Source organism: Wolbachia endosymbiont of Ostrinia scapulalis, assembly GCF_023559145.1.
Taxonomy (GTDB): Bacteria; Pseudomonadota; Alphaproteobacteria; order Rickettsiales; family Anaplasmataceae; genus Wolbachia.
In genome coordinates this window covers 1,095,760-1,211,102 of sequence record NZ_CP096926.1, presented here as the reverse complement: position 1 = coordinate 1,211,102, position 115,343 = coordinate 1,095,760, and the positions used below count along the sequence as shown (strand labels likewise).

Sequence of the window (115,343 nt, the reverse complement as noted above, 5' to 3'; positions counted from 1 at the left end):
GTAACCTGAGACTTGCTTGTTTTTGCATTGCTTGGTAATTTATTCATTGAATTTTCTCCATTTAATTCAGTGTAGTAAATTATACTAATACTTTGTTAAATAAATAATAACACAGCCATAAAAATATGCATTTATTTACCATAAATTGTATAATATTCCTAAAATTAAATGTTAAAGTTACTTCAAACTGAATGATTTCTTTAATTCCATATTATCCAGCAGTGTAAAATATTGCTACACAATAGTATTTATTCTAAAATAAACTTTCCTTTTGAGCTATTTTATTAATATCCATTCTTACGTCTGCACTAAAATGAAAAAGATAAAACTCGGAATACTAATTTCAGGTAGAGGATCAAACATGCAGGCTTTAATAGAAGCATGTCAAGATCAGAATTTCCCTGCTGAAACTGTGTGTGTTATCACAAATAATAGTGAAGCTGGAGGCCTTAAAATAGCAAAGCAAGCAGGAGTTTCAGCGTTTGTTGTTGAAGATAAGCCACTTGATACTGATAAAATTCATGAAATACTTGTTCAACATAAGGTTGATTTAATTTGCCTTGCAGGGTTTATGAGAATTATAAAGGCCAATTTCCTGAATAAATGGCATAACAAAGTTATAAATATCCATCCCTCTTTACTTCCGTCATTTAAGGGCCTAAATGCTCAGGAGCAAGCTCTGAAAGCGGGTGTAAAAATTACAGGATGTACTGTGCATTATGTTACTCCTGAAATTGATGCTGGAGCCATAATCGCTCAAGCTACTGTTCCAGTGTTACCAAATGATGATGTTCACAGTCTCTCAGAGCGCATTCTAGCTGAAGAGCATAAGTGTTATGTAAAAGCAGTAAGATCAATAGCAGAAGGTATTAACTATTGACCTTGAGCGTTTCTTCCAACTTCAACAAAAAATAAATTTTCAGGATTCAGTAAAGAACTTGCCAGCTTGTTTACTTTTTCCAATTGAACATCATTAATGATATTTGCATAATTATTTATATGGTTAATATCACGATCATCTATCTGCATACTATCCAGTAACGTTGCTATATTCGCATTATTGGATAGAAAAGAGAAGATAAGGTTATTTACTAAACTGGTTTTTGCATCCTTGAATAATTGTTCGTCAATTCCTTCCTCTTTTATTCTGCTAAATGTATCTTTTACTGCTGATATAGCTTTGCTAGCAGTGGAACTATCAGTACTCATAAATCCAGATATAATATTTCCATGCTTATTAGGAACATTACGTGCACTAACACCATAAGTAATACCTAGATTTTGTCTCAACTCTTTCATCAGTATTGAGTTTAGACTCATACTACCAAGCGCATTAATCAAAACACTAGCATTATAGTAATTAGGGTCTTCATATGCTATGCCTTTTTGAGCAAAAAGTATTACACTCTGTGGTATATCCATAAAAACGCTCTTACTTTCTGCAGGCCCAAATTCATTTTTTACAGATACCTTCCTAACTTTCGATCTTTTTGATGGTAACTTAGATAAATATTTATCGAGCAGCGTACTAACTTCTTCTTTTGTTGCACAACCAACAATACTAATAACGATATTATCCTTAGTAAAACTACGCTTTATGTATGTTAAAACATCGTCTCTAGTAATGCTCATTATAGTGTCTAGAGTTCCATATGGATCTCTTGAGTAAGGATGTTTTTTGAACAACAACGTATCCAACTCTTTTGCAGCAATAAAATAAGGATCTTTTTCAAAATTATTAAAGTTTACTTTGGCTTTTTCAAAAACTCTATTCAATCCTTCAGGATCAACTTTAGGACGCATTATAGCATCACTTAGTAGTGAAATTGCATCCTCTAGATTCTCAGATAAAGTGTTTAATGAAACCCTAAATGCTTCTAAACCAGCAGTAAAATTTAAACTAATTCCTTTATCCTCAAGCTTTTTTACAAAATCTTTGGCATCATTTTTTCCTGCTCCTTCTTGAATTACAAGAGAAGTAAACCAAGCAAGCCCCTGCTTTTCTGCACTTTCATACACGTAACCTGCATCTTTGAATGATATATTGAGTGAAACTTTTGGTAGATCACGGTTTTCAATAAACAAAAACTTAAGCCCTTTATTAGTAGTAACCTCCTCTATATTTAGGTAGCTGCTCGCCTGCAAATTAAAGACCAGACAGAAAAAAAGTAGAAATACAAGCTTACTTATTCTCATCATCATTACCTCCTTTTGGTAACAAACGGCCGACTAATTTATTAGTAGAAAAAATAGTACGAATTTTGTGATTTACATCTTTCAGATTGACATCATTAATTTTGCTATGTGAAATGTCTATTTCATCAAGTGGGATACCTAGTGCTAGACGTGGTATATAAAACATTGCTACACTAGTTAAATCAGATAGATTATCAAACCATACGCGTCAAGTTAAGAGATTGTGAGCAAATTTAGAGAGGTTAAAGTGGATACTCTAGCCCTTCTACGTTTGTCTTTTAATGAAAATAGCGACCAAGTTATAGTGAGTTTTTTAAGAAATGCTTTTAAACTATTAATTTTGGTTAATACTAAAAATAACTCTCTAACCCGCCTTTTTAGCTCAATAAATGCCTTTGTTAAGCTAAGTTCTGTATTCTTTTTCACTTCTGTGCAACCAACTATGCCGTGAAATATAAGAATTGCGCACAATTTAGCATATAGTTCACATAATACTCTGCATGGCTTTCCTTTTAGCTTATCAAGCCTGATATAGCTTTTATACAATTTAAATAATAACTCAATTTGCCACCTTACTCTGTAAATCGTTAATACTTGCTCAGCACTAATTTTATTTTCTGGAACATTAGTTATAAATATTGACCAGTTCAACAATTTTTGATTTCTTTTAGAGGATGTATATCCCTGCGATCTTGCTAATCTATTAGCTTTCCTTCTTCTGGCCATAGACTGTTCTTCAGTTAGTTTCTGACATATAATTCTTACTCTAATTTTTGCTTCTTTTCCTAACAATACCTCGTTTTCTAAAAATAACTTATCCTCTAAACATTCTAATAACTCCATTTTTTGATTTGTTTCTACATCATATATGTTGGTATCAGATTTATAACGACTTATGAAATAAGCTCCTATTTCATTGATTTGTTTAAAAGAACTTGGCACAAAATAACCGAGATCAGATATTAGCAAATCATTGCTTAATATATTACTTAAATGTTTCCTATATCCCTGGTCTGATCTTACCCCCTCCGTTAAATTAAGTTGGTCTATTATCTGATTCATGTAGTCGAAAACTAATTGTAACTTTATTCCAGACTTAGTATTGCTTTCATAGCCACTGTAGCTAGTACCATAACCTTTATACATCTCTTCCATACTGTTAGGTAGAGTAATATAGCTACTGTCCAATAATTTAACACTATTAAATTGCTGTAAGATTTTGCAATCAACTTGCAAGATATTTTTAAAGAGAATCACAGATTCATTATACATCCTTTTCATAAATTCCACTGCTTCTTCAGTAAATCTAAAATCCAAACCTTGTTTTGTTATATCTATCGAGTCCTCGTTTAGTAATTGACACATTGTTTCTACGCTACAATTATCAACTCCTATATTACCCAAGACCATGGCTTTTACGAATGATGAACCTTTTAGCTTTCTCTTTCTTTTTATAAACCTTGTTGTAATTGAGATTTTCTCTGCTTTTTCATTAAAAAATTCTTTGAGCTTTTTTGATAAGCAAGTTATTTTATTCATTGGTTCTCTCACTAAAAGTATATCTGGGAGAACTTATACCTTATTATTCTATCTCTTTCATACCTTTATTTCCTTAACTTGACGCGTATGATTGTTTGAACATTGTAATTTGCATAGTAGATAATGTCATTCCATCACTTGACAATGATTTATTATGCAGCTACTTGATTAAAATTAAGTTTCCTAAATCCCAGGCATTGTCTTTTATGTTAATAATTAATATACAACTAACGATACTTATCAAAAACGACAATAAAGAATTCAAAAAAAGCTAGAAATTCTGTAGAATTGACCATAACATATAGAAAAAAAGGAAGTGTATGATCACATCCTTCAATCTGATCATTAATTTGTAAACAAAATAGTTTTGCATTTTTTGATAAGATTAAGTAATATCAGCGTATTAGTTATACAATTAATAATTTTTATGGATGAGCGTAATCCTTGGAATCTTGGAAAGAAACCGTCAGGTCCAGGTAATGAAGATATTTTAAGTAAAGCTGTGTCTGATATAAGATGCTTTTTTAATGGCTTAACCAGAAATAGAGGGAAAAAACTTTATTTCATCATTTTCATTGTTTTGTTGTTTTATTTTTGTACTGGTTTCTATATTGTCCATCCGAGTGAGGAAGGTATAGAACTTACTTTTGGCAAATATTCCAATACAGAAACATCTGGTTTGCGTTATCACTTCCCCTACCCTATTGGCAAGGTTTTTAAAGTGAACGTTAAAGAAGTAAATCGTGAAGAAATTGGGATAAGCAGCTCTTATGGGCGAGATACAGATCGTGGTGAAGGAGTGATGCTTACCGGAGATGAGAACATAGTCAACGTTAACTTTGAGGTCCAATGGAGAGTCAGGGATGCTAAAGATTATTTATTCAAAGTACGGGATTATAAACCTGGTTTTAGCGTTAAAAATGCTGCTGAAAGTGCTATGAGAGAAATAATAGGTAAGAATACGATCTCTTTTGCACTCGAAGGTCAAGGCAGGGCTGAAATTTCCAGAGATACTAGAATTTTATTGCAACAGATTCTTGATGGATATCAAATGGGTATAGAGATTTTATCCGTTCAAATGAAAAAAATTGATCCACCAGAAAAGGTGATTAGCTCATTTAGGGATGTACAAAGTGCTCGCGCAGATAAGGAGCGTACCATAAACGAAGCATACGCTTACAGTAATGATATTATACCTCGTGCAAAAGGTGAAGCAATAAAGATAAAATTAGATGCAGAAGCATACGAGAATGAAATAATAAATGAAGCAAAAGGTAATGCAAATCGCTTTTTATCTCTTCATGAAGAATATAGACAAAATCCTTCTCTTGTTAAGAACCGTATCTATCTTGAAACTATGGAAAATATTTTTAGCAAGGTAGATAAGTTTGTTATAACAGACGATCTGAAAGGTATGTTCTCTTATTTACCCCTTACAAATCTAGGAAAATAGTCATGAGTAGTAATATTAAAATTGTTTTTGCTTTTGTATTTGTTGTGTTATTGATTGCATTATCTAATTCAATCTTCGTTGTTCAAGAAACAAAACAAGCAATAGTTATACAACTCGGTAAAGTCGTAAAAGATGTTAGGGACAGTGGTTTATATTTTAAATTGCCATTTATAAATAACGTAGAATTTCTTGATAAGAGAATTTTAGATTTAAGTCCTGATAAAACTCCAAGGGAAGTGATAACTGCAGATCAAAAGCGTATTATAGTAGATGCTTATGCAAAATATAAAATAATAGATCCTATTACTTTTTATCAAACTGTGAAAAATGAATCAGGGCTAGTTAGAAGATTATATCCTGTCATAGAAGCTCACATAAGGGAGAATATAGGAAGATTTTCATTAATTAGTTTGTTGAATGAAAAGAGATCAGAAGTGATGCAATTAATTCAACGTGGAGTTTATTCTGAAGCTGGAAAATTTGGCATAGAGATAATAGATGTAAGAATTAAGAGAGCAGATCTACCAGAAGAAAATAGTTCTGCAATATTCCGCCGCATGCAAACTGAAAGAGAAAAGGAAGCAAAAGAAATTAGAGCAGAAGGAGAACAAGCTGGACAAGAAATTAGATCAAAAGCTGATAAATTAAAAAGGGGAATTGTCTCTAGTGCAGTAAAAGAATCACATGAAATAAGAGGCCGTGGTTATGCTGAAGCAACTAGAATCTATAATGAGGCATTCAAGGTTGATGAAGAGTTTTTTAACTTTTATCGCTCTATGAAAGCTTACAGTAAATCATTTGCTGAGGGTAATACTAAATTTGTGCTTTCACCAAATAATAATTTCTTAGATATTTTGAACAAGGGATGGAAATAGTTTATGAAAAGTAAAGCATTTATTTTATCTATATTTGCATATTTTTTAATTTCATTTTCTTCATATGCTAATCTGTTTGCAAAAACAGTTGCAGATCCTGTATGTAGTTGTAATAAAGGGCTTGCTGATATAGTGGAAGAACTTATTCCCGCAGTTGTAAATATTTCAAGTGAGCAAATAGTTAAGCAAGAAAATAACAGTAGAACTAAAATTCCCTTTACGCCAAGAAATAATTTCTTTGATGACTTTAGAGAATTTTTCGAGCATTTTGATCAATTTTTCGATAGAGCTCCTAGCATTAATAGAGAAGTGACGTTACTTGGGTCTGGATTTATTATAGATAAAAGTGGAACCATAGTAACCAACTATCACGTTATTAAAAATGCCCAAGATATTACAGTTACTATGAACGATAATACTTATTTCAAAGCAGAAGTTTTAGGCTATGATGCAAAAACTGATCTTGCTGTGCTTAAGATTAATTCTGATAAAGATCTTCCTTGTGTTGAATTTGGTAATTCTGACAAAGCAAGAGTTGGTGATACAGTTATTGCAATAGGCAACCCTTTTGGTTTGGGTGGCTCTGTAAGTACAGGGATTGTGTCTGCAAGATCTAGAGACATTAGTATTGGTACTATGAATGAATTTATTCAAACTGATGCTGCAATTAATAGAGGTAACTCAGGGGGACCACTATTTCATCTAAATGGAAAAGTTATAGGTATTAATACTGCTATTTATTCCCCATCTGAGTCTGGCGGTAACGTGGGTATAGGCTTTGCTATACCATCTAATCTAGCTATTTCAATTATTGACACATTAAAAAGTGGTAAAAAAATAAAACATGGTTGGCTTGGCGTGCAAGTTCAGCCTATAACAAAAGAATTTGCTGAATCCTTGAGTTTAAAAGATATCAAAGGTGCATTAGTTGCAAGCGTAGTAAAGGGCAGTCCTGCAGAGAAAGGAGGAATCAAAGTAGGTGATATACTATTAGAGTTTGACGGCAAAAAAATTGATAGAATGACGCAATTACCTCATATGGTTTCACGAACTGAGCCCGGAAAGAAAGTACAGGTTAAGTTACTTAGAAAAGGTAAAGAAGTCAATATCAAGGTTGCAATCGAGGAATCTGCAAACGATGATTCAGGTAATAATCAAGAAGAAAATAAATCAACATCTAGTTATATAAGTGGTTTAACCGTTTCAAATTTGCCAAAAGAACTAAAAAACAATGCACCCACAAAGGGTGTAGTAGTTACTAGTGTAGATAGTAGTAGTAATTCTACACTACGTGCTATTAAGAAAGGTGATATAATTATTCAACTAGATGGAATCGATATTGAAAATACTAATGATTTTCAAAAACAAATTGATTCAGCAGTAAAGAAAGACGGCAAAGATTCAGTAATGTTGCTTATTTACCGCAATGGAAACCAGTTTTTTACTTCAATCAAATTGAAGAAGTAGCTATTTATCTAGCTGGTCATGAAAAAATTGCTTGACAAATTTAACTAGCTTCTTTACCCTAAGGGTGAGGGCTTTTATGTAGATTAATAAAATTTATCCCTATACTGAAAACGTTTCCAACGAGATTATGGAAGAACTAGATTTCAGTATCAAGCACTGGAACAACATCATCTATAAGATGAAAGAGCTGGAGTGGTAAGAAATTCGATAATATAAAGCATTTTTACGCTCAGTTGTAAAAAAATAACTTTCTTTCACAAGTTAATTTATAATTAAATTAGTGTAAAATATAATTATATTTACTGATCATCATTATTAATCAATAATTAATACCCATAAATTAATTATATCTAATCGCAAAGGGAGGTGGAGATGCGTTTTAAACTAGAAAAGGAAGGTATCCTACAAAAAGATTGTAATAATAGAACTGGTCGTAGGATACCTGCACAAATAAGATTAAATAACAAAACAACATTTAGCCTGCCTAGTGTATCTTACATTATCATCGACACCAATATTGATCTGAGTTTTCACATTTGGGATTTGAAGCATGACGTGGCAAGTATACTAAACGACTTATCTGAATGGCCACAATTAAAGCTAGAAAGGGTAGGAAATGATTACAAATTCGCTTTAGTTACTACCTCTGATAAACCTTATTATTATTACTATGATGGCAAAGCTAATATCATCGCTACTATTGATCTTATACCTCAGAATTACACATATGGTTTCTATGTTAACACATATAATCGTGAAAGCTGTAGTATTTATTATGAACGGCTAGAAAACAGGAAAGTTTTAATAGATCCAAAAGACATAATTAGTAGCAAAAATGTCAGTTTTATTTTGGAAGATCTTAAAAGTTCACCTGATAAAAGACTCGAAATAAAAATAGGAGACTATTTGTTTAAAGAATCAAGAAATATATACAAATTATATAGGAGCGCTCAGGTATATGATTCAATTGGTAGAAAAGTTGGCATATTGAATGATATCAATTCAGCATTTACTCGTATAAGCAATACATTCGAGTTATTCCCTTTTCATGAAATGGAGAGCTTGAAAGCACAAGATACCTATTTCGCAGTAAAAAAGTTAGGCAATAATTATGTTGGTTGCATATCGTATGAAAATAGCACATGCAAAAATTTTTATAATTTTAACCCTAATTCTTTTGGGTATGAGCACGACAATAGACCAGGTCCATATCCTTATTATTATAACTTAGAAAATTTTGATAACTTTTTGGAGGTTGATGTGAATATTCAAGAACATATAAATTTAGAAACAGAAATTAAACTTTTAAAACGCAAAATTGAAAGATTAGAACGTACTGGTGTACAAGGTCCTAAAGGTGAGCCAGGTGAAAGGGGACAAAAAGGTGATAGAGGCTTCGATGGAGCGCCTGGTCCTCAAGGTAACAAGGGAGATACTGGATCGTCAGGTGCGCATGGATCAAAAGGCGATCAAGGACCTAAAGGAGAAAAAGGAAATCAAGGCACTAATGGAATAACTCCAAGTATTAATCAAGTTGTTACCGAATTTTCTTCTAACAGAGCCCATCTATATCCTTTAGCAGCAGCTATAATGGAAGAAGATAAGCTTAATTCCATGGGATTTTCAGAAAGAATAGCACATTTTTTTGGTGAGCGTGTAAAGCGAGAAGATTCTTTAAAAGCGTTAGTTAAAGGCGTACAAGGTCCTCCAGGCCAAAAGGGCGAACCAGGTCGTAACGGTGAACGGGGGTTAAAGGGCGAACAAGGTTCCAAAGGTAATGAGGGTGACCGAGGTTTTCCTGGTCCAGAAGGTTCTAAAGGAGATACTGGCTCAAAAGGTGAGAAGGGAGATGCCTCAAGTGCTATAGAAATTGCAACTGAATTAGTTACCAGTAAAAAAGCTGAGCTAGGAGAAGCAGTTCTTAACGCAAATGGTATCAAAGGTGAAAATCTTGCAACTCAGATTGCCGGTAAAATTAATCTTAATTCGCAGGAACTTGTGAATAAAATTGATGTAGCAAAACTTACTGAAGGAGTAGTAAGTAAACTTTCTTTAGAGGAAGCAAAAAACATTATAAAAGATACTGTGAGTAAGATAACAAGCGATGCCACAAAGAAAAATAATCCCGATCCTATAGCCTTCCAAAAATATGAAAAATTTGCAGAAAAGCTTGCTAAACTACTTGTTGATAGAAGCAGTATGAGCGAGATAGAAGCTCACAATCTTATAAAAGGTAAGGTGAGCGATTGGGCACTTGCTAAGTATCTTCTGCTTCATAGTGATTTAAATAAGCAGCCAAAGGCTCTAGAAATCGTGAAGCAAGAAATAGACAAGGAAAAATTAGTTGAGTATTTGCTTGAGTATGCCAAATTAAAAGGCGATGTGAATGCAGCAAAAACAATAGTTGAAAATATTGTTCATCAGTTCTTTGACACTCAAAAAGTAGGTGAATTAGGAAGAGCAGTACTAGAAGCAAAAGATGATCAAGATAAAAAAGTGCTGGTAAATGATCCAGTCTTACGTGAAGGAATAGCAGAAGAGTTGAGACAAAATCCAGGAAAGATAAAAGGTCCCAAAGGAGATACTGGTTCTAAAGGTGATAAAGGAGATACTGGAACAGATGGATTGCCAGGTGCACAAGGTCCTAAGGGAGAGCCAGGCATAAAAGGTGAGCCAGGTATAAATGGAACAAAGGGAGATATTGGTCCTAAAGGATTAGACGGAGCCATGGGAATAAAAGGTGATATGGGTGAGAAAGGAAAGATAGGTTCTAAAGGTGACAAAGGAGATACTGGGTCTAAAGGTGATAAAGGTAGAGATGCAAGTCCTGAAGAAGTTGCACAAAAATTAATTAATAGGCACTATTGCTAATCAGGTGCTTGAATATCGTGACCAAGGCGGAGATTTAGTATTAGAGAAGCAAGTTGCAGGAAGAATTATTAGTAATCAAGATATTCAAACAGGAATAGCCATTGCATTAGCTGATAACAGAATGGAAGAGCTAGCAGATGTGTTACTAAGTGATGCTAATCATACATTAGTAGAAAACCTTGCAAATAATACCGAGCTAACACAAAGCATTGCAGAAGAACTAAGGAAAAATCCAGGAGAAGTCCAAGGTCCAAAGGGAGAAAAAGGAGATATTGGTCCTAAAGGCATAAAAGGTGAGCCAGGTATAAATGGAACAAAGGGAGATATTGGTCCTAAAGGATTAGACGGAGCCATGGGAATAAAAGGTGATATGGGTGAGAAAGGAGAGATAGGTTCTAAAGGTGAAAAAGGAGAACCAGGTGCGAATGGATTGCCAGGTTCCAAGGGAGAAGATGGAATAGGTGCTACATTAGCTGATCAGTTTTTACGTGAGATAAGAAAAGCAAAAAATGAAACTCTGGATGCTAAAAAAGCAGCAGAGGCAGCTAAAAATGCTTCAGAAGGTTTTGCCAAACAAGCTAAAGATACGGAAGATAAGGTTAAAATACTACACAATCAAACAGTGAATCTTACAGGAGAAGCTGAAGATTCTGCTGATCAAGCACTTCAATCCGCAGAAAATGCGGAAGCATTGCATAGTAGCGTAAGAGATATGTTTTGTACAACAAATCCTGCAGATCAAGTTTGTAGTGCACACAGAAGAAGGAGGGAAACTAAAAAATCATCAGTGACGAGCGGAGCAAGCAGACCAACTTCATTTATATCTCAAGTAATAAATTTCTTTTACCCTGCGGTAGGACAGGACGAATATAAAGTAGTGCGGCCCGAAGGTCATAAATGTCGTGATGGTTAAATTCCATCTCCCATAGCATCTGGGTAAAATCATGATCCACACCTTAAGAAAGTGGCAAATTCTCATGGTGTAAGCATGGATCAAAAGGGAGTAATATCAAACCTTATGATAAATCCTCTCGAGAAGAGTTAGATATGGCTACGAAAAGAAACTTATGTTTGAACTGTCGTTAATTCGAATATGCGAAATAAGGTTGAATACGCATATACCAAAAGGTATGAAGAAACGGGTAATTAGGATCGGCTTTTCCTGATTAAGATGCTTCCAATCTTCCGGCAGATAGTAAGAGCCTAAGTTTAACGAGAAACGATTTTATGGAACGGAGTAACTACATAGAAGCTCTTATTATTCTTTATTTTCAAAAGGATAACTAAGAAGGTAGCCAGCCGAATGCTCCTATGTAGAGGGATTGTCTAAGAAGCTAATGCCTAAGGTAATGTTTAGGATATGCAAACGTAGACACTGTAGTTTGGAAGGTAAAGTTGTGAATAGTAGTGAATATGTTATGAGCCAACAAAATGTTAGGTATGAATGGAATGAAATTCCTTGGCGCAAGCTGGAGAAATCTTCATTTAAGCTACAAAAACGAATTTACCGAGCTTCACAATGTAATGATATCAAAAAGATGCATAATCTTCAGAGATTGTTACTCAGATCAACAAGTGCAAGAACGCTCGCTGTTAGAAAGGTAACTCAGGATAACAGAGGAAAAAAGACTGCAGGTATAGATGGAAAAGCGAATCTTAATCAAAAAGAAAGGTTACAATTAGTATATTCTTTGGATATAAGAGAAAAAGCAAAACCATCGAGACGAGTTTGGATTCCAAAACCTGGTAAGCCATCGGAGTATCGCCCGCTTGGTATTCCTACAATATCAGATCGAGCAAAACAAACACTTGTAAAAATGGTGATAGAACCGGAGTGGGAAGCAAAATTTGAGCCAAACACATATGGTTTTAGGTCTGGTAGGTCGTGTCATGATGCCATTGAAGCTATATTCATAGCACTAAAACAGAAAACAGCATTTTTACTGGATGCAGATATTTCAGGGTGCTTTGATAACATCAACCATAATGCATTACAAAAAAAGCTTAACACCACACCAACATTAACTAAAGTTATAAAAAGGTGGCTAAAAGCAGGAGTTATGGAAGGTAAAGCGTTTAGACCCACAAAGAGTGGTACAGTACAAGGCGGAACTATTTCACCTTTGTTAGCAAGTATAGCTCTACATGGGTTAGAATATTACCTAAAAATGGCATTGAGAAAGGAACTATTTGATTATCAAAAGAAAAAATATGGTAAAGCTTCACATAAACATGCTGGTCAATCACTAAGTGTGATTACTTATGCAGATGATTGTGTGATTCTCCATGAAAATGAGGAAATTGTTTTTAAGGCAAAAAATCTAACGGAAAGATGGTTAAATACCATTGGATTAGAGTTAAAGCCATCAAAGACAAAAATATCTCATACGTTAAAAACTTATGGAGGACAAATACCAGGTTTTGATTTTCTTGGGTTCACAATACGACAATACTTAACAAAACAAAGTAAGAAAGGTTATAAATTATTAATTAAACCAAGTCGCCTCTCTATAAAACAACATGCTAAAATCATTAAGCAAAAACTTAAAGAAATGCGTGCAGCACCTCAAGAAGCAGTAATTAAAAACCTTAATCCAGTTATTAGAGGATGGAGTCAGTATTACTCTTCGGTAGTGTCACATAAAGTATTTAGTTCTTTAGATCATGATATGCATGGAAAGCTTTGGAAATGGGCAGTCTTTAGACACTGTAACAAAGGGAAGCATTGGATTAAGAGAAAATACTTTCGAAAGAAAGATAACGATAATTGGAGATTTATGACGAATAACAATTTACTGCTTGTTAGGCACGTAGATCATGCCATAAGAAGGCATATCAAAGTGAAAGGATCTAGATCTTTATATGACGGAGATTGGTTATATTGGGCAAATCGCTTAAGTAAAGTTCCAGGAAAATCACCACGAGTAATAAAATTAATGAAGTTGCAACAAGGTAAATGTGATCAATGTCAACTTTGGTTCAAAAATGATGATATCCTAGAGATACACCATAAAGACCGGAATAGACGTAATAATATGAGCAAAAATTTATCCTTGTTGCATGGGCATTGTCACGACGAATTACATGGGAGTATGCATGAAAAGCGCCAAATTAGAGAGAAGCCGGATGATGGGAAACTATCAAGTCCGGTTTTGAAGTCGAGTGGGGAGAGGTGACTTTCCTCACTTAGATAACGGTAGGGAAAGTTTACTAGACGATATTAATGAACGTTTCACAGATTATGATAATGATGGATTTATTCGTTTACACGTTGCAGCACAAAAAGGTAATGTTGAGCTTGGCAGGCGTTTACTAGAATGTGGTGCAAATATTGAGATTAAATCAAAAACAAAAGTAGGTGGTGACACTGCACTTCATTTAGCTGCTAGAAATGGTCATAAAGATTTTGTGAAGCTTTTACTTGATAACGGTGCAAATGTTAATTCAGTGAGTAGTACAGGCAGCGGAGTAACTCCTTTATATGAAGCAGTGTATTATGGACATTTAGATGTTGCGGAATTGCTAATAGATCGTGGCGCAACAGTTGATGCTAAAGATCGGTATAACTTTACTCCTTTGATGTACGCTTCTGCAGAAGGTAATTCGGCAATGGTGGAATTACTTTTACAAAACAATGCAGATCTTTATTTACAGAATAATAATGATGAAACTGCACTGCACTTAGCTGCTGATAATGGCCATCCTGATGTAGTTGCTATTTTAATAAGTGCAGCAGAAGATAAAGAAAGGTATGTTAATATGCAAAGCAATAATATTGGTACTGCGTTGCATGTTATAGCTTATAATCGAGAAATAAATGAAGGGCGTAAAAAATCTGCAAAATTGCTACTAGACAATGGTGCAAGCCCGTATTTAGAAAATGATCCAATTATTAATACACCATTAGATACTCTTTTGAAAGAAAGCTCTTTAGATATGGCAAAAAAACGAGGAAATAAGGGATTTTTGGAATTTATGTCATTTTTAGGCTATTCAGCAACCGTACCAAGAAATTTAAAGAATGATCCACAAAACACAAAAAAGTATGTCGTAGCTGCTTCTGCGCTTGCAATAACTGTTATTGCCTTAGGAGCAGCTGTTGCAGTTTACTTGGAAATGTTAGCAATAGGAATAGCAGTTGCAGTTTGTTGTCTTATTGCAGCTACAATTACGTACTGCTATAGGCCTAAAAGCTTAGTTGAGGATAATCAGGTCAAAAAGGTTATGCAGACAGAAGAATGTCAGTCTAAGTAATAAATATAGTAGTCTATCATTTAATAATTTATTATAATTATATTGGTTGTTAATAGATAAAAACTTGGTAGACTACGAAGAAATATTCTTAAATAAAATCAAAGATATAAAAGAAGAAGGGCGCTATCGTGAATTCACGCATTTTGCGTCATTACCTGGCAAACTTCCCTATATTATGGATTATGAAAGAAATAGAGAGGTTATTGTCTGGTGCAGTAATAATTATCTGGGAATGTCACAAAACGATAGTGTCATTGCTGCTATTCAAAATTCATCTGTTGGTGCTGGAGGAACAAGAAATATATCAGGTACAACAAAGGAAGTTGTTGAGCTCGAGAAGTCTTTGGCTGACTTGCATCAAAAAGAAGCTGCTTTAACTTTTGCTTGTGGCTATCTTGCCAACCAAACTACACTTAGTACTTTATCGTCTGTTATTCCGGGCGTGGTAATTTTTTCAGATGAGAAAAACCATTCTTCAATGATAGAAGGTATAAAATCAGGAAAAAGACCGAAGCACATATTTAGGCATAATGATGTTGATCACTTAGAGCAGTTGCTAAAGTCTATAGATATAAAAACGCCGAAAATAATAGCACTTGAATCTGTATACTCAATGGATGGTGATGTAGCACCGCTTGAAGCGATATGTGATCTAGCAGATCAGTATAATGCAATTACCTATTTGGATGAGGTACACGCAGTTGGCATGTATGGACCGCGCGGTGGCGGAATTGCAGAAAGAGAAGGTTTGATGGATAGAATAACTGTTATTCAGGGTACATTATCAAAGGCTTTTGGAGTGATGGGTGGATATATAGCGTCTTCAAAGAGCTTGGTGGATGTAATAAGAAGTTCAGCCCCAGGATTTATTTTTACTACTGCTATGTCACCCGTTTTAGCAGCAGCAGCAAAGGCAAGCGTTGAGCATTTAAAATCGAGCAATGTTGAAAGAGAGAAGCAAAAGCAGTCTGTTGAAAAGGTAAAAGACTCACTGAGAAACGCAGGAGTGAATTTTATGCAAACAGAAACTCATATAATTCCAATCATAATTGGCGATCCTGAGTTGTCCAAAAAAGCATCAAAATTGTTATTTGATGAGTATGGAATATATGTACAACATATAAATTACCCAACAGTTTCAAAGGGGACTGAGCGCTTCCGTATTACTCCTACGCCTTACCATACAAATGAAATGATAGAGCATTTAACAAAATCTCTTGTAAAAGTTTTTGAGAAATTATCTGTTTGTGTCTGTTGTTGAGTTTAAAGTTGCCAAGAATAAGGTATCTATTTAAAAGCATAGTTAATGTACAAAATCAGTGCTTTATTTCTTATCATGAAAGTAGCTAACACTGGGATCTATAGCTCACACAGGTAAAGTTTACTCTTTTGTCATCCTATGGCTTGACCATAGGATCCAGTCTAAACAATCTGGATTCTAGTGTCACGTGCTGGAATGACACCTATTTGTTCCTATAGTTGTCTTTTCTCGTCTATCTTATTTTGCCACCCTGCTGCAATGAGGGGTAGGTAAGACCATTTATTATTTTCACTACGTGACTTTTGCTCTTTTGAATGAACTTTAGTTTATATCTCCAGCAATGACAAGCGCGTTATCTTCCCTTAATCTCCCACCGCTTTCTTGCAGAAAAAGCCTACCGAGTGAAGTTTTATATTTATTAATTCCAGAGTAAATTATTCCATTGTATCTTCCGGCAGCAAGATATGCAAAACCTAGTACCGTTGAGCCAAGGGAGCGTAGATTATTATTGTCAAGTGGTAATTTATTTAACAAATTACCACTTATGTCTATTATTCCCCCTTCACGAGCTTTCATCCGCATTTTTACATGGCGAGATTTGAAATCTTCAAGAAAAGCTCCTTTCTTTTCCTCTGCCCAGAAAGTTTCTCTAAGGGCTGGAGCATCAATCACAGCTGCTACAACTCTGTTTTTATGAATGAGACAAACTGATACTGCAAAATAAACCATACAACTAAAAAGGTTTTCCTTGCCTTCTATAGGCATAATAAACCAAGTATAACTGCCTTCTTTTAGATCTTGGCCTACATTGTCTTCAAAAATAAAGTCATAGTTCTGGTTGTAGTTTTTCAAGCAATCGTACATAAGTTGCTTGGATTTCGAATAAGTTTTATTGATAAAGTCTGCTGACTTAACGCTTGAAATTTGCAATTCATTAAAATCACGTATAAGCTGCTTGGAGGCACTGCGTACAGAATCAAGCATCACATTGATTCGTGGTGATGAAATGGCCATTTACTCTTTTACTCTTTCGTAATAGCTGTTATCAAGAGTATGTAATACAATTTTATCCCCTTCTTTTATAAATTGAGGCACGTTAACACGTATTCCGTTTTCCAAAATTGCAGGCTTATAAGAAGCAGTAACAGTCTGACCTTTGATAACAGACTCTGTCTCTTTTACAGTTAGTGTAACGTGATCAGGCACATGTGCAGAAATTATTTTATCTTGATAAGTTACTACTTTAATTTTCATATTATCTTGCAAATAAGCCTTCTTTTCCCCTAATAAGTCTAAATTTATAACAATCTGCTCGTAACTACTTGGATGCATAAGATTTACGATATTCCCTTCAGTAAAGAGATAAACATATTCCTCTTCATCTAAAATTGCCCTTCTGATTGTTGCATCAGAGCGAAACCTCTCATAGTACTTTGCTCCTGTTTGGATATTTTTCATTTCAGCTTGTATATATGCACCACCTTTACCAGGTTGAGTATGCATAATACTTACAACCAAAAACAATCCACCGTTATGTTCTAGTACCTGACCTGGCCTGATATCATTAGCCCTTTCTGCCATAATTACACTTTTAATTTGGTCTGATTATTATAAATAACTTTATACAAATATCAAAATTTTTATTGGCCAATGAATTCTGGCATGTTGATTACTATATACCTTTCCTTCATGTTGATGTATGGAAATACTTCTTTAGTAAAAGATAACATAATGTTTTTTTTTGTGCTGATAACCAAAATTTCTAATATATCCCCCGAGCCGAAATTATTCACAGACTTCACATAGCCATATAATTCATTACTCTCTAGTCTTACTTCCATATTCACAAGATCATCTTGGTAAAATTCATCCTCATCATTTAACTGTGGTAGCTTATCTCTTTCTATATATAACTTTTTATTTCTTAAAAGCTTTGCTTCATTACGGGAATTCACACCGCTAATTGTTGCTATTACTAAATTATTACTGACAACAGACACCAAGCTTATTTTATAATTTTCACTTCCGATTATTAGTTCACCATATAGGAAAATATTTTCGGGCTTTTCAGTAAAGGTTTTTATTTTGACGGCTCCTTTGATTCCATGGGGAGAAGTAATTATTCCGAGGCATATATTCATATTAATATGATAGTTGAAATCAGCTTTTTGTCCATAGAATTGGCAATTTATTGAATTAACATACAATTAATATTGTAATAATTATAGCGGGTAATGTGTGAGTTCTATCAGTAATCAAGAAAGGCAAAGTATTATAAGTAGCTTAGAAAAAATCAACTGCAAGCTAAAAGGTGAATCTATAAAACTTGATGATACAAAGGAATCTATAATAGTAGCACGTCGTAAATCTGTTGTTAAAGGGATATTGGAACATCTCAAAAACCCTTCCATTGCTAACTGTAATGTTATGATCGATGCAGAAACTGGATTTGGTAAGACTTACGACATTGGAATACTGAGTCATGTACTAGCCCAAGCAGGATTTCATCATCTGGTTGCAGTACCAAGTAGTGACCTAGTGAATCAAGCTAAAAAAATGATGAGCAGTGCATTTACTGTAAACATTAGGACACCTAAAACTGCTGAGGAAATTAAAAATGCACTGAAGGCAACTAAACCTACAACAATTATAGTGACACATGACCTGTTATTACAGCAAGAAAATGATCGTAAATTTAAAGACCAAAATACCAAGTTGTGGATTAGTGTTGATGAAGCAGACAGTATTAACAAGCAGCAGGATTTTGAGAACATGTGCAAGCTTGATGAGAAATATCCTACGACTTACCTCACTGCAACACCAAAGAGAAGGATTTTAAATAGATGCGGAAAAGTTATCAGCCCGACAAGATTGAGTAGACGTTGTATTGCAAACGCCATCGAAACAGCAAGTGTTATTGCAAAAACCAATAGGATAACAAATTTCAATCAAGCACTTGTAGTGAACATTGCTACCTCCATCATATCTTTAGCTATATTGTTTCCTATTATAAATAGTAATGTTGCTGCCGTAATTGGTTTCACTTCAGATTATTGGCTGTATTCTGCTTTGATTGGGCAGCTATACTATACAATTTCTATGTTTATATTTGGTATGGTAGTGTTGCCAGTTTGGTGGGTGCTAACTAAAGCAACTGGAGTGGAATCAAGAGAACTGCTCTCTAGATTTCTTGCTAACGTGCGTAGCTTATTTACTAGAGAAAAATCCAGTCCAGCTCATGAGTATGTTGAAGAAAGCGAAGAAGTTTTTAATTACAGTAAACTTGTCGATAACAATGATTTATTAACTTCTATAAGATGGAATGTGCAAAGCCCAATTGGAGAAAGTGCTCTGCTTTTAGTTGATGATGTAAATAGTATAGTTAACCTTAACTTTGCGTTGCAGGGTAGAGATAATTTAGTATATGAAGGTAGTACACGTTATAAAGTGTATAATAAATTTCAGCCTGAAGGAATGTCATATCAAGACTACAGGCTCCAATTACGTCAATTAAACTTTATAAACTGCGTTAAAAAGCAACATCCTAGTTTGACAGAAGAGCAGATATCTGAATTAAAAGAAAAGGTGGATTTCAGTAGTACTGCTGAATATCTAAAATATAGAGTAATGCATTCAATGATCGATCTTACTCTCTTATATTTAATGAAGTGTGATAATATTACCTTAGATAAAAAAAGAAGAGAAGGTTTGAGTGAATTGATAGAAGATGTTAAAAAGAATGTTAGCACCACTAATGATAACAATATTATAAGCTACCTAGAGAGAAAAGGCTTTAGTGAGCAATTTGCTAGAGATGAGCTCTTACTGCAAATAAAGACAGTAATTGAAGCACTGAGTAAAAGTGATAATGAGCAATGCAGCTTAATAGTTGATAATTGGCGCTTAAGCAAAGAGCTCCATGACCTCATGGAAAAAGAGGAAGGTATACTACATAGTCTCATTGATTTCTGCAAACAAAATAAATGTATCTTTGCAGGAATTGGGAAAATGATCTTGGTATTGGAGAAAATAGACCCTTTTCAGCGATAATACGTAATCAAATAGGTAAATATCGAGCTCTTTATTGTGATTATGAAAAAAGAGATTTTGATTCATTGGCTAAATATGCGTTGACAACGGTTATAGATGGATCGAAAGGTCGTGGATTTGATAGTGAATATAATCATGTTGCATCAATATTTGCAGATTCGGTTAGTCAGTTCAATAATCCATCTGAAGCCCTACAGAATCTTGGAAGAAATAGAGAGCGTAATGAGAGCAGACAATCATGGTTTTTCGCTGCTGCAGGTGAAAAAGTTGAGCTATTTGTGAATAAGATCTTAGCAAATTTTAAAAACGAACCACAGAAATTTTGTCAGAAAGTTTTGTTTCCAGCTACTAATAAATACAATAAGTTGCTAAAAAATAGAATGGGAGAAGAACTTGGAAGAAAAATAGAAATCTATATTAGTAAAAATATTGATGCATTAGGAAATATTGATGATTCAGCTCTGAAGAAGTTTTCTAGTGATTTGATAAAAGAAATGTATGAAAAAGTTCATGATATAAATGATTTTGATGTCAAAAAGACAGAACAAGATTCACATAGGATTTTAAAAAGTACAGAGGCATACCTTCGTTCATATGAGAACAGAATTAAAAACAACGGTAAATTATCTTGCACACGCTCAGCTTTATTTTCTGTGGGGAGTGCTATAACAAAGGTAATGTATTATCTTTGGGCAGGGTTTGACTATTTAGTCTTTTTGGCTAAAGCGTACAATATAGATAAATCTGGAGATACCAGTGCAAGAGCGTATGTACACATAATCAGAAACTGTCACTGTGAAAGTAGTGTGAAGGCGCAAAATGTATTGGTTCATGCATTAGAAATTGCCAAAGAACATGACAGCAGTTTCAAAAGAAATAGTTTGTACGAAGGCAATGAGGATAGATGTAAAGAAAAAATCATCTCATATTTTCAATCCAAGCAATATATACGTGCATTAGATAGAACAATTGCTCAAATTGAAAATAAACACTTGGTAACAATTTTGAAAGCTGTAGGCTACAAAGATGATGCTAATAAAATGGCACAAGAAATCAAAGATTTTTTATGTGATTTAAAGAATTTAAATTGTGTAGACTTGAGAGAAAAATATTATCAAGGCAACTTATATTAAGAAAGCAAATTATACAAAATCAATAATCAAGTTAGTACGATAATTGATGAAATTGTAAGGTGTCATAAGTGGCATCATGGAATAGAGGACTTAGAGCTAAAATTAAAAATCAACCATAATATTTTTGAAGTCAGAGTTAACAATGATTTTTCTAAGTTACGTGAGAAAAACTTTAACAAACGCTCTAAAGAAAGGACATATCTAGGTAGAGCTATGTTACTTATTGGGTTTATAATTTCAATGGAGCTTATAGGTAGAATATCATCAGGTCAGACCATTGCCTTTACTTTGCGGTTTTATAGTATTTGGACCACTGTCACTCTTGTGTGGTGCATTGTTATATGAAATAACGACCTATTTAGTGAGAGGAGCATTTTTTATTTTTGGAGTGCCAATTCTTTTAGGAGAACTGTCTAAATGTGTTTTGAGAAACGGCTCAATGAAAAGTTTGTTAGATATGACATTATCGCTTGGTAACTCGGCTTTTTTCAATATTCCGAAAGACATCGTGCAATCGTTTATATTTGAGGATATAACAAAATTTGACTCACTAAGTGATATAAATGAGCTTACACTGATAAGAGAACAGGAAAAGGCAAAGTGTACAAATGAAGTAGCTGATAAAGTTGTAGCTACTGCTTTATCTGCAATTTTGATACAGCCAACAACTAGTGAGCAGGAAGGTTTAATTTTTAACTAGAACTTTTCAGATAAATACTGAGTGAGGATTTCAATGCCTTCATCAATCTCTTTTTCAGTGATAATGAGTGGAGGCAAGATTCTCAGAACATTATCTGATGTTACTCCAACAGTAAGTAAACCACGTTGACTTAGCTCTTCTGCAAATTTTTGGTTATTCATTTTTACTTTTATTCCTAGCATCAACCCTTTCCCTCTCACTTCTTCTATCATTGGAAACTTGCTTGCTAAGTCCTCTAGTTTGTTTTTTAAAGACTTACCTCTAACTTCAACATTTTCTAAGAAGCCAGGGCTGAGCAATTCATCCAATACAGCATTACCTACTGAAGTTGCAAGTGGATTACCACCAAAAGTAGAACCATGCATACCGACCGCCATGTACTTAGCAACCTTTTCAGTTGCAAGACAAGCCCCCAGAGGGAAACCTCCTCCTATTCCTTTTGCAAGAGCACATATGTCAGGCTTAATTCCTATGTGTTCATATGCAAATAACTTTCCTGTCCTGCCAGCACCGCACTGAACGCAATCAAAAAATAGCAGTATGTCGTTTTCGTTACATAGTTCTCTTAGCTCTTTCATGAAGACTTCACTCATTACTTTAATACCACCTTGTCCCTGTATTGGTTCTATTAATATAACACCTATGCCATTAGAAATTGCTTTCTTTACACTCTCAATATTGGGCTCTATGTTATCACACCAGTCAATATAAGGATTCAGTAATTCAGAAAATTTCTGTCTATCGTTTGTTGTACAAGTTAAAAATGTCCTTCCATGAAATGCACCATGAAATGTTAGAATTCTATAGCGATTTTTATTACCTTTTCCATTTTGATAGGCCCTAGCGATTTTAAGTCCACATTCCACTGCTTCTGATCCAGAATTTGCAAAAAATACAGTATTAGCAAAGCTGTTGTTTATTAAATTTTCTGCAAATTTGTTGGCAGTAGATATATTATAGGTATTTGATATATGCCATAGTTTTTCTCCTTGTAATTTTAGGACATCAGTTAATCGTGGGTTGGCATGACCTAAACTGCTAACAGCTATTCCAGAGTGAAAATCTATATAGCGCTTATTATCGATATCATACAAGTAAATACCTTTGCCATAAGAAAAATTTATGTTAGTAGGAGAATAAACTGGCAAGATAGGAGAAATTGTCATAAAAGTATGATATGCTAATTTTTTATTAATACCATAAAAGACGTTATTTCACAATGAGAAGAATATGTATAAATTAAGTAAATTAATGTTTACTACACTAAAAACAAATAGATATACAAAAATTATCTCGCTATTCTTATTAATTTTTGTGGTTTTATTGGGCACAATATATCGCAATTATTCATTAAAGAATAATTTTCTTTCTTTTTACCGTAATTCAAATGCAAACTTAAAAGATCTATTGGAAAATAGTATAATAAAAAAATATCATTATTTACTAATAGAAAAACATCATATTAAATATAACAGTTTTGATTACATAAACCAGTTGGTAAAATTGCGTGCTGAATTGTTACAATCAGTAAGCAAAGTAAGAAATTTTAGCTTAATACTGTATGATCAAAATGCCAGAGTAATTTTCAGTAATTTTAATACTCAAGGTCATGACTATGAGCAGTTGCTTACAAATGATGAAATTGATAAATTGCTAAGCAATCAAGAAATATTTTACGCTACAGGAAATACATTAACTTCTACTTTCCCTATATTTCATGAAGATGACATTAAGCCTTCATTTTTTTTGAAGATCATTCAAAGCTATAATGACTCTTATATTATGGTATATAGTCTATTTTCAATATTAATTGGCTTATTACTGGTTATCTTAATACTAATAATGCTTTATTTGCACTTTTCCAACACCCAAATGCTAGCCAAGCAGCATAAAACTAATATTGAATTACAAAGGGTTAAAGAGGCATTAGAGCAAGAAAATGCAAATAAGATAAAATTTTTTGCAAGTGTTACACATGAGTTGCGTACACCTCTTAATGCTATTATTGGATTTGCAAAGTTGATCAAAAATGAAACTTTAGGTTCGGTAGATCACTCTGAATACAAGGAATACGTAGACGATATATATAATGCTGGTACACATTTACTTGCTTTGATTAATGATGTGCTCGATTTTTCTAAAGCTGAATCAAGTAGTTTAACAGTAGAGAAAGTGAAGTTTAATCTGAATAAGATAATAGATTCGTGCTTAAAAATGTTATCACCTAAACTAAAAGAAACAGGTATTAGTTTAAAGAAAGAGATATCTGATAAACAATTATTAGTTATCGCTGATCCCAAAAGAATGAAGCAAGTTATAATAAATTTGTTATCAAATGCAATCAAGTTCACTCCTCAAGGTGGTTTAATAAGAATGATTATTAAAGAGAATATAGAAAAAAATTTATTAACTATTGAGTTTCATGATAATGGAATAGGGATAATGCAGCAGGACATATATAAAGTTATGTCCGTTTTTGGCCAAGCAGATTCGGGATATAGAAACGAAGGCACAGGTATCGGATTACCTCTAAGCAAGAAATTAGTAGAGTTAATGGGTGGGACTTTCAACATTCAAAGTGAAGCAAAACTTGGTACTACGATAACATTGAGCTTCTTTTATGAAGAGCAAACATGTGAAAAGTTGATTGATTTTTAGTAAAATATATTTGATATTGCACTTTTATATCTAGCACATTCCTAAGTCATACTGACGTGATACCTCTTGGCTAATAATAAGTAGCGGAATGTAAGTAAATTAAACTTTTTTAGCTATACTTCCTGAAAACACTTTATAATTCTTGAGCATAAAGAAAATTCCTTTAATAATGAAGCATGCTAATCAGGAACTTAATAAAACAAGCAACTCAAGTAGGAAATAGTGAAAACGTAATACAATATGTCAAATATCTCTATCAATTTGAGAAGTTTAGAAATACATTAAACCTCACTTTGTCACTAATAAAGCAAAATAGACTCTCGTTTGAAATATATCAAGAAGGATTAGTGGATATGGAAGAGGGAGTGTGTAAGACAATTCGTTCTTCTGGTTTAAATAAGTATGTTATTGTGCTAAGAAGGTCAAATCCTTACATCATAGTACATGAACTTTCACATATGGTTGAAAATGAACTGAACTTAAGCTTAGAGCAAGAATTTCTCTATAAAGTTTATCAGGATATTGAGCAGAACTTAAAGCAGTCAAATATTCTGGTACAAAAAATTATTGGTCAAATTATATTTGAAGAGATACAAGCTTATCAAACTCCAAAATCACGTGCGTCTGAGTTATTCGCACGCTATTTTGAGCTGTTTGCTTGGGCTCAGGAAGTTTATCCTAAAGATAAAGAATATCTAATTCGCACTCAAGATTTAAATAAAGTATTTCTTGCTACTAACCAATGGAAAAAGAGCTACCTGGATCTACAAATAATGGAGAGAATAGATAAAGAAGTAAAGGAATATAGCGATAAAACTGCCTTTAAAGATATAAACAAAGTACAAAGCAGTTGGACTAATAAATTTTCCTCTGGGAGTAAAAAAATTGGTTCTATATTTGGAGATGATAATTAGCTTAACAGAACAAAGTTCACTTCTTCAACATTTCAAGTTATAGTTCTCACAATTAAAGAGTTCAAATATATATGAAAACTATATTAGCTGTTGAAACAAGCTGTGATGAAACTGCAGCAGCAATTGTAAATAGTAATAAGCAAGTCCTTGCTCACGAAATTCTTTCTCAGGAGGAGCACAAAAAACGCGGTGGGGTAATACCTGAAATAGCTTCACGTGCTCATATGAAGCATTTAAGTGGTTTAATAAAAAGTGCTATGGAAAAATATAACCTTAATTTTTGTGATTTGGATGCAATTGCAGCAACATCAGGACCAGGACTCATAGGTGGATTAATAGTTGGTACAATGATAGCTAAAGCAATTGCACACGTAACACAAAAACCGTTTATTGCAGTTAATCACTTAGAAGCACATGCGTTAGTTGTTAGGCTACTATATGAGGTTAAATTTCCGTTTTTAGTCCTGCTGATATCAGGTGGTCACTGCCAATTTTTAATTGCACAGGATGTAGGTAAATACATCAAACTTGGAGAAACGCTTGATGACTCATTAGGAGAAGCATTTGACAAAGTCGCTAAGATGCTGGGTCTAAGCTATCCAGGAGGTCCATTAATTGAAGAGTTAGCTAAAAAAGGTGATGGTATGAGATTTAAGCTGCCAAGAGCAATGATAAAACGTTCTGGATGTGACTTTTCATTTTCTGGAATTAAAACAGCGGTAAAAAACTTAGCACGAGAATTTGTAATGAGTGAACAGGATGTGTGTGATATGTGTGCTTCGTTTCAAGAGTGTATTAGCGACATATTACTCGATAGAGTCAGAAATGCTATTGGTATCGCTGTATCTTTAAATATTAAAATCAATGATTTTGTAATTACTGGTGGAGTTGCAGCAAATAATTTCCTGAAAGAGAGATTAAAAAAGCACATAGACTTGAACGTGCTTTCTCCTCCAAGCAATTTATGTACAGACAATGCAGTGATGGTTGGATGGACAGGAATTGAAAGGTTACAGAGAAACTATGTAGACTCTCTTGACTTTGCACCAAGGCAAAAGTGGGAATTAGAAAAATATTACTAGCACAAAAAATTATCTACTATATAATGCGGCCGCTGGTGAATTTTTGTAGGCTTAAAAATTACAGTGGTATCTACTAAAGCCTTATTCACTACCGGCATTATTATTTATGAGGTACAGTATGTTCAAAAATAAATTTGACACAGTTACTAGTGTTTTCAAAGCTAAATCTAGTACAAGCGCAAAGACACTCAGTTCAGGTTTATTTGTTGCGGGAAACGTTGGTATGGTCAGAGCAATTAGTAAGATAGACCTCTCTTCATTACAAGGCAATTCAGAAGATAAAGTCAATAAGCAAGACCTAATAATCATATATGATTATATTAATAAAGTAACTCAAGAAGAAAACTATAATATATGTACTAATAATCTTGATTGTATAAAAAGCAGGATTTTAGCAGAAAATATAAGTGATTCATTAGCTGAAAAATTTCGTCAAGATGGATGGAATATAACAAGTAATGATGGTTCTTCGCTATTAACAGTGGCTATTGAAAGAATTGGGAAAGAACAAAAGAAAAATAGGAATTATGATATTCATGTTGAAATAGCTGTATCTCTAATTCTTGGTATGGGCAGAGAATTGATTATAAAATTGGAGAATTTTGCAGATAGTAATGATAAAACACTTCTACATTATTTAGCTGAGTCGGGTAAAGAAGATATTTTATGTTTTGTGATAGAAAATTCTAATTTTAACATTAAAGAAGCAGTAAGGAATAAAGATAGAGATGGTAAAACACCACTACACTATGCGGCTAAATCTGGCAATAAAGAATGCTTGAAAATTCTCATAGAAAATGAAGCAGATTTTAGTTGCACTGCCAATAATAAAACCGAGTTACACTATGCTGCCAGAAGCGGAAGTCCTAACCTCCTAGAATATTTAAAAGAAATATTGACAGCAAAAGGAATTTTTGATAGAGAGAAAATTAAAACAGATAAATATGGAAATAACGCATTACACTATGCTGTGCAATCTGGAAATGCTGAGTGCATAGAATTCTTCATTGATAATCAAGTACAATTTTTAAAAAATAAATATAATGAGAATCCTTTTCATAAGATTGTAGGTAACTCAGAAACTCAAGAAAATGCCATAAATTTTCTTATAGAGCATCTAAAATTTTTAGGTAGACTAAAAAGTGAAATTAATCAAGAAAATGTAGATGGTAATACCCCATTGCATATAGCTGCAAAACATGGAAATAACCAGCTAATGAAATTGTTTATTAAATCAGGTGCAAAAATTGTTCAGAATAAACAAGGTAACACCCCCTTACATATTGCTATTATACATGGTAATTCATATTGTATAGAGCTATTTTATGAAAATATAGGAAATAGCATACTTCAATCCAAAGGTGATTATGGAAGAGATCTTGTACATTTAGCTGCAATGTACGGGAAGTATGATTGTCTAACATCTTTACTCAAGAAATTTCCTGATTACGATTTAAGCACAGAAACACGCAAAGGAAATATGGCCCTACACTTAGCTCTATCGAGTAATACAGAAACAGAACTAAGAAAAAAATGTGTGAGTCTATTAGTAGACAGAAGCATGCAAGTAAATAAGAGTAATAATGAAGGAAACACCCCTTTACATTTTGCTGCCCAACTTGATTTATCGTTTTTAAGCATGATAGAAAAAAAGTTGGAAGAGAAGAAATTTGACGTTTATCAAGAGGTTTTGCGTGAGAATAGCAACGGTGACACCGTCTTTCATATGGCAGCACGTGTTGGTAATAAATCATGCCTTGAGCACCTTTTTAAAAAAGAGAGAGTGGGAGAAATATTAAGTAAGAAAAATAAGGATGGACAAACTTTACTACACTTATCTATTCTCAGTGGAAGAGTAGAATGCGTTAAGTATTTGGTAAAAAAAAGCCCAAAGGGTATTTTTTTAGAACAAAATACACAAAAAAGGTTGTTATTTGCAGCTATTTTGAGCAGCAATAAGGAATGTCTTGAATTTGTGTCAAAAGAACTTGTAGGTAAAAAGGTGGCTGCTAGCATCAAAGTGTTATATGATGAAAATGACAATACACCGTTACACATGGCTGCTCTTGCCGACGACATAGAATTCTCTCAGTATGTTATTGAAAGTATTGCCAAGTCAACTATTAGGAATACAGTACCACTTTTTAACACAAACAGTCAAGGGCTTATACCTCTACATTTAGCTGCCATGAGCCTTAATGCTGAGTTAATAGAATATTTTATGACAGATAATCATTACCCCTATAATAAGAAAATGTTAAATGTTGTATCTAAATCTGGAAGAACAGCATTACACTATCTTGTAATGAGTGATAATGATTTTGAAAAAACTATAAATGAGGATTTTAAGCAAGGTCAATTTTTGAAAAAGTTGGTTTTAGAAAAGCGTAAACAAAATGAGCACTTAAGGGAAAAAGCTATTAAAGCCTTATTCTACCTAACAATCAGCACCGGAGAGAAAACTGTAAATAAGAAGATAAATTTTGATATAAAGGATAATGCAAAAAAAACAGCTTTAGATTATGCTTTTAAACATGGTGACACAAATATCTTGAGGTTATTTTTAGATTTCTTTTATGAAATAAGGGAAAACAAAAAAAGGAAATATGATAAACTTAATATGGAAGATCAAGAAAGAAGCAAAAAGCTTCTAGACTACTATAATCTGGCCATGTCAATATCAAGTGTGATTATTTCTGTTTGCGTTAAGTATAATAATGCAGAATCTGAAAAGGAAGAAATTCCTACCTGGATTTCCATTGCATTTTCTTCGATATCATTTTTACTTATCTTATACAACTTAGTGATTGGCCTTCAAAAAGAACCTGTTAAACGTAAGATAGAAAACTATACTGAAAAAATGAACAGAATTGAAGAGGCTACAGGAAAGTTAGCTAAGACAAAAGTAGGAGATCATGATTTGGAGGAATACAACTCAATATTGGAACTATTAATAAAGAATGCAGAAGATATTTCACGATTGGAAAATGAACTTTACAAGTTTACGCATGAGACTAGATTAGAGAGTAAAGACAAACTCAATATTTCTCCTCAGAAAATGAGTAGGGGTGGTAGTGCAGTACTATGTTCGAATAAGTCTTTAGAAGGTAGAAAAAGTTCACCTGTTTTGAATGATTTAACAACAAAACTTAGTCTGTATTCAAGACGCAACAGTAGAGTACAAAATACAATGGACAAGTTAGATAATCCATCATGTGTAATTACTATAAATGAGCATCCAGAAATTAAACCAAAAGCTCCGAAAAACAAATTCAAGAATGTTGCAACTAAGCTAAAAATAGGCAATATCTTTAGTAAGAAAAAAGAAGATCTTATTGCTTCATCAAGCTTATCAGAAGGTGCTAATCACGAGAATATTACAAAAATGAATGAAGAAAACTGTGGGTTGATAAAACGATTTGGTGATACCAATGGGTATTCAATATTTTCGACTCCTTTTAATCCAAGCGGTTCAACCTCAAGAGAAGAGTGTGGTAACAATCATAGTGCAGCGCGTCATGTGAGTTATGGTAGTGCAAATAATTCTGTGAGTGATAAGGAAGTTAGTAAATCTCCATCTCTAATACTTTCTAACTTTGAGGAGGGAATTACTGTTGACTGTTTTAAATTCGAAAGATATAGACCAAGGGTATATTCAAGTCCATCTTGTGTGAGAAAAAGAGCAATTACAGCTAGATCATTGGAATATATAATACTTCCTGATCATATAGAAAGAGGAAAAGAGATGCAGATTGTAGTCACTGACTCTGATAGCATCAACTTTCAGAGGAGTGATAGTAAGCATTCTAGTAAACTGTCATTTAGTAGTAGATAAGAAAAACGTAGAACAATTGGCAAGGCTATCGTATAAGGTTATAGTAGAGAAGAAATTAGATCGCCTTGCTAAATTTCCATGAAAAAGTTTATATTTGCATATCATTAATATTTTATTACATTAATGATATGGCAAGGCAATAACTGTTAATACTTTTGAAATAAAAACTATATATGGTAAATATAATTAAATAAAAAGGAAGATTGTGGAAATCACTCCGTCAATAAAAAAGGAATTAAAGCAAAGTATACTATATACTTGTCTAGAGAAGTGCAAGAGTGCGTTTTGGTTTATTTTCTGGTTTAGCTCAGGGATTAATGCGTTAATGTTATTTTTGCCACTTTATACCTCTCAGGTACTTGATCGAGTGATATCGAGCGAGAGTGTGTCAACACTAGTTATGCTGACGATTATTACTTTATCTGCGTTTGCATGTTCTGCAATGCTTGAAACTTGTCGATATTTAGCTATGGCTAAAATTGGTGATTGGATTGATAAAACTGCAACACCAGATCTAATAGTAAGGTCAATCAGGTTAACATCAGTACAAAGCTCAACTTCAAGTGGTGAAGCAATACGAGATCTTGGAGTAATAAAAAATTTCATTACAGGAAATGGTATATTTTCACTGTTCGATACTCCATGGTCGCTAATTTACCTTGTTGTGATCTTTATGATACATACCTCTACAGGGTTTATAGCTATTGCCGGGATCATTATATTAGTTTCAATGGCAGTATGGAATGAACTTGCCACTAAGCGTATATTGCGAGAAACCAATGAAGAAACTATACGTAATATTAATGCTATAGATGTTGCAACAAGAAATGCAGAGGTGGTTGAGGCTATGGGTATGTCAGAATTTATAGTTTCTGATTGGTGTAAACGGAATGATCAAAATCGTGCAATGCAAGTCACAGCACAGAATCGTTCTAATGTAATTACTGGTATTACTAAATTTTTACGTTCAACTCTCCAAATTTCAGTAATTGGAACAGGTGCATTACTTGCAATCACAGCTCACAAAACTGCCGGTAGCATTATTGCTGCCTCGATTTTGATGGGTAGAGTATTGGCTCCATTTGATGCAGCAGTTCATACTTGGAAATTTTTAAATCAAGCCAAGATATCATATGGCAGGCTGCAAAGACTTATCCTAACATCTCCAAAAAGAGAGCAAACTATGGCTCTACCAGAGCCTGAAGGGAAGTTGGAATTTGATAGGGTATTTTTTACTCCTTATGGGAGCAATAAGCCAACAGTAAAAGGAATCTCATTTGTAATAGAACCAGGGGATGTTGTTGGTGTTATTGGTGCAAGTGCTTCTGGTAAGTCGACCATTGCAAAACTAACCGTTGGTGTTTGGAAACCCATATCAGGTGTAGTCAGACTAGATGGTGCTGATGTATATACTTGGAATCGAGAAAACTTTGGTAATTATGTTGGTTACTTACCTCAAGATATTGAGTTATTTAACACGAGCGTTAAAGCTAATATTGCCCGCATGAGACCAGATCCAAATCCTGAAGAAATAATCAAAGCAGCAAAAATTGCAGGAATACATGAATTAATACTGAGCTTACCAAATGGGTATGATACAACAATAGGAGGACCTGGAGGAGTAATACTCTCTGGTGGCCAAAAACAGCTTCTTGGACTTGCAAGGGCTTTTTATGGTAATACTAAGCTTTTAGTGCTTGATGAACCGAATGCTAACTTAGACAGTAATGGAGAGGCGCGCTTGATTAATGCAATCAATGTTGCAAGAGAGCAAAATACTACCACTGTTATCATCACTCATAAGCTACCGTTACTATCCGTAGTTGATAAAGTGATTATCATGTCAGATGGTGTTATTTATGATATGGGACCAAAAGATGAGATTTTGAGCAGATTAGTTGCTCCATCACCAGATGCCACAGAAGATAAACGTTCTTCAGCAAGTGGTTAAGAAAGAGAGAAGCTGTCACACTTCTCTTTCTCTTATAGAGTACTATATGCACAGTTTATAAAATCTTAAGCAATTGTTATTCGAAAAATCCAATAATGATTAGCCGCGGAACCTATTTGCTAATTCTCTCACATTGACCTTAGACATTTCTGATGTAGGCTCTTGTGTATATGAGACATCAGATTTAACGCCTTTTTTGTCATGACCTTTAGTAATAGAACATACTACAGTATCAGCCTTTACATGCTTAACACTTGGATCTGATTGAAACCCATGCTTTCTTTCCATTTGTGCTTCAAGCTTACTGCTATCATGTGTAACCCTACACCTTTCTAGATTACGGTCACGTTTGCCAGGAGCTACATATCCATCTATATCACTACATAAGAACGGGCGCACTTTGAACCTGTCTGAACTAACACCATTTTCAACACTTGCAGAATTATGAGCTTTTCTATTATTGCGCATTTTATCTACAGCTTCCTTTATTTTTTCTTTTGATGGTTTTGGCAGCAGTGCTGGCTTATATGCACATGCTGGTAGTTCTGGAAATGAGTCCTCCTGAAACAGCAAATGACTTTGGTTTCTCTTACTATCTGATTCTTCAATATTCTTTATTGGTGTCTTGAAAGAGTTTTCATTTTTCTTTCTTAGATCTAACTCATTTAATCCGCTTCCAACATTATTTTTTCTTGTTGTAGTGTGAATAACACCTGGAAGTTTCACTTCATACTTAAATTTTTTACCAATGGTATCTATTGACTCATTAGATGAGGAATCTATTTGAAACCTATCGTTTGAAAATTTTGATTTTGTAGCATCAAAAGATATACTACGTTTTTCTATCTTTTTATCAGTCATATTTTACCTCTAAACCTATTAACTAACAAAAGTATAAACTAAGAGGTATTAATTTTATTATAATAATAAAGGCTCAAGAAGCATCACCGTAGGGTTTTCTATATAGTACTTAAAGGCATTTAAAAATTTTGCTCCGAGTGCTCCATCAACTGCTCTGTGGTCAACAGAGAGAGTAACTGTCATTATCTCTGCTATCTCTATTTTTTCACCTATGACAACCGGCTGTTTTTTAGATTCACCAACAGCCATAATGCAAGATTGCGGTGGATTGATTATAGCGCTGAAAGTTTTTATACCAAACATGCCTAAGTTGGAGATAGTAAATCCTCCTCCTTGAAATTCTTCAGGCTTTAGTTTTCCAGATCTTGCCCTATTTACTAAATCTTTCACTTCTTTTGATATAGATAAAACACTTTTTTCATCAGCATTTTTTACTATAGGAGTAATCAGTCCATCCTCAAGCGCTACAGCAATTGAGATATCTATATTTGAGTATCTTACTATTTTAGTATCTATCCACGATGAGTTTATATCAGGAAATTTTTTCATGCTGAAAGCCACAGCTTTTATAATTAAGTCATTAATTGTTACTTTATTGTTCTCATTTGCTGAATTAACCTCATTTTTGAGCGATATTAGCTTATCAAAGTGGCAGTCTATAGTTAAATAAAAGTGTGGAATATTTTGCTTAGATTCAACTAGGCGCTGCGCTATCACTTGGCGCATATTACTTACTTCAACTGTTGTATTTTCCTCAAATCTCTCATAGCTTTTAGTTTGATCTAAAAATTCTAATACATCAGCTTTGATGATACGACCATATGGACCTGTACCTTTTAATCGCTTTATATCAACACCTTCATTTTGAGCTATTTTTTTAGCTAAGGGGCTTACTTTTATTCTATTTTCTGTTGCTCTATCCTCTTTTTTAGATCCCAGTGTCACGCACTGGGATGACATTGAAGAGCTAGATGAAATCGAAGGGTTGGATGATACTGAAAAATCGGCTTCAACCTCCTTCTCAACCTTGGTATTGATGGCAGAAGCTAAATCAAGTGCGCTTTTATCTTCCCCTTCCTCTAACATTAGAGCTATCAGTTGATTTACAGGCACACCACTTGTTCCTTCCGACACTAAAATTTTTGCTAAAACTCCTTCATCGACAGATTCAAACTCCATTATGGCTTTATCAGTCTCAATTTCAGCGATTACATCACCTATTTCAACTTTATCTTGTTCTTTTTTACACCACTTTACAATTTTTCCTCCAGTTTTACTCATTGTTGGGGAAAGAGCGGGCATCAATATTTCTATAGGCATTTATTCTGCATTAAAAGATCTATTTAATTTTTAATTTACTCTTTACCCTATGTCAATCTAATCGTAAATTATGATACTTATATCATCCTAGTACGTGATGCTGGAATCTTGGTTGACTACTGTTATCCTACTATTTCTATTGCTTAGTCCTAGAAAGAGTACAAATAGTAAGATCATCATGAAAATAGACGAATCTGTTATAATGGAAATAGAAAAATGTAGTGCTCTACTATCCTCTCACAAACATATAGCTTAGGTACAGAAAAAATTTATATGAGGAGCTGGTTAAATTGATAAAAGATCAGAATTAATAGTAGTTTCCGAATCTTCTGTAGCAGGCTCTTCATGTGAAGCAGAGGACAGACTAACTTCTTTATCCTCTGTTCTCTGTATAGAACTACCACAAAAACTCCTTAACATCTCTTCAGCAGATGAATTTAAAATCTGTATAATAGACTTTTCACTTTGTTCTTTCAGCGATTGATCCATTCTAGAAATCAACTCGGAAAATTCACTACCTTCTTTTCTAGCTTCACTTTCTATCTTATTTTTTATGCTTTCTATATTACTTTGGTTAATTTCTTCTTTCGTTATGTTAAATGAATTAGCAATACCTTGATACTTAATCTCACAATCGCCACAGCCAACTATGCAAAGAGCAATAGAATCGGATATTTCACCTGCAGCCGAATTATGTATAGTGTAAGCTAAGCAATTGTCATGATATTTAATGCCAAGCTGTTGCTCTATCAACTAAGAAATTTCATTTTTTAAAGACATAAAGTACCTCCTTCTTACATTACTGTACCTTCTGATTAAAGTACAACAGCTGCTCCTAAATAGCAATCCATATATGGTTTACTTTAATAAAGTATTAAAGTAAGAAGCTTTTACATCCTAAAACATAACTTAGATAGGCCAATGTAAAAAAATTTTTAAATGAGAATTATTGTATATATATTACTTATTTGGTAAAATTATTTTGGCAAAATAGCATATAAAAGTTGAGGCTAATTATGAATATTAAAGAACGAAAGGATTTACAACAGGAGTTATTAGGAATTGTTTTCAATATACTCATAGAAAGTGAAGATAGCGCCATGGAAGCTATGGAAACAAGAGCAGTAGAGATAATTAAAAAACTAAAGGAACACATTAATGATGATATAGAGTATGGTGGTTAAAAAAAGCCAATTTTAGATTGGGTTATTGTTTGTGATTCTCAGAATAATGTCAGACTAAATAACAAGTCGCTATTAAAATTTGAGAAGGCAATTAAGGATATTGGAGGAAGAGCACCGCTAAATGAAATAAAAAGTACAATAAGATTATTAGTAGAACAAGCACAGCTAAATCATGTTAGAATTAGAGGTGAGAGAGAGAAGTACCACTAAACCTCTTTGAGGAAAACATAATAATGAGAGAGCGAAGAAGGGCAAGAGAACAACAAATGTGGCCAAATTTTATTAGAGAAAGAGAAGCGTCATTGAATCTCTTTGGAAACAGGGATGAAAATGTAATAATGAGAGGACAAATGAGGTCACGCTATATTAGGCGTATTAGACGTGAAAGAGAAGTACCACTTAGTTCAAAAATAGGACAATTAATTGGTGTAGTTTCATCCATAATTGTAGGTGCTTTCATTGGTATAATGGTTGGTATGGTCATTGCTGGTTTATGTATTGAGCTTTGTGTAATCACCACTGCAGAACCGATTCTTCTCATCATGGGTGCTACTGCTGTTATAGGAGCTATTGTAGCAGGAACTGCTCCTGTATTAAAGCTAATAGAGATGTTTAAAGGTCAAGAACCTAATCTTTCTCCTAGTAGCGGTCTGGAAAGCTCTAATACTGAATATGCTTATTTAAATAGGCAAAGAGTTATTTAGAAAAAAATTGGAAGAATGTTCAAAAAAGTCCATTTATAAAATACATCGGCTTAACTATGATCTTACAACTTAAGCTAATTAATTAAAAATTTTTGTTTTAGCGGTTAAATAAAGCCAGATCTTATTAGAGAGAGGATCTTCTTATCTCTTCTTTACCTTCATTTTCATTTCTAACAATTTTTTTTCCACTTAATATGTCTCTTATTTCATCTCCTGTTAAAGTTTCAAACTCCAGTAGATTTTCAGCAATGAGCTCCAAGTCTTTCCTACGCTTGGTTAAAATGTCTTTTGCTTTTTCATAGCAAGAAAATACGACTTTCTTTACTTCCTCATCTATAAGTCTTAACGTATCTTCAGAAATTGTCTCAGAATCATGTGTGATTTGTTCGCGATTATGATAGATCGGACCTATTTTGTCGCTCATTCCCCATTTTGTCACCATAGAACGTGATAAATCTGATGCTAGTTTTATATCTGAAGATGCACCGCTTGTGACTTTATCATAGCCAAAAATTAGCTCTTCTGCCACACGTCCACCCATTGCAACAGTTATATCTGCTAGCATCTTTTCTCTTGTGAGGGACACTCTATCTGTTTCTGGTAGTCTCATAACTAAACCGAGTGCTCTACCACGTGGAATAATTGTTGCTTTGTGTATAGGATCAGAAGCAGGCATATTAACTGCAACTACTGCATGACCAGCTTCATGGTAAGCAGTAAGCTTTTTTTCTTCTTCTGTAATGACTAAGGACCTTCTTTCCATGCCCATCATCACTTTATCACGTGCATACTCAAAATCATCCATGGTAACAATTTTCTTATTTCTTCTTGCAGCAATAAGCGCAGACTCATTCACTAAATTTGCTAGATCAGCCCCTGAAAAACCTGGCGTTCCCCTCGCAACTGTTTTTACGTTTACATCTGGTGCTATCGATATTTTCTTTATATGCGTATTTAATATTCTCTCACGCCCATTTATATCAGGTAAAGAAATAGTAATCTGTCGATCGAAACGACCAGGTCTAAGTAGTGCTGGATCTAGGACGTCTGGACGGTTAGTTGCAGCAACTATTATCACACCTTCATTAGACTCGAAACCATCCATCTCAACCAGTAACTGGTTTAATGTTTGTTCCCTTTCGTCGTTACCGCCACCAAGACCGATGCCGCGATGCCTACCTACTGCATCTATTTCGTCTATGAAAATTATACAAGGAGCATTTTTCTTGCCTTGATCAAACATATCCCGGACACGGCTTGCACCAACACCGACAAACATTTCAACGAAATCAGATCCAGAAATACTAAAAAACGGTACATTAGCTTCACCTGCAATTGCACGAGCAAGTAGAGTTTTACCAGTTCCAGGGGAACCAATTAAAAGACATCCTTTTGGTATCTTCCCACCTAACACTTGAAATTTTTGCCTTTGTTTAAGAAAATCAACAATTTCAACCAACTCTTCTTTTGCTTCATCAATCCCAGCAACATCATCAAATGTCACTTTTTTTCCAGTAGTCATAAGCCTAGCTTTTGATTTGCCAAAGCTTATAGTTCTATTACCTCCTGCTTGCATTTGTTTAAAAAGGAAAAGTAATAAACCGATAAAGATAAGCGTCGGAACCCATTGAATAAGTAATCCACCAATTATACCTATTGCAGAGTCTCCAATTGAAAAGGAGAACTTCACTTTCCTATCATGCAAACTTTTTATTAAGTCACTATATATAACACCACTTGAGTTAAAGGCTGACCCATCCCTAAACTTCCCTTCGATGCTTTGGTTTCTTATTGTAATATTTTCTATATCATTATCTTCTAGTCTAGTTAAAAATTCTGAAAAAGGTATGGTTGTTTTACTCTTACTTATACTTCCGCTAAATTGAATATAAGCAACTGAAATAAGAACAATAATCACTAACCAGATCAATAAGCCTTCTAAAAATTTTTTCATTTACATTTCTAATTAAATACTAATCAAGCTTACCAAATTTTGCTTTATTGTGCTATTAATAATGCATTGAACTTTATCGTCATTGGTATTTTTTCCGTTATAATTTATATCAGGATAAGCAAGCACCTTTCCATCTTTTTGTACTGTAGGCAAAGAGTAGAAAACTTCAGGGCAGCAGTTGTAATCCTTCAGAAATTCAGGAACTTTTTGTGTTTTTTTTAGCGGAGCAATAGTTACTGAACACTTCTGATTGCTAAGTATTGTACAGCTAAATCTATTGTCCCATTCAATAGGGACATTTAATGTTAGGTGTACAGTAATTTCCTGTATCTTTGATGATTCTCTCATTATCAAGATGCTCCCTCCATATTTTCTTATTTTGCACCCAGAGAGTGTACAGTTAATATCACTATCTTTTTGCGATATTTTGTTAAATATTGCGATAAGGCTACGGTACCTTGGCTTATAGTGCTTGTTGACAATTGCCATTATAGAATAAAGAAGAAGCCTTAAAGCTATTTCCTCTGGCAGTTTATAAAGTTCATCTAGTTTAATTTCAATATAACCAAGATCATGAATATTAACGCAGTCATTAAGTGCAAGGCGTGTGTAGTGCATCAACGCTTTTGCAGCTCTTTTCATATGAAGGGCTGTGAGGCATATTCGCTCTGTTAAAATCTCTTGATTGTCACTTGCTTTAAGTAAGTTACGGTATAAAGTTCGTCTGTATTTTAAGTCATAATTGCTTCTATCTTCGATCCATTTTAAACGGTGAAGATTAGCGTACTTTTCTATTTCACTACGACTAAAATTTAATAACGGCCTAAATATATAAATACCATTTAAGAAAGATTTGTAATCCATTGATGATAATCCATCTACGCCACTACCTCGCTCCAATCTTAATAAGAACGTTTCTGCTTGATCATCTTTGTGATGAGCAACGAGCAAACATTTAACATTATTGTTTTTACACCACTCTTCTAGTAACTTATATCGTGCTTTTCGTGCCTGTAACTGAATATTACCTTTAATATTTTGCTTCTCCCAATTTAATATGAACGATTCCTTTGCTCCAAGTTCTTTTGCATAACTTATAACAAAATCAGCTTCTTTTTGGGACTCTGAACGTAACCCATGATTTACTGTTAATGCTATAGGAAGTGAAAGCTTGTTTTTTTTTGCCCAGTTAGTCATTAAGTGCAGTAAGACTATACTATCTACACCACCTGATACTGCGACTGCGATTTGGTTATGGAAAGCAAAGCTATTAGCTATATTTTGAAATAATAACTCTAATTTCATTATGTTTCTTGATGGCCAGATAGTCTCTACGTCATACAGCGACTTATTTGTGGTATATATAGATCCCGCTAACAAGTAGCGGAATTGCTCTCTTTTGTCATCCCAGTGCTTGACACTGGGATCCAGGTTTTAATGCAAGAAACTACTTCTTTATTCCAGAAAATGAAAATTCCACTCTACGATTTTTAGCATGCTCTTTTTCATATTTAGAATTTCTAGAATCATCTTTTACATTAACCAAAGGCTCAGTTTCACCTTTAGAAGCAGTTTTTATTCTATTTTCTAGATAAGGTGTACAGCTGACCATAAATTTTTTAGCTGCATCTGCTCTTCTAGCTCCTAGTGCAAGATTATACTCGTGAGAACCACGATTGTCAGTATGACCAGTTAAAGTGACCTTTGCGTCAGGATTATTTTGTAACACTTCCATCACGTCAAGTAATGCATCTGCACTCACTTCACTGATACTAGATTCATCATAACCAAAGAAAACTCTTTTATCACCTATCTGCTTAACAACAGCATTCATTTTATTTGTCGTATTTACTCCTTTTGTAGGGCAAGAACTTACACCAGTAAGCAGTAAACAAAAACAACACATTATAATCAGTCTACTCCACATCACTAAACCTCCATAAATTTAAAATATAGTGCGTAATTTTAATTTTAGTACTAATAATCCCTCTATACTAGAATAGAGTCAAGGGAAATAAAATACTAAATGTTTTCTTTACAATCTTATAATTAATTTTCTGATAAGATGCTCAATTCTTAGCAATGAAGTACAATAAAAGAATAAAAATACAATTTTTTATTGTACTTTAAGCAAATATACTTTTAACTTTATTATTAATCTATTACGATATTAAGCGGATGTTTCAAAGCAATGAATAAAAATGAGATCTTATAAGTTTCTAGAGGAAGTATTACATAAGGTAAGGAATATCGAAAACATACTAAAACTACTAAGCAAAAGCCAACTGGATATAGAGGATAAGATCGAGCAAATGTGTCTTCTAGAGGAAATCAGACATGAAATTATCTCTCATGATGCAATAAAGGAATCATTAGCGAATGCTCTTAAGAATAAAAAGAGTGCGAATATTCAGCAGCTAAAGTTAATAGAGGGGATACACAAAAGCAGCAGTGCTATTCCTGTTGATTTAGTAAAATCTTTGTCCAAAGCTAAGATTGAATGCCAAAACTTATGGAGGCTAACTAATTCTGAAATTAGTAACTTAGAAAAGCTGAAAGAATGCTTTACTAACCTAATTAAGCTTACTCGTGAAGCAGCTTCTATAAAATCGCAGCAATTAAAGCGCTCAAACTATGAGTCATTGCTTGCTGACTATGACTCTAATATCACAGAAAAGAACATAAAGGAAATATTTCCTAAGCTAGGTAAATTTTTTAGTGAAAATGTAGAGAAAGTAACTCAAAAGCAGAAGAAGGATAAGGTTACTAATATACAAAAAGTTACGGTTCAGAGACAGATTGAACTTGGTTCCTTATTCTTACAGCAAATGAGTGTTACACCAAATGAGATTTCCATTTCTTATTACGATCCTATCGATTCAGATGAATCTGACCTTTGTTATGGTTTATTTTTACTTTTACGGCATACTGGTTATGCAATTCATCAAAAATGTTTAGCGCAAAATTCTATAAAGAGCTCAATTACAAAACATATTATGTATGAAACTCAAGGGTTATTCATGGAAAGGATCATTGGAACATCCAGAGAATTTATTGAGTTCATTCAACCACACATAAAGGAGAAACTTTCTACAAAAGGCAAAATTAATAGTAGTGTTGAAAATTTGTATTTGATTTTCAATAAAGTAAATCTTTCATCTTTTTTGAAGAATGCGGATGAATTTAGTTTATTGGCTCACATTATGCTAAGAACTAAATTAGAACAAGATCTAATAAATGGTACGTTAGAAGTTAAAGATCTACACGATAAATGGTTGGAAGGTATGAAGCATTACAAGATTTCAGTAAAAGCTAAAAATGAGCTAGACACTTATTTTCAAGATGAGTATTGGATAAGTGGTGTTATAGGCTACTTTCCTATTAAAGTCATAGCGTTAATCGCTGCTGTGCAGTTTTTTTCTTTCATTAAGAAAAATCATTACGGATTTTTAGATTCTATAGTAAAAGGAGATTTCAGTTTACTTATCGATTGGTTCTCTAAAAATGTATATAGTGCAAATTATGGCTTTTTGGAACAGCTAAAAAAGGTAACAGGTAGGGATTTAGATATTGAGTGCTACACTAGTTACTTATCTGAAAAGTATAATTTGTCTCAATAAATGGTTTTCTTGAGTTGTGTATGAGTTTTGTTCAGAATTTAATCAGAAATTTTTTTACTTTCAAAGGTTTATTTGCTAGCGATATTGCTATAGATCTTGGTACTGCAAATACTTTAGTTTATCAGAAAAGTCAGGGGATAGTGCTTGATGAACCCTCAGTTGTAGCAAGAGTAAAAGAAAAAGGAAGTTACGTTCCTTATGCTTTTGGCAAAAAAGCTAAGATGATGCTCGGAAAAACACCTGGAGAAATAGAAGCGATAAGACCCTTGAAAGACGGAGTTATTGCTGATTTTAAAAGCGCGGAAGAAATGTTAAAATATTTCATACGCAGCGCAAACACAAGATTCACTGTTAATAAGCCTAGTATTATCATATGTGTTCCATCTGGATCTACACCAGTTGAAAGGCGTGCTATACAAGATGCAGCAGAAAGTGCTGGTGCAAATGAAGTATTCTTAATTGAAGAACCAATGGCTGCAGCAATTGGGGCTGGACTTCCAGTTACCGAACCTGAAGGTTCTATGATTGTTGACATAGGAGGTGGTACAACTGAAGTTGCAATTATTTCTTTAGGTGGAATTGTTTATTCACGTTCTGCCAGAGTAGGTGGTGATATTATGGATGAGGCAATAAAGTCATACATTCGTGAAAATCATAAGTTATTGATTGGCGAAACAACTGCTGAAAAAATTAAGAAAAACGTCGGTTCAGCCAGTCTGCCAGTTGAAAACAACAAAGAGGGAATGATAATTAAAGGCAGGGATTTAGTGAGTGGTATGCCAAAAGAAATGCTTTTATCAGAATATCAAGTTGCAGAGAGCCTAATAGAGCCTGTACATCAGATAATTTCTGCTATTAGAACTGCACTGGAGAGTACTCCACCCGAACTTTCTTCTGATATAGTTGATAGAGGAATAATTTTATCTGGTGGAGGTGGGTTATTGCGCAACTTGAGTAAAGTTATTAGTGAAACAACAAAATTACCAGTTCGTGTTGCAGATGATCCACTTTGTTGTGTTGCCCTGGGTAGCGGAAAAGTACTTGAAAACATGGACTATTTTGGCCATGTTTTATTCAAGCAAGATTAAATTGTTTTTGAAGGCAGTTTATCGAATTGTTTTGATGGAATTATGTAATATAAATGAGATCCCAGTGTCACGCACCAAGTAATTTAAAGGCAACTTCCAGCAGGAAGGGGTGTCATCCCAGCGCTTGACACTGGAACTTGACTACAAATAAGTATGCTGTTTCGATGAAATTGTGTAATAGAAACTGGATTCCAGTGCTTGACACAGGTTTGTGTTTATAAATTATATGCTAAAAGAATTTGAAATTGAACCTTTATTAAAAGATAAAGCTCCGCATCAAACTAAGGCTATTGTTGCAATGTCCGGGGGAGTTGATAGCTCCGTTGCTGCAGCACTGCTGTATAACCTTGGGTACGAAGTGATAGGTGTGACTCTTCAGCTCTATGGCAGTGATGGTAATGCGAGAAAGGGTGCATGCTGTGCTGGACAGGATATTTATGATGCCAAATACGTGGCTGAAAGTGTTGGCTTTCCCCACTATATTTTAAACTACGAGGAAATATTCAAAAAGGAAGTAATAGAGGATTTTGCAAATACCTATATGCGTGGAGAAACTCCCATACCGTGCGTAAGGTGTAACCAAACAGTAAAATTTCGCGATCTATTGCAAGTTACAAAAAATCTTGGTGCGGATGTGCTCGTAACAGGACATTACGTAAGAAGATTAGAAGAAAATGGTGAGGTAAAATTGTGTAGAAGCATCGATAAAAGTAAAGATCAAAGTTATTTTTTGTTTGCAACTACTGAGGAGCAGTTAAAGCTTTTGCGATTTCCATTAGGTGGGTTCTATAAAAGTGATATAAGAAAATTAGCAAAGTATTTTGGCTTACAAATTTCTGAAAAGCCGGATAGTCAAGATATATGCTTTGTTTCCGAAAGCTATAGTAAAACAATAGCTAAATTAGCTCCACAATCTGTACAGAAAGGTAAAATAGTAGATATTCATGGAAAAGTGCTAGGTGAGCACAGCGGCATAGTAAATTTTACAGTGGGACAGAGAAGAGGCCTCTGCATCGCACACAATGAGCCTCTTTACGTGATAAAAATTAATACAGAAAATAATGAAGTTGTAGTAGGCCCGATCAATGCTCTAATGCAAAAAAAGATATTGGTCAAAGAGTTAAATTGGTTAGAACAACCAAAAGAAGGCATGGAAGTAACTGTGAAGCTTAGGTCATCACATGCAGGAAGCTTAGCGACAATATATTCAACTGACGAAAAGAACAAAGCCTGTGTAATTTTAAACGACGATTACTTTGGCATCAGTCCAGGTCAAGCCTGTGTAGCATATAAGGGCGAACAAGTTATAGGTGGAGGTTGGATATGCTCCTAACTTGGTGGTTTAATTTTTTAATGCAGAATGTAAACATACAATAAAATTTATTGCTGTTTTATCCTATATTCTTTATACTATAAAGATAATTATTATATTGTGGACTAGAGGGATGGTTAAAGAAGTTGAAGAGTTAATAAAAATTGTTGGTAAGGGCAATTTACTAGAGGCCGCATTTATTCGTTTGGGCAGTTTTCAACATGCTGACTTACATCATTGCATGGATTGCAGAAATCATATAGGTCTATCCGAATTCATTAATAAAAAAGAACAAGAGCCATTAGATAAATATTTTAACTTAAAATTTAGTCTACAAGGATTGTTTTTAATTTATGTTCAAGCTTATAGAGTTCTTGCAGAAAATGCTCAGTTCAATACTCAAGAAGTAATTGATAAAATATATGCTGCAGTTGAAAGTAAAAAAATACCTACTCTTTGTGACACTTCGAAGAAACTGCTAAGGGAAATTGTAGATCAAGTAGAATTGACAGAAGATCAAAAAAAACTAAAGCTTTTTAATATTCTAGCAAATCCGAAAGGTGAAGCTCTATTTAACAATAATGATGACTTTGAGAAACAAGTACTCAATAATGTTAAAAAGTTACTCAAAATAAGCTATGCAAATGAATTTGATAAAGAGTTTAGCTTATGTAAAGAGGTAATAAATCATTATTACTCGATTCACAGTATAAAAATAGATAAAGACATAGCATTACTATTTTCTAGTTATGGTATATTTTCTACATGTACTGGAAATGGAGATATTTTATCACTCAATCAATATATTAATGAGAAAGCTAGAGTAATCAACACACCACTATATTACAGTTACATCTTACAGTTAATAAACGTATTAAGAAAAATTGAGTTACCGTATAGAAATGGATTCACCAAGTATACACTTAATTATAGAGGTATAAGTGAATTGAACGGGACATTTACAGCTGCAAGAGAGCAAGACAGTCAAGATTCTCTATATCCTAAAAATATCAAACGTACTCTAGAGCAACTACTAAAAAACCAAAATAGTGATGCATTTGAACAATTAGTAACAAACCCTGAGAATACGTATTACTCAGTGCCACAAAGTGAATGCAGACTAAACTCTACTATCAGTAACAAAAAAAACAAAAATCATAAAAACACATTTTGTAAATTAGCTTTAGGTATGTTTATATTGTCTATTGGATTATATACTGCTGATTATTTCTTTATGGAGCAAAAGTTATTCAACTCAATAACAAATATTTTGCCACAAAATAATCTCATCAATTTCATAGTTGCTGCAGTACTTACTATCGTAATAGTATATGCTTTATTTCAACTACTAAAATCACCTCAAGAACCGCCACATTCAACGATCAATGATACAACTATTAACAGTTTTGCAAATGGTCCTATGCAATCATGAATCTCTACTTATGAATGATAAATGTAGCACTTTTAAAGTGTATGCTATATAATATCTTCTCTTGAATAACGAGGTAATCCATGGATTTAAGCAAAGTAACAACAAAACCAGATGAAATAAATGTAGTAATTGAAATAGGCGCAAATGCTGAACCCGTAAAGTATGAATTTAATAAAGAGCTCGGATTATTACAAGTTGACAGATTTTTGTCTACTTCAATGACTTATCCTTGCAATTATGGATTTGTACCAAATACATGTGCAGGTGATGGTGATCCTGTGGATGTTTTGGTGCTCACTCAATTTCCTTTAGCGTCTGGAGTTTTGATATCAGTGCGTCCAGTAGGTGCATTACTTACCAAAGACGAGAAAGGAGAGGATGAAAAAATATTAGCCGTACCTATCTCTAGTGTTGATAGCTATTATGACAATATAAACAACTATTCTGACCTACCTAAAAGCTTACTAGATAAAATAGCTCATTTCTTTTCTCATTATAAAGATTTAGAAAAGGGAAAAACGGTGACAGTTGGAGAATGGGCTGATGTAGAAGAAGCAAAAAAAATCATTGAAAAAAGTAGAAATTAGTTTGCGTTGATTTAGCCTTAAATTACAGTTATTCGGAAAAATGTTGTTGTTTTTAATGGGTAAATATTGGTATCCGTTCAGGATAGCGGCAAGGTAGTATAACCATAGAGTAAAAGTGAGTTTACAACAAATGGTGTCATCCCAGTGCTCCGACACTGGGATCCAGCCTTTTTTACCAACAAAAACTTAGCATAAACTTTCGTGCTCAAAAAATTTCTGGATTCCAGTGGGCTTTGTTGCATAGGTCAAATAAAAAGAACTGGCAGTTACTGACAAAATTCACTATAAGACAAGCATTTAACCTACTAAAGAAAAATATGCCACAAAAAATGAGAGTCAGTAACTGCCATGAATATAACAAATTTCTCCAAGAGAGGGGAAATATTTTTTATTACGTCAATGATGCCATAGAAAATTGGTACGAAAAAGGTCCAAAAATGGCTGGTGGCAACTATATTTATAGCGATAAGGTCGTGATTCTGGTTCACATAATAACTTATTTATTTAGAATAGGTCTGAGACAAACAGCGGGATTTATAGCAGGGTACCTTGAGCAAGTAAGGAAAAACTTGCAAGTTATTAGCTATTCCCAGGCCTCAAGAAGGCTTAAAAAACTTAACATCAAAATTAATGATCGAAGACATGATAAAAATAATACAGAAGATATTGAGATTGCCATAGATAGTACTGATCTACAATAATATTCCAGGTCATAGCAAGGCAAATGGTACAGATAGAAAGTATCGCTGCTATGAGCAAACAAGAAAACTGCATGTAATGCTAGAGATAGGTAGCAAAAAAGTTATAGCAGCAAAATACAGTGGCGGAGTTTATTCTGACCACTATGGAGCATGTGATCTTATTGCAAGGATTGATGTTAAATATAATATAAGCACACTATATGCAGACAGGGCATATAATCGAAAGAAGTTATACAAACTGTGCGATGAGCTTGACATAAAGACAAGGATTCCTCCGCAAAATAATGCAATAGAGCATCCAAAGTTGGATTATATGGATGAGAGAAATTCTACAATCAAGCTCATAAAGTCATATGATGAAGATGGTATGAAGAGGTGGAAAAAAGAGATAAATTATGGGAAGAGATCTTATATAGAAAGTTTTTTCTCGCGACTGAAGCAAACATTTGGGTTTAGTTTTAGAAACAAATCTGAGGTTAATCGTGAGAGAGAACTGCTACTCAAGTGTTATTTGCTTAACAAATTTACTGATATAGGCATGGCTAAATTTGAGATAGCTTCATGAATTTATTCCACGTTACCTATTATCCGAAGAGTGATGCAACAAAGCCATTCCAGTGTCAGCTACTTGCATGACACCACCTACTATGTAATTTACTTTTTTATATAATAAATATTATTAATTTATCAAGATGTTAGTTGACAAGTAGTGTAATTTATACCATTATTAAGATATATAGTTAATATCTTAATAAATAATATGCCAAAATATGTTAATCGCATTGCTCAACCTATTGTATTAAAAGTCTGTACTGATAAGGAACATCCTAGAGTTAAAGTGTTTTGTAAAACTGAAGATAGAGAAGATGGACAAGTTGAAATAAGACTCTCAAAACAGAAAATTGCGGAGTTTTTAAATCAATTTGCCAATAAAGGAAAGCACCAAATTTCTATCAGTAAAAATGTAGAACAAGGTATAATTAAAGATATAGAAGGTATACGTAGAGAAAATGGTAGATATGTATACAAAGCACCGGATTTATCAGCTGAAGAACAATATAATAAATTATTTGAAAGTGAGAAAGCTATTCAATTTAATTTGAATACTTTTATGTCAGATAGTATATCTAAAATTGTACAATTAAAAGATAGATTTGAAGAAATTTTAGATTTTGATTCCAAAAAAGGGCTATGTCACTCATTAAGTTACTTTATTACTTTTGTAAAATTAGAGAATAGGTAAGATTTTGTTGCATTTCTCGAGTCTGATAATATTATATCTGAACAAGATTTTATGAATTATATTGATGGAAAAAAAGAACAAACGAAAAAGTTATTAATGATGCAGTTTTTATCGCAATTCTTACCTATTCTTGATGTTCAGAGCATTGAAAAGCGAGAAGGAGATCAATTTTATTATGATGACATAATATATAAGGAATTAAATAATAATTTATCTTCAACAGAACTATGGATCTATACTGAGCAAGAACAAATCAAATGTGCGTTAAATGATGTGGAGATAGGATGCTACTTAGAATTTAGTTATTTTTGCTATGCTTGTAATGAAGAAGATGTCATTGAGGATGAGGGGCATTCTATGTTGGTGTATAAAGCAGAGAATGATAAATACATATTTTTTGACCCTAATAAAGGAGCGGTTGGCTTTTGTCCTGATACAGGAGCTGCCAATTTTACATTAGAGGAAATTTGTAGGGTAATGGAACTTGCTGTAAACCGTTATTCATATGATATGTATATTGAAAATTTTGCAGATTATTGCCAAGTTTATATTATGCTTAGAAATGCAACACTAATGTTAAAGAAAGCCGAAAAGCTTTACGAAACAATGGAAAGAATAAATTCAAAAATAATTGATATATCAGTTGATAAAGGTATGAATAAATTGTTGCTTACACCTGCAAGTCTGTGAACGATATAACTTGATCTTTTTGGCTATTTACCAAGTATAGACATCAGCTCATTCCATTCTCTTTTACCAATGCCACTTTCTTCTCTCGTAACATTTTCTCCTTTTATTAGCTTGCGAATTATTTCAAGACCAGTTTTTGAAATGCAGGCTGATTTTAGCGAGTATTCAACAAAAGCATTATAGGCCAGCGGGACCCATTTCTTCACTATGTCCAACATAACTTCTGCATAGACTCTAATTTCATATTGGGCGTGCTGATCAGCTCTAAGTCTTAAAAAGTGAAGAAGGTTGTGTAAATCTATTTTCCAATAAAACTGAGTATAGTAATTAAGTGTTAGATTAGTTCGGGCAATTTCCCTTGCAAGGCCCTGTTCAATAAATTTCTCATAATGAGAATATACTAAATTAGAATCATTTATTAGAGAATCTATTATTTCTTTTGAAGTACTTGAGTCAAAAGCTTCACCGCTGCCTTGTTTATTATTATCAGATTGTTTTGCAACCTGTTCTGGTATATAAAATTCATTATCAAGTATCGAATACCTTCCGGAATATTCATTCACATTTGCAGTTCTATGTCTTATCCACTGTCTTGCAATAAAAATTGGAAGTTTCACGTGAAACTTAATTTCACACATTTCAAATGGAGTTGTATGATGATTTCTCATCAAATATTTTATAAGCGCCTCATCTTGATTTATCTGTTTCGTTCCCTTTCCATAAGAAACGCGAGCAGCTTGAACTATGGCGCTATCAGAGCCCATATAATCAATTACTCGAACAAATCCATGATCTAACACCTTATGTTCTTCGTATAGAATTTCATCTATCTCTTTTACTGTAGTTCGCTTATTCATAACATGTCCTCAAGGAAATATCGGCTCCACACGAATTGAGTTTTTCGTCCATCGCTTCATAGCCTCTCCATAAATGATGTGAGTTATTTATTGTAGTTTCTCCTTTAGCTACCAAAGAAGCGAGAATTAAAGCTGCTGTTGACCTTAAGTCATTAGCATGCAGATTAGCTCCAGATAGGCTCTTTGTTCCACTTATAGTAGCTTTACTTTTTTCGATGCTGATATTAGCGCCTAATTTTCTTAGCTCATTTGCATGTGCAAATCTACTTTCAAAAATGTTCTCTTCAATGATTGATATTCCATCTGCAATGCACATTGCAGACATTAGTTGTGGTTGCATATCACTGGGAAAGTTGGGATATGGATTTGTTGCAACGTGAGCAGATTTAATAGAGCCATTTTTTCTAGAAATAATAATACCATCATCATGTAACTCAACTCTGGCTCCTATAGTCTTCAATTCATTTGCAATACATTCTATATCAGACAAACTTACTCCTTCCAACTTTAGCTCGCCGTCGGTAATGACAGCAGCCAAAGCATAAGTACCGGCCTCTATGCGATCTGGTATTATTTTATGCTCACACCCATTTAATGCTTCAACACCTTCTATTGTGATTTTTGTATTATTAACTTCAATATTGGCACCCATAATCTTCAGAAACTCTATTAAATCAAGAACTTCCGGCTCGATTGCAGCATTGTTTATTATTGTTACTCCCTCTGCAAGTGTTGCTGCCATTATTATATTTTCTGTTGCACCAACACTCACTTTTTCAAATGTTATTTCTTTGCCTTGCAATTTCCCCTTTGTTGTTGCAGTTATATTACAGCTATCAATTTCAATTTTAGCTCCCATTGCTTCAAGTGCCTTAATATGAATGTTAACAGGACGTTTTCCAATATTACATCCACCAGGAAATACTGTTGAAACTCTACCAAATCTGCTGAGCATTGGACCTAGCATTAAAAAAGATGCTCGCAGTCTGCTTGCAATTTCATGTGATATTAAATAGTTATTGATATTGCTACAGTCAATTTCCAAAGTGTGATTTGCTTTATAGTCTTTATTGCATATAAAATTTACTTCTGCACCAAGACTCTTAAGCAGCTCAGACATCAAATGCACGTCAATTAAATCAGGTACGTTATGCAAAGTTATTGAAGAATTACTAAACAAGCTTGACGCCATTATTGGCAAGACTGCATTCTTTGAACCATTAATCTTGATTTTTCCAATCAAGGGCTTATGGTTACTTCTTACTAATATTTTATGCATTTAATCAAGCGATAGAACTTATCAAGTAAGTATAATAGGTTAGCGGTAAAAGGCAAAATTTTGCTTTTTCTTCTTCTGTCATTCGAGTAGCTGAAACTAGAATCCATTTCTTCATCATCATCAAAATGTTATATTTCAACATTACTTTTATGCTGACCAATTTAACTGGATTCTAGTTTCAGCTACTCGAATAACATTTTCGTAGTCGATTCAAAATAGCATAATTAACTACACCTTTCCAAAGATGAGAGACGCGTTGGTACCACCAAAACCAAATGAATTAGAAAGCGCATATTGAATTTTATGCTCTTGAGCTTTAAGTGGTACAAAATTTAAATCACACCCTTCTGAAGGTTTGTGTAGGTTTAAAGTTGGTGGAACAATTCCATTGTTTAATGCAAGGATACTAAATATTGCTTCAACACTTCCTGCGGCACCAAGTAAATGTCCTATAGAAGATTTAGTCGAGGAAACAGGTATTTTATAGGCATAGTCACCGAATAACTGCTTCATTGCTATTACTTCAACTTTATCCCCAAGTGTTGTTGAAGTCCCATGTGCATTGATATACCCAATTTGACTTGGGCTTACTTGTGCACTCCTTAAAGCAAGTTCCATTGCCTTAAGTGCGCCTCTTCCTTCTGGATGTGGTGCTGTGATGTGGTGCGCATCTCCTGTTAACCCATATCCAGTGAGTTCTGCATATATTTTTGCTTCCCTTTTTTTTGCATGTTCATATTCTTCCAGAACTAATATACCTGCCCCTTCGCCCATGACAAATCCATCGCGTTCTTCGTCCCATGGCCTTGAGGCCTCTTCAGGATTATCATTGAATTTAGTTGATAGCGCCTTCATCGATGCAAAACCTGCAATTCCAACTCTGCATAACGCACTTTCTGCTCCGCCTGCAATCATAATGTCAGCTTCACCGAGTTTTATAGCTCTTGCTGAGTTTATAATCGCATGCGCACCTGTTGCACATGCAGTTACCGCTGAGTCATTTGGACCTATAAATTCGTATTTAATAGAAATATGACCAGATATCAAATTTATTAGACTTGCAGGAACAAAAAATGGGCTAACACGTCTAGGCCCCTTCTCCTGCATGGTAATTACATTTTCCTGAATTGATGGAAGACCACCTATACCAGAACCAATAGCTACACCTATTCGCTCTTTATTAATATTTTTATTTTCCAAAATTAGTGAATCTTCTACTGCCTGAACAGCTGCTGCAATTCCGTAGTGAATAAAACGATCTGTTCTTTTTAGGTCTTTTTCAAAAATATAATCTGGTGGATTAAAATAATGCTCAATGTTATCGGATTGCACAGGCACCTGCCCTGCAACCTGACAAGCAAGATCAGAAGAGTCGAACCTATCTGTATTGATTGCTTTGATGCCAGATTTACCTTCTTTCAGCTTTGACCAGGTGTTATTAACATCTGCTGCTAGTGGAGTAATTAAGCCGACACCGGTAACTACTACTCTTCTGCTCATTCAACATCAATTGTTTGCTTTGTTTACTATATATTCAACTATCTGTTCCATAGTTTCCATTTTTTGCGCATCTTCATCAGGAATCTCTATACCAAACTCTTCTTCAGCTGCCATAATTATTTCAACTGCATCTAAACTATCTGTGCCATGGTCTGAAAGCTTTGAAGAACTACCAAATCCCTCTACATCCTTACTGATGTGCTCTAGTATAATCTTCTTTACTTTTTCTTCTATATCTTCCCTAGTGCTTTTTGCTAATTCGCTCATTTCTTACTAAAAAATAACCTATTCTCTGATGTTATAAGAAATTTTGATGTTTGCAATAGCTTTTATGATTATATAAACTATTAAAAACTTCTTATCTCTTAGCACTCGATAGTTAATAAATTTAAAAATGCTAGACGAAACAACAAAAAATTTGCTTGTTGTAGAAGTGAATAAGCTCTTACCTGAAAATAGCGAGAATAGACTTATATCAGCTATGCGTTATGTGCTTCTTGCTCCTGCAAAACATATACGTTCTTTTTTAGTTATAGCATCTTCGTCGATATTCAACATAAAGGTTGAAAAAGCAATAACAGCAGCAGCAGCAATTGAATTTATTCATGCTTACTCCCTAATTCACGATGATCTGCCATGTATGGATAACAGTGACACCCGCAGAGGCCAGCCAAGCTGCCACAAAAAATTTGGTGAAGCAACAGCAGTACTGGCCGGAGATGCATTACTTACCCTGGCTTTTGAGGTATTATCTTTGTTAAATTGTGAGATCATAAAAGTGCTCTCTCAAGCAATAGGAATGAAGGGAATGGTGGGAGGGCAGATTTTAGATATAGGTGCAGATTTTGACAAAATAAAAGAAATTCATTTGATGAAAACTGCAAAACTATTTGCAGCTTCATGTGAAATAGGGGCTATAATAGGAGGCGCTACAGACAAGGAGCGGGAAGCATTATATAACTATGGAATAAATCTAGGGCTTATTTTTCAATCCAAGGATGATATCGAAGATTATGAGCAAGATAAAACAAACAATTTAATGTCCGTGCTTGGCAAAAATGAAATGGAAAATTATATAGATAGTCTCTTTAAACAGGCCTCAGATAATTTAAGTACGCTTTCAGGGAATACTAATGACTTATATGATTTATTGAATCAAGTAAAAAAAGATGGTTAGAAAAATTATATTACAAATGTTTATCTCTGTAGTAATGATTCTCGCTTTAGCTTCTGCTTTTATAATTACGATTGTTTATATAAACAAAGATAAACCAGAGAAAAGGGAAAAGCTTTACGAAATAAATGCTACACATGGTGGTTTGACACAGATGATAGCAAGTTATTTGGTCAGGCCGATACTTGAATCAGCTCTTGATCGTTATATTGAAAAGCATGGGTTAGCAGAATATTTAGAAGAAATAACACAGCAAAAAGAAGAAGAGATGATAAACTTTTATGAAATTACTGAAGGCAGTGGCAGTAAAGTTTTCTGTGGCCAAGAAGTTCTGCTACAAATGTACAAAGTCTCCAACAACCTAGCAACGCTACTTCCGACTGATGTCAATTTGAAAATAGGTCAGGATTACTTAAAAGAAGTGAGTTTAGGGGTAATAGGTATGAAAGAAGGCGGAGAGCGTGTAGTTACTATTGCTGCTGATGACAACAAAATGAGTTTTAACTCTTATTACATCAAACTGATTGAAGTAAAAGATAAATATCCCGATTCAGTAAATAACCTGATGATTTTTAATGACTTAATTAACAAAACTGGAAAACGAGTAAAATGTGGCGATGAGATATCAGTTCAATATAGCATAAAGAGACATAATGGTGAGTATATAATCAAAGATCAAATAGTGCAGTTTAAGGTTGGTGACAAAAAAATACCACTTGCTATAGAACTTGGAGTTGTGGGAATGAGAGCTGGTAATAAAAGAACAGTTCTTTCTCCACCTGATCTTTTAACTGATGTGTTAACAAAAGGCATAGATTGTGATATTGCAATAATTGATTTAAGCTTGAATTCTACTATTGCAAAATAGCTTAAAGAATTACGAAGTAAGAAAAAATAAAACCTCTTGAATGCTCTATATTACTTAAAGTAAGCTTCCTCTAAAGTATAAATTTAGATAAATCAAGCTGCTTTGAAATTGACTCTAGTTTATCTCTTACATATTTGCTATCTATAACAAATTTTTCATTATTTTTTTCAGAAGCGATAAAACTTATTTCATCCAAAAGCTTCTCCATGACAGTATGAAGTCTTCTTGCACCTATATTTTCCACTTCTCTATTAACTGTAAATGCTATTTCAGCTATAGTCTCTATACCATCATCAGTAAACTCAAGTGTTACATTTTCCGTTTTCATTAACGCTATATACTGTTTTAACAAACTAGATTCTGGTTCCTTTAATATTTTTATTAGATCCTCTTGAGTAAGCGCCTTAAGTTCCACTCTAATTGGCAATCTACCCTGTAATTCTGGTAAAAGATCAGATGGCTTAGATAAATGAAAAGCACCAGATGCAATAAATAATATATAGTCTGTTTTTACGGGGCCATACTTAGTTGAAACAGTTGTTCCCTCAAGTAATGGTAACAGATCGCGCTGCACTCCTTCTCTGTTGACTTCACCTTTTATTTCTGTACGTGCTGCAATTTTATCTATTTCATCTAAAAACACTATACCTTCATTGCTAACAAGATCAATCGCTTCTTTGACTATCTTGTCTTCATCCATTAACCTTTCGCTTTCTTCATTAATCAATATTTCACGTGCTTCTTTCACTTTAACTGTAATAGTTTTTGTTTTTTTGCTCCCATTAAACATCTTGCCCACGATTTCTGTTACGTTCATCACACCAATTTGCCCACCTGGCATGCCAGGTATATCAAAAGTGGGTAACATACCCTTGCTCTCCCTGACGTTAATAGAAACTTCTCCATCTTCAAATTCCTTATTTCTCAGTCTTTCTCTGAAAACTTTTTTGCTTTCCTCGGTTGCATCTTCACCAACCATGGAGTTGACTATTATCTTTTCAGCCAAACCTAAAGCTTTTTCAGTTAAGGCTTTACGTGCTTTTTCCTTAACTAAAACTATTGCTGCGTCAACTAAATCACGTATTATCGAGTCAACATCACGTCCAACATATCCTATTTCAGTAAATTTCGTTGCTTCAACTTTTATAAAAGGTGCACCAGCAAGCTTTGCTAAACGGCGAGCTATTTCAGTTTTACCAACTCCCGTATGGCCTATCATGAGTATATTCTTAGGTATAATCTCTTCACGTAGTGGAAGTGGGACTTTATTTCGACGCCAACGATTTCTGAGTGCAATAGCAACAGCGCGCTTTGCATCATTCTGCCCGATTATAAATCTGTCTAATTCTTTAACTATCTTCTGTGGTGGTAGATCATCTAATAAAGCTTGTGAGCTTTGAATGCTACTACTTCCTGTACCTTCATTTTCATAGAGGCTATTTTTCTCATTACAGTCATCATTATTATCAAATTGACCTACTACAGATTGACTAGAAAAATTAGCACACAAAGTTCTTGACATATTACTCCTCTATTTTTTCGATAATTAGATTATGGTTTGTATAAACACATATATCGGCAGCTATCTTCATAGCCTTTTTTGCAATCTCCTCTATTGATATTCCTTCAACGTCAATCAAAGCTTTTGCTGCAGATAAAGCAAAATTTCCTCCAGAGCCAATGGCTGCAATGCCATCTTCAGGTTCAAGAACATCACCCGTTCCTGTAATGACCAATGAAATAGACTTGTCTGCCACGATCATCATAGCTTCTAATTTTCTTAGATATTTATCCATTCTCCAGTCTTTTGCAAGTTCAACACATGCCCTCATTAACTGTCCTGGGTGCTTATCAAGTTTAGATTCTAGCCTTTCGAAGAGAGTAAATGCATCAGCTGTTGCTCCAGCAAAACCGGCAATTACGGAATCACCAGAAAGACGCCTAACTTTTTTTGCTCCAGATTTTATAACGGTATGGCCTAGCGAGACTTGCCCATCACCTATTACTACTACATTTTTGTCTCTTCTAATTGACAGTATAGTAGTACCATACATTTTACTGCTGTCATGATGAATCATTTTTTTGTTATTTTAATTAGTTATATTATATTAAGATTATAACTTATAATATAGTACTTTTCTTATAACATTTAAAGTGTAGATGCAAAACATAATTCATCCAAATCTGGAAAAAGATATAAATAATTGGTTCAAAACAAAATTTAATGGTTTTACATTACCATTTTATAGCTCCATAGATCTTAGGAATTCAGGCTACAAAATTGCTCCAGTAGACGCCAATTTATTTCCTGCAGGGTTTAATAACCTAAGTGAAGTATCAAAAGCGATAGCAGCAAAATTGATAAAAAGCTACTTCGAAACAAAACAATATAAAAAGGCCCTTATAATACCGGAGAATTACACACGAAATAAAATGTATATAGAAAATGTATTTGCCATAGAAAAGGTACTGCAACTCGCAGGTTTTGAAACTAGAATTGGCCTCTTTCATAATGAAACGTACAATTTAATAGAACAGTATGAAACTGTTGTGAAAGAAAACTCTTTGCTGAAGACAACTTCAGGATTTGTGCCTGATGTTATTATACTGAACCGTGATATGACGAGCCACATTCCAGACACGCTAGAAAACGTAAAACAAGAGATAGTGCCAAGTCCATTATATGGCTGGCACAGTAGGCAGAAATTTCAATATTTTGAAATCTATCAAAAATTAGTGTCCGAATTTTGTGGCGAATTTAAAATGGACCCATGGCTTATTTCTGTGCTTACAGAAAGCTGTAATGGAGTTGACTTTAATGATGATTCATCACTAGGAGCAGTAGCGACTAAAGTTGACCAAATATTATCTCTAGTGCAAAAAAAATATGAGGAATATGAAATAAAAACACAACCTTACGTTTTTATCAAAGCAAGCAATGGCACATATGGAATGGGCATTATAACAGCAACAAGTGGAAAGGAAATATTAAATCTCAATAAAAAAAAGCGTCATAAAATGAAAAAGATAAAAGAAGGAATAGCAATCAATAGTGTTATTATACAAGAAGGTGTACCAACTATTGACATATTTAAAAGTAGTTCTGCAGAACCGCTAATATACTATATAGGAGATACTCCAACATGTTACTTATACCGATGTAATAGCAGGAAAGATGTATATTCTAGCTTGAATTCCACTGACTGTGAATTTTATGACATCAGCCAAGAAAATAAAACTTTGCCACTTTGGAATATTGTTAGCAAATTAGCAGTGCTAGCATTGGCAGTAGAAATTAAGTCTTTTCATCTCTAATAATTAATTTCTACAATGCTGCTATTATGCTGAATATGGTGAGCGTCATCAAGTCCAGTAGAAGGATCAGTACCATTATTAGGTTGATTGACAAACTTATCGATGTTTGATACTAGATATGCTATGCTTAGTAGCAAACTAACCGTAACAGTTAAGTTGAAATTATAGATTATGCCACCACCCAAGTCTATTGGTATGGTTGGAAGTTCCATTCTTTTTAATATGAAGCTTAACAAGCCCAATGACAAAGCGAATGTGCTAAAAATAACTTCTTTGCCATATTTAGCAGACTTTTCAGAATCCTTATTATCTAGATACTTCTTCCATGTATAATAACAGTTTATGCATTCTGAAAATAGAAATAGAACTGCTGATGTTAAGCTAATATAACTTATTACATCCTTGTTGTTTCTAGCTAAGAAATGAATGATTTTTGTCTGCATCAATATTCCTATTACACAGTTTGCCAAGAAGGCTAAGCTACCCACAACCTGTATTGGTTTTTCAGGTTCATTTCCCCCTTTACCATTCTGAAGTTTTTTAGATTTATATCCAGCTAAATTGAGACCAAAGTGAAGAGCAAATATTATTGATGTTGGTAGTTTTATGAACTTAGAAATATCTAATATAGTACAAATATTGGATCTGTTGTTATCAATAAACTCGCAACAGAATTGCAATGAAATTTTACACAATATGCCTGTTAAACCTACTGCAATACAATACATCTTTCTAATATCATGATTGTGAGCATCATGTATACTTTCTATAAATGTATTTGGCTTACCTTTTGGCATAAGTAGATAATAAAATAATAACTTTTTAATATTATACTATAAAAATCTAAAAAGAAAAGTGCTATAAATCAGTACTTTGAGAGTGATCTAAACATAAATCGGCCAAGCACTTGATAAATAAGAGATCAGTACTGAGAGTTGGTACGCGAAAGTAATATCCGTCTTTGATAATTGCTTTATACTCTATATCAAGTTCAACCAGTGTTTCAGAATGCTCAGAAACAAAAGATATAGGTGATAAAACTACAGGTATATTATCGTCTTTTGCGCGTGATAGCTCACTTTCAGTGCTAGGCTCCAACCATTTTACAGGGCCAACCTTACTCTGATAACATATTCCCCAGTCAAGATCTTCAATATTCAATTTTTTTACTATTAATTTTACTGTTTTTTCTATCTGTGAAGCGTAAGGGTCGCCTTTTTTAATGATACTAAGAGGTAAGCTATGGGACGAGAATAGGACTCTTGGCTTACCGATTTTGCTAGCTAATTTATAATATTTAGACGTCAGATTAACATGAGCTTCAATAAAGTCTTCATTGTCATAATAATGGTGAATTGTTTTTGTGTTACATTCCAGTTTGGCATTTTTTTGCCAATTCTCGATGGATGATAGAGTTGTGGTGGTTGAATATTGCGGATATAGTGGTAACAGAATGATTTCGTCAGGGTCGAATTGCTTTACGCTTTTAACAACTTCATCAGCAAATGGATGCCAATAACGCATGCAGATGAATATCTTATATACATGGTTTCCATTTTCATTTAATTTTAGTTCTAAAGCATCAGCTTGTGCTTTCGTATTCTCCAAGATTGGCGATTTACCTCCAATGTGCTCGTATATTTCTTGTGCAGTACTTTCTCGCCTTTTGGAGATAAACTTTGCTAAAAGGAAGCGAAAAGGATTTGGTAGATTTATTATTCTTTTATCGTAAAAAAGATTAAATAAGAAAGGACGGACCGCACTTAGTGAATCAGGTCCGCCTAGGTTAAATAAGATTACTGCCTTCTTCACTGACAGCACCTTTTTTCAGGTTTGCCTATAAAATCAGCTACACACTCATCAAGTTTAGTTACAGGCACTAAATTTCTTACACTGGCATACAATAGATGAGCAGATCTCTTCATGTTACTCTGTGTAGATGCAAAGCCTCTATCGAAAACCACATCAACACAAAAACTTGGCACTGCTTCAAGAAGTTCAACAGCAGCCAAAGATATCATTATGCAGCTTTGTAGGGCCTTCAAAGGAACCATAAGCGGAAAAAGTAAAACCTTAACAAAGAGAGAGCGAGGACTTTCATTCATTATTTGTCCTTGATTAGGAGAATTATACTCAATATGCTGTCTGTTTTTATTAAAAATAGGAAATTTTATAGTGTCTTCCTCAAATTGCTCATCTATTTCTTTTCTACTATGGTTAGTGATCTTTTCCATTAATTTCTCACGCAATTGACAAGTAGTTCTCACAAAAAAACACGTGGCAATCATCAATATAGCACATATAAGCGCACAATGCATGAGGTTCATCCCACCTATCATAGATGGTAATGCAAGACAAACAAATGGCACTATGATAGCCATTTCGAAAAATGGAATAGTATTCCTTTTTATTGCAAAAACAGCGCCTTCTTTTAATTTTGTATTATTGTGTAAGCTATACTCTAAATAACTCAAAAATGCCAAATTAAAAGTTAAAAATCCTTTTGTCCCACAAAAAATTGATGACTTGAATTGATTAACCCATTCTTTAGCAGTAAGTGTAGTTTCAATTGATTGTTTAACATTAGGATCGACTGGTTTGTTGTTTTTTTTATTACAACACCCCATAAAACACCTCCTTGATGGTTTATTCTTAACTATAAGTGAAAAATTGCTTTTATCAAATCAAAGTTTATAATAAAATAAATCTATAAATATACGATCTTAATATAAGGAAATAATATGGCAATTGAGAGAACACTTTCAATATTAAAACCTGATGCAGTAAAAAATAATATTACAGGCAGTATAAATTCTTACATTGAAAAATCTGGACTAAAAATTATAGCACAAAGAATGATGATGCTGACAAAAAAACAAGCAGAGCTGTTTTATGAAATTCATAAGGATAGGCCTTTTTTTGGAGATTTGGTGGAATTTATGACTTCTGGGTCTGTGATAGTTCAAGTTTTAATCGGTGAAAATGCAGTCAGTAAATACAGACAAATCATGGGTGCTACAGATCCAAAGCAGGCAGATAAAGGTACAATTAGGGGTGATTTTGCTGATGATATTAGTGAAAATAGAGTGCATGGTTCTGATAGTCTAGAGAACGCTCATAGAGAAATAGCTTTCTTTTTTGCTGAATGTGAATTGGTGTAGTTTTACTTTTTTACATATTAAATTTCTGAGTTTTATGTTGAACTGTATAATATTAGCTCAATTTTTAGTTTAAGCAATATTAAGGGAAAGCTTTTTCATGCACTATAGATAATATTTAAAATGGATCATGTTGTTAACGCTTATAATAGATCTGAAGCTTCTATAGTTAGAGGAGAAGGAGTATATCTCTTCGATAAGGATGGTAAAAAATATTTAGACTTTGCTGCAGGAATTTCTACAACCTCTCTAGGGCATTGTCATCCATACATTACAGATAAACTGAAGGAGCAACTGGATTCATTATGGCACTGCTCTAATATTTTTACTATTCCTCAGCAGGAAAGGCTTGCTCAGCGTTTAACAGAACTTACCTTTGCCGATAAAGTTTTTTTCTGCTCAAGTGGACTTGAAGCAACAGAAGCTGCAATTAAATTTATTCGCCGCTATTTCTACTTAAATGGACAAGAAAAGCGCAGTCACATCATTACAATTGAAGGAGGTTTTCATGGCCGCAGTATTGCTGCAATTTCAGCTGGGGGAAATGAAAAATCACGCGAAGGTTTTGCTCCACTCCTTTCTGGTTTTGATAAAGTTCCAAGAAATAACATTGAAGCATTAGAAAAGAAAATCAATAGCGAAACAGCTGCCATATTTTTAGAGCCCATACAAAGTGAAGGCGGAGTACATCCATTGGAGGTAGAGTATCTTAAAAAAGTAAGAGAGATAACAAAAGCTCAAGGAATAATTTTATGCTTTGATGAAGTGCAATGCGGATATGGACGGATTGGCTCTCTATTTTACTATCAAAATATAGGAGTTGAACCTGATATGCTCACTTGTGCGAAGGCTATGGGTAATGGATTTCCTCTGGCTGCATGTTTAGTAAAAGATTATATAGCAGAAGCAATCACTCCAGGAACTCATGGGTCAACTTATGGAGGTAATCCACTTGCCATGACTGTTGGTAATGCAGTACTCGATGTAATGCTAAAGGAAGGCTTTTTTGACCATGTTAAGAAGGTCAGTAAATATCTAAAAGAAAAGTTGTTGCCTTTGACTGAAGAATTTCCGAAGATCGTTTCAGAAGTTCGTGGGGAGGGTTTATTGATAGGGATAGAGCTTAGAGTACCTTTGGCTGATAAAATTGTTAAACAATCTCTTGACAAAGGCTTAATGATGACTAAAATTTTAAATAATAGGGTAATAAGAATAACTCCTCCACTTGTTGTTGAGAATATGCATGTGAATGCAGTGTGTGATATATTTCATGATTTATTTTTTTATATTAAAGATATATAGACTTGCAAATGCTTCTTACAACATATAAAATCAACTCTGTTTCTATATCGCAATAACATCATACTTTAATGGATTGGTTATTGATTTCAGTATTGTCAGCAATTTTTTTCTTATTGATTTTATCGTTTTTGTTCTCAGGAGCAGAAATAGGGTTAACCTCAATTAGCCGATCCCGAGTGAATAAACTAAAGCTAGAAGGTAACAAAAAAGCCAAGATAATAGAGCTTTTGTTAGGTAAAAAAGAATTAACAATAGGAACAATATTACTGTGTAATACAATTATTAACATTACTTGCTCTGCTTTATTTACAGTAATATTTATAAATTCTTTTGGGAATGAGGGCATATTTCTTTCAACATTCATGATGACGTTTTGTATTTTGCTATTTTGTGAAGTTTTACCAAAAACTTACGCCATGCAAAATCCTGAAAAATTTACATTACTTTCTGCTTATTTTATGCTGTTTTTTGTCAAGGTTCTTTCTCCATTGACATTAGGCATTCAGTTTATTGTCAATATCATTCTGAAGTTATGTGGGCTTCATAAGAATAGGGAGGTAATATCTGCAGCAGATGCAATGCGTAATATGATTACTCTTCACCGCAGTGAGGGCACTATGTTACAACAGGATTTAGATATGCTAAATAGTATACTTGATTTGGCTGAGACAGAAATATCACAAATTATGACCCACAGGAGAAACTTATTTTCTCTTGATATAGATCGAAATAAAGAAGAGTTAATAAGAGAGATTTTAACCAGTAGCCATAGCAGAGTACCTTTATGGCAAAAAGAACCAGATAATATTGTTGGAGTGGTTCACGTGAAAAATCTAATAAATGCCTTGCGTGAAAAGGATAATAAAATAGAGATTGCCAAAGTTATGTCAAAGCCTTGGTTTATACCAGAAAGTACGCCACTCAGTGTACAACTTCACAACTTCCGTAAAAACAGGAAACACCTTGCATTTGTTATTGATGAGTATGGAGCACTACAGGGAATCGTAACTCTTGAGGATATACTGGAAGAAATAGTTGGAGAAATTTCAGATGAACATGATTTGATCACAGAGAATTTTATAAAAAAGATATCCGATAATATGTATCACATAGAAGGAAAATCTACTATTAGGGATATTAATAGACAGTTACATTGGGATCTTCCTGATGAAGAAGCTACAACTCTAGCAGGTATGATTGTAAACGAGATAGAGCGCATTCCTGAAGAAAATGAAGAGTTTTCCATGTACGGTTTTTACTTTAAGATTTTAAAAAAAGATAAAAATATTATTACTATGATTGAAGTACAAGTAAAAACTGATAATACTGTAGTAGCAATTAATTAGTTGGGTTCTATGGAAGATACAGTAAAAATAACGGCTGAAGATTTGAAGAGCTATATAGAGAGAATCGAAAAACTTGAACAAGAAAAGAGGGATGTGCAAGATCACATTCGTGATGTATATGCAAAAGCTGCAGATGAAGGTTGGGATATAAAAGTGATGAAACAGATTATTAGGCTAAGAAAGATGGATGATGATGACAGGGAGGAACAGGAAATATTACTTGATACCTACAAACGTGCATTGGGAATGAATTACGAAGGTGAATAGTAGGATTGTAATTGGAATAAGTGGAGCATCTGGTTCTATTTACGGTGTACGGATTCTAGAGGCACTAAAAAATACCAATCATGAAACTCATTTAGTGATCAGCAGTGCTGGAAAAATAACTATAGCTCATGAGATTAAAGAAAAACTTGAAGATATTATATCGCTTGCAGATTTTTACTATTCTGAAGAAAAAATAGGAGAAAAAATAGCAAGCGGCTCATTTAAAACCTCAGGTATGGTTATTGCTCCATGTTCTATGAAAACAATGTCTGAAATAGCATCGGGGGTGACTTCCAATCTATTAACAAGGGCTGCAGATGTAACTCTAAAAGAAAGAAGAAAATTAGTTCTTATGGTGCGAGAATCTCCACTACATCTTGGACATCTCCGAAATATGTTAAAACTAACGGAGATGGGAGCAATTATTGCTCCGCCGATGCCTGCTTTTTATATTAAACCAAAATCTTTGGATGATATTGTAAATCATGCTGTTGGTAAAGTATTGAATTTATTTGATATTGCATTACCTGACTTCAAGGAGTGGCAAGGAAATGTCAATTATTATTAACGGTAAAAAAATAGCAAATGATCTCTGTGAGGAGCTATCAAAAAAAATTGATATTTTAAAGAAAGAGTATAATGTTTTTCCTTGTCTTAAAGTAATTCTTGTGGGTAGCAATCCAGCAAGTCAGGTCTACGTTCGTAATAAACAAAGAAAAGCAGAATCAATAGGCATAAGTTCTGAAACTATTGTTTTGCCTGATAGTATCTCAGAAGATGAATTGATTGAAAAAGTTAATACATTAAATGAAGATTCATCTGTGCATGGAATTTTAGTTCAGTTACCTTTACCAAAGCACATCAGTGCAAGTAGAATAATTAATACAGTAAGTGTTGAAAAAGATGTAGATGGCTTTCATGATGAGAATGTTGGCAGGTTAGTTAAAGGTGAAAAAAATTGTCTGATACCTTGTACTCCCAAAGGTTCTTTGCATTTAATTAAGTCAGTTGAAAATAATCTGTCCGGTAAAAATGCGGTAATCATTGGCAGATCCAATATTGTGGGTAAGCCAATGTTTCACCTATTGTTGCAAGAAAATTGCACTGTTACCATCTTGCATTCACAAAGTAGGGATTTAGCTGATTATTGCTCTAAGGCGGATATAGTAGTTGCAGCAGTTGGAAAGCCAAATTTTGTTCAACCAGATTGGATAAAAAAAGGTGCAATAGTGATTGATGTTGGCATAAATAGCATTAACATAGGAAATCAAAGTAAGCTTGTGGGTGATGTTGACTTTGAGGGAGTAAAAGAAAAAGTCAAAGCTATTACTCCAGTGCCTGGTGGAGTTGGCCCGATGACAATAGCATTTCTTATGATAAACACTGTAGTTGCTGCTTGCTTACAGCGGGAAGTTGATCCTTCTAATTTTATTGCTTAAGATTTATCTTAATGTTAGCATAAACAGAATACCTTTGCAAATAGCACATATATAGCACCGAGCATACAACTGTATATAAGGATTCAAAGTGTTCATAGCTTAAAAATTATAACGTATACCTACTTCTATGATTGCATCTGGTTTTTTCATCGGTGGTTTAAAGCCACTTAATTGACCGCTTGCAGCAATAGCAACTGTGCTAACTATCTGTGGAATAATTTCACAATCAACACCTAACTTTACTTTATAGGAAATAGCACCCAGTATTTTATCTAGTGTTTCATTTTGACCTGCGGCTGCGGCTACAGTTGCAGCTGAATTTACTGCATTTGTATCCTCACCAAGACCAAAAGATGGCAATATTCGAATATATCCACCCAGTCCTATACTAGCATATAATTTAATAGGATCAATTTCAAGATCAGGATAGTAAAGGTAATTTGCCAATAAACTAGCTCCTACTTTTCTTTTTGCTTTATCAGTTATATCACTTATGTTAGCAAGAACCTCAAGTTCAAACTTAGAATTTTTGTTATGATGATAACCAAAGACAACGTTAGGGTTCAATTTAAAGCTTTCACCCCATCGAGTCCCAAAGTTTAAACCTACATAACCTACATAGTAATGATCTTCGTACTGGTCTTCATATCGATCTTCGTATTGATCTTCACAATGATCTTTGTGTTGATCTTCATACTGATCTTTGTACTGGTCTTCATACCGATCTTTGTACTGATCTTCTAACTCACTTGTACCATTACTAGCTGTACTTGCTAAAGCAACCAACACAGCGAACACTTTCATCGTTCTCATATAATTCATACACATTACTTCCTTAAAACAGACTGGAATAAGTGTTCAAACATGCTAGCAGCAAGTTTTGAGCATCGCTTGTGGTTACACCTAAACATTAAACATGTATTCAATGTTATCCAGCATTAAAAATTATAGCGTACTCCTACTTCCAGCATCATATCCGGTACTGTCATTGCTTTTACACCACTCAGTTGCCCACCTACGGTTAAAGCAGCTGTACCAACTATCTGTGGAGCAACTTCATAATCAACACCAACCTTCAGTTTGTAGGAAATAGCACCTAGTACTTTATCTAGTGTGTTATCTTGAGCTTCAGCTGCATTAGAGCTTCCTTCAGATTTACCAGAGCCAAAAGGTATTACTTGGAGATATCCACCTAAACCTCCACTGACATATAGTTTCACAGGATCAATGTCAACGTCAGGATAATAACGGTAATTTGCTAATAAACTAGCTCCCATTTTCTTGTCTTTGTCCTTTCCTTCTGCATCCTTACCTCCAAACATATCACTTACGTCAGTGAGAATCTCAAGTTCAAACTTAGAGCTTTTATCATAATTATAACCAAAAACTAAGCCAGGTTTTATTTTTAATCCAGTACCCCATCCACCACCAAAGTTTAAACCTGCGTAGTACTGCTCTTTTGCACTATTACTAGCTGCTTTATTACTAGCTGCACCTGCTAGAGATGAAGTGAGCAACACAGCTAAAACACACAATCCTTTTATTTTCATATAACTACCCATACAAAAAAATATATAATGCACAAGTATATATCCTTTATATTAAAAAAGATATAACCTCATATCAAAAAAAGTATACCTACGAAATTAGGGACATGCTACTCAAAATTTTTATATAACTATGTTTACTACCTTATTTGGTACAGCATATATAGTGCGAATTTTGCTTTGATCGATTTTGTTAGATACAGAATCTGTTGCTATTTTCTTCAATTTTTCTTGAGGTAAATCAGTTGCCACTTCAATGGTCGCACGTAACTTTCCATTGATCTGCACTGCTACAGTCACCATATTATCAATTAGTAGTGATTCATCAGCTTTTGGCCAAGGTTGCATATATAGCATGCCTTCGCCTCCTATTTTTTGCCATAAATTTTCAGCCAGGTGTGGCATGAATGGCTCAATTACTCTGATTAGTATGCATATACCTTCATCAATAAGAGATTTTCCAGTTTTTACGTCTATTTCAGCTATTAAATTTGTCATTTCACGAAACTTTGCTACCATACAGTTTAATCTGCAGTTTTCCAAGTCATCTGTAAGCCCTTGCAATAGTTTATGGATTTTTTTTCTGTACTCTAGGAGTTTACCTACAATGTTTTCATTATCATAGTGTATGTTTACGGGCCTAAGTTGCACTACCATACGCCACAATTTATTTATGTAGCGAAAACAACCTTCCACGCCATCATCAGACCATTCCATATCTTTTTCTGGGGGGATATCGGATAATACAAACAAACGAGCAGTATCAGCACCGTATTTTTCTATGATAAAGTTTGGGTCAACTGTATTTTTCTTTGACTTACTCATCTTTTCGACTTTTCCAACTTGGATCTTAGCACCCTTCGCAATCAACTCTTTTGCTTCTTCGGGAAAGAGCCATTTGCCATTCTCATCTTTATAAGTTATATGGCAGACCATTCCTTGAGTGATTAAAGTAGAGAAAGGCTCTTTAACGTCAAAATAGCCACATTTAGTTAAAGCATGGCAGAAAAACCTTGAGTAAAGCAAATGTAGAATTGCATGTTCTATTCCACCTATGTAATAATCAACAGGCATAAAACGATTACAAGTATCTTTATTAATCGATTTATTTTCACTGCAAAATGAAGCAAAATACCAGGAAGACTCAAAAAAGGTGTCGAATGTATCAGTTTCACGCTCTGCTTGCTTTCCGCACTTTGGACAATCAACAAATTTCCAGGTTGGGTGCTTATCCAGGGGATTACCACCACTTGTAAATTCTACATCCGTTGGTAGAACAACAGGGAGGTCTTTTTCTGGAACTGGAACAATTCCACAATCTTTACAATGTATAATAGGTATAGGACATCCCCAATAACGTTGCCTTGAAATTCCCCAATCGTGTAGACGATAGTTTATTGTTTTCTTACCTATTCCTTTTTCTTCAAGTTTTTTTATGATTACTTTTTTTGCCTCATTAATCATTAGTCCGTTTAAGAATTCAGAATTGAACATCACTCCATCACCGAAGTACGGTTCTTTTAAGATCTCTGTGGTCTCTTCACAAACTACAGGAATAATCGGTAAACCATACTTCTGTGCAAATTCAAAATCACGCTGATCATGTGCAGGGCAACCAAAAATCGCACCTTCTCCATACTCCATCAACACAAAATTCGCTATATAAATTGGTAATTCCTTGTCGAGAAATGGGTGCCTGACGTTCAGTCCAGTGTAAATTCCAATTTTTTCATCATTCTCCCCCTTTGCCTTCATATTACCAATAAAGTCTCTTATTTCTTTGTCCTTAAGGTCTTGTACAATAGGGTGCTCTGCTCCTACTGCAAGAAAAGAAGCTCCAAATAAAGTATGAGGAGAAGTTGTAAAAATCTTCAATTTCTTATTCAGGCCAACTATTTCAAAATCTATAGTTGCCCCTTCAGATTTTCCTATCCAGCGCTCTTGCATAGTTTTGACTTTTTCTGGCCAATTTTTTAAACTTTGCAGACAATGAAGCAAATCTTCAGCAAAATCAGTAATCTTTAAAAACCATTGGAATAACTTACGTTTTTCAACAACTGCACCTGATCGCCATCCTTTTCCATCAACCACTTGCTCATTTGCAAGCACTGTTTGGTCCACTGGATCCCAATTAACCCACGACTCTTTTCGATAGGCAAGACCATGCTTTAAAAAATCCAGAAAAAATTTCTGTTCGTGTTTGTAATAATCAGGCTCACATGTGGAAAGCTCGTGATTCCAATTGTAGGAAAGACCTATAGATTTTAGCTGTGCACGCATATTGTCTATATTCTCTTTTGTCCACGCTGCAGGGTTAATATTATTGTCCCTTGCTGCATTTTCAGCTGGTAATCCAAACGCATCCCAGCCAATTGGGTGCAAAACCTCAAATCCATGAGCTCTCTTGTAACGTGCTATAACATCTCCTATTGCATAGTTACGCAGGTGCCCCATATGAATCTTACCAGATGGATATGGAAACATTTCCAACACGTAACATTTCTTCTTTTTACTATCTTTGCTTACAGAAAAATCCCACTTATTTTGGTAGAATTTTTCAACGTTTTTAAAATCATATTTCATAAATTCAATCACAGTTTATATGTACTAAAGGATCGACTGCTTGACCATTATGCCTTATTGTGAAACACATCTGCGGATCTTTATCTTGTGTGCTTGATTTACCTGCAGATCCAATTACTTGACCTTGTTTTACTTTATCACCAATTTCAACTTGTATGTTTTTTAAATAGGAGTACATAGTCATGTAATTATCTTTATGTTCCACTATAATTAAATTTCCGTACCACCTCAGGCCTTTGCCTACGTATATTACTTTGCCAGGTGCAGAAGCAATAACCTTTGTTCCACTTTGAGCAGTAATTTTTATGCCATCTTGACATATTTTATCAGAAGAGGTAACTGCACCTTTAACCGGTATTACAAATTTACACATGCTTTGTGCATTATTGTTATATACCTTATCTACAAAGGCTTTTCTACTTTCTTTTCGCAGCGAAGAATCAACATTTTCTTTAATCAAATGATACTCCCTTGTGTACTCTAGGTCTCTTTTTCCATAAAATTCTTCGCCTTTAAGTAGTACAGGTGCAGGTTTTTGCAGGCCACAGCTTATCAGTATTGCTGATAATATAAAGAACAATGCTATACGACACATACACTTATCTCTAGATATATCAACTTTCACAAAACTTTATAGTGTTTTTCGTCTATTTATTACTTTCTTCATTTATTTTATCAGTCAAATAGTCTCTTAAATCGGTAAGTTCTTGCAACAAATTTCTTGAATAATGATCAATTCTTACATCGTTACCAAATTCCTTTTGTACTCCTTTTATTGTATATCCTTTGTCATATAGCATATATTTTATTTTCTTTATTGCCTCTATACACTTATGATCATATAGTCTTCTTCCCTTCCGTTTTATGGGTTTAATTTGATGGAATTGACTTTCCCAGAATCTTAAAACATGCTGCTCCAAATGTAGTTCTTCAGCTACTTCTCCAATTGTGTAAAATAATTTTTCCTTATTCATCGGTTGTTTATTAATTTCTTCATCATTTTTGAAGGTCTAAAAGAAATTGATTTTCTCGCTTGAATTACTACCCTTTCCGATGTCTTTGGTATATTTCCTGGTCTTTCTTTCTTGTTTTTAACCAAAAATGTTCCAAATGAAGATATTTTTACTATTCCATCCTTTGCTAAGCTCGTTTTTATCTCATCCAATATATCATCTATTATTGCAATAGAGTCTTCTTTCGATAATCCAATTTCCTGATTTATACATTCAGCTATTGTTGCCTTAGTTACTGTTGTGTCTTTTGTTGTCATAATTTATTACAGTATGTTAATATAATATAACAATCGACTCAAGATTCAGCTACTTTATTTTTATAGTATGTTTCTTTTGTAGCATAATTAAAAATACTAGCAAATGTTAACATTGCAAATATTGTGAAAAGCGCCATTTGATGATCTGAAAAAAGTGCTAAAATTGACACTAAAATTCCACTCATAACAAACATAAATCCATTGATAATGGATGATGATGTGCTAATATACTTCTGCTCAACAACCTCACTACCAACAGTAAAATTAAGCATATGTCCTCCTGCAAAAAAACCAAACATTAACATACAAAAGTATATAATATGAACTGTTAAATTGCCGCACAGTAAAATAATAGCTGAAATACTTTGCAATGTGGCAAAAGCAGAGATTACGTGCCTTCTATTTTTAAATAGATTTGAGATTAGATCTGCAATTGGAGCACCAACTGCAAGACCAAGCCACAATATTGCAGTTGCCACACCTAACTCCATTGTATTGAGTTCTAAGTTGCTTAGTAACCTTGGTGCCCACAGCATATTAAGCGCTAAAAATGTTCCAAAAGTAATAGCACCCACTATTGAGGTTATCCAGATATCTCTTAATTTTAGCACTGTTAGTACAGAACATATTACTGTTTTTATAGAGCTCTTTATTGTGTATTCCCCCAAATTTTTTTTTGAAAGTCCTTTCGGATAAAAAAACATAAGTACAAATATCGATACGCCAAATAATATTACGCATACAATAAGATTTTTCCAATCTGCACCTTCGGCAAGCAAGCTAGAGAAGCACATTTGAATCATCAAAGCAGAAAGACTTGAAATTGTCTGCACTAGTGAGAACATCAGTCCAAATTGAGTAAGGGGAAAATATGTGCTACTTACATGAGCAGCGCCAATAAAACCAAACGATGCTCCAATTGCGATCAAAAATTGAGATAAAATTAAATGGGCAAAATTGTCACTCTTGATAAGGACAAAAAAACCAAAGAGCATGATTGACAATGAGAAAAAATAAATTTTTTTGCTGGAAAAAACATTAAACATTGCCCCACTAAAAAATTGTGAGATAGCAAAAGTCCAAGTATATGCTGAATTAGCTAGTGCAACTTGCGCGATTGTGAGCTCAAGTTCTTTTTCAAGATTCACGCTTATAAAGGTGTAGATTATCTGCATATTGCTGAATACAACAATCAAGTTACTGATGAGCCAAATGAACCAAGCTTTATTTTCCATAAGATTTTTTATAAATAGTCCATTGATAATAAACCTCTTTTAGGCTCTGATTATTGTTAAAACAATTGCAATTATAGTATGATATAAAAGCTATGAAACAACAAATTTGTTGTGAGATTTAATTTGTTAGAGTTTGTACATAATCTCGAGAAAGAAATAAGTTCAACAATCATTACCTATAAGATAAAAGGTGAAAATTTGAAATTATCATGAACTGGCTCATTTTTCTGCCACCGAATGATGTTCTTTCAATTGTTGGTAAATCAAAGTCAGTTTAACTATTAATTATTTATCTTTTTTCTAGTTATGCAACGGGCCTATTATTAAATCTTTCAATAATACCTTTTATTTTTGCCGCCTCTTCAAACTCTAAATTTTCAGCATGCTTCAACATTTGCTTTTTCAGACTATTTAGATCATCCTGACTAAAATTCTCAACTACCACTTTTTCCTGTAAAGTATTTGATATAGGCTTTATTATAGTTTTTGGTACAATATTATGCAGTGTATTATGCTCTGTCTGTTTCTTTCTTCTCCTTTCAGTTTCTTTCAGTGCACGATCCATAGAATTAGTAATTTTGTCTGCATATAAAATTACTCTGCCCTCAACATTTCGTGCAGCACGACCTATCGTTTGAATGAGCGAAGTCTCTGATCGTAAAAACCCTTCTTTGTCAGCATCTAAAATTGCAACTAATCCACACTCGGGAATATCAAGACCTTCCCGCAACAAGTTAACGCCAACAAGAACATCTATTTCTTTAGATCTTAATTTGCATATAATTTCAATTCTTTCCAGTGCACCAATATCTGAATGTAGGTAAGTTACTTTCATACTGAGCTCACTCATATGCTCAGCTAGTTTTTCAGCCATTTTTTTTGTCAATGTGGTAATTAGAATACAAAACCCTTTTTTTATCGTCACTTGTGCCTCATGAATCACATCATCAACCTGACTCCCTGTTGGTTTTATGATGCAGATGGGATCTGTCAGTCCTGTTGGGCGGATAACTTGCTCTATAAATGCGTGATTAGTCTTTTCTAATTCATATTTTCCTGGAGTAGCCGAAACGTAAATAGTCTGTGGCCGTATTGCCTCCCACTCTTCCAATTTTAATGGACGGTTATCAAAAGCAGAAGGTAGCCTAAAACCATAATCTATCAATTTCTTTTTACGTGCTTCATTACCGCTATACATTGCACCTATCTGGGGAACGGTTACATGGCTTTCATCAACAAATAAAATTACATCTTTAGGTAAATACTCAAACAATGTAGGCGGTGGATCTCCAGCTTTCATTCCGTAAAGATAACGCGAATAATTTTCAATACCTTTACACACTCCCGTTGCCATCATCATTTCAATATCAAAATTAGTACGCTGCTCAAGGCGTTTTGCTTCAACAATTTTGTTCTGTGAATAGTAATAATCCAGGCGTTCATGTAGTTCTTTTTTAATCAATTGAACTGCTTGCAAAAGAGTCTCACGTGATGTAGTGTAATAGCTATTTGGAAAAATGGTGACTGTATCTATGCGTCTGATAATATTGCCGTTCATGGCATCAATCTCAGAAATTTCCTCTATTTCATCACCAAACAATGATAAACGCCAAGCTTTATTTTCATAATAGGCAGGAAATATATCAATAATATCGCCGCGCACTCTGAAATATCCTCGCTCAAATCTGACATCAGAACGTTTATATTGGAGATTAACTAAATTATTCAGAAAGTCATTAACATGAATCTTATCTCCAGCACTTAAAGTCAAGGTCATGCTGAGATAGCTCTCAGGCGAACCAAGACCGTATATACAAGAAACACTCGCAACTACAATCGTGTCCCTACGCTCCAAAAGAGAGCATATAGCAGAATAGCGTAGCATATCAATTCTTTTATTTATTAAAGAGTCTTTTTCAATATAAGTGTCTGTTTGTGGCGAATAAGCCTCAGGCTGATAATAATCATAATAAGAAATGAAGTATCCAACAGCATTGTGGGGGAAAAATCCTCTCATCTCCTCGTAAAGCTGTGCCGCTAAAGTTTTATTATGCGCCATAATTAACGCAGGCCTGTTTGTTCTTGCAATAACATTTGCCATAGTAAAAGTTTTTCCAGAGCCAGTTACTCCAAGTAAAACCTGATCTCTTTTTTTGTTATTTAGTCCTTCAACTAAACTATCTATTGCTTGTGGTTGATCCCCAGCTGGCTGAAAATTTGTAACTATTTGAAATGCCATAATCCCTATACTTTCATAATATATTTATCATTACATAATACACATGATATTATGAGTAAGGTATAAAAACGAGCGTAAATGAAGTTCTATTTTCCTTTTTTATAGAGTTGGCTCCAAACTCTATTGTTAGTGAGAACAAAAAATACCGTCAAAGTTATAAAATATGTCACTATTTTTAGCCCAAGTTTATGTCGGCGCTCCAGTTCTGGCTCTGCTGCCCATTGTAAGAAATTTACCACATCATATGCCATATTTTCAACTGTGGCTTGCCTTGTACCATCATATTCTACCATTCCTTCAGAGAGTGGTGGTGCCATAGCTAACCTGCCTGTTGAAAAATATGGATTAAAATATAAACCGTTCTCATCATGTTCACCGTTTTGATAACCAATTAGTAGTGAATAGACATAATTTGCACCATCATGTCTTGCTTTGACAATTAATGATAAGTCCGGTGGAATTGCTCCATTGTTGCTTGCTGCAGCTGCTTCTTTTGTATCAAAAGGTGCAATAAAATAATCCGAAGACACTCCCGGTCTATCAAACATTTCACCCAAATCATTCGGACCATCTTTAACTTGGTAAGAGGCTGCAATTTGTTTTACATCCTCTTCAGAAAAACCAACATCTTGCAAATTACGAAACGCTATTCTATTCATTGAATGGCAAGCAGCACAGACTTCCTTGTATACTTTATAGCCACGCTGAATTGACTCTCTATCGAAAGATCCAGTAATTCCATCAAAACTCCAGTCGATTTTCTTATTTGGTAAAGGTTTAAACTCCTCTGCAGACAAAGAATTAGTGAGAAATAATATACAAAATACAGCAACTTTAACCAACAGCATCACTTCATCTCCGGAACGGAATCGCTTATTGTTTTTGGTAATTTTTTTGGTTTCTCATACTTACTAAGTAAAGGTAAAACTATCACAAAATATGAAAAATAATAAAGAGTTGAGAGCCTACTTAAAGTAATATAAGGCTCTTTAACTTCCTGCCCCCCAAGCCAAGCAAGAAATGCAAAATTTATTGCAAAAACCCAAAAAAATTTCTTAAATAATGGGCGATAAGCACCACTTTTAACCTTTGATTTATCAAGCCAAGGCAAAAGAAACCAAACTAAAATAGATCCAAACATGGTAAGTACACCAATAAGCTTATTTGGAATTGAGCGCAACATCGCATAAAAAGGTAGGAAATACCACTCTGGTACTATGTGTACTGGAGTTACCATAGGATCAGCTTCTATATAATTATCAGGATGACCAAGATAATTAGGGGCATAAAAAACAAATCCAAACAAAATTATAAAAAATAAACCAAAAGTTATGCAGTCCTTTGCTATATAATAAGGATAAAAAGGAATAGTGTCCTTACCTGACCTTACTTCTATTCCACTTGGGTTATTAGAGCCAAATCTATGCAGAGCAACAACATGCAACATAGCTAAAGCAATAATAATGAAGGGCAGAAGATAATGAAGGGCAAAAAAACGATTAAGTGTTGGGTTATCAACGGAAAAACCACCCCACAACCATATAACTATTTTATTGCCAATTAAAGGTATGGCTGAAAATAAGTTAGTTATAACTGTTGCACCCCAAAAGCTCATTTGTCCCCATGGAAGAACATACCCCATAAAGGCAGTTGCCATCATTGCAAAAAATATAAATATGCCAATAAACCACACCATTTCTCGCGGTCTCTTATAAGATCCGTAATATAATCCACGCATGATATGAACATAGACCACCATAAAGAAGAGTGACGCCCCAACAGCATGAGTATAACGTATCAGCCATCCATAACTTACGTCACGCATTATACGCTCCACACTATTAAATGCATGATCAACATGCGGAGTGTAGTGCATGGCAAGAAATATACCTGTTATTATCTGCAAAATTAGTGCTATACCAGCCAAAGAACCAAAATTCCAAGCATAATTTAAATTTTTTGGTACTTGATAAGAAGCGGTATGTTTTAGAAAAGAAAATATAGGCAGTCTATACTCTATCCAACCTAATATACCTTTTTCTTCTGTTATTTCTTTCTTGCTATCATCTTCCATAACTTAAAGTTTTTTCATCTTAACTCATTTTATTGTAACAACTTACCTACAACGCACAATAAAAAGTTTAATTTAAATAATAGATTTCACGAAAACAAGCACTAAGACTTGAGTGCTTGTTTTAACTGATTTAGAGGGATTTTTGATGACATACACCTTTAGATATTGTTGAATTGCTTAATAAACTTCGAGGACATTGATCAAGTTTTTCAAACTCACTAATTACCATCTTAATATCCCTTTCTATAGCACTAACCTTTCTTTCTCTAATTTGCTCCAATGTCAAAAGTGAATCATCCAATGGTCTTGAATATTTCCTCCCGATAAACTTTCTGATTACCACGTCAGCTAGCAGAGCTGTTCCATTAAAATCAACTTGCGAAAAATCAATTGGGCTTCCAGTCAAATGTGCAACAGATTGCTGTGCGGGAGGTAAAGCAGGGGCACTCTGAAATAAGCTACTGAGTGCAGCAGTTGTTGAAGTTCCCATCCAACTAAATACACTATTAATAAAAGAAGAAGGCCTTACTGCACTGCTTGGTGCAGGATCTGGATTTACATTGATACTCTCTGCCTCTGCAGCAATTTCTTTTATCGTTTTACCTGGATAAAATAACTTAACATAATCTGATGGTGTCTCGTTCCTTATATTCTTAACATTATCAATATCAGCACCATTATCGTATAATAGCTTAATTATTTTTGGACGTTTTGAACTAATAGCCAAATATATAGGTGTTTGTCCCTGTTCGTTTTGAACATTGACATTAGCACGATATTCAATAAGAAGCTCAACTATTCTTGAGTAGTTTTTTTCAATAGCAGCATGTAGGCATGAATTTTGTGAATAAGCAAGAAGATCAAATTTGCCGTTTGGGCTAGCACCATGTTTAAGTAAGACCTCCACTTTTTCCGGACTATTCTTGTCTATAACCCAACCTACAAGAGTGCGTTTTTTATCAGCATATGAAAAATAACCACTAATGCTTGCTCCTTTATCGATTAGAAGCTCTATCATTTCTGTGGTGCCCTTTGTAACAGCATAGTATATAGGAGGCACACGAAAAAAGTCCTCAATATTAACATCTGCGCCATTCTCAATTAAAAACCTCATCATTTCTAAATCTTGTTTACTAACAGCAATCGATAAAGGTGAGTTACCATTTCTATCTTTAGAGTTAATAACATTAGTAGTATGTGTCTTTCCTTCTCTAATATACTTCTCAGCTTTTTGAAAATCATGTTCCTTTACTGCAGAACGTAGCCCGTCTCTCCATTTTTCAACTTCTGTTTTTGTAACCATAACCCCTCCTAAAGAGTAAAACTTTTGATTGTATATCACATAATTTATGCATATATATGTAAAGCTAAAGAAATTCCACAACGCAAGAGATTATTTATTTCATTGTGTATACCGTGCTACATTTAGTTTTTGTACAAAACGCTATAAGTTTCCTTAATTTACTTAAATTTCGTAGCAGCTTATTCCCAACATATAAGAGCTTAAACTTAAAGAGGATTATACGAAAATAAGCACTCAAGCTTGAGTGCTTATTTTAACTGATTTAAAGGGACTTTTGATGTATACCTTTAGATATCGTTAAATTGCTTAATGAACTTTCAGGACATTGATAAAGTTTTTTACACTTACTAAGTGCTGTCTCGAAGTTTTTTTCTATAGTGTTAAGCTTTCTTTCTCTAATTTCTTCTATTGTGAGAAGTGAATTGTCCAGTGTCCTTGAATATTTTTTTCCTGTGAACTTATTTATTGCTGCGGCAGTTAGCAGAATTATTCCATTACAATCAACTTGTGAAGAACTAATTGGGCTACCATCTAAGTGGTCAACAGATTGCTGTGCAGGAGGTAAAGCAGGAGCACTGCTGAATAAGTCGCTGAGTGTGTCAGTGGTTACCCAACTAAATATACTATTGATAAAAGAAGAAGGTTTTACTGCGCCGCTTGTGATGCTGCTAGCTTCTTTAAAATCTGCTCTGGTAGGAGTGGAGGAAGAGTTCACTGTGCTACTTGCCAAGTTTTTGGTATTACTAACTTCCAATTCTATCTTAATTGCTTTGGTAGGGGATAATTGAATACTCGCTGCACTACTTACCGAATCTGTGCCCTTGTTAGCGTCTAACCCTACCTTAATACCTGCTTTTATAGAAGTTAATTTTGCTTCACAGTCAGCTTCAGTAGCACTGCTCAATACAGATTCTATTTTTTGAATTTCACTACTACTACATTCATCTTTTCTAGCATTTCCAACAACATCTAATGCTGTTTTGCCGTAACGACTTTGAATACTAGCATCAGCACCTCTACAGAGTAGGAGTTTTACCATATCTAAATGACAATCATTAGATGCTAAGTACAAAGGTGTAAAGCCTTTATAATTTGTAGCATTGATGTTAGCATCACGATCAAGTAAAAACTTTGCTATTTCTAGTTTGTCATGTCTAGCAGCAATGTGCAAGGGAGTACTCAAATATCGATTACTAATAGTAGTATTAACATCAGCACCGCTGTTACATAAAAACTCTAATATCTTTAAATTACCCAAGAGAGTAGCATGATGTATAGGTTTCATATAGTATCTTTCATAATTCAAAACTTCATTTTTTATTTGTTTATACTCTATCTCTTTAATACATTCTTTAACTTTCTGAAAATCACCTCTGCTTATAGCAGAAACTAATTTTCTTCCTAAAATCTCAATTATTTTTTGTTTTTCCATCAAATACCTCCTAAAAGAGAATGCTCCCGGCTTTATATCATGCAACTTAATATGTGCAAGCAAAATTTACAGAGAAAAATTTCAATAATTAAAAATTAGGTCTTCAGCAATCTACCACGTTAACTTTTGTACAAAATATGCTGAGCTTCATTATTCAAATTTTTTTGCTCTTAATGAGAAGCAATCTGCTTTAGAAAAGGAAATAAGGGATAAGTTTTGTAAACTAAGCACTCGAATTAGAGTGCTTAGTTTAACTGATTTAAAGGGACTTTTGATGCATACCTTTAGATATCGTAAAATTACTTAATGAACTTTCAGGACATTGATAAAGTTTTTCACACTTACTAAGTGCTGTCTCGAAGTTTTTTTCTATAGTGTTAAGCTTTCTTTCTCTAACTTCTTCTATTGTGAGAAGTGAATCTTCTAGTAGGCTTGAGTATTTTTTCCCTGTGAACTTTCTGATCATTACATCAGTTAGTAGAGCTGTTCCATTAAAATCAACTTGTGAAGAACCAATTGGGCTACCATCTAAGTGGTCAACAGATTGCTGTGCAGAAGGTAAAGCAGGAGCACTGCTGAATAAGCTGCTGAGTGTGGCAGTGGTTACCCAACTAAGTATATTATTAATAAAAGAAGAAGGTTTTACTGTGCCGCTTAACACACTTGTACTATTATGATAGCTAGAGTGATTACTCGCTTCTATTACCTTAGGATTTGCTCTAGAAGCTAATGTCTGACAATTAACTTCTTTATCAGCGCATTCTAATATAAATATTATTTTTTGCCTTGTATTACTAATACATATAGATTTTGGATCATCTCCCACAACATCTAGTGGTATTCTACCACCCGCATCTCTTATATAAATATTAGCATCATGCTTGATAAGAAGTTCCACCATTGCCACTTGGCAATGGAAAGACGCTAAGTGCAAAGGCACCTTACCCATTATATCTTGCAAATTGATCTGAGCATAACGACTAAGTAGAAGCTGTCCTGCATCTTCTCTGCCATATTCAGCAGCGACGTGCAATGCAACTCTCAAACTTTCACTACTAGCAGCATTAACATCGGCGCCGTTATTAACCAAAAACCTCAATATCTTGAAGCTATTTTCTTTCACAGCAAAACTTATAGGTTTCATACCGTATTTTTCACCAATAAAAATCTGCTTTCTTAGGTTCATGTACGCTGCACTTCTGATACATATGTTAGCTTTTAGAAGACTATGCTCTTTTATGGCAATAAATAACTCATCTATGAAGTTCTCAGTTTTTATCTTTCCTTGCATCTCTTTCATCAAATACCTCCTAAAAGACAACGTTCCCGATTTTGTATCACACAATTTGATATATACAAGTGAAATTTATAGAAAAATTTCAATAATTAAAAATTAGGTCTTCAGCAATCTACCACGTTAACTTTTGTACAAAATATGCTGAGCTTCATTATTCAAATTTTTTTGCTCTTAATGAGAAGCAATCTGCTTTAGAAAAGGAAATAAGGGATAAGTTTTGTAAACTAAGCACTCGAATTAGAGTGCTTAGTTTAACTGATTTAAAGGGACTTTTGATGCATACCTTTAGATATCGTAAAATTGCTTAATGAACTTTCAGGACATTGATAAAGTTTTTCACAACTACTAATTGCCGTCTCGAGTTTTTTTTCTATAATAGAAAGTCTTGTCAGAGGTGGATTGTCCAGTAGCCTTGAATACTTTTTCCCTGTGAACTTTTTGACCACTACATCAACTAGTAGAGCTGTTGCATTAAAATCAACTTGTGAAGAACCAATTGGGCTACCAGCCAAGTGATCAACAGATTGCTGTGCAGGAAGTAAAGTAGGAGCACTGCTGAATAAGCCATTGAGTGTGGCAGTGGTTACCCAACTAAATATACTATTAATAAAAGAAAAAGGTTTTACTGCACTGCTTGGTGCAGGATCTGGAGTATCAACATCTTCCAATCCTATCTTAGTATTTGCCCTGGTGGAGGCTGAGAAAGGGTTCGCTGTACTACTTGCTGCATCTGGAGTATCAACAGCTTCTAATTCTAACTTAGTATTTATTCTAGCAGAGAGTAATAGTTCTGTACAATTATTTTTATGAAATTTTGATAAATCTAAGTATATTTTGCTCATGTCACAGCCATCACTGCAAAAACTTTCATAACCTGGTATAACCTCAAATGCCGTTTTGCCATTTGCATTTCTAATATTAACATTAATAATGTTATTATTGAGCAGAAGATTCGCGATATCTAATCGACAATAAAAAAAGGCTAAGTGTAAAGCTGTAAAACCTTGTATTACTTGGGAAGTGGTACTACTAGTACAATGATATATCATTTCTTTTATTTCTGTTTTGCTACTCATGGTAGTAACGTACGAGTAAGGAACAAGACATCCATCACTAACAGCATTAATATTAGCATTATTTTTAAGCAAAAACCGCACTATCTCTAAGCTACCTTTATAAACAGCAAGATGTATAGGTGCCATACCATCTTTTTTACCATTAATAATCTCTTTTTCTTTATTTATATATCTTGCCTTTTTAACATATCTTTTAACTTTCTTAATATTAAGCTCATCTATAGCCGCAAATAAATTCTTTCTCAATCTCTCAAGTTTTTTCATCAAATACCTCCTAAAGAATAATGTTTCCGGCTTTATATCATGCAACTTAATATGTACAAGCAAAATTTACAGAGAAAACAATGGTTAAAATTAGGTCTTCATCAACCTATCACGTGCTGCGTTTAACTTTTGTGCAAAATATTCCGATCCTCCCTTGTCTGGATGGACCAGTTTCATTAAATTTTGGTATGCCTTATTGATTTCATTTTGGCTTGCCTCGGAATTCAGCCCCAGTATTTTTAATGCTTCATCTTTGGACATATTATCACCAGTGTAATTTTTGGTGTAACTTTTACTGCTGTTAAATTCGTTCAAAAACTTACTTAATATAGAGTTCATCATAAAACTTATGTTATTTCTCTTTGCCAAAAAGAGAAAAAATACAACAACGCTAGGTAAAACAAACGTGATTATTGTGAATATCAAAAAAAGGAAGAAGATGAATGACATGTATATTTTTTTATCATTTTATGATTAAATAGTAACAATTATAATTGTCATGGTAAATAACATGTTTATCCAGATTGAAGAAACACCAAACCCAAACACGCTGAAATTTCTTCCTGGTTTTGAAATTCTGAGCGAAGGAGAAACAGCTGATTTTTCAAATGCAGATGAAATAAAGAACTCCAAACTAGCAGTAAATCTTTTTCAAATAGAACATGTTGTAAGAGTATTTTTTGGTCATGATTTTATTTCGGTAACAAAATCAGATAGAATGAATTGGGATATAGTAAAGGTGGAAATTTTAACTACAATTATGGATCACTTTACTTCTGGTGGAAAAGCATTTGATAAAGAAGGAGTAAGTGATAATAAAATGCTAGAGGAAGAATTCTTTAATGAAAATGATATAGAAATTGTAAATAGAATAAAAGAATTGATGGAAAGTTATATTAAACCTGCAGTTGCTCAAGATGGTGGTGATATCAAGTTCCGTGGCTATAAATACGGAATAGTTTACGTTGAACTGCAAGGAGCTTGCTCTGGGTGCCCAAGTGCTGCAATTACCTTAAAACAAGGAGTGCAGAATATGCTAAGCTATCACATACCAGAAGTTTCAGGTATAGAGACTATGCTATGACTAATCAAACAGTTAGAGGAACGAAAGATCTTCTGTTTGATGAATGGTATAAATTTAAATACATAGAGCAAACAGCAAATAGAATCTCAAGTTTATACGGCTTTTTAACTGTTCAAACTCCGATATTTGAATACACAGAAGTCTTTACAAAGACTTTAGGTGATAGCTCAGATATTATCACTAAAGAGATGTATACTTTTATTGATAAAGGGGGAAAGAGCATAACTCTGCGTCCTGAGTTCACTGCAGCTATTGTTAGGTTACTCATTGAAAAAAAACTGCAAACACCAATAAAATTATTCTCAACAGGACCTACATTCCGCTATGAAAGACCACAAAAAGGACGACAAAGACAATTTCATCAGATAAATTTTGAGGTTTTTGGTATAGAAGATCTAAGAGTTGATATTGAATTGATATCACTTGCTCAGCACCTACTAACTGAATTTGGCATCAATAGGAATGTAAAACTAGAAATTAATTCTTTGGGCGATGGTGAAACAATAACTAAATATAGAGAAGCTTTGATATCGTATTTAAAAAAGTTTCAAAATGACCTATCAGAAGATAGTCAAAATAGATTGATTAAAAATCCACTCAGAATATTAGACTCTAAGGATAAGACAGATAAAGAAATAATCTCTGACGCACCAAAAATCAGTGATTATTATACAAAAGAATCTTCATATTTCTTTGACCAGGTGTTAAATGGACTGCAAGCTCTTGGCATACCTTACACTGTAGATAGCAAATTAGTTCGAGGTCTAGACTATTATTGTCACACAGTATTTGAATTTGTCACAGAAGATTTAGGTGCACAAGGGGCAGTTTTTGCCGGTGGAAGATACGATAATCTAGTATCTTCAGTAGGTGGAAAACACACTCCAGCGATAGGATTTGCAGGAGGTATTGAACGCATAATGGAGTTAATCAATTATTCTCCGAAAGAAGAGCGACCTATTTACCTAATTCCAATTGGTAGAGAGGCTGGAGAACATGCTCTAACACTTGCAAATGAATTACGCAGGAATGGTTTATACGTAGCTTATGAACATAGTGGAACTCTAAAAACCCGAATGAAAAAAGCAAATCAAGCAAATGCAAAAGTTGTATTAATCTTTGGTGATGAAGAGCTAAGCAGTAAAACTTTAAAAATTAAAAACATGGACACGGGTGAAGAAAAAATGATTGCTCGCGATAAAATCGTAGAAAATATCTAATCAGAAGCAATAGGAGTGTTAGCTATAGAAGAAAATTCCTCTGCATAAGAATTTTTCATAGCATTTAATATATCATAATCTGTAAAATCTAATTTTATTGGTGTAATAGTAATAAAACCTCCTTTTATTTTATTTATACTACCATTGCCTGAGTGCTCTCGAGACCAATTTAAGCTCAAAGAACCATTCAAGTTTTCAGTAAAAGTTAAATCACCATCAATGTTATATTCACCTTGTTCAGCAAATTCGACCCCTTTCACTTTTTCTGTAGCAGGAAAATTTATACTCATCACTATATCTTTAGGCCAACCAACTTTCATTAGCTTGGCAATAACCTTTGGTGCAAAAATCTTTGTATTGTTCCAGTCTATTTTACCATGATAAACTTGGCTCAGCGCAATAGAAGGTATAGATCTTGCAGCACCTTCCATTGCAGCACCAATTGTGCCTGAATAACAAATATCATCTCCGACATTTGATCCAATATTTACTCCAGATAATATTAAGTCTGGTTTCTTATTCATAATTTTATTTAACGCGATAATAACACAATCTGCGGGAGTACCAGACACACTAAACTCCCTTTCACTATGTTGGTTTATTCTAATAGATTGTTTCACTGGGTAATCAAGAGATCTTGCAGATCCACTCCTGTCAGTATCTGGTGCCACTATCCATACTTCCGATGCAAAATTGTGTGCAATTTCTTTAAGTAGTCTTATTCCTTCACTGTCAAAACCATCATCATTTGTTATCAATATTATCATATTTAACACTCACCTATCAAAGTATACTAATGAGGTTTGAAGTTTCTTTTCATAACCATAACAAAGAACCTGCTACAAATCAATAAGAAAAAATTAGAAGGCGGCCAGATTGCCATCACCTAGGTTGCTGTGAGTTAATTGTAAATATCAATTTTAGCTTCACGCCTAACTCACAATCAAAATTTAGACAAGTCTTAGAGCTTTAAGCAGCAGAGAATCTTGTATGCCCTGCAAAAAATGCTTTCATCTTTTCAAGATAAGTAGATGGTTTTTCAGGGATTTCTATATTATCTATTACAGCACTTACTGCTTCCTTGATATCCTCATCTGTAATTAGTTCTTTCAATTTCTGCTTTATAGGACCCCTTCCAACTTCTTGGCCATATCTATTATAGTAATCGACATACAACTTATTAAAGACAAATTGCTTTGCCTCTTCCATCAACTTACCCATACTATCTTTTACTTCAGGATCCATACCATTCTCAAAGTAGAAATTGTTAAAATTATTCTTTAAAATCTTCATCTTTTTGCTTTCATAATGGTTGAGAAACTCTTCCGTAATGCTTGGCATTCTTTCGTATACTTGAGCATTTACCTCAACTGTAAAGTTATTTTTTGCTTCAAGGCAACTAAGCGAATAAATAATACGATTAAACATTCCAAGATGACATGCACCACTTCCTTCTTGTAAACGCATGAGTAACATGCATTTTAGTAAATCTACATCTAACTTTTGATTCTTGGCTGCAGCTAAAACTAAGTTTGCAGTTTGTGTTAGCGTTAATTCAGTTCTTGATTCTCTATAAGTTGCTCCATTGGAACCATTAAAGTTAAGATAAAGTTTTAATTGTTCTTTTTGATTCCCTGTCAACTCATCTGAATTATTTATGTAATCTTCAAACTCTTTATTGAGTACATTTGATTGATTCCCAAATTTCTGCTTTAAATCTTGAGCGCATTGGAGAATGCTATACTCAAAACTACTAGTATGGACGCTCTGACTGCCAGTACCTACATCACTTACATTAAACAAAAAGCTCATTTGCTTTACACTTAAACCCAGAGGCGAGAAGAGCTTTATTAATGGATACTTTATTAACTCAAGAAGTGCTACTGGGATCAATAATATAGTATTAATAAGCACTAAACATATTCTAAGACCCAACGCTCTACTATTTGATAATGTTCTGCTAAGCTCTGATATCTTCGATGAACAATACAAAAATGGTAATTGGATACAATATATTGAGTATATAGAAAAAAATAAAATCTTATCTTTCAACCCTATTGTCGGGTCATTATATACTTCAGAAAAAATGTTATCATCACTATTTTCATTTTTGAAAGATTGATAGCTACTTGTAATCTTTTCTGTAAAAATAGAACAGAGCTTATGCAGTCCGTAGCACAAAACACAAGTGGCAAGTAAAACTGCAAGTGTTCCAAAAGCAGCTAACACCTCACTTGAAGTTTTGGCAAGAAGGAATGCATAAAGCGCATCAATAAAGATCTCAAGTAAGTAGTCAAATAAAAAAATTGCTCCAATAGCAGCACCAACTAATAGAACATACCCACAAACAACCAAAAATGTTTTTAACCTCGGATTCATAAACCACTTCTTAATAACCTATTAATATACTCGTCATTATATGCTTAAATTAAAAAAATGCAAATTTTTATACAAAAAAGATCAATTGAAATTTTCGAGCTTCAGCTATATTGTTAATATATTCAGATAAAAATTAAACATTGTCGTGTCAAATAAAATAGGCTTTTTGGCTATTTTCGCCTTGGTGATCAGTAGCCAAATCGGCTCTGGAATTTTTATGCTCCCAATTAGCCTTGCACCATACGGCGCTTATAGCCTCATAAGCTGGGTTATATCAGGATTTGGTGCTATATCTCTTGCTTTAGTTTTTGCTTCACTCTGCGCAAAATTTCCAGAAACGGGTGGTCCTCATATTTATGTGAAACATGCCTTTGGCTCTACAGCAGCTTTTTTTGTTGGCTGGACATATTGGGTAAGCTCGTGGGTAAGCTCAACAGCTGTGACAATTGCAAGTATCGGTTATTTAGCCCCACTTTTTCATAATGATATACAAGATATACGTTTGCTTTTAGAAATAACATTGATTTTAGCTATTATGCTAATAAACTTAAGGGGAGTAACTACTGCTGGGCATGTTGAGCTTCTGCTGACCATTGTTAAAATTATTGCACTTCTCGCAATACCTATCGCAGGGTTGTTTTTCTTTGATAAAAATAATTTTATTGTAAGCGAGGAAGTATCAAACTTTACAATATCACAAACTCTTGCTCGTTCTACACTCCTTACTCTATGGTGTTTTATTGGACTTGAATCAGCAACAGCACCTGCAGGATCCGTCAATAATCCAGCTAAGACAATACCAAGAGCTATAGTGCTTGGAACAGTCTGTGTTGCTGTGATATATTTCATCAATAGTCTTTCAATTATGGGATTGATAAGTGGTAATGAACTAGCTAGTTCAAAAGCACCATATGTTGATGCGATAAAAATTATGTTTTCTGGTAATTGGCATTTAATTATTTCTGTTGTTGCCTTTATCGTTTCTGTAAGTAATTTAAATGCTTGGTTTTTAGCTGATGGACAGGTCACCTTAGGCCTTGCAAAAGACAAGTTAATGCCGCAATTTTTTGGCAAAAAAAATAAGCATGATGCTCCATTATGGGGAATAATACTCAGTACTTTGGGGGTGTTAGTTTTACTTATCCTAACGTCAAACAAAAGTTTTGCTGAGCAAGTAACTTCAATAATTGATATCTCTGTGGTGTCATTTTTGTTTATCTACTTAGCATGTAGCCTTGCTTTTCTCAAAGTTAATATACAAGACAAAAGCTACTGCAAATTTTTAATTGGAGGTGTGGCTGTATCTTTTTGCTGTTGGATAATATACGAGACTTCTATAAAAACATTGTTAATATCAAGTCTATTCCCTTTAAGCGGAACACTTATTTATCTACTTTGGTATCATAAACTAAAAACTTAACTTAAATTTTTTATTTGCTAAAATTCTTAAGCTATACTACTGGCTTACATTAATAGAATTAAGAGGTATTGTGTCAAATAAAATAGGTTTTTGGGCTGTTTTTGCTTTAGTCATTAGTAGTCAGATCGGCTCTGGGGTTTTTATGCTTCCAATTAGCCTTGCTCCATATGGCGCTTATAGCCTTATAAGTTGGATGATATCAGGAGCTGGTGCTGTGTCTCTTGCGCTAGTTTTTGCTACGCTATGTGCAAAGTTTCCAGAAACAGGAGGTCCTCACGTTTATGTGAAACATACTTTTGGTCCTGCTGCAGCGTTCTTTGTTGGTTGGACATATTGGGTAATCTCATGGGTTAGTACAACAGCTTTAATAGTTGTGGGTGTTGGCTATCTTACACCATTTTTCCATGAAGATATCAAAAGTATACGTTTATTTTTAGAGCTGTTGTTATTTACAATCATTACATTAATAAATTTAAGGGGAATAGCTACTGCAGGGCACGTTGAGTTTCTGCTCACGGTTGTGAAGGTTGCTGTATTGCTTGCAATACCTGTAGCAGCGTTGTTTTTTTTCGATAGAAATAATTTTATCATAAGTGAAGAAATATTAAGTCTTACAACATCGCAAATTCTTGCCCGCTCTACACTCCTTACTTTATGGTGTTTTATTGGACTTGAATTGGCAACAGCACCTGCAGGGTCAGTTGATAATCCAGCTAAAACTATACCAAAAGCTGTGGTGCTTGGCACAGTTTGTGTTGCTGTTATATATTTTATCAACAATTTTGCAATTATGGGATTGATCAATGGCAACAATTTAGCAAGTTCAAGAGCACCATATGTTGATGCGATAAAAATTATGTTTTCTGGTAATTGGCATTTAATTGTTTCTATAGTTGCATTCATTTTTTGTGTTGGCAGTCTAAACGCTTGGGTTTTATCTAGTGGACAAGTTGCTTTTGGTCTTGCAGAAGATAGACTAATGCCAAAATTCTTTGCTAAAAGGAACAAGCATGGCTCTCCTTTTTGGGGAATAACAGTTAGTTCAATTGGAACTGCAATTTTACTAATTCTCACTTCAAACAACAATTTTGCCCAGCAGATTACGTCGATTATTGACTTTTCTGTAATTTCATTTTTGTTCGTTTATCTTGCGTGCTGTTTTGCCTTTCTAAAGGTTATTATACAGGAGAGGAGTTGTTATAAGCTTTTAATTGGTAGCATAGCAACAACCTTTTGTTGTTGGGTGATATTAGAAACCCCTGTAGGTACTCTGCTGATTTCGAGCCTGTTCACTGCAAGTGGCATACCCATTTATTTATTTTGGTACTGCAAAACTTCTGTGCAACAAATTCAGTAGTGAGAGATACACTGTAAATGGTTAATATTTATGGGCCAAGATTTTTTTTCTCTTTATCTACTTGTTCAATATTACCATTCTCAAGTTTGCTACCTACTTCTTCTGTGCATTTATTATCTATGTAGATCTCATTTTTTGCTTTATTAGAAAGACCTATTTGCGATTGCAGTTTTTTATACTCTTCTTTTTCAGGCGTGAAAATTTTCACTAAAAATCTTCCCATTATTGGTATTGAACTTAAAAAATCTCTTAATCCAAAAGATTCTTGCTTCTTGTTTGAAAGATGCTGGTCTATCTTAGAAATTTTCACACCATACTTTTTATCATCAAAATTTATCGCTGTCTTGCTTTTTTTCGAAAGAACATTTTGAATCTCTAATCTATTGACTTTTTCAGGCTTTTGAAATTCAGATACTGTAGGTTTGACCTTAGTGTCATCATGTTTTTTACTCATTTCATTCTACCATGCAATATTACTAGTATCTTATAATTATAACTAAATTATGGTTAATTGCAAGGGAAAAATATTAAAGTAATTGTAAATTTTATCAGTAAAAATATAATATAGCTTTAAAGTCAGAGGTTTATCTAATGGGATATAAAATTGCTGTTATTGGAGCAACAGGAAGAGTAGGGCGTGAGGTATTAAGCGCGCTTGCCGAGTTTCAAGACGAAGGAAAAATTTCAATAGATTCTGTTATTGTATTTGCATCAAAAAAATCAGAGGGAAAAAAGGTAAGTTTCGGCGATGAAGAATTAACTGTCTTAGACCTTGAGAACTACGATTTTGTTGGAATTAATATAGCAATTTTCTGTGCTGGGTCTCATGTTTCCGAGAGATACGTACCGATTGCAACTGAAGCTGGATGTATTGTCGTAGATAATACCTCTCGTTTTAGGATGAAAGAAGGCGTGCCACTAGTTATTCCAGAGATCAATAAAGATAAAATTACGGAATATAAGAATCACAACATAATATCTAACCCAAATTGTACTACAATACAGATGTTGTTGGCATTGCATTTATTGCACCAAAAAGCAAAAATAAAGAGAATCGTTGCTTCAACTTATCAATCAACTTCTGGTGCAGGTAAAGCAGCAATGGATGAACTCTACAACCAGACAAAAAAAATATTCATGAACGAAGCTAAAAAATCTGAAATATTTCCTAAGCAAATAGCATTTAATTGCATTCCCCATATAGGAGGGTTCATGGAAGATGGCTCTACAGAAGAGGAATGGAAAATGCAAGAGGAAACAAAAAAAATTTTAGGAGAGAATATAAAAGTGACTACAACTTGTGTAAGAGTGCCTGTCTTTATTGGACACGCTATTGCGGTAAATGTAGAATTTGATCAGCATATAACTGAAAAGGAAGCTCGTGAAATGCTCAGTGAAGCCGAAGATAGTGGAATTTTAGTGTACGATAGGCGTGAAGACGGTGAATATACGACTCAGATTGATACTGTACAGGAGGATGCTGTATATGTATCGCGTATCAGACAAGACAGTACCATAAAATATGGACTCAATATGTGGATAGTAGCTGATAATCTACGCAAAGGTGCAGCACTAAATATAGTGCAGATCTTGGAGATCTTGATCAAAGAGCATTTATAGCTCAATAACTTAAATCTATATTGACATGTCCCATTTTACGCTTGTCCCTAACCTCTTTTTTCCCATATCTGGTTAAACTAGCTTTTTCGTTGCTCAAATATTTGTGAGAATTATATATATCATTACCTATTATATTTTTTGTCATGCAAGGAAAGCGTAATACTACTTCCTGCATAGATAGCCCGCATATTATCCTAACTAGCTGCTCGAATTGACTAACGTTGCATGCATCCAAGCTCCAGTGGCAAGAATTGTGGGGTCTTGGGGCCAGTTCATTAACTAGTAATTCATGATTTTGAGTGATGAAAAATTCAATAGCTAGAATTCCTACTACATCAAGCGCAGTTACTATTTTCTCTGCAGTTTTTTGTACCTCTTGGGCTAATTTATTATCTATTTTAGCTGGTGCTATTGAAGTATTAAGTATTCCGTCAACGTGGTGATTCTCTGCTATGGGAAAAAAAGCTACTTTACCGTTTTTATCTCTTGCAACGACTATTGAAACCTCTTTCAGTAAATCAACACTTGCTTCAAGAATGTACTCTTTATTCCAATCGAAGGAAGCAAATTGCTTCAGTTCAGAATCATTTTCAATCACATATTGTCCTTTTCCATCATAACCCATTTCTGTTGTTTTTAGCCTCACTGGATAGCTAAAAGTTTCACTACTTTCTAGTAGCTGATTATAATTTTGTATACTTTTGTAATCAGCAGTTTTTATGCTTAAATCTCTAATAAAATCTTTCTCTCTCAGCCTATTTTGCGAAATGTGTAATGCCTTTTTGCCTGGATAAAAATCTGTATGCTGCGACACAATATCAATTGCACTACATGGAATATTTTCAGACTCAATAGTGACTAAATCCACACTCTGTGCAAAAGATTCAAGTGCTCTCTTATCACAGAAGTCTGCTATTGTTAAGTCATCAGCAACAGAACAAGCTGGATCGTTTTTAGCACTGGCAAAAATATGCGTTTTGTGCCCAAGTTTTATTGCAGCGATAGCAGTCATTTTACCCAATTGCCCACTTCCTATTATTCCTATCACTTTTTTATCCAGTGGATCTGTTTTGTTCATCATGTAAATTAATACTTCCTAGTTAGAGTACGATAATATGCTTGGAAAATCCATGAAAAAAGTGTATAATTGAAGTGTGTTAAATTTTTATCATGAACACTTTACGATGACCATGAAATACACACTTATTACTAATTCTGTTGAAGTTACAGTTTTGCCAATTTACATTGAAGAGCAATCCATTCCTTATGAAAATTGTTACGTATGGATGTATAATGTTAAGATAAAAAATAAAAGCTCATCAACCATTCAATTATTAAGTCGCTATTGGCGAATAATAGATCATAAGGGCAAAATAAATGAAATTGCCGGATTTGGTGTTATTGGAGAACAACCTGTAATAAAATCTGGAGAGGTATTCAAATATACAAGTGGAACATACTTAAATACACCATCAGGAATAATGCAGGGTAAATATGAATTTCTGAACGAAGAGAGCATAAAAACCTTTGATGTTATGGTACCACCCTTTTCCTTAGATAGTCCATACGTTAACACTAGACCTCATTGATCATCAAGATAGTGTATTTGTTTAAGTGCATCTGAAACCAGTGCTTCTTGTTTTGTCATTTGAGCTTCCATAATGTCATCCGAGTAGCTGATACTGAGATCCAACTAAGTTGATAAACACGAAAGCACTGACCATTTGCTTCTATAGTTGTCTTTTTTCGTCTATCTTATTTTGTTACTCTGCTGAACAGATGCAAAATAGTTTATTTTTGATTCTTATCATCAAGTGTGAATAAGATTATTGTAGAGGTTAAACCTATAATAACTATCATTAACGAAAATGGGGCAGCTTCTCTGTAACGCTCATCGCTGACAAGTTCATATACTCTAGTTGATATAGTTTCAAAATTAAATGGTCTGATAATTAGTGTTGCCGTGAGTTCTTTTACCGTATCCATAAACACGAGCAGAAATCCCGATAGTATGCTTTTCTTGATAAGGGGAATATGAATATTCAGGCACGTGGAAATAGGCCCATGACCCATAGTATATGCAGTCCATTCAATTTCATTTGGTGTTTTTTTGAGTCCCGACTCTATCGCCTTGAAAGATATAGCAAAAAAACGAAATAAATATGAGTAAACTAATGCGCCAATAGTTCCTACCAAGCTAATTTCTACAATATATTGAGTAATGAAAGAAGATATTCTGCTTAAAAATATTATTATGCTAATCGCAATAATTGCATTTGGAATTGCATATCCAAGAGAAATGAGACGTGCTATATTGCTTATTACCTTATTTTTACGTGCTGTATATCCAATAATTATTGCAATGCTGATCGAGATTAGCGCGGTAATAAATGATAAACTAATACTGTTTGTTATTATATTGTAAAATCTTGCTTCGTATATGAAAAAGCCTTTCTCTATGCTCCAATATATAAGTGGAATCATTGGTAAAATAAAGCCTATTAATATCGGCAATAAACACATAAGATAAGAAAAGATCAACAATATAGAACCGTTTATACTACGTTTATTGTGATAATCTTCATTAGTATTGATTGAAGAGTAAGATATTTCTCTTTTTTGTAGTTTTTTCTCGATAACTATTAGTGTTGCAACGAAAATCAGTTCTGCAACTGCCAAAACAGTAGTTGAATATTTGTCATGCAATAAAAACCAAGTACGGTATATTCCTGTCGTGAAAGTATCGATAGCAAGAAACTGTGGTGTGCCGAAATCTGTAATTACTTCCATTAGTACCAAGGATAACCCAGCTATAATTGATGGACGTATGGAGGGTATGATGACAGAAAACAGACTCTGTAATGAGGAGAACCCAAGTGTTGATGCAATAGTGACTGAGTTACTAACGCTCTTTAGACTTGAGCGGACCAACATATAAACGTATGGATATAGACTAAATCCCATTACTAATATTCCACCACCTAGGGATTTGATCTCGGGAAACCAATAGTCACCTTTGCCCAATTGAAAAGTATCTCTTAACAAGCTCTGAATCGGACCTGAAAACTCTAGCGTATTTACATAAACAAACGATACTATATATCCAGGAATTGATATCGGAAAGAATAAGGCAATCTCAAAAATTCTACTTCCGGGAAACGAAAAAAATGTAGTAAGCCAAGCTGGAATTACTCCAAATATAAAGGATATTAACCCTACTCCTACCATCAAAATTAACGTATTGAGTATATATTCAGTAAAAAGTCTACTAATTACCCATCCAGAGTTTGCTGATTCTGTAAATAGAATCGATATTAACGATAGTATAGGGCAGACAAATAATACACTTACTAAAAACAAGAATATATTTTTAAATACTCTCAGAAACATTAACTTGAATCTATATTTGATATTAAAATGTTATATGCAAAAACTAAAGATATCCAGTAATTAACAGCCGTCCTATTGAATATCTTCATAATTTTATATATTATGTTTTAAATCGATAAACTAATTAATTATGAGTTTTGTCATTGCAACTTTCTATCATTTTGTAAAACTCTCTAATTATTATGACATGAAAGATGAAATAAAAGTTGCATGCGACAATGTCGAATTAAAGGGTACTATACTCCTTGCAGAAGAGGGTATTAATGCAACCGTATCTGGTGAAAGAAACGCGATTGATAAAATATTAGATTTTCTATGTTCTGATTATAGACTAAGGGACCTTACATGGAAAGAGAGTGCAGCAGAATATCAACCATTTAGTAAGATGAAAGTGAGATTAAAAAGAGAAATTGTGAATCTTGGTGTAAGTAATCTCGATACTTCCGTTAGAGGTCAGTACATTGATCCAGATTATTGGGATGATTTTATCTCTCAACCTGATGTTTTAGTGATAGACACACGAAATGATTACGAAGTAAAACTAGGCAAGTTTAAAAATGCAATCAATCCACATACTCAGCGTTTTCGAGATTTTCCTCAGTGGGCAGAGTCATTTTCTGAGAGTAAAGACCTGAAAGTGGCTATGTACTGCACTGGTGGAATCAGATGTGAGAAATCTACAGCATATATGAAAAGCCTTGGATTTAACGATGTTTATCACCTTAAAGGCGGTATTCTTTCCTACCTTGAAAAAACTCACAACAAAAGTGGTAGTTGGGAGGGCGAGTGTTTTGTTTTTGATGATAGAATTGCTGTTGATCATTCACTCGCCCCAAGTGATAAAATAAAATGCATATTCTGCTCAAGTAAAGTTTCAACTGATGAGCTGAAATCAGTTCCACGTGGCCAGGTAGTTTGCTCTGATTGTAAATCTTTAAGTATTGAAAGAAATTCAGAATACAACACGAACCTTTAATAATTTATTTCTCTTTGCATATTTGTAACCTTAATTTTATCAAGGCATTTACCTACAACATAGCCCGCTCCAGCTCCAAGTAACGCACCAACTATAGCAAATGCAATCAACACTACACCAGAACCGCCAATAAGAGCTAAAGTTTCTTGCACTAAACAACATGCTGCAACTAGACCAGCAACTAAACCAATTCCTACACCTATGCACCTAAGTTTCATGTTATTACTAATATTGTAACCTCTTCTATGCTTTAGGCTATGACTAGTATTGTTACTTATCCAATCAAAGATTTCGACATTTGGGTTTTTGTCCAAAAAATCGAAAGCTCACCTATTGTTTTGTTACGCAAACTATCTAAAAATATAACTTTATCTTTTACATTTTGTTTACGTGTCATTTTATTTTTCCATACTATTAGAATATATTTTTACTACACTTAATGTCTTAATAATTGGTAAATTCCCATACAAGAATAAGTAGATAATCTTACCACTATAGGTGGGACTAAAGCGGTATAAGATTAAATTCCTGAAAAATGTTGGTAAGAAGAGCTTTTCCAAAAACAATAAAGTTAAGAGTTGAAGAGATAGTAAAAGAGCGACTTACAGTTAATCCAATTGATTTTGGTGAATCGTTTTGTTACAAACTCAAAGGATACAGAAGATTAAGAACTGGTGATTATCGTATCATGTAAATGCTGCAAAGTATGAAGTAACCATTGTTTCAATAAAACACAGAAAAGACATTTACGAGTCTGAGGCTTCATACTAATATCCTTCCAGTATTAACTTACTGTAACCTTTCCGGTTGAGCCACTGCGATTCTTTGCAACGTTTATCTCTAATCCGTTATTAGCATCGATTTTATAGTCTGTAGAGTAGTAAAATTATAGGGGGTAGCCAAAAAAATGAGTTATTTTTGAGCTGAGCAAAGCCACCTAAGGTGAAGAATGGATCAGGAAGGAGGGTTGTATAATAATATATTTATAATTTCCTTACTTAACGAAACAGAGTTTATTGAAAAACATAGTTATTTAGTACTTTAAGAGCCTTCTCGTAAATAGTGTCTCTATGTCCTATTGTAACGATAGTTACTTCATGTTTTTTGGTGTCTGTATAATACATGATACGATAGTCGCCAACCCTTAGTCTTCTGAACCCTTTGAGTTTGTAACAAAACGATTCACCAAAATCAATTGGATTAACTGTAAGTCGCTCTTTTATTGCATCTATAGCTCTTGACCGTACTTTTTTTGGAAGATTTGGAAGATCTTCTTCAAGAACACTGTCTAGGAAGATAATAGTGTATTCCAATCCACGTCCTCACTTTTAGTTTTTTTTTCATTTTCAATATCATATTGATCAGCAACTACAGATAGTAAAAAATCTTCCATTTCACGATCTATTGCTTCTTTAAATAGCCTGTCTGCTAATTCTTGAGTGGGCTGCTTAGTGAGCTCAACTAGCTTAGCAAAATGCTGTAAAGTTTCTTTACTGAAAGCTAAATTAGCGTTTGCCATAAGTTTTACCGAAATCTACTAATAATTATAAAACATTTTTCTGAAATTTTCAATAAAGAATTGTTAAGGTGAAGAGGAAGAAGGGGTGTATAATATATATTACTTGTTTTAGCTTTTGTAAAAAACTATATTACAAAGTTGTTGTTCTATGGAGTTATGAAGTTGTTTGAGGATACAGAAAAAGAGTATTTCGGATTAGGTAGGAAAAGAAGAATGCTCTTTAGAAAACTGGATAAAGCAAAAAACATAGTTCTTAAAGAGAGTAAAAACGTTTTTTTGCTAGAAGATTATAAAAAGAGTGGAATTCCTGTATTGTTAAATCACGAAACGTTTGGTCCTATAATTGGAATTTTCATTGTACTTGATGGAGATTGCAAAGAACAATATGAGCTGATTTTAATCGCCCACGATTGTATTTCTAAGTCAGGTATAGAATATTCTAGTGTAACTACGATATATGAAGGAAATTTAATTCTGTTTATGCATAGAAATATAGAGAGGTGGTTTTTAGAAATGGAGGAAAAATACTAAAATAAAAGTTTGACAGTTAATTCTCGAGCTAGTACATACCAGTTTGCTGATGCTCGTGAGAAATGACACAGACTAAGTATAGTATTGCAAGAGATTATTAGGAATAGGGAAGGTATGCTGGCTACTGGATGTATTTCTATGATAACAACTACTCTTCGTCATCAAAAATCAAGAAGGCTCTGCAACTTGATGAACATCAACTCTATTCTTTTATTGACGTAGATGACTCTGAAAAATTGCGGAGCTGAAGTGCTAATGCTATATGGTTATTACGTTCAAGAACAAAACGGAAAATCCTATGTTATACTAGAAATAATGTGCGGAAAAGGGGGGATTCGAACCCCCGACATATTTTCATATGTGCACGCTTTCCAAGCGTGTGCTTTAGACCGCTCAGCCACCTTTCCATACTTATTCATAATATTAAAAATTATGCTGCTAAACAACTGGTATATATGGTTCGCCACGGAAATTCACAGTATTGTTAAACTTGTTTTTGCACGTTAAAAACGCTTTATCACAACCTGCAAGTATCGAATATTTATCTCCGGTAGAAATTTGATATGGAGGAGAAGCAAATAATGTAACTACTTTATTTTTGTATTCTTTAACTACAACTTCAAATGTTGCTGAACTAAAGAATTTTACCACTCCGTGCTTATAATATCCATCGCTTTCGATTAAATTAGTGTCTTCAAATCTTCTTTCATCTATCACTTTAGTAATTGTGCTCATTCTACTAAACTTTTTAGCATCAGCTTTACATCTATCATCGCAAAATTGTGCCCTGCATACAGGAGAATATAGCTCTGTTATGCTTCTCTCAAGCTTTGTCGCAAGACCTCTAATTTCAGCGATAAACCTCCCACTATTTAATGTTACTTTACCAAAAGTTCCTGCATGCAAATTCATAATTCCCTGACTCAAATCTTTATAATTCACAAGAAATATTTCAATATTTGCAAAGTCATGCCTTCCTGATAAAACATCTTTTTCTTTAATATCAGCACTATTTAATATTCCTTCAATTTCTATATTATCAGTTCTCAAATCGCTATTTAATATTATACTGCTGGCTATAAAACCGCTTGAAGATTTATAGAGTATATTATTGAGATTTAAATCTTCATCATAGTCAGTGAATCCCATTACCTCCCCACTTACAAGTGTTAATTTCCAGCAAGTAGCGATGGTAAGTAATTCTCCAGTTAAATGGTTTTTTAGTTTGGTTTGCATACTGCTTAATTGATTGAATTTGAAAACGTTCGATAGGTAAGGGATTATGATAATTTATCCATTATCTGAGTAGCCATAGGGTGTCATGCCAGCTCCCATACATTGGCATCCAGTTAAATTTACGAGTATAAAAGTAATGTTAAAATACAACGTTTCTGATGATGATGGAAAAATGGATCCTAGTGTCAAGCACTGGGATGACACCATTTACTATGCAAATTGCCACAATTTTCGTACAGCTGTGACTGGGATGACATTACTTATTGTGTGAATAGAATAAATACCCGTAGAGTTTGTTACGCACTGGCTTATGTTTATTTGATCGACAAATAAACACTAACAGACAAGACACACACCACATTCAAGTTGTGGTGTGTATTACTAGAACAAATTAGAAAGAAAACTTCACACCAGTTAGTAGAAGAATTCCTTGGTTAGAAGGTACATCAGTACCTTTTTGGTCTTTCAGCGCACCTTTTTCATCAGTCATAAAATAATGTAAGGCTGCATAAGGAACAAACTTGCTCTTATTGCAAGAAGATAGATCATACTGAACACCAAGTGCAACATCATGAAGCATATCTTTATCATTCATTGTACTGCCAAAGTATGTCAAGCTTGTATAAACATTCTCATATTGATAACCAGCACCTGCAGTCCAATACATGGTGTCCTTGTCATTAAATTGCTTTAAGCCATTTTTTCTAGCAATATCAGTAGTCTCTTTATATTCTTTTGAAGCAGGGTCGAGTTCCTTGATACTCTTCGGTTGACCAGATTTGCCTAAATATGCAAAAGAAGCAGCGAATTTTATATTTTGACCTTCATCAATCTTATAATCAGCGCTTACACCCAAATTAACACCCATCAGGTCATTGTACTCTACAAATTCCTTATAAAGATGCTTATCTTTACTCGGTTGCTTTGAAACCCCATATTCACCAACTACGGAAGTTTTAACTTTTACATTATGTTTACTAAAGTCATATTCATATGATGCACCAGCACTTATTATATGCTGGTAATCTGGTCCAACATGTCTTAACGTTTCCTCATTCTTTACCCCTGTTACCTTATTATTTGAATCTTTGAGGAAATCTGGAGCTATTTCTTTTACAACGGATAAACCACTATCGTAGCGAGGTGAGTAGCTAAGACCAAATCTTGCACCCATATAATTCGGCGAGTAGTAAGCAGCTCTAAATGGCAATGTGGTCATAACCTCTTTGTTGTATTTTCCTGCCATACGGAAGGAGAGTTTTTCGCTCTCGCTCGAGAAGCTTTCAGTGTAAAGACGTGGTGTTACGTAAAATGGAAAGTTTGCAGCACTTCCTTCTAAGTTTACTTTTCTGAACCAGTCACTATCTGCAGCTCCATCAACAGTTGCAATTCTTGTTGCATCAAGTCTCATCAGAGACTCAGGACCAAACTGATAGCCAAGTTTCAGATCACCATATTGTGAATTTAAGAATACATGCGCACTTCTACCTCTTGCAGCATTTACGCCTTGTGAAGCTCCTTTACCTTCAGTAACTGGAACATGGAATTGTACATCGGCACCATAACGAAGACCAATATCCTCATTTTTATTTTCAGCTCTTAAGTGCAATATTGCATCTGAAATCATGCCCATGTTTTCACTGTAATCACCAATATTCCCTATCCCTTTAGGAAATATTGGATTTGCTCCTTTTATACTATCTGGAGTATTGTTAAAATAATCTGTAGATTTACCTGGCATAATATTATAATGGTTATAGCCACTTAGCCCATGGTTACCATAACCTTGAGAATCAACAACGCCACCGAAAGTTATTCTTAAACCATCCCCTTGATTGGTATTGATAATATTAACCCCACCAACTGAAACAACAGGACTTGCCTTACCTTTTTCCTCTGTATTGCTGTTAACAACTTTTACATCCTTTTTTATATCTTTAGCTTCAATTTTAGCATTCTTAGTTTTAGAACCCTTAATTTTTGACTTTTCTACATTAGAATTTTTAGTGCTTAGAGCTTTCGCCTTTGAATCCTCTATAAACTTTGCTTTTTTCTCTTTTGCTAGCCTAATTTCATCTTTTTTCTTTTGTTTTGCTACTAATTTTAACTCTTCTTTTTTCTTCTTTTGTTCAGCTGCTAATTTTAACTCCTCTTTTTTCTTCTGCTCAGCTGCTAATCTTAGTTCTTCTTTTTTCTTAAGCTCCTCGGCTTTTTTTCTTGGATCAGCATTACATATCCTGTCCATTTTTTCTTTTAGTTTCTTATTTGACGTCTTCATCACTTCCATCTTTCCAGAAGTTTTGATTGACTCGTTACTCTCTTGCTTTTTTACTTCCTTCATACTCTCGTCAGAAAAGTCAGCAGCAAAGCCACTGAAAGAACATAAAGTCAATAGAGAAGCTAGAGCAGTTCTAGTATAAATAGATTTTTTCATGAAGTGCCCCCAAAAAATTTTAAAATCATAACATAAATAGTATAAAGGTGTTGAAAATCCAACTTAAAGCAACCTTATAGCGAAAATAAAAGTAAAATGCAATACTTTAAAAGCAACTTTCTTAATACGCTCAACGTTTATATTAACCAAAATTTAGTACAGAGGTTTGCTTGTTAGTGTATTATAACTCTATACTTATTCTATGGAAGTAAAATTTACTCAAAGTAAAAGCATAAAAAGATTAAATTATTAATATAAATTGTTGACAATAATATTAATTTGTATTATAGTTGGTAGATTATTGTTTTATTTTTGACAGATTGGGGTACTTATGGATTTTAGTTTTTTACGCAATTGGTTTAGCACTACAGGTGCTGCTACCATACGCGTCAAGTTAAGGAAATAAAGGTATGAAAGAGATAGAATAATAAGGTATAAGTTCTCCCAGATATACTTTTAGTGAGAGAACCAATGAATAAAATAACTTGCTTATCAAAAAAGCTCAAAGAATTTTTTAATGAAAAAGCAGAGAAAATCTCAATTACAACAAGGTTTATAAAAAGAAAGAGAAAGCTAAAAGGTTCATCATTCGTAAAAGCCATGGTCTTGGGTAATATAGGAGTTGATAATTGTAGCGTAGAAACAATGTGTCAATTACTAAACGAGGACTCGATAGATATAACAAAACAAGGTTTGGATTTTAGATTTACTGAAGAAGCAGTGGAATTTATGAAAAGGATGTATAATGAATCTGTGATTCTCTTTAAAAATATCTTGCAAGTTGATTGCAAAATCTTACAGCAATTTAATAGTGTTAAATTATTGGACAGTAGCTATATTACTCTACCTAACAGTATGGAAGAGATGTATAAAGGTTATGGTACTAGCTACAGTGGCTATGAAAGCAATACTAAGTCTGGAATAAAGTTACAATTAGTTTTCGACTACATGAATCAGATAATAGACCAACTTAATTTAACGGAGGGGGTAAGATCAGACCAGGGATATAGGAAACATTTAAGTAATATATTAAGCAATGATTTGCTAATATCTGATCTCGGTTATTTTGTGCCAAGTTCTTTTAAACAAATCAATGAAATAGGAGCTTATTTCATAAGTCGTTATAAATCTGATACCAACATATATGATGTAGAAACAAATCAAAAAATGGAGTTATTAGAATGTTTAGAGGATAAGTTATTTTTAGAAAACGAGGTATTGTTAGGAAAAGAAGCAAAAATTAGAGTAAGAATTATATGTCAGAAACTAACTGAAGAACAGTCTATGGCCAGAAGAAGGAAAGCTAATAGATTAGCAAGATCGCAGGGATATACATCCTCTAAAAGAAATCAAAAATTGTTGAACTGGTCAATATTTATAACTAATGTTCCAGAAAATAAAATTAGTGCTGAGCAAGTATTAACGATTTACAGAGTAAGGTGGCAAATTGAGTTATTATTTAAATTGTATAAAAGCTATATCAGGCTTGATAAGCTAAAAGGAAAGCCATGCAGAGTATTATGTGAACTATATGCTAAATTGTGCGCAATTCTTATATTTCACGGCATAGTTGGTTGCACAGAAGTGAAAAAGAATACAGAACTTAGCTTAACAAAGGCATTTATTGAGCTAAAAAGGCGGGTTAGAGAGTTATTTTTAGTATTAACCAAAATTAATAGTTTAAAAGCATTTCTTAAAAAACTCACTATAACTTGGTCGCTATTTTCATTAAAAGACAAACGTAGAAGGGCTAGAGTATCCACTTTAACCTCTCTAAATTTGCTCACAATCTCTTAACTTGACGCGTATGGTTGGTTGCACAGAAGTGAAAAAGAATACAGAACTTAGCTTAACAAAGGCATTTATTGAGCTAAAAAGGCGGGTTAGAGAGTTATTTTTAGTATTAACCAAAATTAATAGTTTAAAAGCATTTCTTAAAAAACTCACTATAACTTGGTCGCTATTTTCATTAAAAGACAAACGTAGAAGGGCTAGAGTATCCACTTTAACCTCTCTAAATTTGCTCACAATCTCTTAACTTGACGCGTATGGTGTCAGCTACTCGGTTGACACCATCATAGAGATCAGCTACTTGGATGATAAAAGTAAGAAATATCGAAGTGTTGTGCTAGACTTTATACCTCTTGCATTCAAACTCACATAAATCATGAATTATGCATGTTTCACACAAAGGTTTTTGTGCCTTGCAAATGTATCTACCGTGTAAAACTAGCCAATGATGAGCATAAAGCAGGTATTTTTTTGGAACCACATTCAAAAGAGATTGCTCTGTTTTAAATATATCTTTTTCTTTCACAAGCCCAACTCTATTGCTTACTCTAAAAACATGAGTATCAATTGCCAATGTTGGAATACCAAGCCCTGAATTTAAGAACACATTAGCGCTCTTTCTCCCAACCCCTGGTAAAGATACCAAATCATCGAAATTAGTAGGCACTTTGCTATTGTACCTCTCAATCAATATTTTGCTGAGCCCGATTATATTTTTTGCTTTGGAATTATATAAACCAATACTGCTTATGCATTTTCTCAGCTCACTTTGCCCAAGATTCAACATTTTTTCTGGCGTATCAGCGATACTAAATAGCTCCTTTGTAATTTTATTAACACTTATATCGGTCGTCCGCGCTGACAGAACTATTGCAACTAATAACGTAAAATGATTGGTATAATTTAGCTCTATTTTTGGCGCAGGATTTGACTGTTGAAATTTTTCAAATATTAATTCTACTTTTTTTGAGTCCATGCATAGAGCTAAAAGCTTATACTATACTGTTTGCTGTGCAAATTCAATTGCTTGAGGATTAGATAGTCCTTCAGTATTAACATCAGACATATCAGTTTTTACCTCATCAAAATTCCTTTCAGCAAATTCGCTTGCCACTTCTGCAAAACACTTTCTAACAAGAGGCATAATTATCGGCATTAATAGCCTTCGTGGATCATACCGTCCTAACAGATTAGTTTCCTTTTGTACTCTATCTCTTGGATCTTCCTCAAGTAAATCTTTCATGTGTTTTTCAGTGTATATTTCACAACCTTTTGAAAATGTAGGACTAAATATCTCAGTAGCTAGCAGTGCTAACAATGACAAAGTACCAAATATTGTCACATCAACATAAAGACTATTAGAAATAAACCCTTTATCATCAAAGAACCTGTTCATAATCTTTTGAGGAGGAAAGAAGTAAAAGCAAATTTGTAGGCTAGTATTAAGTTTACGCTCGCAATTTTTCCAAAGTCGCCTACATTTTTCCAACCAGGCAAAAGAAGATCTCTCAACAACCCATCTTTTTGGCAATACAGCAAAGGTGTGTAATTCGCTTCACCTCAACAGTTGCACCAATAGTTACTTTTATCTGTGTTGCAAAATTTTCTCCAGTGTAGCCTGCATCAACCAGTATGTTTTTAACTTCAGAGAGACTTTCTTTAGCATTTTTAACCATTGTCAAAGCACTGCTACGATCAGTTATTTCTGCCGTTGTTATATGAATTGCGTGTGTCAAACCTTGTGTATCAACTGCGATATGACGCTTTATTACTGAAATTTTCTTGCCAGCATCATAACCTTTTTCTTCAGCAGTATCGGTATTTTTTACACTTTGGGCATCAATGATGCAGAAGCTTGTTTTGGTATTCCGACCACTGTTCTCTCCAACCAATTTTTTTAAGACAATTTCTAGAACACTTTCTCTATCTTCATTCGTTTTTTTACTCCATTTCTTAAAGTAATCGTAACAATTTCGCCATCTTGGAAACTCTTTTGGAAGCATTCGCCATTGACAGCCACTTTTTAGTACATAAAGCACACCACAAAATAACTCATATAAACCTAATCTTCTTGGCTTTGTTTTCTTTCGCACACTTTCTAAAATTAGTCTAATCTTTTCGAATTTTTCACAACTTATGTCACTTGGATATGTATTCCTCATACTTTACCTCATGTCAACTATACCTCATCTTACCATATTCAGAGATCACTTACAGGCTCTTAGGTTAATATAAGCTTCCATTCAATTTAATACACTACAATATTACATATATTAGCTAATTTGTTAATAGATTTACAAAGATTAAATTATTGCTATTCTAAATTTAAGTGTTAGTTAATTGAGTTTACAATGAGTATTAGAAATTTTTTTACCAAGGCAATCGTTCTCCTTTTAGTTTGCTTATTAATCTTTATGGGGATTGGCAATTTTTTATCAAATGATGATGAAAGGAAAGAATTAGCTAAAGTAGGAAAGGAAGTTATAACATCAGATGAATATAAATTACTATATCAAAATTATGAAAAGCAAATTTCTGGATCTGATGTAAGTAAAGAACAAGTAAAAAAGCTGAAATATGATTTACTTAACGCACTTATAGAGCAAAAACTATTGTTTAACCTAATTAGCGAACTTGGATTAAAAGTTGGAGAAGAATCTATCAAAAGCCATATAAAAAATACCAAGTACTTTCAGGACGATAAAGGAGAATTTGACCATAATAAATTCCATCAAACTCTAAATAGCCTGCATATAACAGAAAAGGAATATATAGAAAAACTAGAGAAAATCCTGCCTGCAATGATGTTCATGACTTCGTTATTTAAAGATAATTATCCGGTAACTTTTGGTGAGGGTGTTGATGAGCAGATATACAAAAATCGCTACCAAACTAGAGTAGTTGATATTGTTAAAATAACTGAGGATGCAATTACAGACGTTCCTGAACCAGATGATCAAGCCTTACTTGATTTGTATGAAAGAAATAAGTCCAATTTTTATTACCCTGAGTATCGAACTGCGCAATACATTTCTCTGGATCAAAAATATTTTGAAGATCAAATCAGAATTTCAGATGAAGAGGTTGATAGTATAATAGAACATCAGGAACTTAAAAATCAAAGAGACATATTCAATGTGATATTTCCTACCAAAGAAAAAGCTGAAATAGCAAGAAGAGCACTTGAAGAAAGTAAAGCAAGCTTTGAACAAATAATAGAAGAGTTTAATAAAGTGAAACTCGATGAAACCAGAGTAAATAATATAACTAAGGATTTCTTACCTGAAAATATGAGAGAAAAGGTATTTGCTCTCAAAACAGGTGAAGTAAGTGAAGTTTTAACAAGCAATTTTGGATGGCACGTAATAAAGGTAGAAAGCATACATCAAATCTCTGATGAAGACTTGGTTGATTTAAAAAAAGACATAAGGTCAGTTTTAACCAATCAAAAGTCTTTTGAAAAAGTCAATGATTTCATAAATCAAGTGAATTATAAGATATACAATGGTGCAACGATTGAAGAAATCTCCAATAATTACAATTTACCTATACAAACCATTGGTCCAGTAGATGCTAGTGGAAAAGACCAAAGTGGTAATGAAGTAGGAAATTCCAGTGATTTCATTTCTTTCATTTTTTCACGCGAGAAAGATCAGAAGAATTATTTTAAGGGTGTTGGAGATACTGTTGTTAGTGTAAAAATCAGTGATATCGTTCCTCCTAAATTACAAAATTTTGAAGAAAGTAGGGAATCAGCCATAAAGCTTTGGCGTAGTGAATTTATAAAAGAAAGAATGTTTAAAATGGGACAAGAAGTAGCAGTTCAACTAAGAGAAAAGACAGATTTGGAAGAAATGCAAGGTATAAAATTGGTTAAAGGCCAGCAAATACAACGCAATGAACAAAACTACCCTTTTTCTTTCATAGAAGAGATTTTCAATATGAAAACAACTAATTCGGTAACAGATCCTATTCAATACAATAATGAAATTATAATAGGCGTTCTAAAACAAATGCATTCATCAAATGGTAAATTAAACATGCTTGACACCGGAAAACGTGTGATGATATCGCTAAAGGAACAGTTAATTAGCTATCTAAAATCAAAGTATAGAGTAGAAGTTAATCATGCTATGATTGATGATATATAAAAAAGTTTATTATCTTCCTTTTATGAGTGATTGGAGGGGGCTATATTGTATTTTTAGGTAAAAGAGGTACAATTAGTTTGACTTGAGCTGTTTATTGTATTTAAATTGTAATTAATATATGAATAAAGGTTGACATGGCAGTTAAAATAAGGTTAGCAAGGTTTGGGGCAAAGAAACGTCCTTTTTATAGGATAGTTGTAGCCGACTCACGAGCACCAAGAGATGGGCGCTTTATTGAGAGAATAGGACAATATGATCCAATGTTGCCAAAAGACAATAAAAATCGTGTTGTGGTAAAAGCTGATAGATTAAAACATTGGCTAAGTGTAGGAGCGCAAGCAACTGAAAGGGTAATGTGGTTCATTAAAAAAGGCATAGTAGATTTAGAAACAGAATCGAAAAAAATAGAAAAGAAAAAAGTTGAGAAAGTACAAGGGCAAGAAGCATAAGTCCTCTTAAATGCTAAACACTGATTTAACAAAAAGTAGTAAATTAGATGATATTTTATCTTCTGATTTATTGGCTATGAATGACTTTATCTTCAAAAATGTCAATGATGAAGGTACTAAGCTTGCTACCGATATTACATCTCATCTTATTAATTCAGGAGGAAAAAAGATAAGGCCTAAGCTCATTTTTATTATGTGTAAAATGCTGAATTACTCTGGAGAGAGTAGGGTCAACATTGCTGCATCGGTAGAATTTATACACAACGCTACTTTACTTCATGATGATGTGCTTGATGAAAGTAAGGCACGCCATGGAGTTGCAACAGCAAATAAAATTTGGGGAAATAAATCAAGCATTTTAGTTGGTGATCTATTATTGACCTTAGCATTTAGATGGCTTATAGAATGTGGGAATTTAAGTGTTCTCTCTATTTTATCTAAGGCATCTAATTTGCTTGTCAAGGGTGAGATAAAGCAGATGACAACGCGTTTTGACCCTAACACAATTAGGAAAAATTATTTTAATATCATTGGAGAAAAGACAGCATCTTTATTTTCTGCATGCTGCGAGGCTGCATCAGTAGTATCTGGAGCCACAAGTGACGAAACAGAGAGGCTAAGGAATTTCGGGTTTAATTTTGGTATGGCATTCCAAATAATTGATGACGTGCTAGATTATACTGCTAATCAAGGCACTTTAGGAAAGCAACTTGGAAAAGATTTCTTTGAAGGTAAAGTTACTTTACCTTCTATTATAGCATATGAAAAAGGCAGCCCATCAGAACAAAAATTCTGGGAGAAATCTTTTTCTTCAGCTAGACACAATTTTGACCAAGCATTACAATATATTAATCATCATAATGCCATTCATGTTTCTATAGAAGAAGCTAAACACTATATTAATATGGCGCAAAGTAATATTGATACTTTTTCTGATTCTCTTTATAAAACTGCTTTGATTGACTTTTTAAATGCAAGCATAGAAAGACAAGGATAGCTAACGCTTGATATTTTTAGATTGATTGTTATATATTTATTAAGTTTGTAAGGGTGAATGATATGTCAGATAGTAATAAAGAGAAAAAAAAGAAATTTGCAGATATGGTCAGTAAACGAAAAGGGGATGATCAAGAAGATCAGCAAACAGGTGATTTAAGTGAAGAGCTTAATATATTAAAAGAACGTGCAGTTCAGCTTGAAGATCATTTACGTCGCGCTGTTGCGGATAATGAAAACGTTAAACGTATAATGCAAAAGCAAATTAGCGATGCAAGTGATTATGCAGTCACAAAATTTGCACGTGATATGATCGACTCTTGTGACAATTTAAAAAAAGCAATGGAAAACTTGAAAGATGATGATCCTATTCATGAAGGAATAAAAGTGGCGCACCAAAAGATTGTGAGTGATCTAAAAAAACATGGAATAGAAGAAATAGATCCAATAGGTAACTCTTTTGACAGCAATTTACATCAAGCTGTTGTGGAAAGAGAAGATAATGAAAAAGAGCCTGGCACTATTGTAGAAGTACTACAAACTGGTTATACAATTAAAAATAGGTTGCTTCGTCCTGCAATGGTTATTCTTTCTAAAAAATCTGCTGATTGCGAAAGTAACTAATAAAACACTCAAGGTATGGAAGAAGTTATCTTCTCAGGTATTCAGCCAAGTGGAGTATTACATTTGGGCAATTATCTTGGTGCAATTAAGCAGTGGATAGGGTTGCAGGATAAATATAAATCTCTTTTTTGTGTTGTTGATCTGCATGCAATCACAGCAAATAAGCTTCCCGCAAATGAATTAAAAAATAATATTTTTAAAGCAGCAGCAACTTATATTGCATGTGGAATAGATCCGGAAAAGTCGATTATTTTCAATCAATCCGCAGTTAGTGGTCATGCAGAATTGGGCTGGCTGCTAGGGTGCTATACACCAATTGGTTGGCTTAATCGTATGACTCAATTTAAAGATAAGGCTGGAAGCGATAGACAAAAAGCTTCTCTTGGGTTATATAGCTACCCAGTACTTATGGCTGCGGATATATTGCTGTATCAAACTAAATATGTTCCTGTTGGCGATGATCAAAAACAGCATTTAGAACTTGCACGTGATATTGCATCAGCTTTTAACAATCATTATAAATGTAGTCATTTCATCATACCTGAAATCTTAACTTTGGATTGTACATCAAGGATAATGAGCTTAAGAGATGGAGCAAGCAAGATGAGCAAATCTGATTCTTCAGAATACTCATGCATTAACCTTGACGATACAAATGACTTGATTGTCAAGAAAATAGAAAAAGCAAAAACAGATTCAATTCCAGGCTTTGATTTTGCTACTTTAAAGTGCCGTCCAGAAGTAAACAATTTGGTAAACATTTATTCAGTGCTTAGTGATTTAAATGTGGAAAAAGTGTGTGAAGAAGTGAATAAACATGATATGAAACACTTTAAAAAAGAGTTAGCTGGCTTAATCATCAGTGTTATATCACCCATACGTGAGAAGTTGAACGGTCTTTTGAAGGATCAGCTCCATTTACATAAAATATTAAAAGAAGGTACAGAAAAAGCAGCAGAGATTGCAAATAACAATATAAAAAAGATCAAGGATATTATAGGGTTTGTTCAATAGGTTACAACTATTTCTTCCCATGGCTTTCAAATCGTGCAGCTATTTTCTTTACACTAACATGAGTGAGAAGAGGTTTTTTACTAACCGGAAGTTTAGAATCGGACTTTGCTGTTATGGGGTTCATTTTAGATCTTTTATTTCCTACCGGAAATGAGTGAGATTGGGAGGCAGTTTTTTGCGATGGTGCAGGATCTTTCTTCATACCGATATCTGCTTGTGTTGCAGGGGTGGCTTTGCTCTTAGCAACTTGGTTTTGCTCAAATTTTCCTACTATTGACTTTACTCTACCGTCCTTCTTGCTATTTACTTTTTCTTTTATAATAACCGCTTTTACTTCTGATGCTGCTTTATCAGCAGATTTTTTGAGGATTGGTTTACTTTCAGCTGATTTTTGCGAAGTCACTTCTACTATTATTGGTTTCGTGCTCACTTGTTGATCAACAATATCTAGCCTTTTAGGATTTGACAGTATTTCAGATTTATCTTCTTTAGTTTCTTGCCTAATTTCTTGATTGGTAGCGTTTAGCGCTAGTGGCTCTGGAGCCTGTCTCTTTTTATATCCTCTTCTTGTTCCTGCATTTTTCTTAGGTTTCGTTTTGTGAGTTGGCTCCTTTTTAGCTAACTTTGAGTCTTCCGAATCTTTTGTTGAAGATTTACTACTTTTCTCTTGATAATTTGATATTTCCTCATGTCCAGACTCTTCACTTAATGAACTTTCATAGCCTGAATCTTCAGGAGATACGTTCTCTATTTCTGGTTTAAAGTGTACCTTTTTTGAGGCAGTAGGAGGTGGCGGAGGTGCTGTTGTTGGCCGTTTTATTCTCTTCATAACTAATTTTCCTACCGGCTGTTTTCCTTCTTGCAGCTTAGGAGTATCTTCCTTCTGCTTTGATGTCGTTTTATTTTCCGTGCTTACTTCGTATGATTTATGTTCTTTATTGCCTTTTCCACTCTGTTTCGAATCTAAAATTTCTTTAAGTCCTTTCTTGAATAGATTAATTGTACTTAAAATATTTGTGTATTCGGCTGCTTTTTCTATAGTGAAACCTGATAATTCATCACCAACAAAATTTTTTATGTCATTATCATTAGTTGGAATATCTTTTCCCAAGACTCTATCTAATATCCCTTTTAATGTTCCAATAAAACCGAGTGGCTTTGTGATCAAAGGTTCTACATAATTATTCAAGTCGCTATATATAACAAATTTGGCTACATCTTTTGCGTTGTTTGTAAAATTCTTCAGAGCTTGAGATAAATCTTTCAGTGTTTCATCATATTGTTCATTAATTTTTTTTGTATCCTTCAGCTTTATGACTCTTATCAAAGAATTGAGATTTTTATCATAACTGTCACTTTTAAATAGATCACTCATACCAATTACTGTTTATCGTTTACTTAAATATAAATTCAAAGTCTTAAGATCGAGTAAATGTTATATGACTTATCCTCTGACTCATAAACGCTTGCGTTCCTTAATGTGCAAAAAAATTTCAATAATCTTCAATCAGCAATAGTATAGAAATCCAAAAAACAAGTAGCTAACACTGGAACCTAGGAATTATGATTTGGCACAAGTTGATGAGTATAGTTGTTTTATGTTGAAATACAGCATTTATGGAAAGATTAGATGTCAGTCTAGAATGACACCCTTTCTGGAAAACTCGGATTACAGTGTTTGTATAACTTAATAATTAGAAACTAAAGGAGTTCTTTTTTAAAAAACTTAAGTTATACTCATAAGTATTTGATACTTTTGTAGTGATTATGTCCAGTTTTAAAAATAACTCCTGTTTTTATGGCGATAATGTCGAATTTGTGGAAGAAATTTATAGCCGTTACTTGCAAGGCGATAAATCAATTGGAGAAGATTGGTACAGAATTTTTTCGAGCAATTTAGAAGTTAATAAAGCAGAACCCTGCAGAGCACAGAATGAAGCTAAGGTAGATGCTGATGATTTAGCAAATTTTTTCAGATTTTATGGTCACTTTTTTGCAGACTTAAATCCATTATCACCGAATGTAAATAAGGAAATAGATTATCAAAAATACTTGAATCTTTCTCCTACAAGTGACACTAGAATCTACAGAGATATTTACTGCAAGAATATCGGTTTTGAATTTATGCATATTTCCTCTTATGAGGAAAGAGTTTGGCTGCAGGAGAAAATTGAAAATCAGGTCTATACGCTAAGCCCTCAGGATAAAAAAGAAATACTAAGGCACTTGATTGAATCTGAGATGTTCGAGCAATTTCTCCATATGAAATTTCCTGGATATAAGCGTTTTTCTATCGAAGGTGGGGAGTCAGCCATTGTTGCAATTGAAAGAGTTATTAGTGATTCTGCAGCTTTTGGTATTGAAGAAATAGTTCTTGGTATGGCCCACCGAGGACGGCTCAATGTTCTAACCAAAGTGATGGGAAAAGATTATGCGGCAATGCTGTCTGAATTTCAAGGCAACCTTGCATATCCAAGTGGTCTTGAGGTGTCTGGTGATGTCAAATATCACCTTGGTTACTCTTCTGATCGAGCACTTGCTGGTGGTAAAAAAATACACTTAAGTTTATGTCCTAACCCATCTCACCTTGAGGCGGTAAATCCGGTTCTAGCTGGAAGAGTAAGGGCAAAACAAAATACGAGATCTGTGCTTGGAATATCAATTCATGGTGATGCAGCTTTTATCGGGCAGGGAGTGGTTGCTGAAACCCTGACTTTGAGCAACATTGAAGGTTATAAAGTTGGTGGTATCGTGCATATTGTCATCAATAACCAAGTTGGTTTTACTGCGAATCCTCGTTGTGCACGCTCTTCTTTTTATTGTACTGATGTAGCAAAATCAATAGAAGCTCCAATATTTCATGTTAATGGAGATAATCCAGAAGCCGTGAGTTTTGCCGCGAGTTTGGCAATGGAGTATGTGCAGAAATTTAAAAAGGATGTGGTGATTGACATAATATGCTACCGCAAATATGGCCATAATGAAGGTGATGAACCAAATTTTACTCAGCCACTTATGTATAAAGCAATATCAAGGCATAAAACTCCGGGAACAATTTACGAAGAGAAGCTGGCTGCAGAGAAAGTCCTAATTAGTGATGAAGTAAGTAAATTGCGCAGCGAATTTAGGGTAAGGTTGGATAAAAGTCTTGCTGAGTCAGTGACTTACACTCCAAAAAAAGCTGATTGGTTTGATGGAGTGTGGTCGAAATTGAGAAGAGCAAAGTTGAACGATTTGAGTGAATATTATACGGAATCTGGTGTTTCACCAGATGAGCTAAAAAAATTAGGTGTACACATAAATAGCAATATTCCAAGTAGTTTTAATCTCAATAATAAAGTGAGGAAAATACTTGATGGCAGAATAGAAAGTATAAATTCCGGTAGCAATATAGACTGGGCCACTGGTGAAAGTCTTGCATTTGCGTCATTGCTTAAAGAAGAAATAGGAGTGCGCTTGTCAGGACAAGATTCTGGTCGTGGTACCTTCTCGCACCGTCATTCAAGGCTTGTTGATCAAGTAACGGAAGAAGATTTTATTCCACTAAACAACATAAGTGAGAAGCAAGCTCGCTTTGAAGTTATAGATAGCGCACTATCTGAGTATGCTGTGATGGGTTTTGAATATGGATATAGCCTTGACTCTCCATATTCACTGGTGCTCTGGGAAGGGCAATTTGGTGATTTTGCAAATGGTGCGCAAATCATGATCGACCAGTTTATTGCATCAGCAGAAACAAAGTGGTTGCGATCAAGTGGTCTAGTTTTACTTTTGCCTCATGGTTATGAAGGGCAGGGGCCTGAGCATAGTTCTGCTCGTATAGAGAGGTTTTTGCAACTCTGTGCAGAGGATAATATGCAGGTGGTTAATTGCTCTACTCCTGCGAATTATTTTCATGTTTTACGCCGACAAATTAATCGAGATTTTCGTAAGCCTTTAGTGGTGTTTACACCTAAATCACTATTGCGTCATAAAAGCGCAGTTTCTAACCTTTCTGACTTTGAAGGAAAATTTCTTACGGTAATTCGAGAGTGTAGAACAGGTTTAGTTGCAAGTGATAAAATACGTAAAGTTGTAATATGTAGTGGTAAAGTTTATTACGACATAATTGAAATGCTTGAAGCACAAAAAATAAACGATATAGCAGTAGTGCGTTTAGAACAATTTTATCCATTCCCGGCTGATAAACTAAACAATGAACTCGAAAAATATAAGAACGCTGAAATTATATGGTGTCAAGAGGAACCAAAAAATATGGGAGGATGGTTTTTTGTTAATCCGTTAATAGAAGAGGTTCTATCTAATCTAGACACTCAAGCAAAAAGGCCTAAGTGTGTTGCAAGACCCGCTGCTGCATCTCCTGCATGCGGTTATGCTAATGTCCATGCTCAACAACAAGCAGAAATTTTGAAGCAAGTTGTGCAGGGTATCTAGCACAATCTTGCAGATATTGAAGCGAAAGCTAGCAAGCGAACATTGTTCTTAATATTTGGCACTGCAGCCGGGTGCGATAGAAAATATATCACAACAATCAAACTGCTTGTATACTCATACAAATATAAAAAGACTTTACTTTTTTAATAAAAGCTTAATATTTATTAACATTTTCATTTATTTTTCTTAATATAGTTAATATTAATATTAACTATATTAAGATATATATGAATACAGAAGTATTTGAGAGGTTAATAGGGCAAACTAGGCTACGCAGCAATAGTAAGGCTGAAATCATACAATTAAATAGAAGCGAGAAGGCTTTTATAGATGAGGATAAAAAGTCTATCGAATTGGCTAAGGCTATTTTTGCAGAAAATAATATGTTTCGTTTTCGCAAACCAGGTTCTGCTACAGATTACATTTTGCACAAACTAATAAATGATAAAAAGCTTCTAGAGGAAATGAAAGATAGAGGTACAAGTATAATACGTCTTTTTTCTTTGCTATCAATGTATCGTAATCTTCCCGATTGCTATGTTGTGAGAAAAGAAGGGTGTATTACTGAGTTTGGAATACTTACTGATGTTAACGAATGTTTAGAATCAGTACCTTTAGAAGACTTTATACTTATTGAGTCTGCTTCGTACCTAGAGTACATTTTGTTTGAGAATGATGATATTAGAAATAGGTTAGCTGAAGATAAAACAAAATTAGATATTTTCGTAAATGGAATTTTAGCAATAAGTAGCTCGGATTTAGTATTATCTTGTATCAACACAATCGAGGCTTTTAATGAGGAAGCTAGAAATTTTGTCAATCACATACAGAAAACCAATAGGATGGACTACCTCTTTAAGGAAAATGGTACAACACTTGTAAAGTTAGTTCTAAAAGAATTATTAAAACTTTCTATTTTACAAGAAAGAGAAAACACTACATTAGAATTTCCTCAAAT

At 34.0% G+C, this 115,343-nt stretch carries 99 protein-coding genes, 1 tRNA gene and 7 pseudogenes (2 of these 107 only partly in view); 54 read left to right on the top strand and 53 right to left on the bottom strand.

Annotated elements, in window-relative coordinates; translation table 11 throughout:
- Nucleotides 1-47 carry the 5' end (the start) of a hypothetical protein gene (locus M1L26_RS05875; protein WP_007301944.1) on the bottom strand. The gene continues 370 nt to the left of window position 1, outside the view, so the window shows 47 of its 417 coding nt (coding positions 1-47); it begins with the start codon at nt 45-47; its stop codon lies off the left edge, out of view.
- A gap of 266 nt (nt 48-313) precedes the next feature.
- On the opposite strand from M1L26_RS05875, the gene purN reads away from it, so the two are divergent.
- Nucleotides 314-880 carry a phosphoribosylglycinamide formyltransferase gene (gene purN, locus M1L26_RS05870; protein ID WP_010402201.1) on the top strand — a complete coding sequence of 189 codons (567 nt, stop codon included), beginning with the start codon at nt 314-316 and terminating at the stop codon, nt 878-880.
- Here the strand turns inward: purN and M1L26_RS05865 are convergent.
- From M1L26_RS05865 to M1L26_RS05855, 3 genes and pseudogenes are all read right to left on the bottom strand, one after another.
- On the bottom strand, nt 874-2,196 hold the full coding sequence (locus tag M1L26_RS05865) for a M16 family metallopeptidase (RefSeq protein WP_250120438.1): 1,323 nt from the start codon (nt 2,194-2,196) through the stop codon (nt 874-876). The genes purN and M1L26_RS05865 overlap by 7 nt on opposite strands.
- Nucleotides 2,183-2,395 (bottom strand): annotated as a pseudogene (locus M1L26_RS05860) (insulinase family protein); the annotation flags it as partial. The gene M1L26_RS05865 and the pseudogene M1L26_RS05860, both read right to left, overlap by 14 nt.
- A 14-nt stretch (nt 2,396-2,409) precedes the next feature.
- Nucleotides 2,410-3,735 carry an IS4 family transposase gene (locus tag M1L26_RS05855; protein ID WP_250120086.1) on the bottom strand — a complete coding sequence of 442 codons (1,326 nt, stop codon included), beginning with the start codon at nt 3,733-3,735 and terminating at the stop codon, nt 2,410-2,412.
- Nucleotides 3,736-4,162: 427 nt separating this feature from the next.
- Here M1L26_RS05855 and hflK point away from each other — a divergent pair, with 427 nt between their 5' ends.
- From hflK to hemA, 8 genes are all read left to right on the top strand, one after another.
- Nucleotides 4,163-5,188, top strand: a complete 1,026-nt coding sequence (gene hflK, locus M1L26_RS05850) for an FtsH protease activity modulator HflK (protein WP_211907723.1) — start codon at nt 4,163-4,165, stop codon at nt 5,186-5,188.
- 2 nt (nt 5,189-5,190) lie between these two features.
- The gene (hflC, locus tag M1L26_RS05845; RefSeq protein WP_211907722.1) at nt 5,191-6,063 is read left to right on the top strand and encodes a protease modulator HflC; all 873 of its coding nucleotides are present in this window, start codon (nt 5,191-5,193) and stop codon (nt 6,061-6,063) included.
- A 3-nt stretch (nt 6,064-6,066) separates the two neighbouring features.
- Nucleotides 6,067-7,530, top strand: coding sequence for a DegQ family serine endoprotease (locus M1L26_RS05840; RefSeq protein ID WP_250120132.1), 1,464 nt, complete (start codon nt 6,067-6,069; stop codon nt 7,528-7,530).
- Nucleotides 7,531-7,902: 372 nt separating this feature from the next.
- Nucleotides 7,903-10,401, top strand: coding sequence for a collagen-like protein (locus M1L26_RS05835; protein ID WP_250120131.1), 2,499 nt, complete (start codon nt 7,903-7,905; stop codon nt 10,399-10,401).
- A gap of 4 nt (nt 10,402-10,405) precedes the next feature.
- Nucleotides 10,406-11,314, top strand: coding sequence for a collagen-like protein (locus M1L26_RS05830; RefSeq protein ID WP_250120130.1), 909 nt, complete (start codon nt 10,406-10,408; stop codon nt 11,312-11,314).
- Nucleotides 11,315-11,738: 424 nt separating this feature from the next.
- Nucleotides 11,739-13,577, top strand: coding sequence for a group II intron reverse transcriptase/maturase (gene ltrA / locus M1L26_RS05825; RefSeq protein WP_250120129.1), 1,839 nt, complete (start codon nt 11,739-11,741; stop codon nt 13,575-13,577).
- A complete protein-coding gene (locus M1L26_RS05820) occupies nt 13,564-14,655 on the top strand; it encodes an ankyrin repeat domain-containing protein (protein ID WP_250120128.1) in 1,092 nt (363 codons plus the stop codon). Before ltrA ends, M1L26_RS05820 begins: the two co-directional genes overlap by 14 nt.
- Nucleotides 14,656-14,719: 64 nt before the next feature.
- Nucleotides 14,720-15,916, top strand: a complete 1,197-nt coding sequence (hemA, locus tag M1L26_RS05815; RefSeq protein WP_211908736.1) for a 5-aminolevulinate synthase — start codon at nt 14,720-14,722, stop codon at nt 15,914-15,916.
- Nucleotides 15,917-16,237: 321 nt separating this feature from the next.
- Here the strand turns inward: hemA and M1L26_RS05810 are convergent, their stop codons facing one another.
- The 3 genes from M1L26_RS05810 to rimM are packed head-to-tail and all read right to left on the bottom strand — an operon-like array spanning nt 16,238 to nt 18,057.
- Nucleotides 16,238-16,930: an inositol monophosphatase family protein gene (locus M1L26_RS05810; RefSeq protein WP_211907536.1), complete on the bottom strand. Its 693-nt coding sequence runs from the start codon at nt 16,928-16,930 to the stop codon at nt 16,238-16,240.
- A complete protein-coding gene (efp, locus tag M1L26_RS05805; protein WP_211907535.1) occupies nt 16,931-17,497 on the bottom strand; it encodes an elongation factor P in 567 nt (188 codons plus the stop codon). It lies immediately after the preceding gene.
- Nucleotides 17,498-17,556: 59 nt separating this feature from the next.
- Entirely contained in the window at nt 17,557-18,057 is a 501-nt protein-coding gene (rimM, locus tag M1L26_RS05800) for a ribosome maturation factor RimM (protein WP_250120127.1), read from the bottom strand.
- 97 nt (nt 18,058-18,154) lie between these two features.
- Here rimM and M1L26_RS05795 point away from each other — a divergent pair, with 97 nt between their 5' ends.
- The 3 genes from M1L26_RS05795 to M1L26_RS05785 all read left to right on the top strand — a co-directional run bounded on the left by M1L26_RS05795 (nt 18,155) and on the right by M1L26_RS05785 (nt 21,799).
- Nucleotides 18,155-19,966 (top strand): DEAD/DEAH box helicase, encoded by a 1,812-nt coding sequence (locus tag M1L26_RS05795; protein ID WP_246433098.1) that lies wholly within the window; start codon nt 18,155-18,157, stop codon nt 19,964-19,966.
- Nucleotides 19,900-21,099, top strand: a complete 1,200-nt coding sequence (locus M1L26_RS05790) for a hypothetical protein (RefSeq protein ID WP_250120126.1) — start codon at nt 19,900-19,902, stop codon at nt 21,097-21,099. The genes M1L26_RS05795 and M1L26_RS05790 overlap by 67 nt, the downstream gene beginning before the upstream one ends.
- A gap of 439 nt (nt 21,100-21,538) precedes the next feature.
- Nucleotides 21,539-21,799, top strand: a complete 261-nt coding sequence (locus tag M1L26_RS05785) for a hypothetical protein (protein ID WP_246433096.1) — start codon at nt 21,539-21,541, stop codon at nt 21,797-21,799.
- Here M1L26_RS05785 and M1L26_RS05780 read toward each other — a convergent pair.
- Nucleotides 21,796-22,965, bottom strand: coding sequence for an aspartate aminotransferase family protein (locus tag M1L26_RS05780; protein ID WP_250120125.1), 1,170 nt, complete (start codon nt 22,963-22,965; stop codon nt 21,796-21,798). The two genes, M1L26_RS05785 and M1L26_RS05780, sit on opposite strands and share 4 nt — an antisense overlap.
- Nucleotides 22,966-23,029: 64 nt before the next feature.
- Here M1L26_RS05780 and M1L26_RS05775 point away from each other — a divergent pair, with 64 nt between their 5' ends.
- From M1L26_RS05775 to M1L26_RS05755, 5 genes are all read left to right on the top strand, one after another.
- Nucleotides 23,030-24,457 (top strand): sensor histidine kinase, encoded by a 1,428-nt coding sequence (locus M1L26_RS05775; RefSeq protein WP_211907533.1) that lies wholly within the window; start codon nt 23,030-23,032, stop codon nt 24,455-24,457.
- A 176-nt stretch (nt 24,458-24,633) separates the two neighbouring features.
- A complete protein-coding gene (locus M1L26_RS05770) occupies nt 24,634-25,371 on the top strand; it encodes a WD_0702 family putative metalloprotease (RefSeq protein ID WP_250120124.1) in 738 nt (245 codons plus the stop codon).
- Nucleotides 25,372-25,442: 71 nt separating this feature from the next.
- The gene (gene tsaD, locus M1L26_RS05765; RefSeq protein ID WP_211907531.1) at nt 25,443-26,453 is read left to right on the top strand and encodes a tRNA (adenosine(37)-N6)-threonylcarbamoyltransferase complex transferase subunit TsaD; all 1,011 of its coding nucleotides are present in this window, start codon (nt 25,443-25,445) and stop codon (nt 26,451-26,453) included.
- A gap of 118 nt (nt 26,454-26,571) precedes the next feature.
- The gene (locus M1L26_RS05760) at nt 26,572-30,288 is read left to right on the top strand and encodes an ankyrin repeat domain-containing protein (RefSeq protein WP_250120123.1); all 3,717 of its coding nucleotides are present in this window, start codon (nt 26,572-26,574) and stop codon (nt 30,286-30,288) included.
- A gap of 205 nt (nt 30,289-30,493) precedes the next feature.
- Nucleotides 30,494-32,239 carry a type I secretion system permease/ATPase gene (locus M1L26_RS05755; RefSeq protein ID WP_250120122.1) on the top strand — a complete coding sequence of 582 codons (1,746 nt, stop codon included), beginning with the start codon at nt 30,494-30,496 and terminating at the stop codon, nt 32,237-32,239.
- 99 nt (nt 32,240-32,338) lie between these two features.
- Here M1L26_RS05755 and M1L26_RS05750 read toward each other — a convergent pair whose 3' ends face one another.
- From M1L26_RS05750 to M1L26_RS05740, 3 genes are all read right to left on the bottom strand, one after another.
- Nucleotides 32,339-33,100, bottom strand: coding sequence for a hypothetical protein (locus tag M1L26_RS05750; protein ID WP_211907529.1), 762 nt, complete (start codon nt 33,098-33,100; stop codon nt 32,339-32,341).
- Nucleotides 33,101-33,157: 57 nt separating this feature from the next.
- Nucleotides 33,158-34,420: a pyruvate dehydrogenase complex dihydrolipoamide acetyltransferase gene (locus M1L26_RS05745; RefSeq protein ID WP_211907528.1), complete on the bottom strand. Its 1,263-nt coding sequence runs from the start codon at nt 34,418-34,420 to the stop codon at nt 33,158-33,160.
- A gap of 285 nt (nt 34,421-34,705) precedes the next feature.
- On the bottom strand, nt 34,706-35,173 hold the full coding sequence (locus tag M1L26_RS05740; protein WP_246433093.1) for a WBM0748 family T4SS-associated protein: 468 nt from the start codon (nt 35,171-35,173) through the stop codon (nt 34,706-34,708).
- A gap of 263 nt (nt 35,174-35,436) precedes the next feature.
- On the opposite strand from M1L26_RS05740, the pseudogene M1L26_RS06495 reads away from it, so the two are divergent.
- Nucleotides 35,437-36,308 (top strand): annotated as a pseudogene (locus M1L26_RS06495) (hypothetical protein).
- Nucleotides 36,309-36,432: 124 nt separating this feature from the next.
- Here the strand turns inward: M1L26_RS06495 and ftsH are convergent.
- From ftsH to M1L26_RS05715, 3 genes are all read right to left on the bottom strand, one after another.
- Nucleotides 36,433-38,262: an ATP-dependent zinc metalloprotease FtsH gene (ftsH, locus tag M1L26_RS05725; protein ID WP_250120120.1), complete on the bottom strand. Its 1,830-nt coding sequence runs from the start codon at nt 38,260-38,262 to the stop codon at nt 36,433-36,435.
- A gap of 12 nt (nt 38,263-38,274) precedes the next feature.
- Nucleotides 38,275-39,567, bottom strand: coding sequence for a tRNA lysidine(34) synthetase TilS (tilS, locus tag M1L26_RS05720; protein WP_250120119.1), 1,293 nt, complete (start codon nt 39,565-39,567; stop codon nt 38,275-38,277).
- Between the two features lie 142 nt (nt 39,568-39,709).
- Nucleotides 39,710-40,189, bottom strand: a complete 480-nt coding sequence (locus tag M1L26_RS05715) for an OmpA family protein (protein WP_211907525.1) — start codon at nt 40,187-40,189, stop codon at nt 39,710-39,712.
- A gap of 274 nt (nt 40,190-40,463) precedes the next feature.
- On the opposite strand from M1L26_RS05715, the gene M1L26_RS05710 reads away from it, so the two are divergent.
- The 8 genes and pseudogenes from M1L26_RS05710 to M1L26_RS05670 all read left to right on the top strand — a co-directional run bounded on the left by M1L26_RS05710 (nt 40,464) and on the right by M1L26_RS05670 (nt 48,935).
- Nucleotides 40,464-41,882, top strand: coding sequence for a gluzincin family metallopeptidase (locus tag M1L26_RS05710; RefSeq protein ID WP_250120118.1), 1,419 nt, complete (start codon nt 40,464-40,466; stop codon nt 41,880-41,882).
- 20 nt (nt 41,883-41,902) lie between these two features.
- The gene (locus M1L26_RS05705; protein WP_007302210.1) at nt 41,903-42,970 is read left to right on the top strand and encodes a rod shape-determining protein; all 1,068 of its coding nucleotides are present in this window, start codon (nt 41,903-41,905) and stop codon (nt 42,968-42,970) included.
- A 226-nt stretch (nt 42,971-43,196) separates the two neighbouring features.
- Nucleotides 43,197-44,303 (top strand): tRNA 2-thiouridine(34) synthase MnmA, encoded by a 1,107-nt coding sequence (gene mnmA / locus M1L26_RS05700; protein WP_019236778.1) that lies wholly within the window; start codon nt 43,197-43,199, stop codon nt 44,301-44,303.
- Nucleotides 44,304-44,415: 112 nt separating this feature from the next.
- Nucleotides 44,416-45,714: a WD1261 family protein gene (locus tag M1L26_RS05695; protein ID WP_250120117.1), complete on the top strand. Its 1,299-nt coding sequence runs from the start codon at nt 44,416-44,418 to the stop codon at nt 45,712-45,714.
- 80 nt (nt 45,715-45,794) lie between these two features.
- Nucleotides 45,795-46,301 carry an inorganic diphosphatase gene (ppa, locus tag M1L26_RS05690; protein ID WP_211907522.1) on the top strand — a complete coding sequence of 169 codons (507 nt, stop codon included), beginning with the start codon at nt 45,795-45,797 and terminating at the stop codon, nt 46,299-46,301.
- Between the two features lie 317 nt (nt 46,302-46,618).
- A pseudogene (locus tag M1L26_RS06605) lies at nt 46,619-47,567 on the top strand (IS5 family transposase).
- A 195-nt stretch (nt 47,568-47,762) separates the two neighbouring features.
- Nucleotides 47,763-48,245 carry a hypothetical protein gene (locus M1L26_RS05675; RefSeq protein ID WP_250120116.1) on the top strand — a complete coding sequence of 161 codons (483 nt, stop codon included), beginning with the start codon at nt 47,763-47,765 and terminating at the stop codon, nt 48,243-48,245.
- Between the two features lie 51 nt (nt 48,246-48,296).
- Nucleotides 48,297-48,935 (top strand): hypothetical protein, encoded by a 639-nt coding sequence (locus tag M1L26_RS05670; protein WP_250120115.1) that lies wholly within the window; start codon nt 48,297-48,299, stop codon nt 48,933-48,935.
- 23 nt (nt 48,936-48,958) lie between these two features.
- On the opposite strand, the gene thyX is transcribed toward M1L26_RS05670, so the two are convergent.
- From thyX to acpP, 4 genes are all read right to left on the bottom strand, one after another.
- A complete protein-coding gene (gene thyX / locus M1L26_RS05665) occupies nt 48,959-49,792 on the bottom strand; it encodes an FAD-dependent thymidylate synthase (protein WP_211907520.1) in 834 nt (277 codons plus the stop codon).
- Nucleotides 49,785-51,071, bottom strand: a complete 1,287-nt coding sequence (gene murA, locus M1L26_RS05660; RefSeq protein ID WP_250120114.1) for a UDP-N-acetylglucosamine 1-carboxyvinyltransferase — start codon at nt 51,069-51,071, stop codon at nt 49,785-49,787. The genes thyX and murA overlap by 8 nt, the downstream gene beginning before the upstream one ends.
- 228 nt (nt 51,072-51,299) lie before the next feature.
- Nucleotides 51,300-52,571 (bottom strand): beta-ketoacyl-ACP synthase II, encoded by a 1,272-nt coding sequence (gene fabF, locus M1L26_RS05655; RefSeq protein ID WP_211907518.1) that lies wholly within the window; start codon nt 52,569-52,571, stop codon nt 51,300-51,302.
- Nucleotides 52,572-52,577: 6 nt separating this feature from the next.
- Nucleotides 52,578-52,838, bottom strand: coding sequence for an acyl carrier protein (gene acpP / locus M1L26_RS05650; RefSeq protein ID WP_211907517.1), 261 nt, complete (start codon nt 52,836-52,838; stop codon nt 52,578-52,580).
- A 127-nt stretch (nt 52,839-52,965) separates the two neighbouring features.
- On the opposite strand from acpP, the gene M1L26_RS05645 reads away from it, so the two are divergent.
- Together M1L26_RS05645 and M1L26_RS05640 are read left to right on the top strand one after the other, a co-directional pair.
- Entirely contained in the window at nt 52,966-53,748 is a 783-nt protein-coding gene (locus M1L26_RS05645; RefSeq protein ID WP_010406449.1) for a polyprenyl synthetase family protein, read from the top strand.
- Nucleotides 53,741-54,613, top strand: coding sequence for an FKBP-type peptidyl-prolyl cis-trans isomerase (locus M1L26_RS05640; protein WP_250120113.1), 873 nt, complete (start codon nt 53,741-53,743; stop codon nt 54,611-54,613). Before M1L26_RS05645 ends, M1L26_RS05640 begins: the two co-directional genes overlap by 8 nt.
- Before the next feature lie 70 nt (nt 54,614-54,683).
- On the opposite strand, the gene hslU is transcribed toward M1L26_RS05640, so the two are convergent.
- Both hslU and hslV read right to left on the bottom strand, forming a co-directional pair.
- Entirely contained in the window at nt 54,684-56,135 is a 1,452-nt protein-coding gene (hslU, locus tag M1L26_RS05635; protein ID WP_250120112.1) for an ATP-dependent protease ATPase subunit HslU, read from the bottom strand.
- Between the two features lies 1 nt (nt 56,136).
- The gene (gene hslV, locus M1L26_RS05630) at nt 56,137-56,691 is read right to left on the bottom strand and encodes an ATP-dependent protease subunit HslV (RefSeq protein ID WP_010406442.1); all 555 of its coding nucleotides are present in this window, start codon (nt 56,689-56,691) and stop codon (nt 56,137-56,139) included.
- Between the two features lie 82 nt (nt 56,692-56,773).
- Between hslV and gshA the strand changes: the two genes are divergently transcribed.
- Nucleotides 56,774-57,928, top strand: a complete 1,155-nt coding sequence (gene gshA, locus M1L26_RS05625; protein WP_019236751.1) for a glutamate--cysteine ligase — start codon at nt 56,774-56,776, stop codon at nt 57,926-57,928.
- Here gshA and M1L26_RS05620 read toward each other — a convergent pair.
- The 3 genes from M1L26_RS05620 to M1L26_RS05610 form a co-directional block, all read right to left on the bottom strand.
- Nucleotides 57,925-58,725: a hypothetical protein gene (locus M1L26_RS05620; RefSeq protein WP_211907513.1), complete on the bottom strand. Its 801-nt coding sequence runs from the start codon at nt 58,723-58,725 to the stop codon at nt 57,925-57,927. The two genes, gshA and M1L26_RS05620, sit on opposite strands and share 4 nt — an antisense overlap.
- Nucleotides 58,726-58,786: 61 nt before the next feature.
- A complete protein-coding gene (gene hemH, locus M1L26_RS05615; RefSeq protein ID WP_211907512.1) occupies nt 58,787-59,740 on the bottom strand; it encodes a ferrochelatase in 954 nt (317 codons plus the stop codon).
- Nucleotides 59,737-60,555 (bottom strand): hypothetical protein, encoded by an 819-nt coding sequence (locus M1L26_RS05610; RefSeq protein ID WP_250120111.1) that lies wholly within the window; start codon nt 60,553-60,555, stop codon nt 59,737-59,739. Before M1L26_RS05610 ends, hemH begins: the two co-directional genes overlap by 4 nt.
- Nucleotides 60,556-60,669: 114 nt before the next feature.
- On the opposite strand from M1L26_RS05610, the gene ndk reads away from it, so the two are divergent.
- The 6 genes from ndk (at nt 60,670) to folD (ending at nt 65,440) form a co-directional block, all read left to right on the top strand.
- Nucleotides 60,670-61,089, top strand: a complete 420-nt coding sequence (ndk, locus tag M1L26_RS05605; RefSeq protein ID WP_211907511.1) for a nucleoside-diphosphate kinase — start codon at nt 60,670-60,672, stop codon at nt 61,087-61,089.
- 120 nt (nt 61,090-61,209) lie between these two features.
- A complete protein-coding gene (locus tag M1L26_RS05600) occupies nt 61,210-62,388 on the top strand; it encodes an aspartate aminotransferase family protein (RefSeq protein ID WP_250120110.1) in 1,179 nt (392 codons plus the stop codon).
- A gap of 68 nt (nt 62,389-62,456) precedes the next feature.
- Nucleotides 62,457-63,734: an HlyC/CorC family transporter gene (locus tag M1L26_RS05595; protein ID WP_211907510.1), complete on the top strand. Its 1,278-nt coding sequence runs from the start codon at nt 62,457-62,459 to the stop codon at nt 63,732-63,734.
- 9 nt (nt 63,735-63,743) lie between these two features.
- Nucleotides 63,744-64,001, top strand: coding sequence for a DUF2312 domain-containing protein (locus M1L26_RS05590; RefSeq protein ID WP_006014634.1), 258 nt, complete (start codon nt 63,744-63,746; stop codon nt 63,999-64,001).
- Nucleotides 63,994-64,569, top strand: coding sequence for a UbiX family flavin prenyltransferase (locus M1L26_RS05585; protein WP_010406412.1), 576 nt, complete (start codon nt 63,994-63,996; stop codon nt 64,567-64,569). Before M1L26_RS05590 ends, M1L26_RS05585 begins: the two co-directional genes overlap by 8 nt.
- Nucleotides 64,553-65,440, top strand: a complete 888-nt coding sequence (gene folD, locus M1L26_RS05580) for a bifunctional methylenetetrahydrofolate dehydrogenase/methenyltetrahydrofolate cyclohydrolase FolD (protein ID WP_211907508.1) — start codon at nt 64,553-64,555, stop codon at nt 65,438-65,440. Before M1L26_RS05585 ends, folD begins: the two co-directional genes overlap by 17 nt.
- Nucleotides 65,441-65,539: 99 nt before the next feature.
- Here folD and M1L26_RS05575 read toward each other — a convergent pair whose 3' ends face one another.
- From M1L26_RS05575 to M1L26_RS05505, 15 genes are all read right to left on the bottom strand, one after another.
- Nucleotides 65,540-66,268: a cell envelope biogenesis protein OmpA gene (locus M1L26_RS05575; RefSeq protein WP_250120109.1), complete on the bottom strand. Its 729-nt coding sequence runs from the start codon at nt 66,266-66,268 to the stop codon at nt 65,540-65,542.
- A 110-nt stretch (nt 66,269-66,378) separates the two neighbouring features.
- Nucleotides 66,379-66,990, bottom strand: a complete 612-nt coding sequence (locus M1L26_RS05570) for an outer membrane beta-barrel protein (protein ID WP_211907506.1) — start codon at nt 66,988-66,990, stop codon at nt 66,379-66,381.
- Between the two features lie 120 nt (nt 66,991-67,110).
- The gene (leuS, locus tag M1L26_RS05565) at nt 67,111-69,570 is read right to left on the bottom strand and encodes a leucine--tRNA ligase (protein ID WP_211907505.1); all 2,460 of its coding nucleotides are present in this window, start codon (nt 69,568-69,570) and stop codon (nt 67,111-67,113) included.
- A gap of 4 nt (nt 69,571-69,574) precedes the next feature.
- Entirely contained in the window at nt 69,575-70,165 is a 591-nt protein-coding gene (locus M1L26_RS05560; protein ID WP_007302156.1) for a murein hydrolase activator EnvC family protein, read from the bottom strand.
- Between the two features lie 52 nt (nt 70,166-70,217).
- A complete protein-coding gene (locus tag M1L26_RS05555) occupies nt 70,218-70,544 on the bottom strand; it encodes a MerR family transcriptional regulator (protein WP_010402982.1) in 327 nt (108 codons plus the stop codon).
- Nucleotides 70,541-70,840: an integration host factor subunit alpha gene (locus M1L26_RS05550; protein ID WP_211907504.1), complete on the bottom strand. Its 300-nt coding sequence runs from the start codon at nt 70,838-70,840 to the stop codon at nt 70,541-70,543. The genes M1L26_RS05555 and M1L26_RS05550 overlap by 4 nt, the downstream gene beginning before the upstream one ends.
- Nucleotides 70,841-70,878: 38 nt before the next feature.
- Nucleotides 70,879-72,075, bottom strand: coding sequence for an MFS transporter (locus M1L26_RS05545; RefSeq protein ID WP_250126895.1), 1,197 nt, complete (start codon nt 72,073-72,075; stop codon nt 70,879-70,881).
- A 304-nt stretch (nt 72,076-72,379) separates the two neighbouring features.
- A complete protein-coding gene (gene uvrB / locus M1L26_RS05540) occupies nt 72,380-74,314 on the bottom strand; it encodes an excinuclease ABC subunit UvrB (protein ID WP_250120107.1) in 1,935 nt (644 codons plus the stop codon).
- 86 nt (nt 74,315-74,400) lie between these two features.
- Complete coding sequence (locus tag M1L26_RS05535; RefSeq protein WP_211907501.1) at nt 74,401-75,162, bottom strand: cytochrome c1; 762 nt, start codon at nt 75,160-75,162, stop codon at nt 74,401-74,403.
- Complete coding sequence (locus M1L26_RS05530; RefSeq protein WP_211907500.1) at nt 75,162-76,388, bottom strand: cytochrome b; 1,227 nt, start codon at nt 76,386-76,388, stop codon at nt 75,162-75,164. Before M1L26_RS05530 ends, M1L26_RS05535 begins: the two co-directional genes overlap by 1 nt.
- A gap of 130 nt (nt 76,389-76,518) precedes the next feature.
- The gene (locus M1L26_RS05525; RefSeq protein WP_250120106.1) at nt 76,519-77,691 is read right to left on the bottom strand and encodes an ankyrin repeat domain-containing protein; all 1,173 of its coding nucleotides are present in this window, start codon (nt 77,689-77,691) and stop codon (nt 76,519-76,521) included.
- Nucleotides 77,692-77,953: 262 nt separating this feature from the next.
- Nucleotides 77,954-79,123 (bottom strand): ankyrin repeat domain-containing protein, encoded by a 1,170-nt coding sequence (locus tag M1L26_RS05520; protein ID WP_250120105.1) that lies wholly within the window; start codon nt 79,121-79,123, stop codon nt 77,954-77,956.
- A 259-nt stretch (nt 79,124-79,382) separates the two neighbouring features.
- Complete coding sequence (locus tag M1L26_RS05515) at nt 79,383-80,423, bottom strand: ankyrin repeat domain-containing protein (protein WP_250120104.1); 1,041 nt, start codon at nt 80,421-80,423, stop codon at nt 79,383-79,385.
- A gap of 257 nt (nt 80,424-80,680) precedes the next feature.
- The gene (locus M1L26_RS05510; protein WP_250120103.1) at nt 80,681-81,760 is read right to left on the bottom strand and encodes an ankyrin repeat domain-containing protein; all 1,080 of its coding nucleotides are present in this window, start codon (nt 81,758-81,760) and stop codon (nt 80,681-80,683) included.
- A gap of 90 nt (nt 81,761-81,850) precedes the next feature.
- Complete coding sequence (locus M1L26_RS05505) at nt 81,851-82,102, bottom strand: J domain-containing protein (protein WP_245609393.1); 252 nt, start codon at nt 82,100-82,102, stop codon at nt 81,851-81,853.
- 169 nt (nt 82,103-82,271) lie between these two features.
- On the opposite strand from M1L26_RS05505, the gene M1L26_RS05500 reads away from it, so the two are divergent.
- Both M1L26_RS05500 and hisS read left to right on the top strand, forming a co-directional pair.
- Entirely contained in the window at nt 82,272-82,844 is a 573-nt protein-coding gene (locus M1L26_RS05500; protein WP_211907497.1) for a NifU family protein, read from the top strand.
- Nucleotides 82,841-84,064 (top strand): histidine--tRNA ligase, encoded by a 1,224-nt coding sequence (gene hisS / locus M1L26_RS05495; protein WP_211907496.1) that lies wholly within the window; start codon nt 82,841-82,843, stop codon nt 84,062-84,064. Before M1L26_RS05500 ends, hisS begins: the two co-directional genes overlap by 4 nt.
- On the opposite strand, the gene surE is transcribed toward hisS, so the two are convergent.
- Both surE and M1L26_RS05485 read right to left on the bottom strand, forming a co-directional pair.
- Nucleotides 84,061-84,831, bottom strand: a complete 771-nt coding sequence (surE, locus tag M1L26_RS05490) for a 5'/3'-nucleotidase SurE (RefSeq protein WP_250120102.1) — start codon at nt 84,829-84,831, stop codon at nt 84,061-84,063. The genes hisS and surE overlap by 4 nt on opposite strands.
- Before the next feature lie 202 nt (nt 84,832-85,033).
- Nucleotides 85,034-86,443: a hypothetical protein gene (locus tag M1L26_RS05485; protein WP_211907494.1), complete on the bottom strand. Its 1,410-nt coding sequence runs from the start codon at nt 86,441-86,443 to the stop codon at nt 85,034-85,036.
- A 145-nt stretch (nt 86,444-86,588) separates the two neighbouring features.
- Between M1L26_RS05485 and M1L26_RS05480 the strand changes: the two genes are divergently transcribed.
- Entirely contained in the window at nt 86,589-87,863 is a 1,275-nt protein-coding gene (locus M1L26_RS05480; protein WP_250120101.1) for an APC family permease, read from the top strand.
- Nucleotides 87,864-87,933: 70 nt separating this feature from the next.
- Nucleotides 87,934-89,220, top strand: coding sequence for an APC family permease (locus M1L26_RS05475; RefSeq protein ID WP_211907492.1), 1,287 nt, complete (start codon nt 87,934-87,936; stop codon nt 89,218-89,220).
- 28 nt (nt 89,221-89,248) lie between these two features.
- Here the strand turns inward: M1L26_RS05475 and M1L26_RS05470 are convergent, their stop codons facing one another.
- Complete coding sequence (locus tag M1L26_RS05470; protein WP_250120100.1) at nt 89,249-89,674, bottom strand: hypothetical protein; 426 nt, start codon at nt 89,672-89,674, stop codon at nt 89,249-89,251.
- Nucleotides 89,675-89,811: 137 nt separating this feature from the next.
- Between M1L26_RS05470 and M1L26_RS05465 the strand changes: the two genes are divergently transcribed.
- Nucleotides 89,812-90,840, top strand: coding sequence for an aspartate-semialdehyde dehydrogenase (locus M1L26_RS05465; RefSeq protein ID WP_211907490.1), 1,029 nt, complete (start codon nt 89,812-89,814; stop codon nt 90,838-90,840).
- A gap of 1 nt (nt 90,841) precedes the next feature.
- Here M1L26_RS05465 and M1L26_RS05460 read toward each other — a convergent pair whose 3' ends face one another.
- Nucleotides 90,842-91,918, bottom strand: a complete 1,077-nt coding sequence (locus tag M1L26_RS05460; RefSeq protein WP_250120437.1) for a 5-(carboxyamino)imidazole ribonucleotide synthase — start codon at nt 91,916-91,918, stop codon at nt 90,842-90,844.
- Between the two features lie 106 nt (nt 91,919-92,024).
- On the opposite strand from M1L26_RS05460, the gene apaG reads away from it, so the two are divergent.
- Nucleotides 92,025-92,429 (top strand): Co2+/Mg2+ efflux protein ApaG, encoded by a 405-nt coding sequence (gene apaG / locus M1L26_RS05455; protein WP_211907489.1) that lies wholly within the window; start codon nt 92,025-92,027, stop codon nt 92,427-92,429.
- 202 nt (nt 92,430-92,631) lie between these two features.
- Here the strand turns inward: apaG and M1L26_RS05450 are convergent, their stop codons facing one another.
- Nucleotides 92,632-94,230 carry an ABC transporter permease gene (locus M1L26_RS05450; RefSeq protein ID WP_250120099.1) on the bottom strand — a complete coding sequence of 533 codons (1,599 nt, stop codon included), beginning with the start codon at nt 94,228-94,230 and terminating at the stop codon, nt 92,632-92,634.
- Between the two features lie 130 nt (nt 94,231-94,360).
- Between M1L26_RS05450 and trhO the strand changes: the two genes are divergently transcribed.
- Complete coding sequence (gene trhO / locus M1L26_RS05445) at nt 94,361-95,206, top strand: oxygen-dependent tRNA uridine(34) hydroxylase TrhO (RefSeq protein WP_211907487.1); 846 nt, start codon at nt 94,361-94,363, stop codon at nt 95,204-95,206.
- On the opposite strand, the pseudogene M1L26_RS05440 reads toward trhO, so the two are convergent.
- A pseudogene (locus tag M1L26_RS05440) lies at nt 95,203-95,603 on the bottom strand (hypothetical protein). The gene trhO and the pseudogene M1L26_RS05440 overlap by 4 nt on opposite strands.
- Nucleotides 95,604-95,741: 138 nt before the next feature.
- Here M1L26_RS05440 and M1L26_RS05435 point away from each other — a divergent pair.
- On the top strand, nt 95,742-95,900 hold the full coding sequence (locus M1L26_RS05435; protein WP_019236727.1) for a type II toxin-antitoxin system RelE family toxin: 159 nt from the start codon (nt 95,742-95,744) through the stop codon (nt 95,898-95,900).
- A gap of 319 nt (nt 95,901-96,219) precedes the next feature.
- On the opposite strand, the gene M1L26_RS05430 is transcribed toward M1L26_RS05435, so the two are convergent.
- Nucleotides 96,220-96,519, bottom strand: a complete 300-nt coding sequence (locus tag M1L26_RS05430) for a type II toxin-antitoxin system RelE family toxin (RefSeq protein WP_250120098.1) — start codon at nt 96,517-96,519, stop codon at nt 96,220-96,222.
- A complete protein-coding gene (locus tag M1L26_RS05425; protein WP_250120097.1) occupies nt 96,495-96,725 on the bottom strand; it encodes a hypothetical protein in 231 nt (76 codons plus the stop codon). The genes M1L26_RS05430 and M1L26_RS05425 overlap by 25 nt, the downstream gene beginning before the upstream one ends.
- 156 nt (nt 96,726-96,881) lie before the next feature.
- On the opposite strand from M1L26_RS05425, the gene M1L26_RS05420 reads away from it, so the two are divergent.
- Nucleotides 96,882-97,256, top strand: a complete 375-nt coding sequence (locus tag M1L26_RS05420; RefSeq protein WP_211907484.1) for a hypothetical protein — start codon at nt 96,882-96,884, stop codon at nt 97,254-97,256.
- A gap of 320 nt (nt 97,257-97,576) precedes the next feature.
- Here the strand turns inward: M1L26_RS05420 and M1L26_RS05415 are convergent.
- Both M1L26_RS05415 and M1L26_RS05410 read right to left on the bottom strand, forming a co-directional pair.
- A tRNA-Ser gene (locus M1L26_RS05415) sits at nt 97,577-97,663 on the bottom strand.
- Nucleotides 97,664-97,694: 31 nt separating this feature from the next.
- A complete protein-coding gene (locus M1L26_RS05410) occupies nt 97,695-98,492 on the bottom strand; it encodes a DUF2163 domain-containing protein (RefSeq protein ID WP_211908670.1) in 798 nt (265 codons plus the stop codon).
- Between the two features lie 85 nt (nt 98,493-98,577).
- Between M1L26_RS05410 and M1L26_RS05405 the strand changes: the two genes are divergently transcribed.
- Nucleotides 98,578-98,763, top strand: coding sequence for a hypothetical protein (locus tag M1L26_RS05405; protein ID WP_211908668.1), 186 nt, complete (start codon nt 98,578-98,580; stop codon nt 98,761-98,763).
- A 120-nt stretch (nt 98,764-98,883) separates the two neighbouring features.
- On the opposite strand, the gene M1L26_RS05400 is transcribed toward M1L26_RS05405, so the two are convergent.
- Nucleotides 98,884-100,926, bottom strand: coding sequence for a WD0745 family porin (locus tag M1L26_RS05400; protein WP_250120096.1), 2,043 nt, complete (start codon nt 100,924-100,926; stop codon nt 98,884-98,886).
- Nucleotides 100,927-101,397: 471 nt separating this feature from the next.
- Here M1L26_RS05400 and M1L26_RS05395 point away from each other — a divergent pair, with 471 nt between their 5' ends.
- Nucleotides 101,398-102,723, top strand: a complete 1,326-nt coding sequence (locus M1L26_RS05395; protein WP_250120086.1) for an IS4 family transposase — start codon at nt 101,398-101,400, stop codon at nt 102,721-102,723.
- A gap of 10 nt (nt 102,724-102,733) precedes the next feature.
- A pseudogene (locus M1L26_RS05390) lies at nt 102,734-102,964 on the top strand (IS4 family transposase); the annotation flags it as partial.
- A 90-nt stretch (nt 102,965-103,054) separates the two neighbouring features.
- On the opposite strand, the gene nth reads toward M1L26_RS05390, so the two are convergent.
- From nth to M1L26_RS05375, 3 genes and pseudogenes are all read right to left on the bottom strand, one after another.
- A complete protein-coding gene (gene nth / locus M1L26_RS05385) occupies nt 103,055-103,693 on the bottom strand; it encodes an endonuclease III (RefSeq protein ID WP_211908444.1) in 639 nt (212 codons plus the stop codon).
- A gap of 21 nt (nt 103,694-103,714) precedes the next feature.
- Nucleotides 103,715-104,086 (bottom strand): annotated as a pseudogene (locus tag M1L26_RS05380) (molecular chaperone DnaJ); the annotation flags it as partial.
- Nucleotides 104,087-104,109: 23 nt separating this feature from the next.
- Nucleotides 104,110-104,879 (bottom strand): annotated as a pseudogene (locus M1L26_RS05375) (IS5 family transposase).
- 189 nt (nt 104,880-105,068) lie between these two features.
- On the opposite strand from M1L26_RS05375, the gene M1L26_RS05370 reads away from it, so the two are divergent.
- From M1L26_RS05370 to trpS, 5 genes are all read left to right on the top strand, one after another.
- A complete protein-coding gene (locus tag M1L26_RS05370; protein WP_250120095.1) occupies nt 105,069-106,868 on the top strand; it encodes a peptidylprolyl isomerase in 1,800 nt (599 codons plus the stop codon).
- Nucleotides 106,869-107,002: 134 nt separating this feature from the next.
- Entirely contained in the window at nt 107,003-107,317 is a 315-nt protein-coding gene (rpsP, locus tag M1L26_RS05365; protein WP_006015540.1) for a 30S ribosomal protein S16, read from the top strand.
- A 10-nt stretch (nt 107,318-107,327) separates the two neighbouring features.
- Nucleotides 107,328-108,314: a polyprenyl synthetase family protein gene (locus M1L26_RS05360; protein WP_211908440.1), complete on the top strand. Its 987-nt coding sequence runs from the start codon at nt 107,328-107,330 to the stop codon at nt 108,312-108,314.
- 62 nt (nt 108,315-108,376) lie between these two features.
- The gene (locus M1L26_RS05355; RefSeq protein WP_010402249.1) at nt 108,377-108,937 is read left to right on the top strand and encodes a nucleotide exchange factor GrpE; all 561 of its coding nucleotides are present in this window, start codon (nt 108,377-108,379) and stop codon (nt 108,935-108,937) included.
- A gap of 15 nt (nt 108,938-108,952) precedes the next feature.
- On the top strand, nt 108,953-109,951 hold the full coding sequence (gene trpS, locus M1L26_RS05350) for a tryptophan--tRNA ligase (protein ID WP_211908439.1): 999 nt from the start codon (nt 108,953-108,955) through the stop codon (nt 109,949-109,951).
- A gap of 7 nt (nt 109,952-109,958) precedes the next feature.
- Here trpS and M1L26_RS05345 read toward each other — a convergent pair whose 3' ends face one another.
- Nucleotides 109,959-111,326: a hypothetical protein gene (locus M1L26_RS05345; protein WP_211908438.1), complete on the bottom strand. Its 1,368-nt coding sequence runs from the start codon at nt 111,324-111,326 to the stop codon at nt 109,959-109,961.
- Between the two features lie 392 nt (nt 111,327-111,718).
- On the opposite strand from M1L26_RS05345, the gene M1L26_RS05340 reads away from it, so the two are divergent.
- Nucleotides 111,719-114,385 (top strand): 2-oxoglutarate dehydrogenase E1 component, encoded by a 2,667-nt coding sequence (locus M1L26_RS05340; RefSeq protein ID WP_211908437.1) that lies wholly within the window; start codon nt 111,719-111,721, stop codon nt 114,383-114,385.
- 227 nt (nt 114,386-114,612) lie between these two features.
- Nucleotides 114,613-115,343, top strand: the 5' portion of a protein-coding gene (locus M1L26_RS05335; protein ID WP_250120094.1) for a hypothetical protein. It continues 31 nt past the right edge of the window; the window shows 731 of its 762 coding nt (coding positions 1-731); the start codon lies at nt 114,613-114,615; its stop codon lies beyond the right edge, outside the window.

Excerpts from the sequence above, each read along its gene's own strand:
- M1L26_RS05865 (WP_250120438.1), bottom strand. The coding sequence starts at position 2,196 with ATGAGAATAAGTAAGCTTGTATTTCTACTTTTTTTCTGTCTGGTCTTT.
- M1L26_RS05355 (WP_010402249.1), top strand. The coding sequence starts at position 108,377 with ATGTCAGATAGTAATAAAGAGAAAAAAAAGAAATTTGCAGATATGGTC.
- fabF (WP_211907518.1), bottom strand. The coding sequence starts at position 52,571 with ATGAGCAGAAGAGTAGTAGTTACCGGTGTCGGCTTAATTACTCCACTA.
- folD (WP_211907508.1), top strand. The coding sequence starts at position 64,553 with ATGTCAATTATTATTAACGGTAAAAAAATAGCAAATGATCTCTGTGAG.
- M1L26_RS05745 (WP_211907528.1), bottom strand. The coding sequence starts at position 34,420 with ATGCCTATAGAAATATTGATGCCCGCTCTTTCCCCAACAATGAGTAAA.
- M1L26_RS05695 (WP_250120117.1), top strand. The coding sequence starts at position 44,416 with ATGGTTAAAGAAGTTGAAGAGTTAATAAAAATTGTTGGTAAGGGCAAT.
- M1L26_RS05405 (WP_211908668.1), top strand. The coding sequence starts at position 98,578 with ATGCCAGCTCCCATACATTGGCATCCAGTTAAATTTACGAGTATAAAA.
- purN (WP_010402201.1), top strand. The coding sequence starts at position 314 with ATGAAAAAGATAAAACTCGGAATACTAATTTCAGGTAGAGGATCAAAC.
- efp (WP_211907535.1), bottom strand. The coding sequence starts at position 17,497 with ATGGCAGAAAGGGCTAATGATATCAGGCCAGGTCAGGTACTAGAACAT.
- M1L26_RS05840 (WP_250120132.1), top strand. The coding sequence starts at position 6,067 with ATGAAAAGTAAAGCATTTATTTTATCTATATTTGCATATTTTTTAATT.
- M1L26_RS05595 (WP_211907510.1), top strand. The coding sequence starts at position 62,457 with ATGGATTGGTTATTGATTTCAGTATTGTCAGCAATTTTTTTCTTATTG.
- M1L26_RS05775 (WP_211907533.1), top strand. The coding sequence starts at position 23,030 with ATGTATAAATTAAGTAAATTAATGTTTACTACACTAAAAACAAATAGA.
- uvrB (WP_250120107.1), bottom strand. The coding sequence starts at position 74,314 with ATGGCATTTCAAATAGTTACAAATTTTCAGCCAGCTGGGGATCAACCA.
- M1L26_RS05555 (WP_010402982.1), bottom strand. The coding sequence starts at position 70,544 with ATGAATAAGGAAAAATTATTTTACACAATTGGAGAAGTAGCTGAAGAA.
- M1L26_RS05400 (WP_250120096.1), bottom strand. The coding sequence starts at position 100,926 with ATGAAAAAATCTATTTATACTAGAACTGCTCTAGCTTCTCTATTGACT.
- leuS (WP_211907505.1), bottom strand. The coding sequence starts at position 69,570 with ATGAAATATGATTTTAAAAACGTTGAAAAATTCTACCAAAATAAGTGG.
- M1L26_RS05710 (WP_250120118.1), top strand. The coding sequence starts at position 40,464 with ATGAGATCTTATAAGTTTCTAGAGGAAGTATTACATAAGGTAAGGAAT.
- M1L26_RS05360 (WP_211908440.1), top strand. The coding sequence starts at position 107,328 with ATGCTAAACACTGATTTAACAAAAAGTAGTAAATTAGATGATATTTTA.
- M1L26_RS05545 (WP_250126895.1), bottom strand. The coding sequence starts at position 72,075 with ATGGAAAATAAAGCTTGGTTCATTTGGCTCATCAGTAACTTGATTGTT.
- acpP (WP_211907517.1), bottom strand. The coding sequence starts at position 52,838 with ATGAGCGAATTAGCAAAAAGCACTAGGGAAGATATAGAAGAAAAAGTA.
- M1L26_RS05590 (WP_006014634.1), top strand. The coding sequence starts at position 63,744 with ATGGAAGATACAGTAAAAATAACGGCTGAAGATTTGAAGAGCTATATA.
- trpS (WP_211908439.1), top strand. The coding sequence starts at position 108,953 with ATGGAAGAAGTTATCTTCTCAGGTATTCAGCCAAGTGGAGTATTACAT.
- M1L26_RS05550 (WP_211907504.1), bottom strand. The coding sequence starts at position 70,840 with ATGACAACAAAAGACACAACAGTAACTAAGGCAACAATAGCTGAATGT.
- M1L26_RS05410 (WP_211908670.1), bottom strand. The coding sequence starts at position 98,492 with ATGCAAACCAAACTAAAAAACCATTTAACTGGAGAATTACTTACCATC.
- M1L26_RS05460 (WP_250120437.1), bottom strand. The coding sequence starts at position 91,918 with ATGAACAAAACAGATCCACTGGATAAAAAAGTGATAGGAATAATAGGA.
- murA (WP_250120114.1), bottom strand. The coding sequence starts at position 51,071 with ATGCATAAAATATTAGTAAGAAGTAACCATAAGCCCTTGATTGGAAAA.
- M1L26_RS05575 (WP_250120109.1), bottom strand. The coding sequence starts at position 66,268 with ATGTGTATGAATTATATGAGAACGATGAAAGTGTTCGCTGTGTTGGTT.
- M1L26_RS05705 (WP_007302210.1), top strand. The coding sequence starts at position 41,903 with ATGAGTTTTGTTCAGAATTTAATCAGAAATTTTTTTACTTTCAAAGGT.
- ndk (WP_211907511.1), top strand. The coding sequence starts at position 60,670 with ATGGCAATTGAGAGAACACTTTCAATATTAAAACCTGATGCAGTAAAA.
- M1L26_RS05855 (WP_250120086.1), bottom strand. The coding sequence starts at position 3,735 with ATGAATAAAATAACTTGCTTATCAAAAAAGCTCAAAGAATTTTTTAAT.
- ltrA (WP_250120129.1), top strand. The coding sequence starts at position 11,739 with ATGCCTAAGGTAATGTTTAGGATATGCAAACGTAGACACTGTAGTTTG.
- M1L26_RS05515 (WP_250120104.1), bottom strand. The coding sequence starts at position 80,423 with ATGAAAGAGATGCAAGGAAAGATAAAAACTGAGAACTTCATAGATGAG.
- M1L26_RS05560 (WP_007302156.1), bottom strand. The coding sequence starts at position 70,165 with ATGTGTCGTATAGCATTGTTCTTTATATTATCAGCAATACTGATAAGC.
- M1L26_RS05525 (WP_250120106.1), bottom strand. The coding sequence starts at position 77,691 with ATGGTTACAAAAACAGAAGTTGAAAAATGGAGAGACGGGCTACGTTCT.
- M1L26_RS05645 (WP_010406449.1), top strand. The coding sequence starts at position 52,966 with ATGCTAGACGAAACAACAAAAAATTTGCTTGTTGTAGAAGTGAATAAG.
- M1L26_RS05640 (WP_250120113.1), top strand. The coding sequence starts at position 53,741 with ATGGTTAGAAAAATTATATTACAAATGTTTATCTCTGTAGTAATGATT.
- thyX (WP_211907520.1), bottom strand. The coding sequence starts at position 49,792 with ATGAATAAGCGAACTACAGTAAAAGAGATAGATGAAATTCTATACGAA.
- M1L26_RS05750 (WP_211907529.1), bottom strand. The coding sequence starts at position 33,100 with ATGACTGATAAAAAGATAGAAAAACGTAGTATATCTTTTGATGCTACA.
- M1L26_RS05395 (WP_250120086.1), top strand. The coding sequence starts at position 101,398 with ATGAATAAAATAACTTGCTTATCAAAAAAGCTCAAAGAATTTTTTAAT.
- apaG (WP_211907489.1), top strand. The coding sequence starts at position 92,025 with ATGACCATGAAATACACACTTATTACTAATTCTGTTGAAGTTACAGTT.
- M1L26_RS05785 (WP_246433096.1), top strand. The coding sequence starts at position 21,539 with ATGAAAAGTTTGTTAGATATGACATTATCGCTTGGTAACTCGGCTTTT.
- hflC (WP_211907722.1), top strand. The coding sequence starts at position 5,191 with ATGAGTAGTAATATTAAAATTGTTTTTGCTTTTGTATTTGTTGTGTTA.
- rpsP (WP_006015540.1), top strand. The coding sequence starts at position 107,003 with ATGGCAGTTAAAATAAGGTTAGCAAGGTTTGGGGCAAAGAAACGTCCT.
- M1L26_RS05435 (WP_019236727.1), top strand. The coding sequence starts at position 95,742 with ATGTTGGTAAGAAGAGCTTTTCCAAAAACAATAAAGTTAAGAGTTGAA.
- ftsH (WP_250120120.1), bottom strand. The coding sequence starts at position 38,262 with ATGAAAAAATTTTTAGAAGGCTTATTGATCTGGTTAGTGATTATTGTT.
- M1L26_RS05670 (WP_250120115.1), top strand. The coding sequence starts at position 48,297 with ATGAATTATATTGATGGAAAAAAAGAACAAACGAAAAAGTTATTAATG.
- M1L26_RS05340 (WP_211908437.1), top strand. The coding sequence starts at position 111,719 with ATGTCCAGTTTTAAAAATAACTCCTGTTTTTATGGCGATAATGTCGAA.
- M1L26_RS05530 (WP_211907500.1), bottom strand. The coding sequence starts at position 76,388 with ATGGAAGATGATAGCAAGAAAGAAATAACAGAAGAAAAAGGTATATTA.
- hslV (WP_010406442.1), bottom strand. The coding sequence starts at position 56,691 with ATGATTCATCATGACAGCAGTAAAATGTATGGTACTACTATACTGTCA.
- M1L26_RS05790 (WP_250120126.1), top strand. The coding sequence starts at position 19,900 with ATGTATCTTTGCAGGAATTGGGAAAATGATCTTGGTATTGGAGAAAAT.
- M1L26_RS05570 (WP_211907506.1), bottom strand. The coding sequence starts at position 66,990 with ATGAAAATAAAAGGATTGTGTGTTTTAGCTGTGTTGCTCACTTCATCT.
- M1L26_RS05500 (WP_211907497.1), top strand. The coding sequence starts at position 82,272 with ATGTTTATCCAGATTGAAGAAACACCAAACCCAAACACGCTGAAATTT.
- M1L26_RS05610 (WP_250120111.1), bottom strand. The coding sequence starts at position 60,555 with ATGGGGTGTTGTAATAAAAAAAACAACAAACCAGTCGATCCTAATGTT.
- ppa (WP_211907522.1), top strand. The coding sequence starts at position 45,795 with ATGGATTTAAGCAAAGTAACAACAAAACCAGATGAAATAAATGTAGTA.
- tsaD (WP_211907531.1), top strand. The coding sequence starts at position 25,443 with ATGAAAACTATATTAGCTGTTGAAACAAGCTGTGATGAAACTGCAGCA.
- hisS (WP_211907496.1), top strand. The coding sequence starts at position 82,841 with ATGACTAATCAAACAGTTAGAGGAACGAAAGATCTTCTGTTTGATGAA.
- nth (WP_211908444.1), bottom strand. The coding sequence starts at position 103,693 with ATGGACTCAAAAAAAGTAGAATTAATATTTGAAAAATTTCAACAGTCA.
- M1L26_RS05780 (WP_250120125.1), bottom strand. The coding sequence starts at position 22,965 with ATGACAATTTCTCCTATCTTGCCAGTTTATTCTCCTACTAACATAAAT.
- M1L26_RS05835 (WP_250120131.1), top strand. The coding sequence starts at position 7,903 with ATGCGTTTTAAACTAGAAAAGGAAGGTATCCTACAAAAAGATTGTAAT.
- M1L26_RS05425 (WP_250120097.1), bottom strand. The coding sequence starts at position 96,725 with ATGGCAAACGCTAATTTAGCTTTCAGTAAAGAAACTTTACAGCATTTT.
- M1L26_RS05520 (WP_250120105.1), bottom strand. The coding sequence starts at position 79,123 with ATGGAAAAACAAAAAATAATTGAGATTTTAGGAAGAAAATTAGTTTCT.
- surE (WP_250120102.1), bottom strand. The coding sequence starts at position 84,831 with ATGATAATATTGATAACAAATGATGATGGTTTTGACAGTGAAGGAATA.
- rimM (WP_250120127.1), bottom strand. The coding sequence starts at position 18,057 with ATGAATATATGCCTCGGAATAATTACTTCTCCCCATGGAATCAAAGGA.
- M1L26_RS05510 (WP_250120103.1), bottom strand. The coding sequence starts at position 81,760 with ATGAAAAAACTTGAGAGATTGAGAAAGAATTTATTTGCGGCTATAGAT.
- M1L26_RS05760 (WP_250120123.1), top strand. The coding sequence starts at position 26,572 with ATGTTCAAAAATAAATTTGACACAGTTACTAGTGTTTTCAAAGCTAAA.
- M1L26_RS05535 (WP_211907501.1), bottom strand. The coding sequence starts at position 75,162 with ATGCTGTTGGTTAAAGTTGCTGTATTTTGTATATTATTTCTCACTAAT.
- M1L26_RS05470 (WP_250120100.1), bottom strand. The coding sequence starts at position 89,674 with ATGAGTAAAAAACATGATGACACTAAGGTCAAACCTACAGTATCTGAA.
- tilS (WP_250120119.1), bottom strand. The coding sequence starts at position 39,567 with ATGAAATTAGAGTTATTATTTCAAAATATAGCTAATAGCTTTGCTTTC.
- trhO (WP_211907487.1), top strand. The coding sequence starts at position 94,361 with ATGAGTTTTGTCATTGCAACTTTCTATCATTTTGTAAAACTCTCTAAT.
- M1L26_RS05675 (WP_250120116.1), top strand. The coding sequence starts at position 47,763 with ATGCCAAAATATGTTAATCGCATTGCTCAACCTATTGTATTAAAAGTC.
- M1L26_RS05465 (WP_211907490.1), top strand. The coding sequence starts at position 89,812 with ATGGGATATAAAATTGCTGTTATTGGAGCAACAGGAAGAGTAGGGCGT.
- M1L26_RS05600 (WP_250120110.1), top strand. The coding sequence starts at position 61,210 with ATGGATCATGTTGTTAACGCTTATAATAGATCTGAAGCTTCTATAGTT.
- M1L26_RS05810 (WP_211907536.1), bottom strand. The coding sequence starts at position 16,930 with ATGGCCATTTCATCACCACGAATCAATGTGATGCTTGATTCTGTACGC.
- gshA (WP_019236751.1), top strand. The coding sequence starts at position 56,774 with ATGCAAAACATAATTCATCCAAATCTGGAAAAAGATATAAATAATTGG.
- M1L26_RS05485 (WP_211907494.1), bottom strand. The coding sequence starts at position 86,443 with ATGAATCCGAGGTTAAAAACATTTTTGGTTGTTTGTGGGTATGTTCTA.
- hflK (WP_211907723.1), top strand. The coding sequence starts at position 4,163 with ATGGATGAGCGTAATCCTTGGAATCTTGGAAAGAAACCGTCAGGTCCA.
- mnmA (WP_019236778.1), top strand. The coding sequence starts at position 43,197 with ATGCTAAAAGAATTTGAAATTGAACCTTTATTAAAAGATAAAGCTCCG.
- M1L26_RS05770 (WP_250120124.1), top strand. The coding sequence starts at position 24,634 with ATGCTAATCAGGAACTTAATAAAACAAGCAACTCAAGTAGGAAATAGT.
- M1L26_RS05420 (WP_211907484.1), top strand. The coding sequence starts at position 96,882 with ATGAAGTTGTTTGAGGATACAGAAAAAGAGTATTTCGGATTAGGTAGG.
- M1L26_RS05715 (WP_211907525.1), bottom strand. The coding sequence starts at position 40,189 with ATGTGGAGTAGACTGATTATAATGTGTTGTTTTTGTTTACTGCTTACT.
- hslU (WP_250120112.1), bottom strand. The coding sequence starts at position 56,135 with ATGTCAAGAACTTTGTGTGCTAATTTTTCTAGTCAATCTGTAGTAGGT.
- M1L26_RS05450 (WP_250120099.1), bottom strand. The coding sequence starts at position 94,230 with ATGTTTCTGAGAGTATTTAAAAATATATTCTTGTTTTTAGTAAGTGTA.
- M1L26_RS05370 (WP_250120095.1), top strand. The coding sequence starts at position 105,069 with ATGAGTATTAGAAATTTTTTTACCAAGGCAATCGTTCTCCTTTTAGTT.
- M1L26_RS05505 (WP_245609393.1), bottom strand. The coding sequence starts at position 82,102 with ATGATGAACTCTATATTAAGTAAGTTTTTGAACGAATTTAACAGCAGT.
- M1L26_RS05345 (WP_211908438.1), bottom strand. The coding sequence starts at position 111,326 with ATGAGTGATCTATTTAAAAGTGACAGTTATGATAAAAATCTCAATTCT.
- M1L26_RS05620 (WP_211907513.1), bottom strand. The coding sequence starts at position 58,725 with ATGCCAAAAGGTAAGCCAAATACATTTATAGAAAGTATACATGATGCT.